Genomic DNA, 95,523 nt, shown 5'->3' with positions numbered 1-95,523 from the left:
TCGCCTTACTATTAAATGAGCTTGCGCCTGTCTCGTACCTTAACGCGTGAGCGCTAATTATATGTAAGTTAATGGACATTTTTTATAAAGACTTCAGGAGGGTGCTAGAAGTAACGATGCTAGGTTTTCGGAAATAGTTGATGACTAGTTTGGTTGTTGTGCGTGAAGGTTTGTTAATAGCGGGTGACAAGATGTGTTAAATAATTTTGGGGATAAGCCTAGATTTTATTCACAAAAAAAGCCCAGCTCGGAGCTGGGCTTTGTGTATAGCTATTTGTTTGACTACCTAGTGTTATCTGCTAATTCGCTGAGTAATGCTCTCTGAGCACTGCGATACTCGCCTTTTCTTGGCTTTGACAACTGATACGATCCATCACTTTGAAGAATCCAGCTTTGAGTATTATCTGTGAGATAATACTCAAGTTCTTTTTTCACTCGGCGTGTTTGTTTATAGTCCTGAAGAGGAAAGGCTACTTCAATACGGTTGTTTAAGTTTCTATCCATGCCATCAGCACTAGATAGATAAACCTGTGGATTACGGTTGTTGTAGAAATAATATACACGAGTGTGCTCTAGGAACCTTCCTATGATACTTCGCACTCGAATATTAGAGGATATCCCTTTGATGCCTGGACGTAGTGTACAGATGCCTCGAACAATTAGGTCGATTTTTACACCTGCTTGAGACGCCTTATACAGAGATTGAACAAGTCTCTGCTCAGTTAAAGAGTTCACCTTAATTATGATACGAGACGGATCGCCTTTCAGTGCGTTTTCGGCTTCTCTATTTATCATGTCAAGCAAACGGTCACGAAGTGTGAAAGGAGCATGTAGTAGTTTTTTCACTTTCAACTCTTTACTCATACCTGTGAGTTGCTGGAAGACGCGATGTACATCGTCCCCAATTTCTTTATCACAAGTCATAAAGCTATAGTCGGTGTAAAGACGAGCGTTACCTGCGTGGTAGTTACCAGTTCCCAGGTGAACATAGCGAGTCAGATCTGCACCTTCTCTACGGACGATCAGAATCATTTTCGCATGTGTTTTATGTCGAACAACGCCATAGACAACAATCGCGCCAGCGTCTTGTAAGCGGCTAGCTAAGGCTAAGTTTTCAGCTTCGTCGAAACGAGCACGTAATTCGATAACGACAGTGACTTCTTTGCCGTTTCGAGCTGCTTCAACTAATGCATTAGCAATTGGTGAACGCGAACCTGTTCTGTATAGAGTTTGGCGAATTGCTACAACGTTTGGATCTTTTGCTGCTTCGCTTAATAAATCGATAACAGGTGAGAAGCTCTCAAACGGATGCATTAATAGATAATCACGCTGGCGAATAGCCTCGAATAATCCGCCAGAGCTGGCTAGTTTTCTAGGCAAACCCGGTGAAAAAGGAGGGTACATCAGGTCTGGACGATCAACGAGTTCTAGTACTGCCATAAGACGGCTCAAGTTAACTGGGCCATCTATGCGATATAAATCTTGCTGTTCTAAATCAAATTGTTTAAGCAAAGAATCGACGATATGAAGAGGGCAGTTTTCGGCGATTTCTAATCGTACCGAGCTACCGTAATGTCGACTTTGTAATTCTGTGCGCAGCGCACCAGCCAAATCGACACCAATATCGTCGGAGTCTACTTCTAAATCAGCATTACGAGTCAGACGGAATTGAAAGCAACCTTTGACTGTCATGCCCGGGAATAACTGATCAGCATGGGCGTGAATGATGGAAGAAAGGAAAACTAGATTATCACCACCTTCACAAACGTCATCTGGTAGTTTAACCAAACGAGGAAGCGAGCTCGGCGCTGGAACAATGGCAAGTCCATTCTCACGACCAAAGGCATCGCGACCTTCCAATTCAACAACAAAGTTAAAGGTTTTGTTCGCTAGTCTTGGAAACGGGTGTGCTGGATCGAGCCCAATTGGGCTGATGATAGGCAGCACATTGTCACGAAAATAGCGTTTTACCCAAGCGGCTTGTTTCTCATTCCATACGGTACGACGAATAAACTTAACGTTTTCGTTCGCCAGTTTAGGCAAAATAATATCGTTGAGAATACGGTACTGACGACGTACTAGCTTGTGAGCTTGTTCGCTAATTAAGCCAAGTACTTTTTTCGGGTGCATGCCATCAGGACCATTTTTTTCACGGCTGTATTCTAATTGGCTTTTTAAACCCGCTACGCGGATTTCGAAAAATTCGTCCATGTTTGAGCTGAAGATACACAGAAACATCAGTCGGTTTAAGATTGGATGATTTTCATCCATGGCTTGTTCAAGAACACGTGCGTTAAATTGTAAGTGACTTAACTCGCGGTTGAAGTAGAGCTCTGGATCAGCCAGATCAATCTCTTCAGGTAGGCGTTCTTCAATTGCTACCTTATTAGGATCTTGTGGTTGTTCCGGAATTGGCTCTAGAACAAGCTCTGCATCCAACTCTAAGGGTGGACTAGGAATGGTTTCTTTTTTATCTATTTCGTTCACCGACTGCTCAGACATGCGCTTTAATTCTCTCTAAATACCGTTTTATTGTGTTGTTGGTATCATTGTTCCTTTGCCTACAGTATGTAGGCATATACTAACAAATTACACCAACGCAGCCTGCTGGTCACCGATTCTGTGTGTTTATTTGTACTAAAAGTCGTTAGCTTTTAGTTTTCAGCAGGCGTGCTACATCTTTTGCAAAGTAAGTCAGGATGCCATCTGCACCAGCGCGTTTAAATGCTAGGAGTGATTCCATCATTACCGTATCTTTATCTAGCCAACCATTTTGAAAAGCGGCCATGTGCATTGCGTACTCTCCGCTTACTTGATAAGCAAACGTCGGCACTTCAAGTTCTGTTTTCACTCGGCGTACGATGTCTAAATAAGGCATGCCAGGTTTTACCATGACCATATCAGCTCCTTCCTCTATATCTAGCATCACTTCGCGGATGGCTTCGTTAGAGTTAGCTGGGTCAATTTGGTACGTAAATTTATTGCCTTTACCAAGGTTGCCGCTTGAGCCGATCGCGTCACGGAATGGACCGTAATATGCCGAAGCGTATTTGGCTGCATATGCCATGATCAGTGTATTAATAAAACCTTCGGCTTCAAGTTCATCACGGATTTCACCAATGCGTCCGTCCATCATGTCAGATGGTGCAACGATGTCAGCACCTGCCTTAGCATGTGAAAGGGCTTGTTTTACCAGTGTATCGACGGTGATATCATTCAGCACATAGCCAGAGTCATCAATGATGCCATCTTGACCGTGAGTAGTGTAAGGATCTAGCGCGACATCTGTTAGCACACCAAGTTCTGGGAAAGCGTCTTTTAAGGCGCGAACAGCACGTTGTACTAAACCATTCGGATTGTAGGCTTCTTCGGCAAGCAAGGATTTTTTATCACTTTCAATAACAGGAAATAGCGCGATAGTAGGAATGCCCAAATCGACAAGCTCTTTGGCTTCTTCTAACAGTAAGTCGATAGAAAGGCGCTCAATGTTTGGCATGGAAAGAATGGCTTCGCGCACATTATTGCCTTCAATAATAAACATTGGGTAGATTAAATCGTCTGCAGTAAGGCGATGCTCGCGCATCAGGCGGCGAGAAAAATCATTTTTACGCATGCGGCGCATACGAGTGTATGGAAATGTCATCCAATATCTCTCCTTTTCGCTGTGTATGAATGTACTTTAGTATTGTTACAATATTAAGACAGTGCCAGATTAAAAGCTTTGTGTTAAGACAAAACTTTACGGATTTCTAGCACTTAGTCTTTGTTTATCCGTTCTTTTTGGGTTTAAGTTTAGATTAGTTGCGCTTCGGCTTCTTCAAGTTCCTCTTGTGATTCGAACCACGCTTCTTCACTTTCAGCTTGGGCTTTTTTCCATTTCGCCTCATCACTCAATAAACTTTGCAGTTTGTTTCTTTGATCGGCTTCGTAAAGGCTTGAGTCAGCCATTGCTTCGGCAATACGATCAAGATGTTCTTGTGCTGCTTGAACTGCCTTTTCATACTTCTCGATTTGTTTGCGCAGCGGACGTAATTTTTCGCGCATTTCAGCCGCTTTACGGCGTTCTTCCTTACGATCCACTTTATCGATTTTATCTCCAGCTAACTCGCCTTTTTCAAGTTGCGCGGCGCTGGCTTGTCTTGCTTGTAACCATGCATGATAAGCAGGTAAGTCGCCATCGAACGCTTGGATTTGATGGTCAGCAACAAGGTAAAATTCATCGACGGTACTGTTTAGCAAATGTCTATCGTGTGATACCAATAAAATGGAACCTGGGAATTCTTGCAAGGCTTCAGTTAATGCTTGGCGCATTTCGATGTCCAAATGGTTGGTTGGCTCATCGAGTACTAATAGGTTTGGTTTGGTCCAAGAAATTAATGACAAGGCCAAACGTGCTTTCTCTCCGCCTGAAAAGCCTTTTACCGCACGAAGTGCATCGTCACCAATAAAACCAAAACCACCTAGGTAACGACGAATATCACTCTCAAGCACTTTTGGGGTGAGTCGTTGAATATGCAGTAATGGCGAGGCTTCTAAGTCGAGAGCGCTTAGTTGATGCTGTGAGAAATAACCGATTTTTAGGTTTTCTCCCAAGATGCGATCACCAGCCAAAATGCTAATTTCGCCAACAATGGATTTGATTAGAGTCGATTTACCAGCACCATTAGGACCAAGTAAGCCAATGCGTTGTCCATCTCGAAGGGCAAAGTTTGTATTGCCAAGCTGAACGGTTTTTGTGCCTGATTCTGATGTATAACCCAAGTCTGCTTGAGATAAATTAATCAACAATTGTGAGGTTTTCTCGGCCACAGGGATTGTAAATTCAAATTGCGAATCAATATGTGCTGGGCCGATAATTTCCATTTTCTCGAGCATTTTTAAGCGGCTCTGAGCTTGCTTGGCTTTATCGGCTTTGTAACGAAAGCGATCCACATATTGTTGTAGGTGAGCACGTTTCTCTTGTTGTTTTTCGTAGTTGGCTTGTTGTTGCGCTAAGTGTTCAGCACGTTGGCGTTCATAATCCGAGTAGTTACCTTTATAAAGCACCAATTGCTTTTGATATAGGTGAACAATATGACTACAAATACCATCTAAGAAATCACGGTCATGGGAAATTAATAATAAGGTACCGGGGTATTGGCGTAGCCAGTTTTCCAGCCACATGACAGCATCCAAATCCAAGTGGTTGGTTGGTTCGTCGAGCAAGAGCACGTCGGAAGGGCACATCAAGGCTTTGGCAAGGTTAAGGCGAATTCGCCAGCCGCCAGAAAAGTCAGACACGGGCCTCTGCATGTCTGTCATTTTGAAGCCTAGCCCTTGCAGAAGTGTTTCGCCTCTTGATTGAGCTGTGTAGCCATGAGCATTTTCATATTCACCTAGCCAACTTGCATGAGCATGATCGTCGCCACTTGCTTGTGCTTTGGCAATATTGTTTTCTATGTCTCTGAGTCGATCATCGCCATCTAGACAGTAATCCAATGCACTGCGTTGTGTTTCTTCAACTTCCTGAGCCATAAAAGCAATACGGCGTTGTCCCGGCAGAATAACTTCACCAGTATCAGCATGCAGTTCGCCTTTGATCATGGCGAATAAAGAGGATTTGCCTGCGCCATTAGCACCAATCAGACCGACTTTTTGACCTTCAAAAATGGTGAGGTCGGCGTCTTCAAGTAGGAACTGAGTGCCACGCTGTAAACTAACTTCAGTAAATTGGATCATAAAAACTAGGAATCTCTTATCTCTATTAATGAGAAGTGATGTTGGTCGTTTCAATAGAAAGTACAATACGAAACATTTTAGAGTGCTGCTAGACTAAACGAAATAGCAAGCGTGCATATTCACAGTACATTTCCCAGTTAATCACGGTTTAAAGTAGATGATTGATCGTCTCAAGGGTAAAATGGTAGCAATATTTATTTGAACTTTTTTAGTTAGGCTTTTCGGCCTGAACAAGGTGTGCTTTGTGAACAATGTAACCATAAACGAAATCCAGCGTTTTTCCTTTGATAATAGTAATGTTCGTGGTGAACGCGTGTTACTGAATGACGCTTATCAAGAAATCATTAAGCGTAAGCAATATCCGCTAGCGTTAGAAAAACTTCTTGGTGAGTTTGTAGCTGCAATCGCGTTATTAAGAGACATTGTCAAAATAGATGGTGTGTTATCTATTCAAGCTAAGGGCTACGGCTTTTTGTCGACTTTGATGACTGAGTGTGACGAGCATCAAAATCTTCGTGGCATTGCTCAATGGGATGAAAGCCAAGAAGTGCCAGAGGTTATTTCTTTAAAAGATGTACTTGAAGGTGGTTATTTAGCGATTACTATCCAACCACGTAATGGCCAGCGTTACCAAGGCATTGTCGAGATCGTTGGTGACACCTTGGCTGAATGTCTTGAACAGTATTTCTCTCAGTCTGAGCAGTTGCCAAGCCGAGTGTGGTTGGCGGCTAATGGCGCACAATGTGGTGGTTTGTTCTTGCAGCGCTTGCCAGAAGAACAAGCGAAAGAAGGTGATGAGGATGCTTGGGAGCGTTTGACTCATCTTGCTTCTACGGTTAAAGAAGATGAATTGCTTGGACTTGAAACTGGTGAGTTGCTTCATCGCTTATACCACGAAGAAGAAGTTCGTCTTTATGATACTAAAGTGATGCAATTCGGTTGTTCATGTTCTCGTCAGCGTACTTTAGATGCTGTGATGTCACTAGGCTCTGAAGAAATACGTGAGCTTCTTATTGAGCAAGGTAGCGTAAAAGTAGACTGCCAATTCTGTGCAGAAAAATATGAATTTACCGAAGCCGATTTGGTTGATTTGCTTGGTGATCAAGCGAAAACTCACTAATTTAAAAGACTACAGACGCTAAAACGTGGCGTGATTGACAAGGTCGCGCCACGAAATAATACCAATGACATGATCTTCATCGTCTGTTACTGGTAAACAGGAAATATCTACGCGTTTTAGCCACGCCACAATTTCTTCTACTGGTGTTTCTGCTTTTACTGTAATGGGCTGGCGCGTCATCACTTGATGAGCAGCTCTATTTAAGGTGTCTAGATCCCTAGGTTGCTCTGAAGCACTGTCTATAAAAGGGCTGATTAGGCGCAACAAATCCCTGTCTGAAATAATACCAACCAGTTTACCCTTTTCCGTAACCGGAAGGTGATGAAAGCCATTCGTTTCCATAATTTGTCTGACATTGGGTAAGCGCTCATCCATGTCGACACAGATGACATTCTTTACCATGATATCTTGTGCTTTCATTGCCATACTCCCCAGTACCCTAAATTATAGAATTTAGTATATTTATACTGAACATTAATATTTAAATATAGTAGCCAAATCGAAGCATGTTTTTTCTTAATGTTGTTAACATCGCCTTTCTTGTCGCTAAAGTCAATAAAATGAGCGCTATCGTGAAAGTTGAAATGTGGATATATCTACATTCTTATACTAAGGTCTCAAGACATTATTTTTAAAATCCGTATAATTAACTCACACCTGCTCAGAATCCCTTATTAAGCTGATTTTCTATGGATTTTTGGCATACGAGCAAAGGCGTTCTGAGGAGAGGGTGGAGAAAGTAAAGCAGTGCATTCTGAAATATTACTGCTGGCCAAAAGCCTCTTTTTTACATCACTCTCAAATTCACAATTGGCTATGACACGGCGAAATCATATGACCTCAAATTCTGTAGACGTTTTACTAGTCGGGGGCGGTGCCATGAGCACCACCCTAGGAGTGTTACTAAAGCAATTAGACCCTAGCATGACCCTATTAATGGTTGAGCGTTTGGGTAGTATCGCAAAGGAAAGTACCGATGGCTGGAACAATGCTGGTACGGGCCATGCCGCATACTGCGAACTTAATTATACTTCTGAAAATGATGACGGCTCCGTTAATATTGATAAAGCAGTTAAAATTAACGCTGCCTTTGAAATTAGTCTCCAGTTCTGGTCTTACCTTGTGAAACAAGGATTGATGCCGGCGCCACAAGAGTTTATTCATCGAGTGCCACATCAAAGCTTTGTTTGGGGGCAGCGCAATGTTGACATGTTAAAAGCACGTCATGCAGCAATGAGTGCTCATCCAGCTTTCAAAGAAATGCAATTCACTGAAGATCGTGAAAAAATGAGAGAATGGATGCCTCTTGTTATGAACAACCGTAATGACAGCGAACCGCTTGCTGCAACACGTATCGAACATGGTGCCGATGTAAACTTTGGTGCTATCGCTCGTAATATGAGCAAACATCTAGAGACCTTGGATAACTTCGAGTTGAGTTTGAACAGTGAAGTGAAAGACTTAAATAAACGCTCTGACGGTCGTTGGGATGTTGAAATTGAGCAAAATGGTGCGCGTAAAACTATTGACGCTAAATTTGTTTTCCTAGGAGCTGGCGGTGGTGCTTTGCCTTTGTTGCAAAAAGCAGAAGTGCAGGAAGGTAAAGGTTTTGGTGGTTTCCCTGTCAGTGGTCAGTGGCTGGTGTGTGAAAAACCAGAATTGGTTGAACAGCATTTTGCCAAAGTCTATGGCGCCGCTCCTATTGGTGCGCCACCTATGTCTGTGCCGCATTTGGATACACGTATTATCGATGGCAAAAAAGCTATTTTGTTTGGTCCATTTGCTGGTTTTACGACAAAATTCCTGAAAACAGGTTCATTCTTCGATCTGCCGAAAAGTGTTCGTTTTGACAATATCAAGCCGATGCTAAGTGTTGGTAAGAATAATATGGATCTAACTCGCTACTTGATTAGTGAGGTAATGCAATCACATAAAGATCGCTGTAATTCATTGCGTCAGTTTTTTCCTGATGCGAAGGATGAAGATTGGGAGCTTGCGTACGCTGGGCAGCGTGTTCAGATCATCAAGAAAGACGAAAAGTTGGGCGGTAAGCTAGAGTTCGGAACCGAAGCGATTACCACCGAAGATGGCTCTCTTGCTGCTTTGTTGGGTGCTTCGCCAGGGGCTTCAACAACGGTAAATACTATGATTGGTATTCTAGAGCGCTGTTTTCATGAGCGTGTAGCATCGCCTGAATGGCAAGCGAAAATGAAAGAAATGGTGCCTTCTTACGGTGAATCACTGGTAGAAAATACCGAATTACTTCTTTCTATCCGAGCGAATACATTAGAGACTCTAAACTTAAAGCCTTAACGTAATTTACGTCGATAGGATAAGTTTTCAAAAGCTGGGAATCCCCAGCTTTTTTGTATATTACATTAATACCATCATCGTGAGATTGAATATGACAATAACCTTTGCTGAGCGCGCAGATCAGTTGTGTGACAGATTACGAGACCTGGAGCATCAAGCGGAAGAAGGTGATCAGCTGTTTTACTGTGCGTATCTTCTAGGGCTTTTGGGCTTACATAGCAGTACCGAAGGAGAAGGGCGAGATGAGTTCGATCATGCTTTCACTGGGATCTTGCAAGACACGTTGGAAGCTGAAGGCGTAACGGATGGCGATCAAGAAAGCATTAAATCATTGTGGGAAACGGTAAGAGCCACTGCGGCTTAGTTGTTGATATACCGTATGAATAATAAAAAGGGAGCACCAAATGACTTTGGCGCTCCCTTTTTCTATCCATTACTTGGTATTTTAATAAATAGTATTAGAGTACTGGTTTATCTGGGTGTGGCGCATAAGCAAAAACATCAGAAAAACAGTTTTCTTTGCTAAGACCTTTTAGCTCTAATTGGTCAAGTGTGCCATACACCATGCCAACTGAGCCGCTAATAAAAGCAACGCTTTGGCTTAGATCTGGATGATCTGCTAGCACTGCTTCATACAGCCAGCCGCTTCGACCGTGCCACTCATTGCCTTTCTCATTCACGATGACATCCAATGTAAAAGGCGTGTATTTGTGCGCTTCTTCTAACCACTCTTGAGCAAAGACATCTGCTGGAGTTCTTAGTCCCCAGTAGAATGACACATTGCCAGTAAAATTCTGTTCGACCAAATGGCTATACAGACTTTTTATCTGGGCAAAACCAGTGCCGCCAGCAATCAATAAGATGTTTTCTGGATTAGAGTCTAGAACACCATTAGCAATATGGCAGTCGCCACCCGGTGCTTTAATGGTAATGCTATCGTTAGATTTAATATGCTCAACAACTTTGTTTGCCAGAGACGCAGAATCTGAAACTAGAATATACAGCGTCAAAAATGGCAGTTCATGTGGTGCACTACCGATGGAATAAGGAACTTGTTCGCCAGTTGGTAATACCACTATTAGATATTGGCCAGCTTCAAACGTTAGATCATCCACCTTTAAAGTAATTTGATATACATTTGGGTTGATTGATTCAACTGCGTTTACCGTCGCGGTAATCTCTTTCATTTAAACTACTCCAATATAAGTCACGCTCACCTTAAAGTGGTGGCGGTGGAATTAGGTTGATCATTTAAGTAAAAAAAAACCACTTCAGGAAGTGGCTTTTTTACCGCAGACTTCTTGCTGCAGAAATATCTACTTATTTATTTTTGCCTTTCATTGACTCAAAGAACTCATCATTAGTTTGAGTTACTTTTAGGCGGTCAATCAAAAATTCTGTCGCTGCTACATCTTCCATTGGATTCAATAGTTTACGAAGAATCCACATGCGCTGTAATTCATCTTCAGATGTTAGTAAGTCTTCACGACGAGTACCTGAACGACGAATGTTAATTGCAGGGAAAGTACGTTTTTCAGCAATTTTACGGTCTAGGTGCAATTCGGAGTTACCTGTACCTTTGAATTCTTCAAAGATAACTTCATCCATTTTGGAGCCAGTATCAACAAGCGCCGTTGCGATAATGGTTAAGCTACCGCCTTCTTCGATGTTACGTGCGGCACCAAAGAAGCGTTTCGGACGTTCTAGTGCGTTTGCATCCACACCACCAGTCAATACTTTGCCTGATGAAGGGATAACAGTGTTGTAGGCACGTGCCAAACGTGTGATGGAGTCCAATAGGATAACTACGTCACGTTTATGTTCAACTAGGCGTTTTGCTTTTTCGAGTACCATTTCAGCCACTTGAACGTGGCGAGTTGGTGGCTCATCAAACGTAGAAGCAACCACTTCTCCGCGAACGGTACGAGACATTTCGGTTACTTCTTCAGGACGTTCGTCAATCAGCAACACGATTAAATGACATTCTGGGTTATTACGAGTAATTGCATTGGCGATGTTTTGTAACATAAAAGTTTTACCGGCTTTCGGCGGAGAAACAACCAATGCACGTTGACCTTTACCCATTGGGGCAACAAGGTCAATGATACGAGATGTCACGTCTTCAGTGGAGCCGTTACCTGCTTCCATCAATAGACGTTCATCAGGAAATAAAGGCGTTAAGTTTTCAAAAAGAATTTTGTTACGAACGCTTTCAGGCTTATCAAAGTTGATTTCACTGACTTTTAATAGTGCAAAATAACGTTCGCCATCTTTTGGTGGACGAATTTTTCCGGCAATAGTGTCGCCAGTCCGAAGATTAAAGCGTCTGATTTGGCTTGGTGATACATAAATGTCGTCCGGGCCTGCTAAGTATGAACAGTCAGGTGAACGAAGGAAGCCAAAGCCATCTTGAAGAATCTCTAAGATACCGTCGCCATAAATGTCTTCCCCACCTTTCGCATGACGCTTTAGGATTGAGAAAATAACATCTTGCTTGCGAGAACGAGCCATATTTTCTAGGCCCATTTCTGCTGCGATTTCTAAAAGTTCGTGTACTGATTTCTGTTTTAAGTCGGTAAGGTTCATAAACGGGTTTTGTATTAGCTCATTTGAGGAAAATTGACGGAATTAGAGTTAATCAATTAGTAACAATAATTTGTGTCTGGAAGTATTTTACAATGTATCAGCTACTCGGCACCAAAAACACAAAACAAGATGGTTAGATTTTTGTTCTGTTTTTCACTAGCCCGGATAGGGCAAAAGCCAATACAGCGCGAAACAATTTGATTGGGATCTAAACGTGATCTACTTACTGCTTTATCACTATCAAGACCATCCATACTATAGTTCGACTTAAAGGCGAGGTCTATAGTGAAATTCAGGAAAAAAACACTTTCTGGTAATTTTTTGATCAAACACAGGCTTTTGGGGGTATTCGCTAAGTGTTTTTTTAGAATTAAGTCATTATTAGGACTTGATTTTCGCTAAAAGACGCTAAAAATTATAAAAAATTCATCAAATACTCTGTTGTTTTTGGTGTTTTGTTGCCAATGACATCGACCAGTAACTGATATACTCTTGTCCTTATTAAGACTTCTGCAACATAAGGCTTTCTGAATGCAATCACTTTTTTTGCAACAATCTCATGACTTTCCATTTGAAAAAATTGCTGCCATTGACTTGGGGTCAAACAGCTTTCATATGGTTGTCGCCCAAGTTACTCATGGGCAGTTAAGAATCACTGGAGAATTTGGGGAAAAGGTTCAGTTGGCCGCAGGTTTGGTTAACGGTCACCTAGATGACGCCTCTCAACAAAGAGGGTTGGACTGCTTAGCGCAATTTGCACAAGTGATTGAAGACATGCCGCCTGGTTCTGTTCGTGTTGTCGGTACCAATGCTTTAAGGGTCGCCAAAAACCGCTATGACTTCATCGGTAAAGCGATGGATATTATGAGTCATCCTGTCGAAATCATTGCGGGTCGAGAAGAAGCGCGTTTGATTTACGTGGGTGTCTCTAGAACAATGGATCATGGTGATGCTAAAAGACTAGTTGTTGATATCGGTGGTGGTAGTACAGAGTTCATTATTGGTAAGCAGCTTGAGCCGATATTAACGGAAAGCCTTCATATGGGCTGTGTGAGTTTTAAACAACGTTTTTTTGATGATGGTGTGATTAATAAATCTAATTTTCAGAAAGCGGTTACGGCTGCACGTCTAGAACTACTTAGTATTCAAGATGATTATCTTGATGAAACATGGGATGTAGCGATTGGTTCATCAGGAACGATTAAAGCCGCTTTCAATATTGTTAAGGAAAACAATTGGAATAAGAAGGGCATTACTCTAAAAACACTGAAACAAATTCAAAAAGCATTGTTTGCCGCAGGGCATGCTGACAATATCGAGTTGCCAGGCCTTAAGCCTGAGCGGAAAAGTACCTTCGCAGCGGGGATTGCGATATTAACCGCTGTATTTGAGTGCTTTGATATTAAGCAAATGGATTTTTCTAATGGCGCATTAAGAGAAGGTGTGCTGTATGACATTATGGGTCGTTACGCTGAAACCGATATTCGTGAGCGTACCGTTAACTATATGTTGAACCAATATCACATCGATACAGAGCAAGCAAAACTCGTTACACACACTGCATTATCTGCTTTAGCTCAAGTTAAAGAAGATTGGAACTTAAACAGTATCTCTAGTGAAGATTTATTGCGTTGGGCAGGGCTTCTTCATGAAGTAGGCGCTGGTATTTCGCATAGTCGATATCATAAACACGGTGCTTATATTATCCGTGAATCGGATATGCCGGGATTCTCTCAACAAGAGCAGCAAGCGCTGGCTAACTTAATTCTTAGGCATCGCCGCAAGTTTACTCAATCTTTGGATTACCGTTTTACGAAAAGTGATCAACAAGACTTGGATCGTTTGTCTATTTTACTTCGATTGTCTATTTTGTTGCACCACGATAGGAAAGAAGGCGACATGCCTATTTTCACATTAAAAGCAGATAACAAAAGTCTTCATGCCGAGTTCTTACCTGAATGGTTAGACAGTAGGCCTCTCACCTTAGCCAATCTTCAGCGAGAAGCTGAGTCATTGATTTCTGATGGATATACTCTCACGTTTAGTTGAGTAAGATAAAAAAGTCGTTGCCTTGGTCTTAGGTTAGCTTATCTATTGATCTATAAAGGGCAGCGACTTCTTCTCTTTGAAGTCCTGTCACTCGTGATAAACGTCCAATACTGGACGAAATTTGCACGGACTCTTTACCTTCGTTGTCTTTGTCTTCCGATTTTGCAGGGGCTAGCTGATTTGCCAGTAGTTGTTTAGCACGATCAGATAATTGAACAGGATCTTGTTGTCGAGGTGAATTTTGGCGCACAGAGGCATCTGCCGAAGCTGTCATGCTAGGTAGATACAAAGGTTTGCTAGATACAGATGAAATCGACAAAACAGCCACCTGAGATAGTTGTTTGAGATACCCTATAGGGTAGTACAAAAAATGATCTATTTGTATGTTTTATGCTCTTATTGTCTCAAATTAAGTATGAATGCAAAAAATAGCTTTTTATCGAGCTAAATAGATTTGTTTATCTCCTTCAGGAAAATTTCAGAGTGGTCATTTTGCTATTTATTTTATGCACACATTCACCATATTAGTGTCATTGTTATGTAAGGATGATATTGTTTGCACAATGTCTCTCAGCAAGACAATTAATTAAATAGTGCATTTAACAGGTGAGCATTCTGCTTTATATCATGTCGTTTCATCGGTAACGTGAATGATTATCTGTTGTAGGTTATTTGCTTCAAAAAGGATGCCGCATGAGCCAAGAAAATCTCCCAATAGAACATCTTTATTTTACTGAGACAAATTTAGAGCAGATCTTAGAAAATCTAGATGTAGTTCGTAATCGAATCCATCCACAGGCGACAAATGAAGAAGGCATAAATGAACAGGTGTTTCCATCTGTTTGCCTAATTGGTTTGGGGCGTTGTGGTTCTAATATTGCATTGGATGTCGCATCACTAGTATACGATGCTAGAACAAGCTACATGCGGGAAGTAGAAAGCCAAGAAATATTAGATAGTGAGAGTGAATTCAGACCTATGCGCTGGATTCGCAAGCATTTGCCACTTGAAGATAAAGATGGCGTTAAGCCGGTATTTCTTATTGAGCCCATCGTTTTACTGGGTGATTTGGATAAAGATATTGAAGGAAGAATTCGTTTTTCTAATCAGGAAGGACGAACTAAATTTCTAGAAGAATACACCAAGTTGCAAATAATGGATTTGTCTGAAGTGCATGCTGGTGGCGCAGGTAATGCTCCGATTTTAGGACAATATCTTGCAAAAATTATCCTAAACAAAGATGCAACGACATTCCGTAATGAAAACTGGAAACAGATGCATTCTTATCTAGTTGATTCTTGTGGTATTAAAGCCAATCAATCGCGCCTTTATTTTTATATTTTTAGTGCTGGTGGTGGTACTGGTTCTGGTATGGCGTCTGAATTTGGTCTGGCGCAACAATTCTCTTACTTAAGTAAAACCTTTGATTATCGTTCCGATCAAAGCCAAATGGCGGATAAGCGTCATAGCTTTGTTTTTGAGCCCATTTTTACTTCTGGTATTTGTATTCTACCGAACATATCTGGGAAAAATGTTGAGATTTCTGAGGCATTGCATATTAACGCAGGCCGCTTGTTGACTAAATATATTTCTGAAGAGTGGAATTTCTCGTATAACGAAGAGCGTGAAGACGACGAAGTACCAGCGGATGTAATGGAGCGTATTCGTCCGTGGAACTCTATGATGCTGATATCCAACGATATTATGCGTTATGCGGAAGAGGAAAATGGCGGCGATTCTGATAATATCGATGTTAACACCATGGAGAAATACGCTAACCAGTATATTTCTCAGCAAATTTTTAACATCTTGACCGCTCAAGCAGTAACAACTGATTACGACGAAGACTACTTTCGCCGTGCAGGTATTGATATTGCAGAAACCATTCGTTTAGACGCTAACGATTTATTTATGAGTTTAGCGGGCCCAGTTGCTGTGGCTTACGCTGAAAGCGTGGTGAACGAAGGGACACGTCAGGATAGCGTTGATATTGATGACTTGTTCTGTCGCTCAATTGAGTTGCCGCACTTTAATAACGACACATCTGCGATTGAAGGTGTTAGTGTGTTGCCAGTTGAATCTGATCGATACCGAGAAGCGATTAAGAACTATCGCAAAAGTGGTTATGACGCGACGGCATTGAACCATCTACATTTCTTCAAGAACTGTTCGTCTATTGTTTCCATTATTTCTTTGCCAAGAGACTACAAACTGTCTTTCACCGCATTGAACCGCTTAAAAATGCATTTGAACCGCTTATGTCCAAATACAACATTAAAGCGTTACGCACTTGTTATTGGTGCATCAGCAAACTTATCATTAACGACGCTTATTGCCAAAAGTCCGTGTTTAAGTGATGACTTTTTGACGTTAATGGTCGCTTACATGAAGCGCTGTTTTGCTCGTGATGATTATCGATACACGGATGAAATAGACAAAGCGGTAATTAAAATGATTCAAGATGATGATTTTGATGACGCCTTGGTAGATAAGTTCTTTACGACCTATGAAAACCCAGCAAAAATTCTAGATACCAACTGGTATGCAATTAAGCCAATGTATGAGAAAAAGTACCGTGAGCTTATTGATAACAATCAGCGTTTCGTATCTATTAATGATATTCGCTTGGATATAAACAACGTTAAAAATGCGATCAAATATCTTCGTGAAATTTATCGTCATCGCATCAGTAAAACCAATGTTCTTACACTAAATGGTTAATTTCATTTAGTTAAACACCGAATGATGGTTGTTTGAAAAAGGCTACTCAATTACATTTGAGTAGCCTTTTTTATTGCTCTGTTTTTTTATAACTGGTTAATCTCAATAGTTGGCTTAACTATTGAATGACTAAGCTAGTGTTTCTATTGTTGTTGCTTGTCTTTACGTTTTTGTTCTTGTGCCCTTGTATGGTGTGCGTAATTCGCCCCACGTTATTTAGCATGAGCTTTTTTGGTGCGGTTTTAACTGTTTAGGATATATATGGCAGAATACTATTGGTTGTTGGTGGCCTCTGCGTTTGTATTTATGATGCAGGCTGGTTTTTTGTGTTTAGAAAGTGGCCGTATTCGTAGTAAAAACAGCATTAACGTCGCGGCGAAGAATATATCTGATTTTATAATATCGACGACATTATTTTGGTTGTTTGGCTTTGGCATCATGTTTGGTGACTCTGTGGCAGGGTTGTTTGGTGCGAGCGATTTCTTTTTTGATGATCGGCACACGCCTTGGGAAATAAGTTTTTTTCTTTTTCAAATGATGTTTTGTGGTACCGCAGCAACGTTAACGTCTGGAGCGGTTGCTGAGCGCATGACGTTCATTGGCTATCTGGCAATCACTGTTGTTCTAAGTGCATTCATTTATCCTATCGTTGGGCATTGGGCTTGGTCTGGTGTGTATCCTTCAGAAGGACCAGAAGGTTGGCTTGAGGCTCTTGGTTTTATTGATTTTGCGGGTTCAACCGTGGTGCACTCTGTTGGTGGCTGGGTAGCATTAGCCGCGATTATCATTATTGGACCTCGCCTTGGACGCTTTGAAGAGGGGATACGGTTACCACCTGGTAATAATCTCCCCTTGTCTGCTCTAGGAACGTTATTAATTTGGTTTGGTTGGATTGGTTTTAACGGCGGTAGCACATTAGCGCTAACCGATGCTGTGCCAATGATCATTCTAAATACCTTTATCTCTGCTGCTTGGGGGGCGCTAATCGCTGCTGGAATTAATTATTTCCGTGATGGCTATATTGAGGTGGGCTTTGTGCTGAATGGCACAATTGCTGGTTTGGTAGGCATTACTGCTTCTTGTCATGTAGTGTCACCTGGGGCATCCGTTATTATTGGAGCTGTTTCTGGCGTAGTTGTGTATTTCGGTAGTTTACTGATGGAGCGCTGGCGTTTAGATGATGCATTGGATGTTGTTCCAGCGCATTTATTTGCGGGCATATGGGGGACTTTGAGCGTCGCTTTGTTTGGACAAACAGATAAAATTGATAATGGTTTGGGGTTTTTAGGGCAGCTTGGGGTTCAAGCATTAGGTATTGTCGTTATTGGGCTCTATTGCTTTGTGGTGGGTTATACCTGCATGTGGCTACTGAATCGTTTTATGCCGCTTCGAGCGAGTAAAGAGCAAGAAGAGCAAGGTTTAAATGTAGCAGAGCATAGAGCGACAACAGAATTATTTGATTTGTTAACCTCCATGCAATACCAACAAAATAATGCTGATTTTTCAAAACCTGTTCCTGAGGAGCCTTTTACAGAAGTTGGGCAGATTGCTCGAAAATATAATCAAGTTATTGATCGAGTGAGTACTGAAATTGCGCAGCGAGATGACGCTTTGATGCGTTTTCAAGAGAGTGAAATGCGTAAGTCAGCGATATTGAATTCATCAATGGATTGTATTGTGACCATTAACCGCTTTGGTTCTGTAATGGAATTTAACCCTGCAGCAGAACGAACCTTTGGGTGTCTGAAAAAACAAGTTGAAGGTAAAAGCTTTATTGGTCTTTTTATTCGCGAAGAAGATAGAAAAAAGATTTTTGAAAGTTTGAACTCGGGTTTCTCGACATCAAATGGCTTGATATTGAATCGGCGTAATCCGTTTCGTTTACAGCGTAGCCCTAACAATGATTTTCCTGCTGAAATTGCGATTACTAAGGCCAATGCTGACTCTTCACAAGAAAGTGAATATACACTTCATATTAGAGATATGACACGTCATGTGAAGTTGCAGGAACGCTTGAAGTTTTTAGCGTATAGCGATCCATTGACCAGCTTGTACAATCGTACTTATCTAATGGACTCACTTGTTAGCGCTTTGCTTTTTGCAACCAAACAGAAGACGTCTGTCGGACTGTTATTTTTGGATTTAGATAACTTCAAAATTATTAACGATACGTTAGGCCACAAAGCTGGTGACGAGCTGCTGTGTGAAGTTGCAAGGCGTTTAATTGCAGTGTCTGATCAGTTTGATGTCATCGCCCGTTGGGGCGGCGACGAATTTGTCTTTATGATGACGAAAGATGTCAATGAAAGTCGTTTGGCTAAGCGAGCGCAACAAATTTTAGAGGCCATGCGAGCGCCAGTGAATTTAAACGAGCAATATTTCACTATACCAACGAGTATTGGTATTGCCTATACCGGCGAGCAAAGTTTGGATGCCGATAGGCTGATTCAACAAGCTGATATCGCAATGTATTGGGCTAAGGAAAAAGGCCGTGATAATGCGCAATTCTTTACACCTGAAATGTCCAATATTGTCACGAAAAAGTTTGGTTTTGAGAAAGAGATTAATGATGCACTTGCATCAGAACAGTTCTCTTTAGTTTTTCAACCAAAAGTCTTTATGGAAAAAGAAAATATCCTCGGCTTAGAGGCGCTGATCCGCTGGAATCATCCAACGAAAGGGCTTATTCCGCCCGCTGACTTTATTCCAATGGCGGAAGAGTCTAACTTAATCTCTAGAATTGATGAGTGGGTGATTGATCAAGCTTTATTACAGCAAAAAGCATGGCGTGATCAAGGTTTACGGATTGTTCCTATTGCTGTGAATCTTTCTGGACGGCATTTGGTATCGGACTCTCTGGTACCTTACATCTCGCAGAAACTAATTGCTTATGGTATTGACGGTTGCTTGCTAGAAATTGAAATTACAGAAGGGGTTTTGCTCCAAGATATTCAGCGTTGTATTGAGGTGATGGCAGAATTGAAAGAGTTAGATATTAGAATCTCAGTAGATGATTTTGGAACGGGTTATTCGTCGCTAAGCTATTTAAAACGGCTGCCATTGGATATCTTGAAAATTGATCAATCATTTGTTGAAGAATGCGATCGTCATATCGAAGACGCTAAAATCTGTGAAACCATTATTCACTTGGCGCGAAGTTTAGAACTGGTGATTGTTGCGGAGGGTGTAGAAACCGCTCCGCAAGCGGATATGTTGAAGTCGCTAGGTTGTGAGATATTTCAAGGCTACTACTTCCATAAACCCATGATAAGTGCTGATATTGCCAAGTTGCTTATTGCTGATCATGTGATTGGTTAGGTGTTTCTCTATTACGGATAGTTTCCATAAGCTCTTGGTTCTGTGTTTTTTCTAACGGCTTAGTGCGATAGTGCAGTGCCGTTTTTGCAATCATATTTGCCGCGACTGGTGCGGTAATCAACAGGAACAAAGTGATCAAAAACTCTTGAATGGAAAGGAATCCTTTCAAGTGGCTTTGAAAGATCATTGATGCAACTAAAACACCAGTAATTCCCAAAGTCGATGCCTTTGTTGGACTGTGAAGGCGCATGTAAATGTCAGGCAAACGAGCAAGACCATAAGAGCCGATCAATAGAAAAATGCCGCCAATAAGCAAAGACACGCAGATGATAATTTCGAGATAAAAAGGCATAACTGATCCTTATTCTATGATGTCGCCGCGAAGTAAGTATTTACATAGAGCCGCAGTACTGACAAATCCTAGCATGGCAATTAATAGTGCTGCTTCAAAATACAACGCGCTTTCTACATAAATGCCGTAGAGCAAAATAAGTGCAATGGCGTTTATGTACATTGTATCTAGTGCCAGAATTCGGTCTGATATGGTTGGGCCTTTTAGGAGACGCCATAAGTTCAAAATCAGCGCAATGCAAATACACACCGCCACTATGGTGATGGTTATCTTTAGCATCCAAATATCTCCTTGATTGGCTTCTCATAGCGTTGCTTAACCGATTTAATCAGTTCAGCTTCGTCATCTAAGTGAAGTGAATGGACATATAGCCAGGCTTTGTCTTTCGATACTTCTGCGCTCACGGTTCCCGGAGTAAGAGACACTGTGCTGGCTAAAATAGTGATACCTAAGTCTGAGTCGATATTGATCGGAATCGCGACGAAGCCCGGAGTTAACTTTTTGATCGGACCAATAATCAGCAGCGCCACTTCCACATTGGCGGTCAAAATATCTTTTAACACCATGAGTATGTATCGAATCGCCAGCCAAGGCTTAAGAATCTTAGGGTGTTCATCACGCATACTGTTTACTAGTAAGGGAATGGTGATCGCAAAGAAAACCGCCAACACCATATGTCCAGCACTAATAGAATTGTTCAATAACAGCCAAACCACAAACAATAGCAGGCTGTGAAATGGCATAGGGAATAACTTCATTGGGCTACTCCTGGTAATAACGCGTAAGCAGAAGCTTGGATATCGTGAAGATAACGCGCTGCTTGTTGAGTAAATTCACTGATATCGCCACCAAAAATAACCATAATCGGAGAGGCCAATAACAATAAGCCGATACCCATGATTTCCGTTGTTTTAGCGGGTTCTGCTTCTGCAGCCACGCTGCCATTGTGACGCCAGAAAAGCGTTGTGCCAGCTCGTGAGAAAGCAATTAAGGCCGCTAAACTGCCAATTAGAATCAAAGGCCAAACCCACATAGTTTGTGCAGAAGACTGTGTTGCTTGCAGTATCATGATTTTGCCAACAAACCCAGATAATGGTGGCATGCCGATTAATGCCAAAGCAGAAATTGCAAATCCAAAGCCTAGTAATCTAGGTTGAACAAAAGGACGTGAGCGAACGAAACGGTCTTCGGCTTTGCCTCGTTGGCGAGACATAACATCGGCGAGCAAAAATAATCCAGCTGATGCCAAAGTACTATGCACCATGTAATACAGAGCCGCAGAGGTTGCTGCTTCTGAATTGATTGCTGCACAAGCCAGTAAACTACCACTGGAGATAATGACTAAATTCGCGCTGAGTGTTTTGATTCCAGGACTTGCGAATACACCTATGGTACCAATGGTGATGGTTAACAAGGCCATTGGCCATAACCAAGGAGTAGCAATGTTGGCCAGTTCGCCAGCATCGTCGCCAAAAATAACAGTATAGACGCGGAAAATACTGTAAATCCCTACCTTGGTCATAATGGCAAATAACGCAGCGACTGGTGCACTAGCGCTGGCGTAGGTTTTCGGTAACCAAAAATGCATTGGCAGCATGGCGGCTTTTAAGCCGAATACGACTAATAATAACAGCGCACCGGTTTTTGCTAGTGTCGCCGTTTCACCTTGCAGTTGGCCAACTTTGATTGCCATGTCTGCCATATTTAGCGTGCCAAGCGTGCCATATAAAATACCAAGGCCGAACAAGAATAGGCTAGAACCAACAAGGTTAAGAATGACATAGTGCAAAGCAGCTTGGGTTTTCTGTTTGCCGCCAGCATGGATTAATAGCGCATAAGAAGCGATTAGTAAGACTTCGAAAAAGACGAATAAGTTAAATATATCGCCTGTTAAGAAAGCGCCGTTAATGCCCATAATTTGGAACATAAACAGTGGGTGGAAATACGCGCCACCTTTGTCTTGTCCTGCGACAGCATATAGCATCACACAGAAGGCTAAAAAAGCCGTTAATAATACAAGAAGGCTAGAAATCTTGTCCGCAACCAGCGCTATACCAAAAGGCGCTTGCCAGCCGCCTAACGCATAAAGCTGAACACCTTCGGTATTTATTTGATACAGCAAAGCGGCTGATGAAATCAGTAAAAACAAGGTGCCGACAATCGATGTGATACGTTGCGAATTGATATCACGAGATATTGGCGGCAACAACATGATGGCGCCAAATAGCAAAGGAATCAGAATCGGAAAAATGCTCAAGTGCTGCATTTATTGGCTCCCTCCTGATTTCTTCGAGGCGTCGCCCGGTTGCGCAGGCAAGGTGCCATCAACATGATCATTACCCAAATCAGCGCGAGCACGCATCGCTAAAATAACCGCAAAGGCTGTCATCGCAAAACCGATAACAATGGCGGTTAATACCAAAGCCTGAGGAAGCGGGTCGCTGTATTGCTCGGACTCACCCAGAACGGCTGCTGCATTAAGTTTGAGTCTGCCGCTGGCGAACAAGAACAAGTTCACAGCGTAAGACAGTAGAGTTAAGCCGATAACCACGGAAAAAGTGCGGCCTCGTAAGGCAAGAAAGATTCCGCAGGCTGTTAATAAGCCAACGCAAAATGCGTATAAACCTTCCATTAATCATGCTCCTTTTGAATAGGACGCTCACTGGTGGTCAATTGACCTAGATTGGCAAGAATCAACATAGTGGCGCCAACCACAGTAAGAAAAACACCAAGATCAAAAACCATGGCACTGGCCAATTCGAATTTGCCGATCACTGGTAAGTAGAAGTAATCAAACCAAGATGACAAGAAAGTATGACCAAAGACCCAACTACCCAAACCACTTAGAGTTGCGATACCAATGCCTGAACCAATCATGATTTGATAATCCAGCTTGAGACGAGTCTTAATCCAGTCAACACCGTGTGCCACATACTGTTGAATAATGGCAACCGATGTAATTAAGCCAGCTATAAAACCACCGCCAGGCATGTTGTGTCCGCGTAAGAAAATATACGCAGAAACTAACAGTGCTAATGGCAAAAGACTCTGGGAAATCACGGCCAAAAGAATAGGGTAGCGGTCTTCCGACCAAGCCAATCCGTTATCGTCGCTGGATGGCATATAAAGACGCATTTTAGCGATCAGCTTATAAATCCCTAATGCCGCAATACCTAACACGGTGATTTCACCTAGTGTATCGAAGCCACGGAAATCCACCAAAATCACGTTTACAATATTGGTTCCGCCGCCACCTGTTTTACTGTTCTCGGTAAAAAATGTCGAAATCGTATCGAGAGGGCGAGTCATCAAGGCATAAGAAATAGTACCAATAACTCCACCAATTAATGACGCGAGACTTAAGTCGCGAACCACTCGGCGAGGAGAAGATTCTTTCGGCGTATTTTGTGGCAAAAAGAACAGTGCCAAGATCAACAAGATAACCGTCACAACTTCAACCGAAAGCTGAGTAAGTGCCAAATCAGGTGCTGAAAACTGAGCGAATGCCAACGAAACAATCAAACCTACAACAGACAGGGTGAGCAAAGCGATAACCCGTCTTCTGTGCCATACCACGGTAGCCAAAGCGGAAACGCATAGCAGCACAGCGCAAGTGATAGACAATGCATCAAGAGGAATCTCAGGGCGTTGTCCCGCGGTTGTATTTAGCTTCATCAAGGTAGACGCCGTCATCACAATAGCGAAAGCCAAAACAAAGAAAGTATAGCGCTGCAGCGAGCCATTTTCCGTGAAGGCAATAATACGGCTGGCCTTGTTCGTCAGGTATTGGATAACCCCTTCAAACACCAACTTAGGGTCACTGGTTGGGAACTGTGCTTGAAACTTAAACATATGGTGGCGGTTATGGTACATGTACAAGCCACCTAGCAAAGCAATCACACTCATTAGTAATGGGAAATTGAAACCATGCCAAATTGCAAGGCTGTATGTTGGTGCTGGACCATTTAGTGTTGCTTCCGCCGCTGCAAATAATAGATCGCCCACGACTAAACTTGGAAAAATCCCAACAACTAGACAAAGCCCAACCAAAATTTCTACTGGTACACGCATGTAGCGCGGTGGCTCATGAGGTGTTTTAGGTAAGTTAATTGGCTCACCATTAAAAAACACATCGTGAATAAAGCGCATCGAATATGCAACAGCGAATACACCACCTAAGGTCGCCAGTACCGGAATAAACCAAGACAAGGATCCAAGTGATGCCTGATGCAATGTTTCAGTGAAGAACATCTCTTTCGACAAGAAACCATTCATCAATGGCACACCTGCCATAGAAGCCGACGCAACCATAGCCAAAGTCGCCGTGTAAGGCATGTATTTCCAGAGACCATTTAACTGACGCATATCGCGTGAGCCAGATTCATGATCAATAATCCCCGCTGCCATAAACAAGGAGGCTTTGAAAATAGCGTGGTTGATTATATGGAAGATAGCGGCCACAGCAGCAAGGTCTGTCCCCATGCCGAGCAACAAGGTAATCAAACCCAAATGACTGATGGTCGAGTTCGCCAACAGCCCTTTTAAATCATGCTGGAATATCGCGATGTAAGCACCCACAAGGAAGGTCGCTAAACCTGTCAGACTTACTATCATGAACCAAAGATCAGTATCCGCAAGCGCTGGGTAAAAACGCGCCATCAAAAAAATACCGGCTTTTACCATGGTTGCAGAATGTAGATAGGCACTCACTGGTGTTGGTGCTGCCATGGCATTAGGTAGCCAAAAATGGAATGGAAACTGAGCCGATTTTGTAAAAGCGCCAAGTAAAACCAAAACCACAATAATCGGGTAATTTGCACTGGCTTTGATCAATTCGCCACTGTCTAAAACATCTTGTAGGCTAAAACTACCAACCGTGTTACCTAGAATCAACAAACCGGCTAACAAGGCTAAACCGCCAGCGCCTGTGACGGTTAGCGCCATTCTTGCACCTTTTCTGGCTTCTGTTTTATGCCCCCAGAAGCTGATCAACAAAAAGGAGCTAATACTGGTTAATTCCCAGAAAAACCAGAGCTGAATCAAGTTATCAGATAGCACCACGCCAAGCATGGCAAACATGAATAGGATTAGGTATGAATAAAACTTACCAATGGAATCTTTCGCTGATAAATAATAGCGAGCATACAGAATAACAAGTAAACCAATACCCAGAATCAAAATAGAGAACAGCAACGCCAAACCATCTAAACGAAAGGCAAGTTCTAACCCAATAGCAGGAATCCACGGTAGTGCTGCTTGAAAGCGTTCACCTTGGAAAATATCGCCAGCATGTGTAAGGACTAAAAAGAGAGTTAAAGCAGGTAATGCGGCTGTCATAAACGCACAAGCGGTGCGACTAAAGCGAGCGGTAATAAGCGGGATTAACGTACCTAATAAAGGAAGAAAAGGTAGCCAGATAAGTGAACTCAAAGGCAAAACTCCTTTCTAGTGAGCGGTAATATAATATGAATGTGCTGTGCGAGCATGGTTGTTATCCTAACAATCGTTCTCTAAGTGTGGTTCTTCAACATTGTTTACTCTACAAACTGACAGAGTAGCTACCCTGTAAGCATAGCCTTTTATCAATCTAATCAATAGGCTAAAACTGTTTTTACAGCAAGAAATAGTATCGATTCGTTTTCATAAAGCCGAACAATAAGAACCCTTAACTTAAAAAAAGTTCCTTTAAAACAGGTTTTGTTGATTAAGTAAGTTTAGTCGACAGTTGCTTAGATTAACTGAAGGATAGAGAGCCCATTAATGAAAAATCACTTCTTCTGGGCTCTGTATGATAGGTTCAGACAGTATTATAGATGCTTTACTTCTTCCATTAGACCTTCTATATGTACGACGACCTGTAGGCTGGCAACTTCCATTTTATCTAGTTGAACTAGCATTTCTTTCGTATTTCCAGTTTGTGCTGCTTTTAGTGCTGCACGGCCTGATTCATGCACTGCTCTGTGTGGCGTTTCAATTGCTTTAAAGCTCGGTGACTGTTGGAAGTGTCGACTGCCGTAACCTTCGAAATACCATTTACCCAATCTGCATTCGGTATGCAGGTTGACCTCTTCATCGAATTTCTTTTTATCGATACGGTTATAAACGTCATTTTTCCAGACCGCATGATCTAATTTTACTGTATTTAAAAAAGAGTGTGTGGCAGCAATGCTAATCACTCCCTGCATGTGATTTGAACGTGAAATAACATCATCAACCACTTTATCAATCTGAACCGACGATGAAGAGATGTCCATTGCACTGATTTGGTTTTGGTTCACCATGTTCTTGATCTGTTCGGTTTGAACGATAACCTGTTTGACTAATGTTTCTACCTGCTCGCTTGCGCTATGCGTTTTTCCAGCCAAATTTCTAACTTCATCTGCAACTACAGCAAAGCCACGACCAGCAGATCCTGCTCTGGCGGCTTCGATAGCAGCATTGAGTGCTAATAAGTTGGTCTGAGCAGAAATCTCTTGGATACTTGAAACCAGCTGACTAATGCCATTGGCTGTTTTATCGAGTACGTTGGCCGCCCCCATGCTGTCGCTGGCTTGTTCATTGATTAGACTCGCGCGTTCGCTTAAGCGATTTAATGCGACTCTCGTTTCATCGAATACATTGTCTAATTCAGACAAGGCAACACGTTCTTCAATTAAATTCTGAGCGCTATCCGCCAATCCAAAGCGAATAGAATTAAGCATTTCTCCTCCGCGCAGCTGATAGCGAATTAACTCTACATTATCTCCTGAATGACTTTTAAATTGTTGCAACTCTGCTTTCACCGAGTCCAGCTCAGCTTTGAGCGTTTCTAAGCTTAGCTGGTGGGACGCTCGTTCTACTTCGAGTTGTTGTGTGAGAGTTTTCGTTTGTTGTTTTAATTCAGAATTGAAAAACATAAAAGAGGTCCGATCCAGACTTAGGTATAAAGCTATAAAGTTGAATCGACAGTGTATCGAATTAGTAATCTGTGATTAGTGAGAATTATCAATAAAAGGCTGGAAGTTTGTTGGAAAATTGTAACATTGCGTTATTTTATATGTGGTTAGATTCAAAAAAGTGTGCCACCTAGACCGATGAGGAGGCACACTTTTAGCTTAAACTAATGAATAGGATATTGTTACTGGAAGAAGCTCCAAACAATACTATGTTCAGAACCAAGGCTCCAAAGTAATACCACTGCTGCCAATAAAGCCTCCAATACTAAAACCCCAATACCAAGAGTGGTGCTGGAGAGAATAAAGCCTTGTTTATGACTAATGCCCAAGAAACTAGGAGTGCCTCGGTACAATAGATAACCTGTATACGCAACACCAGCAACACAAGCGAGTAGACATAACCAAATAATCGGATAAATGGCAAAAATACCGCTTAAAAACATGGGTGTAGCAATATAACCTGCAAAGACAATACACTCTTGACGAGGAGGGCGATTCGGGAAGTTTCGCGCCATCCAGTGAATTAGACTACCGACCATCGCCACAGCGACAAGAATTAGAGCGTAAAACAACACGCCTAAACCAAGGCCATCCATTAAAGACACCTTGATGGCTTCATCTCCTCCGAACGTCCAACCAAATTGCGTCGTGCCAATAAAAGTACTGACAACGGGAATAGCTGCCATCCAAAGAACATGATGTAAGTACAGATGACTTACCGACTCATGTTCCTTATTTATTTCGCGCCATTCCTTATCTGGATGATGAATAAGACCCCAAACATGATTGATCATGGATTCCCCCTTGTCTCACAGAGTGAGCATAATGGATTTGGAAAAAGTCCTGATACAGCCACGCCCAAACAAAAGTGGCTTGTAACAGTATAGATGGATACGTAGAAATAGACCGAAAAGATGATAACGTTTTTTTATAAGTACTCAGTTGCTCAGACTATTTAGGAGCAAGCAGAGTGAGTGAGAAGGCGTAGTGCAGTGAGATGATAGTTAAATAAAAAACCAACAAGTTAAATATGCTCTATCTATCTTGTTGGTTTTAAATGACTTCTATTGGCAGTTATAGTCTTGTTTCATCTCAACACTGTAAGGTTTGTCGACTGGATCATTAAAATTGGCTCTGGCGATGGTTTCTTTGGCTAAGAACTCAAACATTTTCCATTTTGAACAAGTAGGGTGAACCACAGTATTGCTAGAATCTAAAATTAACTTGTTTTTCTTATCCGTCAACTTGTACTGAAAGGTATAAACCTTCGTTGGTGTTTCTACCTTATCGTAACCGCTAACAATGGGCTCCATAAATTGACGATAACGCGTGACACAGGTACGAGCGTCTGTGCTTGGGTTTCTATGGCAAACGGTATAAGGAATATTTCGCTCGTTATTAAACACAGGAACCTTCTTCGTTTCTGTGGTTTCTTCAGACGTAAAGTTAACCGATAGGTGATAGTCAGGATTGTTTTGAGAATCCGAGACATTAGTAAAACCGCGCTCTTTCAATGCATTGATAATATCGGGGATGTATCGCTTATTCGTCAGATCATCGCCTTCTTTGCTTGGAACCACGGCAATCGTAGCGGATTTATCAATATCTACATTCGAGTCAACATTACTGACATTTTGTCCTGCCAACTTTACATTGGATGAACAGCCCGAGAGAAGAGCCGAAAACAGCACAAAAAAAATGAAAAGTCTCATAGTCGCGTTCTCCATTGCGTATCAAAAACAATTTTCCGACCAACATCAAAACACAGATAACACACAAAACCGAGATAAGCGTCGCACCTTCCACGTGTTTTTCAAAAACCTTACTCTAACGTAGCACTTAAATGATAGAGTTTAAGGAGGTTTGTAAGGCATATGACTTGCTAGACTTAATATTTAACATAGAGGTATAAATTTCAGGCAATAAAAAAACCACCCGAAGGTGGTTTTAAATTCGATGCTTCATACGTGCATCCAGTTCCTTTTAAAAAGTGCAAACCCTTCTAAAAACAACCGTTTAATTGGTGGAGGCGGGGGGGGTCGAACCCCCGTCCGTCAGTCCTCTGCCATCGGCTCTACATGCATAGTCACTTCTATTATTTGACCACGAACCGCCCGAAGGACAGGGTGTTAATGGCGAGCCTACTTAGTCTTAGAACCTTATCCCTAGGCGGGGCATCAGTTAGCATCTTGTAATTTATGATACTGCAGAATCTCTGGCTACAAGCAACCTGAGGGCAGCACACTAGCAGCGGTTTAGGCTGCTAAAGCGTAGTTTTCGTCGTTTGCGACTATAAAATTGATGCGGGGGATTAACGAGATCACGCATCACTCTCGACATGCACCTTTGGGTTTGTAACCGACGTCGAAACCATGTCGCCCCCAAAAAGTAACGTTAGTCTAGCGCAAACAATCTGCTTACGCTAGAGATAACGCTGAAATGCTTAATTCAACCTAATTTTGAATGGCGTCTATTAAGCATTGTGTTTCATTAGTCGTTCTTTGTCTCTTGACCAATCACGATCACGCTCGGTATCACGTTTATCGTGTTCTTTTTTGCCTGTTACCAAGGCGACTTCGCATTTGATTTTGTTGCCTTTCCAGTACAGCGCCATGGCCGCACAAGTTTTGCCTTTTTGCTCGGTGACTTGGATGATGCGCTCAAGCTCTTTGCGGTTTAAAAGCAATTTGCGTTGGCGCATCGGTTCACAAACGACATGCGTTGAGGCACTAAGCAGTGGCGTAATACGCGCACCGACGAGCCACGCTTCGTTTTGGTGGATGATGACGAATGCGTCTACTAATTGGGCTTTGCCTTCGCGCAGGCTTTTTACTTCCCAACCAGACAAAACCAAACCGGCTTCGAACTTCTGGTCGACAAAGTAGTCGTATTTTGCACGTTTGTTAAGCGCGATGGTGCCCGTGCTGGTGGATTTTTTCTTTACTTTACTCATAGTTACAAATTATACGGTCGATAGTGGCAAAAACCTATGCTTTTCTTGAGGTATGCGCCTGAATGTTGGAAAATTCGCACTTGTTAATTAATTTGTCAGGTTAGGTAGCGAGGATGTGTTGGCCACGTTTACGTTTTATTCCTATCCTTAAACACATCTTGTGTATTTAGAGCCTAAATTTATGCCGGAAAGTCGATGTTTACAAGGTATCTGGTCAAGTCCGTGGATATTTATTTTTGCGGCCAGTGGATCTGCAGTGGGATTAGGGAATATTTGGAAGTTTCCTTATGTGCTCGGGCAAAACGGTGGCGGTGCATTTTTGTTGGTGTATTGCTTCTGTTTGTTACTCGTTGGTTTGCCTGTGTTAATGGCAGAAGTTGCTTTGGGTCGTACGGTTCGTTCTAATCCAATTGATACAGTAAACGATTTAAGTGAGCGTCGTATTGTTCATCCAGCTTGGGTGTTTGTGCCTTGGTTGGCTGGTATAACAGGTTTTTTAATTCTGACTTTTTATAGTGTGATTGCGGGTTGGTCTCTTGCCTATTTAGATCGTGCAGTGTCTGGCGACTTTAAAGACATCACGCAAGTTGGCGCGGCCAGCATGTTTGATAATTTGTTAGCCACACCGACAGAAATGTTGTTATGGCATTCTGTATTTATGGGATTGGTGGTGTTAACCGTCGGACAGTCGGTGACGCGTGGTTTGTCTGCTGTAGTACGGATTTTGTTACCGGTTTTGGTAGTGACGTTACTGTTGTTAGCATTTTATTCCATGACTATTGGTAATATGAATGAAGCGCTGAACTTTATGTTTCGTTGGTCTTGGCAGGATATTACCTTTGAGGTTGTCTTATCTGCAGTTGGACTTGCTTTGTTCAGTTTGAGTGTCGGAATGGGTGCAATGTTTGCTTATGGCGCTTATATGAGTAAGCGTATGTCTATTGCCCGAGCTTGTAGCATAGTCGTCGGTGTGGATCTGCTAGTGGCTATTTTGGCAGGTTTGGTTATTTTTCCATTGGTGTTCTCGTTTAATATTGATGTCGAAGCTGGGCCAAGTTTGACCTTTGTGTCTTTGCCTATCATTTTTGGTAGTTTACCAGGCGGTCAGTTTTTTGCAGGAGTGTTCTTTTTATTACTTGTGGTTGCTGCTCTTACGTCAGCCATATCCATGTTAGAATTGTTCGTTGCTTGGCTGCATGAAAAATTTTATATCGCCCGCTTGAAAGCTGCGCTACTGATGGGGATTGCCGTTTGGTTTGTTGGTATTGCGGTACTGTTGTCTTTTAATCATTGGGACAGCAAAATTGTCTTTGGGCTAAATTTCTTTGAATTGTTGGATGAATTTACGTCTTTGATTCTTTTACCAGTGGGAGCTATTTTGTTGTCTGTTTTGGTGGCTTGGTTTATTCCACATTCTATGTTGCAAAATGAGATGATCACAAAACAAGCAAATCATTTTCAATGGTGGTATAAGACATTGAAATACATAAGTATTCCAGCAATGATTGTGATTACTCTTGCTGGCTGGATAGGAGTGTAGTTTGAGTCATATAGAACGCTTCGCACATGTTAATTACAGTTGCGAGCAAATGTTTGCCTTGGTAAACGACATCGATGGTTATCCTGAGTTTTTACCTGGGTGTTTGAGTTCTACATTAATTTCAAAAACGCCAACGGAAATCGTTGCGTCTTTGGATGTAGGTAAGGGACCAGTTAGGCAATCTTTTACCACGAGGAACTTTCTGGAAGATTTTAGTCGAATAGAGATGACCTTGGTAAAAGGGCCGTTTAAGAGTTTGCATGGCGTATGGACTTTCACGGAGTTGTCTCCGACGAGTTGTAAAATCATGCTGAGTATTGAGTTTGAATTAAGCGGTATGCTGAAATTTGCCTTTGGCGGCGTGTTTAGCCAAATTGCCAATACGATGGTGGATTCTTTTAGCAAGCGTGCAAAAGTGGTATACGGTGAATAGTATGAGAGTTGAAGTAGCTTATGCTTTGCCTGAGAAGCAAAAAATTATTGCTCTAGAGGTTGAAGATGGTTGTACCGTGCGTGATGCTGTGCGCCGTTCGAATATCCAAGTTTTCTTTCCTGATGTGGATGTGGAGACCGTAAAAGTGGGTATCTTCGGTAAAGCCGTGCGAAATGCAGAAGAGCAAGAGTTAAAAGAAGGCGAGCGAGTTGAGTTATATCGTGAGCTGAAGGTTGACCCAAAACAAGCTAGGGCCAACCGTGCAGCAAAAACAACTAAAGATTAGTTGTTTTTGATTTGTGTTAAAACGCCGTCGCTAAAAATTAGCACTAGGTCGTTTGCATCACTTTTCTTGGTGTCTGGTGTTGCGTATAGAACTGTATATAGGTAATGCCATTCGTCTGGCTTGAAAGTGTCTCTTAGCATGGGGTTACCCAGTAGATAAGTGACCTGAGATTCAGACATGCCAATTTGTAACTGTGATAGTTGTTCCTTCGTTACAAGGTTTCCTTGTGTTACTGGAACCTTGTAAGGTGGTGGAAATAAACTGCATGCGCTAAGTGAAAGTGCTGCGCATAATATTAAAACTGATTTTTTCATTTGTATTATCCTTACTCCGGTGTGCTAATGATAAAGTAATTATCAACAAGATCGAATAGAGAATGACTCATGACTAGCGAAAATCAAGAGCTAAAGAAAGCGGGACTCAAGGTAACTCTACCACGAGTGAAAATTTTACAAATTCTTGAAGGCGCGGGTGACCGCCATATGAGTGCTGATGATGTCTATCGCACTCTACTTGATCAAGGTGAAGATGTTGGTTTGGCGACAGTTTACCGTGTGCTAACTCAGTTTGAAACTGCGGGTTTGGTGCAGCGTCACCATTTCGAAGCAGGAACTGCTGTTTTTGAGCTGGCGAAGGGTGATCATCACGACCATATGATTTGTCTAGAAACGGGCAAAGTCATTGAATTCGTTGATCCAATTATTGAGAAACGTCAACGTGAAATCGCAGAAGAGCATGGCTTTGATATTGAAGACCACAGCTTGATTATTTACGTGCGTCCAAAGAAGAAATAAACGTTCGTTTACCTAAGGGTAATGCATGAGAAGGGCCTAAATGGCAGAGTTTAGGCCCTTTTTTGTTTTAGCTTCAATTTTATCTTAATGAAATGCTACTGCAGTTGAACATTGCCAAGCATTTCGCGAGCGTGAGCTAAGGTTTGTTCGGTAAGTTCTAATCCACCTAATAAACGTGCGATCTCTTGTGTGCGGTCTTGATCCTTGAGTAGCTCGACCTGAGAGGAAGTTGCTTCATCTTCAACCAGTTTACTGACACGTAGATGCTGATTGCCTTGCGCTGCCACTTGCGCCAAGTGAGTCACACAAAAGACTTGTCCGCGTTTGCCTACAGAGCGCAGCATGCGGCCAACGACTTCAGCAATACCACCGCTGATGCCCACATCTACTTCATCAAATACCAATGTTGGGATAATGGAGGTGTGTGCGGTAACCACTTGAATGCCCAAACTAATACGTGACAACTCACCACCTGAGGCAACTTTGCGTAATGGTTGAGCAGGTTGGCCTGGGTTGGATGCGATCATATATTCGATGTCTTCAAAACCATTTGCCGAGACTTGGTTTAGTGGTTGGCATTGAATAAAAAAACGCGCATATGGCATACCCAATCCATGTATTTGCTCTTCAACTTTTTGCGCTAGTTCGTCTTTTGCGATAATGCGTTTTTCGGTCAATGTGGTGGCAAGGGCAGTGAGCTTTTCGTAGGCTAGCTCTTCTTTTTCTTTTAATGACTCTAGGCTTTCTTCGCTGCCTTGTAAGCTATCCAGTTCTGCTTCCACACTTTCTCGTAAGGATAAAAGTCCTTCTGGTAAGGTTCTGTGTTTGCGAGCGGTATCGTAAATATCAGATAAGCGACGTTCTATATCGATAAGGCGTTCGGGGTTTTGCTCCAAAGTATCTTGGTAGTGATGCAAACTATCTGCCGCTTCTTGTGCCTGAATTAGGGCTACGTTCATCATTTCTAACGCATTTTCTAATTCTTTTGTGGCTGGACGAATTTGGCTGGCGCTATTAATTGCTTGATGCAACAAAGAGCAAATATTGCCCTCGTCGCTGTCTATCAAAATACCGCTGGCTTGATAGGCTTTAAATTGTGAATCGGCAATGTTCGACAAAAACGCTTGCTCGTTCTCTAATTCTTCGATTTCGCCTTCTTTTAGATCAAGCTGCTGCAGCTCTTGTGCTTGATAAGACAATAGTTGGATTTTGGCATCTTGTTCTGATGAGCGATTCTGCTGAGCAGACAATTCTTCTTTTAGTTGTCGCCATGTTGCGTATTGCTGACTGACTTTTTTACTTAGCTCAGTGAGTCGGCCATATTCATCAACTTGTTGTCTTTGGGCATTCTTTTTGAGTAATGACTGATGCTCGTGTTGGCCATGGATATCAACTAATTGGCTACCAACGTCCTTTAGATCGCTTAGCGTGCAAGGGCGACCATTTATGTAAGCCTTAGAACGACCTTCTTTGCTGATAACACGGCGTAATATACAATGTTGATCGTGTTCTAGATCTCTTTCTTCTAGCCATTTATGTACGTGTGGATAGTTTTGTATATCAAAGCTTGCGCTGATATCTGCTCTTTTTTGCCCATGTCTTACGACAGCAGCATCGGTACGATCACCTAAACAAAGTGACAAGGCATCCACCATGATGGATTTACCTGCCCCTGTTTCACCTGAAATCACGGTCATACCTTTCTTGAACTCCAATTCTAGGGATTCAACAATGGCGAAGTTGGAAATAGCGATGCTGGTCAGCATAGAGGGCTCCAAAGAGAGAATATATTTATATGGTTATTTATACAGTACTTGGTTGTTTTTTGACAAGTCTTGATCGCAAATTTAATTCCCATGAAATTAATACGGCTTTAGTGTTGAAAGGTTAAAAGCTGACCCCATATACCCTGCACATAGGAAGCATTGTTTCTGTTATTTGGAGTTGAAAATGAGTGAGCAGCAAAAAAATCCTAATCTAGACGCGGAGCATGATTTGAAAAGCGAAACGCAAAACGAAACAGTAGAAGAACTTTTAGAGCCTGAAGTAGAGACTTTAGAAGAAGTTACTGAAAATGATGAGCTTGCAAAAGCATTAGAAGAAGTCGCTCAGTATAAAGAAGCGGCACTTCGCGCTCATGCGGATGCACAAAACGTACGTCGTCGTGCAGAACAAGATGTCGAGAAAGCGCACAAGTTTGGTTTAGAAAAGTTTGCTAAATCGATTGTGAACGTGGCGGATAATCTAGAGCGTGCTTTAGCTTCTGCACCAGATACAGGTGAATCTGACCCTGTTCGTGAAGGTGTAGAGCTAACGTTAAAAGATTTGCTTGAGACTTTGGCTCGTTTTGAAGTGAAAGTGGTTGATCCACATGGTGAACCGTTCAACCCTGAGTTGCATCAAGCTATCACTATGGTGCCAAACCCTGAGTTAGAAGCGAACACCGTTATGGATGTAGTGCAGAAGGGTTACACGATTAATGGCCGCTTATTACGTCCTGCAATGGTAGTGGTTTCAAGCGCAGCCTAAAAAAATACTGTCATTTTTTTGACACTGGACGCTTGAAATACTTTTAAGCGTACCCAAATACAGAATTATCATCGTCATAAACGAATTTATTGGAGATACAAACCATGGGTAGAATCATTGGTATTGACTTAGGTACAACAAACTCTTGTGTTGCCGTCTTGGATGGCGAAAAGGCTCGCGTTATTGAAAACGCTGAAGGCGATCGCACCACACCTTCTATTGTTGCCTTCACCGAAGACGGCGAAGTCTTGGTAGGTCAATCTGCAAAACGTCAAGCGGTAACAAACCCAACAAATACTTTGTATGCGGTTAAGCGTTTGATCGGCCGCAAATTTAAAGATGACGTGGTTCAAAAAGACATCTCTATGGTGCCTTACAAAATTATTGCTGCAGATAACGGCGATGCGTGGGTAGAAGTAAAAGGCGATAAGAAAGCGCCACCACAAATCTCTGCTGAAGTTCTTAAGAAAATGAAGAAAACAGCAGAAGACTACCTAGGCGAGAAAGTAACAGAAGCGGTTATCACTGTTCCTGCTTACTTCAACGACTCTCAGCGTCAAGCAACAAAAGACGCTGGTAAAATCGCTGGTCTAGAAGTAAAACGTATTATTAACGAGCCAACAGCGGCTGCCTTGGCTTACGGCCTAGACAAGAGCTCTGGTGACTCTACTATCGCGGTTTATGACCTTGGTGGTGGTACATTCGATATCTCTATCATCGAAATCGCTGACGTAGATGGCGAGAAACAATTCGAAGTATTGTCTACAAATGGTGATACTTTCCTAGGTGGTGAAGATTTCGATATGCGTGTTATCGAATACTTGGCAGCTGAATTCAAAAAACAGTCTGGTATCGATCTACACAACGATCCATTAGCTCTACAACGTTTGAAAGAAGCGGGTGAGAAAGCGAAAGTTGAGTTGTCTTCTTCTTCTCAAACAGAAGTTAACTTGCCTTACATCACTGCAGATGCAACTGGCCCTAAACACTTGAACGTGAAATTGACTCGTTCTAAGTTGGAGTCTTTGGTTGAAGAGTTAGTATTGAAATCTCTTGAGCCTTGCCGTCAAGCATTGAAAGATGCTGATTTGACTGCTTCTGATATTGATGAAGTTATCTTGGTTGGTGGTCAGACTCGTATGCCACTAGTGCAAGCGAAAGTAACTGAGTTCTTCGGTAAAGAGCCACGTAAAGACGTGAACCCAGATGAAGCGGTTGCAATCGGTGCGTCTATCCAAGGTGCGGTACTTTCTGGTGATGTGAAAGACGTTCTTCTTCTAGACGTTACTCCACTGTCTCTAGGTATCGAGACAATGGGTGGTGTTATGACAGCATTGATCGAGAAAAACACGACGATTCCTACTAAGAAATCTCAGACTTTCTCTACAGCAGAAGACAATCAAAATGCGGTAACTATCCACGCATTGCAGGGTGAGCGTAAACAAGCGTCTCAGAACAAATCTCTAGGTCGTTTCGACTTGGCTGATATTCCACCTGCTCCACGTGGTGTGCCACAAATCGAAGTAAGCTTCGATATAGATGCCAACGGTATCTTGAGTGTTTCTGCGAAAGATAAAGCGACTGGTAAAGAGCAGTCTATCGTTATCAAATCTTCTTCTGGTTTGAGCGATGAAGAAGTTGAAAAAATGGTGCAAGACGCTGAAGCGAATGCTGAAGAAGACCGTAAGTTCGAAGAGCTTGTACAAGTTCGTAACACAGCTGATGGCATGATTCACGCAACTCGTAAAACTCTGGTTGATGCTGGCGATAAAGCAACGGCTGAAGAGAAAGAGGCGATTGAAACAGCGATCACGGAGCTTGAAGAAGCTCTAACATCTAACGACAAAGAGAAGATCGAAGAGAAAACTAATGCGTTGACTCAAGCATCTGGTACTTTGGCTCAGAAGATGTATGCAGAAGCTGAAGCTGGTGCACAACCAGCTGAAGGCGAGCAAGCTAAGTCTCAGGATGATGCTGTTGATGCAGAATTCGAGGAAGTGAAAGAAGATAAAAAATAAGCGCTAAGCACTTATTTGCCCATTAATAATGGGGTTGTTTATAGCGAGCACGGTTTTAGACCGTGCTTTGCTATTTGCAAAATATGAGATTGACGATTTTTAAAATTCAGTTTTTTTAGATTTAGACTTTTTAATTCAGACTTTTCAATTCAGGAATGCTTGCGATGAGCAAAAGAGACTATTACGACGTTCTTGGGGTGGCCAAAGACGCGGATAAGAAAGACATTAAAAAAGCTTATCGTTCTTTGGCGAATAAGTACCACCCAGATAAGAACCCAGACAACCCAGAAGCACTAGATAAGTTCAAAGAGCTGGCTGAAGCTTATGAAATACTGTCTTCTGATGACAAACGCGCAGCCTACGATCGATTTGGTCATGACGGCGTAAATGGTCAGGCTGGTGGCTATGGCGGCGGCGCTGGAGCGGGTGGTTTTAGTGATATTTTTGGTGATGTATTCGGTGATATTTTTGGCGGCGGTGGTGGCGGTCAAAGCCGAACTCGTCGCGGTTCCGATTTACGTTACACCTTAGAGCTTGATCTTGAACAAGCGGTTTGGGGATGTGAAGAAAAAATCCGCATACCAACTTTGGTGAACTGTAATACCTGTGATGGTTCTGGTGCTAAAAAAGGTTCAACGCCTAAGACATGTGGAACATGTGGTGGTGCAGGCCAAGTACGTATGTCACAAGGTTTCTTCTCTGTTCAACAGGCTTGTCCAGAATGTCATGGTGCTGGTCAAGTGATCAGTGATCCTTGTAGAGATTGTCATGGCCAAGGCCGTGTACAAGAATACAAAACTCTTAATGTAAAAATTCCTGCAGGCGTAGACACAGGCGATCGTATTCGTTTGTCTGGTGAAGGCGAAGCAGGAACTCATGGCGGTCCTGCAGGTGATTTGTTTGTTCAAGTCTCTGTTAAACCGCATAGCATTTTTGAGCGTGATGGTGCGAACCTATATTGCGAAGTGCCAATTAGCTTTACAACAGCGGCATTAGGTGGCGAAATTGATGTACCGACGCTAGATGGTCGTGTGCGTTTGAAAGTGACTGCTGAATGTCAGTCTGGCAAGTTGTTCCGCTTGCGTAATAAAGGCGTGAAACCTGTTCGTGGTGGTCCAGTTGGCGATTTGATTTGTAAGGTCGTTGTTGAGACGCCAGTAAATCTTACGTCCCGTCAAAAAGAGCTATTCACGGAATTGGCTGAAAGTATGGGTGAAGGAACAGATCATTCACCTAAGCAGAAAAGCTGGTTTGATGGTGTGAAGCGTTTCTTTGATGATATTAAGAAATAAAACTTTATTACCTCGGCAATATAAAAGAGAAGGGCGCCTATTTGGCGCCTTTCTCTTTTAGTAGGTAGTCAATATGGTTGCGTAATAAGCTTGCTGCATTGGTGAAGCTTTTATTATTTGGAATAATAAAGTCCGCTTTGTTGCGAATGTCGATGGTTTTAAGTGATGCTTGGCGTACATGGCGCATATAGCGGCTGGTAACCTCATTGACGTCGCGTCCACGTTCTGCAATGTCACGCTTTAAGCGTCGTACTACGGCGATATCCATATCTGTATCGACGTACAGAAGGTAATCAACAGCATCTCGTATCCCGGCGTCTTGGAACATCATATGACCTTCCACTAGAACAACATGTGTTGGATCTAGATTGCGATAACCTATACGTCTGTGTTGTGAGTGATCGTAAACCGGAATTTCATTTGGTTGCTGACGGTTCTTACAGTTATGAATAGCCAGAGTGAGGCTTTCAAGGTCTAACGAGCTTAGGTCGTCAAAGTTGTAAACGTCTGGATCAATACTGCCGCATCCATTGTAAAAACTGTCTTGGCATAGGGTTGTGATTTTGTCACCTTGGCCTTCCGCTAATAAAGAACAAAGTCGGCTTTTTCCGCTGCCGGATACGCCGGTGATGCCAATAACAAGAGCCATGTATTACCTCAGAAAATAAAGTTTTGGTACTCCTTGAGTTTAAGGAGTTTATAATGTTGTATTATATATCAGGTTTGATCATTTTTGCCTGTCAAACTGAAGCATGAAATCTCAAAGGAAGGATTAATGCGTACGAAAGTTGCTCCAATGTTTGCTTCGTTTATTTTTGCTCTTTCTATGGGGACTGCGACATTAGTTAAGGCGGAAGCAAGTGATGTTTCTCGATCATCTAATGTGGCAGAGTTGTTTGGTTTACCATTAAATGATCTGAGAGTATCTCAATTAGAAAATCAGCTTAATAGTATGGGATTGCATAGTTATCCGTCTTATAAAGATGGTGTTATAAGCTACAGCTTAGGGCCTGAAGGTATTTTAGGAGTCACAAACGCGACTATTTATTCCAATGGATCGGGTTATGTTCGTCAGGCGCTGTTATCCGGTGTTGTGGAAAGCAGTGAAAAACGTAAAGCGCTAGGTGAGTTGCTTGCACAAAAATACGGTAAACCTAGTGAAGGTTTTCTTAGTAATGGTATTGGGCGTTCGAAATGGCTGTTTAAAGATGGCACCATGATAGAATTTCATAACACGACTTATGACGTCTCTCTCATGTACGTTGATGAAAGTCCAAAGGTAGCAATTCGATCTGGGCAAATTGATGTTGAAGCCCTGTCTCGTAAAAAGCAATAATCTTATAGTTTGTTTATCGTGTAGTTAATTATCTATGTTTATTCTTGATCTCAATCTTCGTTTTGCCCATTTTCTTCAACCTTATCTTCAGGATATTTCTTTAGCTTTGGTAGCAACCTGTTTGGTGGTTTACGGGGATAAGGTGAATGGTTTTCTTAAAAGCTTGGTGTCTTCTTGGGTGTTTCTTGCTCGAGTGATGGCGTTTATTTTGATGTGTACTTTTGGTTATGGGCTTCTGACATTATGGAGTCAGCCATTAATATATTGGGGAATTACACGAGTTGATTTGGTGTATCGACCGGTCTTAATCCTATTTTGTTTTTGTCTTTTGGGTGTTTTGGCTGAAAGAAAGCGTCATTTGTAAAATAATTCATGAAATTTCCTGTCAGTTTTCGTTGCCAAATTACAACATAATCGCACCATTACTATGGATCAGCCATGTAATTGCGTGATTATGTAGTAAAGTTTCTAGACCTTCTTTGTTATTTCGTTATTTCTATAAAAAAACACGCTAAACACCCGATTTTAAAGGTTTTTTGTAGTCTTATTACAATTTGTTTTTGTCCTAATCTGCCGTTAGACTGCGCCCATATTGATATAACAGAGTCTTTTTTCGGGGGCAGAAAATGACAAGCACTTGGTTACAAGCACTTTCACAAGCAGAATCTATGATTCCTCTTTTAGGTAAACTTGGTCGCGAAAAAGCGGTAAAAGTTCAGTTGGCAGGAAACACCTTAATGGCGGATTCTGTGACTGGTCTGATGGCTGCGTTTGATCAGCATCCTGAATTAGACCTTGTCCAAGTTTATCAAGTGTTGGAGCAAGTGTTAGCAAGTAACACCGCTCATACCGTTGTAGAACTAGAATCTTTGATTGCGGAAGCGGATGTTGAGTCTGTACTAGCTGCTCAGCCAAACGATGGCACAGAAACTCCTGTTGTTTTATATGGATTCGGCCGTATCGGTCGTTTACTTGCACGTCGTATGTGTACGCTTGGCCATACAACTCCAGGCATGGCATTAGCTGCGATTGTTGTGCGTAAAGCATGTGATGATGATCTTTCTAAACGTGCTAGTTTGCTTAAATACGATTCTGTTCATGGTATATACGACGGTTTAGTAAAAGTTGATGAAGAGAATCAAACTCTGATCATCAATGGTTCGCCAGTAAAAGTTATTTATGCTTCTGATCCTGCTGAAGTTGATTACCAAGCCCATGGTATTAATAATGCTTTGCTTGTTGATAACACAGGTCGCTGGCGTGATCATGACGGTTTGAGTGTTCACTTAAATCGTCCAGGTATTGAGCGTGTTGTACTGACTGCACCTGGTAAGGAAATGAAAAACATCGTTTTCGGTGTAAACGATAGCGATGTAACAGACGCAGACCGTATTGTTTCTGCTGCATCTTGTACGACAAACGCGATTACGCCTATCTTGTCTGTACTAGAGGAAACATACGGCATCGAATCTGGTCACGTAGAAACGGTTCATGCTTATACTAATGACCAAAACCTAATCGATAATATCCATAAAGGTGATCGCCGTGGTCGTGCTGCAGGCATGAACATGGTGATGACTGAAACTGGTGCGGCTAAAGCGGTATCAAAAGCGATTCCTTCTCTAGAAGGTAAGTTGAGCGGTAGTGCGATCCGTGTTCCTGTTATCAACGTTTCGATTGCGGTATTAAGTTTGAACTTGAAGTCTGCGACGTCGGTTGAAGCGATTAATCAGTTGTTGAAAGCGGCATCAAATAGCGCTGAATTGACAGGTCAGATCGGCTACAGCGAAGGACGTGATGCGGTAAGCTCTGACTTTATCGGTTCTCAGCAAGCAGGTATTTTGGATTCTTTGTCGACGAAAGTTCGTGGCAATCAAGCAACTTTATATGTTTGGTACGATAACGAGTATGGCTACAGCTGTCAGGTTGTGCGTTTGATGGAGAAGCTTGCACAGGCAAATTTTACTAAGGCTGAATTGCTCGAAGACAAAGCAAAAGCAGCTTAAGATATGACCGGACACATTTAACGTGTGTTATTTAACGGCGGCCTTTGGGTCGCCGTTTTTTTTGCCTCAAATTTACAGACATAATTTCGAGGCAAAAAAAAGCCGGATAAAATCCGGCTTCAACAAAAGTAACTAGCAGTTGCGAATAACATCATCCTGTGGGGAATGGTGATATTCATCTAAAACATGACTGTGGGACAGGTTTTAGAAGTAATACAGTTAGGGCTGTATCAGTAAATATTAGGTCGCTGTTCAACCTAAGAGATTAACTAATTCTATCTTTTTGGATCGGTGTTACAAACGATATAAATTGATTTGTTGGATTAGCTGAATTAATGCAAAATATAGGATGCATTTTTAAATCAATGATTTTGATTTTTTATTAAGTGATATTTTTTTTGTTAAGTATTTGTTTATTAAAAAATTATTTCATATTTATGATGTGTTTTTTGCAGTTTTAGCTTTATTTTCATTGGTTTTTTAATTCAGTGTATGTCTAATTTTGCAGTAGCTGAGATCGTCTTATGGTGGTTTTTTTATGAAGTCTGTTCCTTTAGCTGGGCTGGGTACATTTGCTATCGCGGCTCGTCATTTGAGTTTCACTAAAGCCGCGCAAGAACTGCACCTTACACAGGGGGCCGTGAGCCAGCAAATTCGTCAGTTAGAAGAGCGTTTAAAACTTACTTTGTTTGTTCGTTATCATCGACGTCTAGAGCTGACCGTGGCCGGTGTGCGTTTGGCTGTGCAATTGAATCATAGCTTTACTGAAATTAATGATTTGGTTTTAGAGTTGCAGGAAGAAGAAACGTCTAATATTTTGACGGTTTCTGTTATGCCGTCCTTTGCAACTAAGTGGTTGATTCCTCGTCTGGGGAGTTTGCAAGAAGCCTATCCTGATTTACAGCTACGCATTCAGGCCAATGATAGAGAGGTGAATTTCCAGCGCGACAGAATTGATGTAGCGATAGTGCATAGCCATGTGCATAGCTCAAAAGGGCATATTGTTCCCTTAATGAAAGATAAGATTTTTCCCGTTTGCAGTCCTGCATTTGCAGAGCAGCGAGCTTTGACTGAAGCAAGCCAGTTAGCGCAAGTGCCTTTATTAAATGATGACTCTGAGTGGCGTTTTTCTAGTCCATATGCGGAGTGGGAGAAGTGGCTGTTATTGGCTAATGCAAAAGGCATTAAGCCTTCGCGCGGCATCAGTTTTAATCGTGGTGATCTTGCTGTGCAAGCAGCTGTTGCTGGACAAGGCGTTGCTTTAGGGAGAACGCCTTTGGTGATGGATGATATTCAGCAGGGAAGATTGATGATGCCGTTTTCAGAAACATTAGATGAAGGTCATGCCTATCTATTTGTTTGTCCCGAAATGCAGCGTCAGCGAGAGCCGGTTCAGCAGTTACTCAGTTGGTTAGTCGCGCAATGCTACGAATATTCACCAGAGGATGCTTTGACGACACCCGATGGTCTGATTTCGTTGTAATTAGTTATCTAATAGTAATTTAACTGAAATCGCCAAACACATAATAATCACCATTGGGCGAATAAGCTTCGCACCTTTGGTGATAACGAGGCGTGAGCCAATTTGCGCACCAAACCATTGTCCAATTCCCATTACGATACCCAATGCCCAAATAAGGTGACCGCTAAAGGCAAACATGGCCAAAGAGGCTAGGTTACTGGTCGCGTTGAGTACTTTTGTATGAGCCGTTGCTGAAACGACAGTGAGCCCCATCAAACATAAATAAGCAGTAGAAAAGAAAGCGCCGGTTCCTGGTCCAATCAATCCATCATAAAAACCAATGCTGGTGCCGATAATTATCGCAAACTGTATGTGAGTAAGGGAAAATTTACTGGCAATGTAAGGCTGAACCTTGGGTAAGAAGAAAAAGAAAATGGCTACCGCGATTAAGATAATTGGAACGGCTTTTAGCAGTAGGCTACTGTCTAAATAAGAGACTAATAGTGTGCCGCAGATAGCGCCGATGGCTGTCATCAAAATGGGGAGCCACATATCAGACAGCTTTACTTGTCCTTTTTTTATAAAGTGGTAAGACGCCGATACTGTCCCCGCGCAACCTTGTAACTTATTGGTTGCTAGCGCTTCGGCTGGTGACAGTCCTGCTGCTAATAGAACCGGCACAGTAATTAAGCCACCACCGCCTGCAATGGCATCAATGACGCCTGCAAAAAAAGCGGCAGCAAAGAGTGCAAGATAGATCCAAATAGAGATATCGAAAAAAACAAAGTCCATTGAGTGTTTATTCCTGTAGGGATAGATGTACGATGCTTTTTAGTAGAGCAAAAAAAGCCCACCTAGACAATCGTTTAGGCGGGCTAATGAGTAGTAATAGTAGAGTATTTTATCGAACTAAATTAAATTTTTGTTTGGATGTAGCTTTCGAGAGTGCTTTCTTGATTCGGAGTAAATTCAAGGCCAAGCTTAGTTCTACGCCATAGAATATCTTCTGCTGAATGCGCCCATTCATGCTTGATCAAATAATCCACTTCCACTTGATAAAGCTGATTGCCAAAGTGCTGGCCAAGGTCGCTTTCTGAATTCGCTTTATTTAGTAATGCATGAGTTAGTGTACCGTAGCTATTGGCGAATCGATGGGCAAGGTGTGCACCGATAAAAGGATAATCTTGTTGTAATTTCATCGCAAAACCATCAAGGGACATACCTAAGTCACCGCCAGGTAGTGGTTTGCTGTGAGTCCATTCGCTTCCAAGGTTATCAAAGTAGGGTGTAAGCTTTTTCATCGCAGATAAGGCTAGTTTGCGGTAGGTAGTGATTTTTCCGCCAAAAATACTTAGCAATGGTGCTTGATGATTTTTGTCGTCAAGGTGCAATGTGTAATCGCGAGTGACGGCCGAAGGATCAGACGACTCATCTTCCAATAGAGGTCTTACGCCTGAATAGCTCCAGACAACATCCGCTGGTGTGAGTGTTTTTTTGAAATGATCGTTCGCCACTTTCAATATGTATTGAGTTTCATTTTCTGAAATCGCTACATCGTTTGGATCGCCTTTGTACTCAACATCGGTTGTGCCTAACAGTGTGTAGTGTTCACGGTAAGGAATCGCGAAAACGATACGTTTGTCGGTATTTTGCATGATGAAAGCGTTTGAATGCTGATACAGCTTCGGTACAACAATATGGCTGCCTTTGATCATGCGAATGCCGTAAGGGGCTTTTTGTTCTAGTTTCGTTTCGATAAACGACGATACCCAAGGGCCTGCAGCGTTTACTAAGGCTTTGGCTGTTATCTCATGAGTTTCTTTGGTTATTTGATCCTCTAGGCTGATGTGCCATTGGTTGTCGATACGTTTAGCAGAAGTGCAACGAGTGCGAGCAAAAATAGACGCGCCATTTTGCTGAGCACTAAGCGCATTGGTTACCACTAAGCGAGCATCATCAACCCAGCAGTCTGAGTATTCGAAACCTTGCGTAATATCGTCTTTTAATGGGCTATCTGCACCGTACTTGACGCCTTTTGAGCCTAAAAGTGTCTCGCGCTTACCTAGGTTGTCATAAAGGAATAAGCCAATACGAATTAGCCAAGCTGGACGTAGGTGTGGTCTGTGAGGCATTTGAAAGCGCATCGGCGTCACAAGGTGAGGAGCGACTTTTAACAATACTTCACGTTCTGTTAGGGCTTCTTTTACAAGGCGGAATTCGTAATGCTCAAGATAGCGCAAACCGCCATGAATCAATTTACTACTCGACGATGACGTAGCATGAGCCAAATCTCCCATTTCGCAAAGACCCACATTTAGGCCTCGTCCTGCTGCATCAGCGGCTATTCCTGTGCCGTTAATGCCGCCGCCAACAACAAATAGGTCAAAATGGGAGTGATTCATACTAAGCCTCACGATCAAAAATGCGAATGTTTATGTTCGAAAGTGAACATTTGTGTTCGATATTAAACCTCTAAAGCGATTATGACAATAACGCTTTGTGAAGTTTTGGTGAAGATTTGATCTTTTTTAGGTTTGAAGAAGGGCGAAAATTGAAGTCAGCTGAGTGAATTACCCTGATGGTGCTGGGCCCAAGGGTTACTTGGGCGTGCAGATTTCCAATCGAACTTTGTGCTCTTTCATTAGTTTGATGATGGCCTTTGGTGGCTGCTCATCTGTAAAGAGTCGGTCTACTTGGGTGATGTTGCCTAAACGAACAACGGCATTGCGACCAAATTTAGCGCTGTCAGCAGCGAGAAAAACAGTACGTGAGTTATTGATGATACTTTGCGCTACTCGAACTTCTTGGTAGTCGTAATCCAATAGTGAGCCATCGTTAGGGTCAATACCACTAATACCTATGATGCCAAAGTCAACACGGAATTGATTGATGAAGTCGATAGTGGCTTCACCCATAACGCCGCCGTCCCGTGAGCGAACGGTACCGCCTGCAATAATCACTGTAAAGTCTTCTTTTCCGCTTAAAATCGCAGCAACGTTGAGATTGTTAGTAATAACTTGCAAACCTTGGTGATTCAATAGTTCACGTGCAACGGTTTCGGTTGTAGTGCCAATATTAATAAACAAAGAGGCATTATTTGGAATTTCGGCGGCGATTCGTTTGGCAATTTGCTCTTTCGCAGGTAGTTGCAAAATTTGTCGAGTCGCATAAGCCACGTTGGTAGTACTAGAATCGTAACTCGCACCACCATGATGTCTGCGTATTTGATCTGCCTTTGCCAACTCATTAATATCACGGCGAATGGTCTGCGGTGTGACAGCAAACTGGCTGGCCAATTCATCGATTGTCACATATCCCTTTTCTTTCACTATGGCGACAATATTGTCTTGGCGAGAGAGTTGGCCCATCTTGTTTTCTTCTCCTGATAAAAGACATTACTTGTTAAACGAAGCTTGCTAAACGAGTGCGCATTGGTTTTTAATAGGGAATATTCGTATTTGAATATTCATGTTCAAAAAACAAAACAACAATTGAGTCGCTTACTTTTTTGAGTGACTGTGATTTCAAAGAGAATTCACCATGACACATTATATTCTGGCTATTGATCAAGGCACCACCAGTTCTCGGGCTATTTTATTTGATGAAAAAGGCTCTCGTGTTGGCCAATCTCAGCAAGAATTCCCACAAATTTTCCCCGATGATGGTTGGGTTGAGCATGATCCCGAAGATATTTGGTCATCTACTTTAGCTGTGTGTCGTTCTGTTCTCAAGGATACAGGGATCGACGCACAAGCGATAGCAACTATAGGTATCACCAATCAGCGCGAAACCACCATTTTATGGGACATCGACACTGGAAAGCCTGTTTATAATGCAATTGTTTGGCAAGATCGACGTACCAGTGGATTTTGTCAGTCTTTGAGTGATCAAGGATTAGGTGAAAAAGTACAAGAAAAAACCGGGCTGTTAATCGATCCATATTTTTCTGCAACTAAGATTCGTTGGATCTTAGATAATGTTGATGGTGCACGCGAAAAAGCTCAGTCAGGTCGTTTGGCTTTTGGTACGGTTGACAGCTTTTTATTATGGCGACTGACAAATGGCAAGTCCCATAAAACCGATGCAACAAATGCCGCTCGTACTATGGCGTTTAACATACATACGCAGGAATGGGATGATGAACTGATCGAGCTATTAGGAATTGGTGATGTATTGTTTCCTGAAGTGATGGATTGTAGTGCTGATTTTGGTCTCATTGATGCTGCATGGTTAGGTGCTGAAATTCCAGTCAATGGTATCGCAGGTGATCAACAAGCCGCTTTAATTGGGCAAGCTTGCTTTACGCCCGGTATGGTGAAGAGTACTTACGGTACTGGTTGTTTCATGATTTTGAATACCGGTGATAAAGCGATTCGATCTGAACATAAGTTGCTCACTACCGTAGGTTATCGCCTAAATGGCAAAGTCACTTATGCATTAGAGGGTAGTATTTTTGTGGCTGGCGCCGCGATTCAATGGTTACGAGATGGCTTGAAGCTATTTGCTGATGCCAAAGAAACGCAAAGTTTGGCGAAGCAGGCTTTGAATGATGATTCGGTGTATCTCGTCCCCGCTTTTACAGGGCTAGGCGCTCCTTATTGGGATCCTGATGCCCGTGGTGCCATGATCGGGTTAACTCGAGATACGAGCGTTGCTGATATCGTTAGTGCTGGTTTGCGTTCTGTGTGTTACCAGACAAAAGACTTAGTTGGTGCCATGGCGCAAGATGGCGCAACATTCAGCTCTTTACGTGTCGATGGTGGAATGGTTATAAATGATGTGATGGTGCAGTTCTTAAGTGATTTGTTAGAAATCACGGTAGAGCGTCCTTGTGTGACTGAAACCACTGCATTGGGCGCTGCATTTTTAGCGGGTTTGCAGGTTGGCCTTTACCAGTCTTTGGATGAGATTGAAGTCTTGTGGAAAGCAGATAAATGTTTTGAGCCCACAATGGCAAAAGGCACAGGCGATAAATTGTATCAAGGTTGGCAAAAAGCAGTGGATCGTGTGCGTACACGAGACTAATTTTTACGATTTGATACATGCTTTGTCTTGTGTGATAAGGCAAATATGGCTAACTTTAACAATGGATGTTTATTCACAAAGGGTTTAGAGAATGTCGAAACAGTTTGCCGAAGTACAGCAAGATGATTTTATGAAGTTTGGTGGTGAGCGTCCAAGCTATTTAGAAATCGAAGATGCATTGATGTCGCTAGGCGGACATGGTGTTGGTGGTAATAACTTCAAGAATGAAATGGTGAAATTAGCAGGTTGGACTGGTGGCGCATTGACTACTTATGCTCAGCGTGCAGCTGTTGCTCAGGCCGCTTTTAATCGTATCCGTGAAGTTTTGCCAAAGGCAACTACCGCTGATGAATTGAGAGCCATTCTTAAAAGTTTGAAATAAGTAGTTATTTCAAACTCAAGGTTTAAAAAATAAAAAGGGGAATGGCATGATAGGTCTTTCCCCTTTTTTATATCTGTCTTTTGGCTGGTTTTATTCTGCGTCAGCGATGGCTTTCATGCCGTATTCTTCGTCTAGAATACGCCCGATAACATTGTTACCGGCAAGGTGATGTGCATATTGCATGTGTAAGCATCGTACTTGATCCCAATTCGCAATGCCGCCAATTCCAAGCTTATCAAACAAAGGCTTGAAGCCTTTTTTTTCAATAATGGCTTTGTGCTCAGCGCTCATTACTTCCCAACGCCTTGCGATGTAATCGCGGTGAGAAGCATGATGTGCTTCTCGCAATGTTTCGTCGTCTTTGATGCGCTGCTCAAGCTCTTTTACAACACCATGACTTTCTATTTTTGCCAAAGCTTTGTCGATGGCTTTGCTAGAAAGCCAATATAGAGTTGGGAATGGCTGCTCGAAAACCCAAGTCTCCATCTCTAATACTTGAGGTATGCCGCTAGGCGAATAATGAGCAATGGCACTAATGCCGCTTGGAGTGCGTCCGAGTTGTGCTGTGATGATATCAATATCACGCTGAGAAAGTGTTGTTGTCATAATGTCTTATTGAATAGTGTCTTCTAAAAGAGAAGAATTAAATTGTGAACGCAGGGAAACTGGCGGCGAATTTTTGTATCCATTCAGCGGCGGCTTCATTGTAGTTGAGTCGTCGGCCTTCGATTTTTGCTTGGCGTCGGTAATGTTCTATCTGAGAGAGCTGCTCGATCATGCGAACACAGTAACACTCTTCTTTGGTAGGGAACTCAATGGCGATGTGGTAGCCATCCGTTTCTTTAGTGCACCAAGCTATACGGCCAGACACGCAAAAGTTTGGGTCAATCTCTTCCAATGTAATTCTTACCGAGCGTCCATTGTCAAAAGGACGAAGGGTGACATATGTGATACCGACAAACCCAGCTCTATCTTCAGTAATTTGAGGAAAGGGCTGATCTTCTATTAGCGTAATGTCTAACGGAAGGTCTCTCGGATGTGCAACAAATTCCATCGCAACAAGCCAGCTACTATTTCAGATATTCATGTTATCGGCCAAGAAGGCAGAGTGTTTAAAAAAGAATGCGAATTGTACGCTTTTTGCCCTGTCTGTACAGACGAATTTTAGGATGTCTGAGGCTAAAATCATAACTTCTACTTATATGTGAAAATACTCAATGTGGTGCTTTGTATTTTGAACTGCTCAGATAGCTGTATTAGCCTAGCTTAGGGGATCTGAAGCTGGCAAAGCTTACCGAGTTCTTTTAGTGCAGCGTCGGTTTTATTATCCCAATTTAGTGCGTAGTTTAATCGAAAATGATGGTTGAATTGCGCTGTTAAACTGAATGCTAACCCTGGCAGCAAGCCAATGCCAATTTCTAAGGCTTGGGAATGAAGTGTCATTGCGTTTACCGTGTCTGGTAAAGTGACCCATAATAAAAAACCACCTTTTGGGGTAGAGGTTTGAGTACCTGCTGGAAAGTGATCCTGAATGAGCGCCTGACAGCGAGCTAAGTTGTCTTGATAAGATTGTCGGGTTTTTCGTAAATGACGATCATACGCGCCGTTTTCTAGAAAATTGGCGATAGCTGTTTGCGTTAATGTGGGAATCGCAAGGGATTGAACATAAGCGTAATGTTCAATCTGAGTTTGAAAAGGGCCGCCAACAATCCAACCAATGCGAAACCCTGGCGCGATACTTTTAGAAAAAGAGCTGCAGTAAATAACGGTATTTTGTTTGTCGTCAGCTTTTAAAGATCGCTCGCGTTTGTCTTTATAACTCAACTCTCCGTATACATCGTCTTCAATCAGAGTGAAGCCGTGTTGAACAGATTGATTGAGGATGCGTTGTCTTGCCAAGTGATTGAGCGTGGCGCCAATCGGATTTTGGTTGTTTGGTGTCACCACGCATGCCTTGATATCCCATTCTTTTGCCGCATTTTCCAGAATATCTAAGTCGATCCCTGTTTCCGCTGAACAAGGGATTTCAACCGCCTTTAGGTTCAACACTTCAATGATTTGTAATACTCCATGATAAGCCGGGCTTTCGATAGCAACGGTATCGCCCGCTTTTGCGACAGCTTGTAATGAGAGCATCAAGGCGTTTTGGCAGCCCAATGTAATAGTAATGTCATCGGGTTGCAGCTGGCATCCGCTGTCTAGCATGCGGATGGCTATCTGACGGCGTAAGCTGAGTGATCCTGGGGTGAATTCATAAGCTGCACATATTTCTGGTTCTAAGCGCATCAGGCGCCCTACAGAGCGCTGTAGCTGTCGTATCGGTAGGAACTGGCTTTTAGGAATAGCTGCACCAAATTGCATGATATTGCCGTCTTGAGAGGCATGAAGTAAGCGCCGTAGTAAAGCATGTATGGTGCCATCATTCTTAGTAGGTTCAATTTTTGCAGGTTCTGTTGGCTGGAGCTGAGTTTCTTGAACGAAATAGCCTTTTTGAGGGCGTGCTTTTATGACGCCTCTGTCTTCTAGCAAACTGTAGGCTTGCAGCACAGTCGCAACACTGACTTCCATTTGTTTGCTGGATTTACGAACCGATGGGATCTTTGCGCCTGGTAAGAAAATACCTTCATGAACTTGGTGTTCAATTTGGTTAGCAATTTTTTCGTATAAGGGGCAATCCATAAAGCGCAGGTCGAATTCAAAATGAGAGATGTTTAATCTACCAGATTGGTGGATTGAAAGAAATCTATGCCGATTTTACGGCGCAAAGGTCTGTGTGTTAAGTGGTATTTTTTGACGCTCTGGGATAGGCGCTCATTGTAAATAAAGTGTTATGGTGTTCTTGTATACTTGGTCAGGTTTATATCAGCTTAAATGTTTAGCTGCCGGGTAAGAAAACTAAAAATTTAGAGCAGATTTTAATTTAGAGGTCGATTATGTCGTTATCCGTTATTCAAAGGATTTTATTTGGCTTTAGTATTTTACTGCTACTTTTGCTGATGATTGCCGCATCTGGATTTGTAGGCATCAACAAAATAGAAGATAGATTAAACGTTGTTACAGGGAAAGTGGCCAATATCTCATCTACCAGTAATGCGCTAAAAGAAGATGTCAGCTTGGCTAATGCGGCTGTTTTACAATATTTACTTAGTAAAACTCCCGATTCATTGGAAGATTTATCCGCACGTTTTCTGAAATATAAACAGGAGTTTAGCGATGTTTCAGAACAATTGTCTGCTCAACTTCAAGGTTTGCCAGAGATGAGTCAGGCGCTTGAAAGCATTAACGCTGAAGTGGAGCGTTTTTATGGTTATACCGATGTCGCTTTTTCTAATCATAAGAGGATGTTAGGGCTTCAGGCTGTGGTGCCAGATGAAAAACTTGATCTTAAAGATGCAATTGCTTTTGCTACAGAAGATTTAGGTATGTTGGTAACAGATGGCGATACATCCGAAATCCAATTTGCGGCTTCTTACATGCATAGCCAAATAGAAAGTCTTCAAGTATCGGTTAATGATTACTTTGATGTGCGTAGTCTGGATAAAATGCAGGAATTACGTGATGCCATGGCATCTATTATTTCTAGCCTGAAAGACAAACAATCCTATTTGAACGATGACAACATCAATGGTCTGGTGAGCGAAATAGAAACCAGTGTGATGTCTGGCGATGGTGTTGTGGCGAAATTTTACGAGAATGCTCGTCTAGTGCAAGAGTCAGAAGTGCTGGCGAAACAGCTGTCAGACAGCATGGAAGTGGTTAATACGTCCGTGCAGCAGCTATTATCTAAGGCCGCTTCGATGGGGTTAAACGCTAAAACAGAAGCCACAGATGCTGCGAAATTATCAACGCTTATTATTGAGGTTGTATTGGTTGTTTCTATAGTAATTGCAGTGCTGGTGGCATTATGGGTAAGTCGAAGCATTCGCCTTCCGTTGAAAGAAGTGATGACTGTACTGGGCAAAATTTCGGATGGTGACTTCACTCAACGCAGTAAAGTAAAAACCAAGGACGAGTTTGGTGAGTTATCTGCTTGGGTAAATGGGCTGGTGGCGAAGTTACAGGAGGTCATGTCTGAGATTGATCAGGCGTCTAATGAAGTTGCTGAGTCGGCTGGCAGCAATGTTCGCTTAGCTGGTGATTCTAAACGCTTGATGAGCGCACAGAATGAAAGAACCTCTGAGGTTGCTTCGTCTATGTCGGAAATGGTGTCTACGGTCGATCAGGTGGCAAAAAGCTCAGAAGTTATTTTGCATCAGATCCAATCGGTTGATCAAAGAGCTCATCAAAATCGCGAACAAATGGATACCAATATTCATAAAATCGAACATCTTCTCGAGCAAATAGAAGAATCGACGACAGTTGTGAATGAACTTGATGAGCACTCGAAGAGCATAGATCGTATTTTAGAGGTGATTCAAAGTATTGCGGAGCAGACGAACTTATTGGCGTTAAACGCTGCGATTGAAGCAGCGCGTGCTGGTGAGCAAGGTCGAGGTTTTGCTGTAGTGGCAGATGAAGTTCGTATTTTAGCTACTCGAACTCATAGCTCCACTGAAGAGATTCAGCATGTTATCGCGCAATTACAGCAAGGTGTGACAAAAACCGTTGGCAGCATGGAAGAGAGCCGAAAAAGTGCTACTTCTAGTGTTGAGGAAGCGCGCACAGTTGGATTGTCACTAATTGAATTGCAAGGCAGTATGGCTGAAATTCGGGACTTAAGTATTCAAATTGCCACCGCCGCTGAAGAGCAATCTGCTGTAGCGCAAGAAATTAAGCAAAATGTATTAGAAATATCTGAGATGTCTGAACAGGCGGCATTGGGTTCAGATCAGAGTGAGAAAGACAGTGAAGGATTGTCTAAACTGGCGTCTCATCAGAAGTATCTACTTAGTCAATTTAAGATTGTTTGATGGTTTTTCTAAGATAGGTTGCGTTAATATTGGGGCAACTTAATTCTCTGGAGATAAAGTTCATGTCGATTCTTATGGGTGATATGTTGCCTCATGGTACGTTTCAGGTAATGGGAGAAGAAGGTCCTGAGACAGTAGATGTCACAGAATTCTTCTCAGGCAAAACTGTATTGATGTTTGCCGTACCGGGTGCTTTCACTCCAACCTGTAGTGCTAGTCACTTACCTGGTTTTGTAGTGCACTTTGATGCTTTAAAAGAAAAAGGAATAGACGACATAGTGTGTCTTTCTGTGAATGACGTTTTTGTTATGAATGCTTGGGGTAAAGCGAATAACGCTGAAAATCTGATAATGGCAGCAGATGGCTTGGCTGAGTTCACTTGCTCTATGGGATTAGAACTGGATATTTCAGCTGCTAAAATGGGCATTCGTAGCCGTCGATACGCCATGTTAGTGACCAACGGCATTGTTCAGCAGTTATGGTTGGATGAGCCAGGCGAATACAAAGTCAGTTCTGCGGAATATGTTTTGTCTCAGTTATAAGCTTTTTGTTTAGCTTTTTTAGTCAGGCAAAAAAACGACGCACATGGCGTCGTTTTTTATGTCTCATATTAATGCTTCGTTCATTACTGGCTAATAGCCAAATAAGGTTGGTAAGAAGGTTACTGTACTTGGCACAAAGGTAATCAAGATCAAGACGGCCAATTCTACTAAGAAAAGTGGCATGATTTGCCTAGATATAGCCGCAATACCTACGTTCGCAATCGAGTTAGAAACGAATAGACAAATCCCCATCGGTGGTGTGACAAGGCCGATCATCAGGTTGAAAATCACCACAATACCGAAGTGTACTGGATCGATACCAAGGCTCATCGCGATAGGATGCAGAATCGGTAGCAATATCAGCATCGCTGCGATCCCTTCTAGGAATAGACCAACAACCAGCAAAATCATGTTGACTAGGATTAGGAACATCCAAGGGCTAGATACTTGCTCTAGCACCATTTGGCTGACAGTTTGCGGCACTCTTGAGAAAGTTAGTAACCAGTTCGCAGCAGCAACGACGCCAATCACGATTAGGATTACAGATGAGTCGCGCATTGCTCGAATAAAGATGCGTGGCAAACTCGATATTTTCAAGCTTTTCAGAATGAATACACCTGCTAACAGAGCATAAGCGGCGGCAAAGGCAGCTGCTTCCGTTGGTGTAACAATACCAGTCAGGATTGAGCCCACAATGAATATCGGCATGAACAGCGGAATCCACGCATCAACAAAAGCCTTCCAACGCTCTTTCATGGACAGTTTCGCTTTTAACGGTGCGTAATGACCTGCAAAAAAGTAAACATAGATCGACAAGCCAATAGCTAGAAATAGTCCAGGTGTTACGCCCGCAAGGAATAGCGCTGGTACAGAAACACCGGTAGTAATCAACGCATAAATAATCACTGGAATACTTGGCGGAATCATCGGTCCGATAACAGACGATGCGGCGGTTAGTGCCGCAGCAAAAGCCCGTGGGTAACCTTCTTTTTCCATTGTCGGAATAAATACGCGTCCAAGTGCCGAGGTATCGGCAACAGCGGAACCTGACAGTCCGGCAAAAATAACCGACGCCCAGATGTTTACATGGGCAAGGCCAGCTTTCATATGACCAACTAACGCATTAGCAAAGTTGATAATTCTGCTTGTGATACCACTCTCATTCATCAGCTCACCAGCTAGAACAAAAAGCGGAATTGCCAAAATAGAGAATGAATCTAGGCCGCTAAAAATACGTTGAGCGACGAGACTTACATTGAAAGGTAATGTGTAAACATGACCAACTACGCCTAATAAAATGGCGAATGCAATAGGGCTGCCAATAACCAAAAGAACAATAAGAATCCCAAGACCTAGCATAATTACTGTCCTTTCTCTAACGTTGTAGATTGAAAATAGTCGATGAGTCGTATAAGTGCTGCGATCACAAGACACGCACCACCTATGACCATAGCCACTTGAAAATAATACATTTGAATGCCTGTGCCGGGGGCCTGTATTGCTCCTCGCTTCATCATGAAAATGTAACCGGAATAGGTCAGCACACAGCCGCTTACTAGCGCAATAACGTCAGATATAAAATGCAGAGCATGGCGAATCTTAGCGGAGACCATATCTTCTAAAAAAGTAAAACGAATATGAATGCCCTCTAAATAACACAATGCCATACCAAACATGGTGCCGTAGATCATGGCGTATTTTGCGACTTCCTCGCTCCATTGGATCGGTGAGTTAAATAAGTAACGGCTCAAGCTACTTACTAAAACAACGCCAAAGATAACGAATAGGGAGGTGCCGGTTAAAATCGAGAGAGTATTTTTATAGAGGCGCTTCATGTTGAGCTTTCCGGGTTGTGACAAAGGAAAAGCAACCGAAAGCCATTAAAGAAGGCTCTCGGTTGCCTGATTTCAAGTGCTGAGTTTATTTCGAGTTGCTAACGACTTTTACAGACATTTGAGCGCGTTCGATCCACTCTGGCTGTACTTCACCTTTTAACCAGTTGATAACAGCTGGTTGCGCGATATCACGGAACTTAGCCATTTGTGCTGGTGTTGGAGTGGTGATTTGCATGCCATTAGCTGCAAGAGATTTTAAGCCTTTTGCAGAGTTAAATTGCTGCACTGCACGACCTACAGTTCCTGCAACTTTTGCTGCACGGTCAATAATTGCGCGATCTTCATCGCTCAATGATTGATAAAGGTCTTCGTTGATTAGTAAGAAATCTGTGCCGTAAACATGGCCGTCTAGTGTTAGATATTTTTGGAACTCATAGAATTTGTTCGCTTCGATAACACTGACAGGGTTTTCTTGTCCATCAACAACACCAGTTGTTAATGCAGATGGTACTTCAGGCCACGCAATTGGCGTAGGCTCTGCGCCCATTGCTTTTACCATTTCAACATATAGTGGCAGGGTTTGAACGCGGATTTTTAAACCGTTTAAATCTTTTGGTTCTGCAACAGGGCGTTTTGAGTTAGTGAAGTTACGGAAGCCTGTTTCGCCATAGGCAAGAGTGCGTAGTCCGCTTTCTTTCAAGCAATGTTCAGACAGTGCTTTACCGAATTCGCCATCTAATACTTCCCAAGCAACAGGAGCTGATGGGAATAGGTAAGGAATTTCTAGAACCGATGCTTCTTTACAAACTTTAGCAAAGGCGCCAGACACCATCGTCATGCTCAGTGTGCCTTCTTGAGTAGACTGAACAAGGTCTGTTTCGCCGCCAAGCTGTCCAGAAGGGTAAACATTGACCTCAATACGACCGCCAGACTCAGCTTCCACTAAGTTTTTGAAAACTTCTGTCGCGGCACCTTTTTTAGAGGTTGTCCAATCTTGGGGATCTACGTGACCAATAGTAAGAGTGAGATCGGCTGCGCTAACGCTGCTTACAGCACCAGCAGCAATTAAGCCAAGTGTAATTTTTTTTGTTAGGTTCATTTTTACGTCTCCAAGCACGGGATCTTATGTGTCCCGGTTGTTTTATTTTTGTATTTTCTATCCTACTTTGCAGTAAGACAGGCTGTCCTGTATTCGAAACTAGCATTTTTGAGCCTCTAAATAATATAGGATCATTTTAAAAATACCCTATATTTTTTCTTAGAGGCTCACAATGACACGAATGTGAACGATTTCTACATCTGGTCTTTGTGTTCCACTCAATATCTATTTTTTGATCTGCTTTGCTAAGCAACACGACCAAAATGTCGTAAATTTTGTATTTTTAGAAATGAATTTTTAATGTCTCTTATATATCGAAAAAGGAATACAAAAACACCATCATGTTCGTTTTTTTTGAAAAAAACCATATATATCATAGTGATAGTGTTATTTTAAAGGAACCTTTAGTTGGTGTAAAAGTGAGATTTTTCAAAATAAATATCTAAAATGAGTAGATGTTCTCGTTGTACTAAAAAACAGCTATCTCAAAATGCAATACCCTTTCGGTCAAATTGAAATAGCCAAATAGCCTATACACAAGAATACTCTGAACAGATTGTGATTGAATGGCTGTGTAAATAAAGAAGGTAAGAGGCATAAAAATAGACGTCTAATCTTCTATTCCACAGCAATTGCCTTAAATAAAAACAGCGCCTTAAATAAGAATAGAGAGTAGTAACATGATTATAGATTGCCACGGACATTATACGACTACGCCAGCAGGCGTTGGTGAGTACCGCGATAAACAAAAAGCACAGGTCGCTAAAGACCCTGCTTTTGTTGGTGAAAAAGGTAAGGTTATTGTTTCGGATGATGAAATCCGTGACAGCATTATCAATAATCAGCTGCGTTTACAGCAAGAGCGTGGCACCGATTTAACCATCTTCTCTCCTCGTGCTAGCTGGATGGGACACCATATTGGTAATGAATACACCAGCCAATATTGGACAGAACATCAAAACGATTTGATTCGCCGTGTTTGTGATCTTTTCCCTGAAAACTTTGCTCCTGTAGCGCAGTTACCACAATCGCCAGGTGTTGATCCTGGCAAATCGGTTGCTGAGATCGTACGTACTGTTGAAGAAATGGGTTTCATCGGTATCAACTTGAACCCAGATCCAAGTGGCGGTTACTGGCAGGATAAGTCTTTGGCGGACCGTTCTTTCTATCCTATTTATGAAAAAATGTGCGAATACGACATTCCGGCGATGATCCATGTGAGCGCGGCATGTAACGATTGTTTCCACACGACTGGCTCACACTACCTAGGTGCGGATACGACGGGCTTTCAGCAATTGATGATGTCGGATGTGTTTAAAGATTTCCCTGAATTGAAAATTATCATTCCTCATGGCGGTGGCGCAGTACCTTATCACTGGGGACGTTTCCGCGGTATGGCATTAGATCAAGGTTTTGATCTTGCCGAGCGCGTTTTGAACAACATCTATTTCGATACTTGTGTTTACCATCAGCGTGGTATTGATCTTCTGTTAGACATTATTCCAACAAAGAACATCTTGTTTGCGTCTGAAATGATTGGTGCGGTACGTGGTGTTGATCCAGAAACAGGTCATTATTTTGACGATACGAAACGTTACATCGATAACAACACCGTGTTATCCGCTGAGCAGAAACAAGCTATCTTTGAAGGCAATGCTCGTCGTGTATTTAGTCGTTTGAAAGCGTAAGACTTTCGATTACAAGGGAAAAAAGAATCATGCGAAATAATGTAGTAGTACAAAATATTGAACGTGCTGACCAAGCTGTAATCGATGGTTTGGCAGAGTGCGGCGTAGCGACGATTCATGAGTCTCAAGGTCGTGTTGGTCTATTGGCTCATTACATGCGCCCAATTCAAATGGACAAGACCATTGCCGGATCCGCGATCACTATTTCAGGTGCCGCTGGCGATAACTGGATGATGCACGTGGCGATTGAGCAGTGCAAAGCGGGTGACGTGATGGTATTTGCTCCAACGTCTCCTTCGAATCACGGCTTTTTTGGTGATTTGTTAGCAACATCAGCGCAATCTCGTGGCGTAGTTGGTTTGATTATCGAAGGTGGTGTTCGTGATACTCGCGACCTTCGTCAAATGAACTTCCCTGTTTGGTCAAAAGCCGTGTTCGCTGAAGGTACGATTAAAGAAACCGTTGGTTCTGTTAACGTACCTATGGTTTGCGCTGATGCCTTGGTTAATCCTGGTGATGTGATTGTGGCTGACGATGACGGTGTGGTTGTAGTGCGTCGTGAGAATGCTGCTGAAGTATTGGAATTGTCTCGTAAGCGTATGGCGAATGAAGAATCAAAACGCGTACGTATGGCGAATGGCGAATTGGGCTTAGACATTTATGAAATGCGCCCACGTCTAAAAGAGAAAGGCTTAAAGTATGTCTAAACATTCAGGCGTTATAAAGAGTGCGCCTTGTATGTGGATGCGTGGCGGCACGTCAAAAGGTGCTTACTTCTTAGCCGCAGATTTACCGATTGATGTCGATGCTCGTGCGCAGTTTTTATTACGCGTGATGGGCTCGCCAGATGAACGTCAGATCGACGGCATCGGTGGTGCAGACCCATTAGCATCAAAAGTCGCCGTGGTGAAAAAGTCGGAACGTGACGATGCCGATGTAGACTATTTGTTCTTGCAGGTGTTTGTTGATCAAGCGATTGTTACCGATGCGCAAAACTGCGGCAACATTTTAGCCGGCATTGCACCGTTTGCGATTGAACGTGGCTTGGTTGAGGCCAAAGAAGGCGAAACCTCTGTACGTATTTTTATGGAGAATACCGGTCAAATCGCGGTGGCGCGTGTTGCTATAAAAGACGGCGAAGTGCAATACGAAGGCGACGCTCGTATTGATGGCGTGCCTGGTTTTTCGGCTGCAGTGCCGATCGTTTTCCAAGACACCGCTGGATCAAGCTGTGGTGCTTTGTTGCCAACGGGTAATGTAGTCGATGTGATTGATGGCATTGAAGTAACCTGCATCGATAATGGTATGCCTGTTGTTATCATGCGTGCTGTTGATATGGGTATTACGGGTACAGAATCTCGCGAAGAACTTGAGGCCAATGACGAACTGCGTGCGAAGCTAGAATCTATTCGCTTGCAAGTTGGCCCTATGATGAATTTGGGTGACGTGAAAGAAAAATCCGTTCCTAAAATGACCATGGTGAGTGCAGCGACGAACGGCGGTGCTATCTCCACACGTACTTTTATTCCCCATCGTTGTCATGCATCGATTGGCGTATTGGGTGCGGTGAGTGTGGCGACAGCTGCGGTGCTGAAAGGGTCGCCTGCTAATGAAGTAGCAAGTTATCAGTCAAGCGCTCGTATGACGTTGGATGTTGAGCATCCAATTGGCGCGATGACCGTGATTTTAGATCAACAAGAAAACGGCGACCTAGGTTCTGCGGCGATTTTACGTACCGCGAGAAAGTTATTTGATGGGCAGGTATTTGCTCATGGTAACGGTCTTTAATTCGCTGATTTTTAGCATAACGAATTTTTTAAAGGTATTTGAACATGATGGACAAAGATTATATTCCATTTCATCCTGCTCCAAGCAAACCCGCTTTTAAAGCACCAGCGGGTGCAGTTGATGCGCATTGTCACGTTTTTGGTCCAGCGGATAAATTCCCGTACCATCCAAAACGCAAATACACGCCTTGCGATGCGTCAAAAGAACAGTTGTTTGCCTTACGTGATCATCTAGGTTTTTCTCGTAATGTGATTGTTCAAGCATCTTGTCATAGTACCGACAACTCGGCTTTGATCGATGCGTTAGAAACTGCGGGGGATTTGGCTCGCGGTGTGGCATTTGTTGATGACTCTATCACTCACGAAGAAATTGAAAAAATGCATGCTGTGGGCATTCGTGGTGTGCGCTTTAACTTTGTGAAACGCCTTGTTGATAGCACGCCAAGAGAAGTGTTTTTCTCGATTGCTGACAAGATTCGTCCTTTCGGTTGGCACATTGTGGTGTACTTTGAAGCGGCAGATCTAGAAGACTTGATTCCTTTTTTGAAAGAATTGAATACCACGATTGTTGTTGATCATATGGGAACACCAAATGTTGCCAATGGCGTAGATCATCCAGACTTCCAACGTTTTGTTAACTTCATGGCGGATAATGACAACGTGTGGTGCAAGGTTAGCTGTCCAGAGCGTTTGACTCAACATGCGCCTGATTATTCAGATGTTTATCCTTTTGCCCGTACGTTAGTTGAGAAGTTCTCTGATCGTGTATTGTGGGGAACGGATTGGCCACATCCGAACATGAAAGTTGAAGCGCCAAATGACGGTCATCTTGTGGATGTGATTCCTCATATCGCCCCAACACCAGAGCTACAACAAGCTTTGTTGGTGGATAATCCTATGCGTCTTTACTGGAAATAATCCAAGCTTCGCAGCAAAGTAAATGAATAGAGGTTACCGAAATGGCTAGTAACTATACAGATCGACAACTCCAAGGCACGTACCTTTTTGATGGTCAAATGGCCAAAAAAGGCTATGGCTTAAATAAAATGTGTTACTCATTTAATGATCAAGTAGCGCGTGATGAATTTAATGCGGATCCAGAAGCGTACTGTGAAAAGTTCAAACTTACAGAAGCGCAAAAAGAAGCGATTCGTAATAGAGATGTAATCGGGCTTCTGCGTGAAGGCGGTAGTATCTATTATTTGGCAAAGTTTACCGGCTTACTAAAGCTAAACATGCAAGACATTGGTGGTCTGCAAACTGGCATGAGCACCGATGAATTTAAAGCAATGCTTGAGAAAAATGGGCGAGGAGAAGTCTAATGGCGAACATTATTGGTGCGATAACGACATCTCATATCCCAGCTATCGCTAATGCTATGGCAAACGGATTAGAGCAAACACCGTACTGGAAGCCTTTTTTTGATGCTTATCCACCTGTACGTGACTGGCTAAATGAGAAAAAACCAGACGTTATTATCCTTTTTTATAACGACCATGGTTTAGAATTTTTCATTGATAAAAAACCGACGTTCGCGATAGGTGTTGCTGATGAATATCATAACTCTGACGAAGGTTGGGGCATTCCGACCATTCCGCCAGTGACTGGTGAGTCAGAATTATCTTGGCATATTGCTAATAGTATTGTCGACGAAGGTTTTGACATGACTATCTGTCAAGAAATGCGCGTTGATCATGGCCTAACGGTTCCACTGAACCTTATGTGGCCTGGGCATCAATATGGTCATGTGAAAGTCATCCCAGTGTGTATTAACTGCGAACAATACCCAATGGCTCAGCCTTGGCGTACATTTGAATTGGGTAGAGCTATTGGCCGTGCTGTGGCGTCTTACGAAGAAGACATCAATGTTGTTGTGTTTGGTACAGGTGGTATGTCGCACCAGCTTGATGGTGAGCGTGCTGGCTTTATCAATCGTGCTTTTGATATCGACTGCTTAGACAAACTCGTCAGCGATCCTGAAGCGCTGACAAAATACACTAATCTTGATCTTGTTGAACAAGGTGGCGCTCAGGCTGTTGAGCTGAATATGCACATCGCCATGCGTGGTACCTTGTTAGGTAAAGTGACGGAATTACACCGTAACTACCATGCGCCGATTTCAAACACTGGCTCTGGGTTGATGTTGTTAGAACATGAGATGCCGAAATAACAAATCTTCTTTATTAGAGGGGCGTTGTTAAGATCAATAAATCCGCTATCTACAAAAATAGATAGCGGATTTTTTTATTTTTCGATATTCAAAAGGTTATTAACAGTATTAGAAACGTGTATCGCGCCTTTTAGAATCTCATCTATGATGCCAGAGGCTTCATCTATCAATTGTGCGTTCTCTTTAGAACGTTCGCTTACTTTGCTCATGCTGGTTTTGGCTTGGCGGGTTAGGTTGCTGTTCTGTGCCACCATATCTTCAATTTCAATAGTAGATTTACTGGTGCGAGAGGCTAGTGTTCTCACTTCATCCGCTACTACAGCAAAACCACGGCCATGTTCGCCTGCACGAGCGGCTTCAATGGCGGCGTTGAGTGCTAATAAGTTAGTTTGGTCAGCAATAGAGCCAATGGTTGTCACAATTTTCGCGATACTTTCAGACTGGTGATTAAGTTGTTCTATTAGGTCTGTAGATACTTCAACATCAGCAACAATTTTGTCTGAGGTTTCGACGGTACGACGTAAGATCTGTGCACCATTTTCTGACACTTGTGCGGTTTCTACCGAAGTTGAATGAGCCACTTCAGCAGCATGTTGAATAGCTAGTTGAGTATTAACTCTATCGGTAATATCAGAAGCGACTTTAAGTACTTTAACCACTTTACCAAATTGGTCGAAAATTGGATTATAACTGGCCTCTAACCATACAGTTTGGCCTTGTTTACCGACACGCTCAAATTGACCTGTTTTGAAGTCACCATTAGCCAGTTCTGTCCAAAATCTTGGGTTATCTTGATAAAATTTATCAGTGCAAAATTTATGGTGATTTTGGCCAACAATTTCTTTTTTTGATTTGTAGCCTAGTGCCATTAGGAAGTTGTCATTTGCGGTAATTACGGTGCCGTCTGGTGTAAACTCAATAGTGGCAGAGGAGCGGTCAATAGCATTGTAAACAGCTAGCTGACTGTCAGCCATAAGTTTAGCTTTGGTTACATCGGAAGCAATTTTTATTACTTTTACTACTATGCCATCTATTTCAACAGGGAAATAAGTGGCTTCAAGCCAAATATCCGAGCCGTCTTTGTGTTTACGCAAAAACGTACCTTCTTTGCTTTTTCCTGATGCTAGATCCGGCCAGAAACTTTTGTATTCAGGGCTAGAGGTTATTTGATTTGGACAAAACAACGCATGCTTTTGTCCCTGTACTTCTTTAAGAGAATAACCAATCGCATTAAGAAACAGTGAATTTGCTTCTAGAACAGTGCCATCGGGTGAGAAGCTAATTGTTGCGCAGAACTTGTTCATCGCTTCTATAGCAGCGTTATCTATAGATTGAGCTGGTTTTTTTTCAGTCTGCTTCTTATTGAAAAACATTTGCTTCTCCTCCCTAGCCTTGCGTACTTTTTAGTGTTTATTGCTGTGTTAGTAATCAGACTATAAATGGTGTTTATTTCTATAGCTGTAGTGAAAGTGTCCTAAAATGTAACGGTTAGTTATCTTTTTGATAAGAAAAGGCAGTTACTTTTCTGTATGCAGCAATTTGCTCACTGTGTTTGATACGTGTTTAGCACCTTTTTGAATTTCATCTATGATGCCTGATGCTTCATTAATCAGTTGCGCGTTCTCGCTTGAGCGTTCACTTACCTTGCTCATACTGTTTTTTGCTTGCAGGGTTAAATTGCTATTTTGTTTTACCATGTCTTCAATTTCGACCGTTGACTTGCTTGTTCTGGCGGCGAGCGTGCGAACTTCATCTGCGACAACGGCAAAGCCTCGGCCATTTTCTCCTGCACGAGCGGCTTCTATCGCTGCATTTAGTGCTAACAAGTTGGTTTGATCGGCAATTGATCCAATAGAGGTAACAATCTTAGCGATGTTTTGCGACTGATGATTTAACTGCTCAATAAGGTCTGTAGATACTTCAATATCTGCGACGATTTTGTCAGATGTCTCAACGGTGCGACGTAAGATATCTGCACCATTTTCTGAAACTTTAGCGGTTTCTACAGATGTTGAATGTGCCACTTCGGCCGCATTTTGAATGGCTAGCTGCGTATTGACTCGTTCGGTAATATCTGACGCGACCTTGAGTATCTTAATTACTTTGCCAAATTGATCAAAAATTGGGTTGTAGCTTGCTTCTAGCCAGATCGTTTTACCTTGTTTATTTATACGTCTGAACTGTCCAGTTTTGAAGTCACCATGGGCCAGCTCTGCCCAGAAATTAGGGTTTTCTTGGTAAAATTCTGGAGTGCAAAATTGACGATGATGTTGGCCTATGATGTCTTTTTGAGATCGATATCCCATAGTTGTAATGAAGTTATCATTAGCCGTGATAATGGTACCGTCAGGCATAAATTCTATGGTTGCTGAAGATCTGTCTATAGCGTTGTAGACTGCACTTTGACTGTCTGCCATTATTTTGTTTCGAGTGACATCGGAAGCAATTTTTATGACTTTGACGATTTTCCCATCTATCTCAACTGGAAAGTAAGTGGCTTCAAGCCAAATATCCGAGCCGTTTTTGTTTTTGCGTAAAAACGTACCTTGTTTGCTTTGTCCAGCCGCTAAATCCGACCAAAAATGTTTGTAATCGAGACTAGAGGTGACTTTAGTAGGGCAAAATAGGGCATGTTTTTGTCCTTGGATTTCTTCTAATGAGTAGCCCACTGTGTCGAGGAATAGTGCATTGGCATCTAATACTGTGCCATCTGGTAAAAAGCTAATGGATGCACAAAATTTCTTCATAGCCGTAATGAAAGCAGAGTCTTCGCTTTGAGGTAGAGTTTTTTCGATGGCTTTCTTTTGTTTGGTAAAAAACATGACAGTTCCTCGCTAGGGGTGATTTGTCAGTATGACAGTCGCATTCCCCATTGTTTTGTGTAGGTGTTTCCCTACAAAACTGGTCGAATTTTACACTGTAATGCTTGGATTTAATGTTTGTTAAGTGTCATATACGTGTGATGTTTGTTAATGGTTTACTTATTTTGAGTAACTCTTTGTGAGTGGTTGTTTGCTTTTTTGCAGGAAAAAATGATGGGGGGATTGAACTGGCTAAATAAGGCATTACTCTTGTCTAACGATAATAGTATCGAGTAGATTATTTTTCAGTCATTCGAGCGAACATGGTTTCAAACTGGCCAATGTTTTGTTGAATGTAGTCAATAAAGGAGCGCATAGTCGGAGTTGGATGACGACCTTGAGGGTGGATCAAACACCATGATCGGCGAAGGGGGAAATCTTTGATTGGAACTTCGATTAAGGTACCAAGAGTAAGCTCTGAGAGTATGCCTAGTTTGGGTAACACGGCTACACCTAGCCCTGCAATAACGGCATGTTTGATCGCGTCATTGGAGCCAATTTCCATCTCTGCGTGCAGACGAATACGTTGCTTTTGACAATGCAGTTCTAGTGCTAACCGACTGCCTGACCCTGCTTCTCGAAGCAGTAAGTTGTGTTCTAAAAAGGTGCTTAATGAGATGTCTTCTAGAGCGAGAAGAGGATGGTTTTGTGGTACAACAGCGATTAACTCATTGTTCAAAAAAGGTATGCTAAACATAGGTTTATCATTCTGCACCATGCCCATGATTGCTAATTCATCATGATTTTCGTTGAGTCGCTCAATGGCCGCTGCACGGTTCATGACTTTCACGTTTATCGTGACGTTTGGATGCAAGCTGGTATAAGCCCGAAGTAAGTAAGGCACCACATATTGCGCCGTACTCACAGCCACCAAAGTTAATTCACCAGATATTAGGCCAGTTTCCTCTGATAAGTCATCTTGAAAGCGTTGTATTTCATCAAACATAGCATGAATGCATTGAGCCAAACGCTTGGCCGTCGCTGTACTGTAAAGCTGACGACCGACGTATTCAAACAGCGGTTGTTCCAGTGCTTGTTCAAGTTGTCGTATTTGGTTGCTAACGGCAGGCTGACTTAACCCCAGCATATCGCCAGCTCGACTGTAGCTACTCAATTCATAAACGCTCTTAAACACTTGTAATTGTCTAAACGTGAGTCGGTTCACTAAACTTTGTACGCTTTGAGGCATTGTTTTTGTTTCCTCTTGGTTTATCCATCGGATCTTATCTATCAGCTTTTATCTATCAGCTCTTATCTATCACGAATAGCTTATACATAAATGTCGTAATATCAATTTTTACTTTGGTTGATCTTTGAGTAGGCTAAATGTTCAACAAGAAAGGAGTGACTCATGTTAAAAAAAGTGTTGATCGCTAACCGAGGTGAAATTGCGGTTCGTATCATTCGCGCTTGTTCAGAGGCTGGGATTCGCTCTGTTGCGATATTTACGGAACCTGATCGATATGCCTTGCATGTCAAACGTGCAGACGAGTCTTACTCGTTAGGCGATGATCCACTTGCCGGTTATTTAGACCCTTTGCGTCTAGTGAATTTAGCCATAGAAACGGGTTGTGATGCGATTCACCCCGGTTATGGTTTTTTGTCTGAAAATGCGCATTTTGCAGAACTGTGTGAGCAAAAAGGCGTTACCTTTATCGGGCCTCATTCTTCCGTCATTCATAAAATGGGTGATAAAACTCAAGCGCGCGACAGTATGCGTGCAGCAGGTATTCCAATCACACCTGGCTCAGAGGGGAATTTAGCCAACCTTGAAGAGGCGCTTACTCTAGCTGGGAAAGTTGGTTATCCGGTGATGATCAAGGCAACCTCTGGCGGTGGCGGTCGAGGTATTCGGCGTTGTGACACACCAGAAGAATTAACCTCCCAATATCCTCGTGTTATTTCGGAAGCGACCAAAGCTTTTGGTTCAGCTGAAGTGTTTTTAGAAAAATGCATCGTTGATCCTTGCCATATTGAAGTTCAAATATTGGCGGATTCCCAAGGCAATGCGATTCATTTGTATGAGCGTGATTGTTCGATTCAGCGCCGCAATCAAAAGTTGATCGAAATTGCGCCAAGCCCGCAACTTACCCCAGAGCAACGTCAGTATATTTGTGATCTCGCTGTACGTGCTGCTAAAGCGGTGGATTATGTTAACGCAGGTACGGTGGAGTTTTTGTTGTCTGGCAACGAAGTGTATTTCATGGAAATGAATACACGAGTACAGGTTGAGCACACGATTACCGAGCAAATCACGGGTGTCGATATTGTGCGTGAACAGCTTCGTATCGCGGCTGGTTCGCCGCTTAGCTTCCGCCAAGAAGACATTAGTTATCGTGGTTATGCGATGCAGTTCCGTATTAACGCGGAAGATCCAAAGAACGATTTCTTACCCAGCTTTGGGCGTATTACTCACTACTACGCGCCGGGTGGTCCTGGGGTTCGTGTTGATACGGCGATTTATACTGGTTACGAGATTCCGCCTTACTTTGATTCAATGTGTTTGAAGCTGGTGGTTTGGGCGTTGACTTGGGATGAGATGGTCGCGCGCGGTCGCCGTGCCATTGACGATATGCGTTTGCATGGTATCAAAACTACCGCCAATTATTATCAGCAAATTCTGAAACACCCAGATTTCATCAAAGGGAAATTCAATACTGGATTCGTTCCAGCGCACCCTGAATTATTAAATTATTCCGTTAGACGCCATCCAAGTGATATCGCTTTGGTGTTGGCAGCCGCTATTGCAGCGCATGTTGGTCGATAATCCGCAGGAGGAAGAAAATGAGTCAAGTTAAACAAAAAATAGAAGTGACAGATGTCACCTTGCGTGATGCTCACCAATCGCTGATTGCCACTCGTATGCGCACGGAAGACATGTTGCCGATCTGTGAAAAACTCGATCAAGTCGGTTTTTGGTCTTTAGAAGTGTGGGGCGGCGCGACCTTTGATGCTTGCGTACGTTTTTTGAAAGAAGACCCTTGGGAGCGATTGCGTCAGCTTCGTGCGGCTTTGCCAAATACCCGTTTGCAAATGTTGTTGCGTGGTCAAAACCTTTTGGGTTATCGCCATTATGCCGATGATGTTGTAGAAGCGTTTGTACAAAAAGCGGCTGACAATGGCATTGATGTGTTCCGAGTATTCGATGCTCTTAATGATCTTCGCAATATCGAAACTGCCATGAAAGCGGTGAAAAAAGCCGGTAAACATGCGCAAGGTACGATTTGTTATACGACCAGCCCAGTGCATACGCCAGCCTTGTTTGTCGAGCAAGCCAAAGCCATGCAAGCCATGGGTGCAGACTCTATTGCCATTAAAGACATGGCGGGTTTGTTAACGCCTTATGCGACTTATGATCTGGTGAAAGCCATCAAAGAAGCAGTCGATTTGCCTTTAGTAGTACACAGCCATTCAACCTCAGGTTTGGCGCCTTTGTGTCAGCTTAAAGCCATCGAAGCAGGTGCCGACCGTATTGATACCGCGATTTCATCCTTTGCCAGTGGCACTAGCCATCCAGCGACTGAGACTCAAGTGGCGGCTTTGAAAGATACCGATTACGACACGGGTTTAGATTTGGCCTTGTTGTCAGAAATTGCCGATTACTTCCGTGATGTTCGTAAAAAGTATCATCAATTTGAAAGCGAATTTACGCGCGAAGATGTGTCTGTACAGGTTAACCAAGTGCCGGGCGGTATGATGTCAAACTTGGCGAACCAGTTAAAAGAGCAAAATGCGTTAGACAAGATTCGTGAGGTGTTTGCCGAGATTCCTCGTGTTCGTGCTGACTTAGGCTATCCGCCTTTGGTTACGCCTACCTCGCAAATCGTTGGTACGCAGGCGGTTTATAACGTATTGGCAGGTCAGCGCTATAAAACTATCACCAATGAAGTGAAACGTTACTTATTGGGTGGATACGGCCAACCGCCAGCGGCAGTAAATCCAGACGTGCAGAAAAAAGCCGTAGGTAATGAATCAGTTAACGACGCTCGTCCTGCGGATTCTTTGTCACCAGAGCTTTATAAATTACGCAATGAAATTGGTGAATTAGCGAAATCAGAAGAAGATGTACTGACCTTTGCTATGTTCCCTGAACTAGGTCGTGAATTTTTACAGCAACGTGCTGACGGAACCTTGGTTCCAGAAGTCTTGTTACCGCTAGAACAAGCGGGTCAAGGTGCAGCCGCAGGTGGCTTGGCTACTGAGTTCAAGATTGATGTGCATGGTGAAGTCTACAATGTTGAAATCACTGGTGTAGGTGACTTTGGGGTTGGTAAACGCAAGTTGTACTTGTCTTTGGACGGTATGCCAGAAGAAGTGGTGTTTGAATCGCTGAATGAATATGTTGCTGACGGTGGTGCAGGGCGATCTCGCGCGACTGAACCTGGTCATGTTAGTGCGGCGATGCCGGGTAATATCATTGATGTCTTGGTTGAAGAAGGCGACACGGTTACCGCGGGTCAAGCTGTACTCGTCACGGAAGCCATGAAGATGGAAACCGAGGTACACGCCAACGTGGCGGGTACGGTAAAAGGCGTTTTCGTTAAAAAAGGCGACCGAGTCACACCGGGTGAAATGCTGATTGAAATCGTTTAGTCCATTATTGAGAAAGATGATTCCATTAGGAAGCTAATGAAATAGACTTTAAAAAGGTCGTTTTTCTTTATTAGAAAGACGGCCTTTTTCATATCAATTTTGTCATTACAGAAACGCTTGGCAAGCTTCTTGGAAGGAATTTATACGAGAGATAAGCTCATCAGTTTGTTGGGTCTTGTAGATGGCGTTATTGGCTAAAATAGAATAGTGACCACGATAACCTTGTTGATGCAGGTGTTCTATTAAGGTGACAATGCTACTTTCATAATAGCCATCTCCCGGAATCAAACGCTTGTGGTGATAGGTCTCGATTTGATCTTCAAGCGAATAGGTCATGCTGCTGTTGAAGTCCGAGCATTGTACTAAAAAAATATCTGACGTCGGAATTTCTTCAAGAACATCAATTGCTTCTGATTCACTCAGAAAATGAAACGTATCAATTACTAAGCCAAAATTTGGGCTGTTTACGTCTCGGCAAAGCGAGGCAGCGGCTTGATAACTGCCAATGTAAGGTGACCAAGGCAATGCTTTTAAAGCAATCTTAATGCGATAAGGAATGGCTAAATTAGCCAAAGCACGAAGATCGGCCAAAATTTGATTGGTGTCTATGTTCTTAGAGCGAATGGTTGGTGGCATAACAACCAGTAAGCGGCAATTCAGTTGCGCTAAGGTTTTTAAGTAATTGCGCGCCAAATCCATATCGTACTCATGGATATGATTTGTATTTCCACCAAACTCTCGCAAACTCGACGCACTGCTGATTTCAATGCCATTGCGTTTGGCGAGTTCGGCAATGTGTTCGATATCACGCTTATCAGCGCCAAAATCAGAGTGTGTTAGGTCAATGTTTAGAAAGCCTGCTTGGGCCAACGCGGCGAATTTATCTTCGAGCGTACTATGAAAAAGGTTTGCCGCAATAGACAGCATATTAGATTACCTCTATAGCAAAGGCGCGATCATTACCTGCGAAAATTTGATGACGAAGTGGACTGTTCTCATTCGCTTTGAAAGTGATTTTGCTAAAAAATTCAGTATTGTGTTGTTCGTCTGAAGCTTCGACAAAACGTAGGCTGATGGCGTGTTTTCCAGGGAGCTGTAAGCTGGCCTCTTCTTTGGCTTGAAAACCAAAAAGACGTTCAAAAAAGGTTAAGCAAGTCTGAGTACGGTCAGGATCTACTTGTATAGTAAATTCATGGAAGTGAGACAGTGAGCCATTTAATTTTTCAGCTACGCTGGGGATGGTTTTAAAATCAATCTCATATACGCTTAAATCGTCACGCACTTGATCAACTAAATAGATTAAGGTGCCGCCCATTCCCTCAATGCCTGGAATATTGACTTCCATCGGGCCTGAATGATTGGATGAATCCCAAGCCCCTCGTTTTATTAGCTCAGCATGAGCGATAGAAGCGTCGTCACATTTAAAGGCGATAGCAAAAAGAGCGATGCCCATTTCGCCAACATAAGCTTCCAATGTTGGATCTTGCGAACAATTGATAATTATTTTTAACTGATTTTGTTGAAATAAGAATACATTTTTACGTCGATGTTTTGCGTAAAGGCTAAAACCTAGCTCAGTCATTAGGGGAGTTACGCTTTCTAAAGAGGGCGCGACTATCTCGATAAACTCGATACCCAGTAAATTCGCAGTAGACAAAGGTGTGATGTCGTTTTGATCCATAATACGGTCCAAAGAGGTCAATACATTAGTAATGGTTAGGTCGTCTTATGGACAAGCTAACGTATAACCCTTTTAACATATAAGCAGGATCGCAGGTACGCAAACAAAAAGTGATATTTAGCTATGAAGAAATGATCCAACCGAATCTCAAAAATATTATAGATTCGATTGGATGATAGATAAGCTGTAGATGGTTATGCGAACTCTTCGGTGTCTATTTCAGCTTGTTGTGCGGCGGTATAGCGCGTGCCATGTACGTTATTTTGATTAATCATCTCGTCTAGCAGGCTGACTTGTTTGGCATCCAGCTTTAATTGCGCTGATTCAAAATTGTCTCTCATATGATTAACCGAGCGAGTGCCAGGAATAGGGACAATATTTTTATCTTTTGCGGTGAGCCAAGCCAAAGCTAGTTGCGATGGTGTGCAGCCGATGTCTTTCGCAAGGGCAAAGTAGTCGTTTAACAAGGCTAGATTGTTAGGATAATGCTCGGCGTTAAAGCGTGGCATGTTGTTACGAATGTCTTTGGCTTCTAGATCCGCAACGTCTTTTAATGTGCCCGTTAAGAATCCGCGTGCTAATGGACTGAAAGCAACAAAGGTAACGCCTAGTTTCCTGCAGGCTTCTAAAACGGCAATTTCTGGATTGCGTGTCCATAAAGAATATTCGGACTGAATCGCAGTAATTGGGAACTCGTTGTGAGCACGAGTTAGCGTTTCGGCAGACACTTCTGATAAACCCACCGCACCAATTTTGCCTTCTTTTACCAGATCGCCTAGAGCGCCTGCGCTTTCTTCGATTGGTACATTGAAGTCCAAGCGATGCAAATAATACAAATCGATATGGTCTGTTTGTAGGCGTTTTAGGCTGTCTTCGCACTGCTTGCGAATATTTTCAGGTCTGCCGTTAATCTCTTTTTTGCCATCAACCATGGCCATACCGCATTTGCTGGCAAGGAAAAATTCATCACGGCGATCTTTTAGTGCTTTACCGACTAAAAGCTCATTGTTACCACCGCCATATAAGGTCGCGGTATCAAAATGGCGATAACCCATTTCAAATGCTTGATGAAGCGCTTTGATGGCTTGCTCTTCTGCAACAGGTGAACCGTAAGCATGGGATAAATTCATGCAGCCGAGGCCGATGTTTGGATTGGCTAAATGTGGATGTTTTGACATAAAAAAGTCCTTGTTAGTTTGCTTTGCTATGTTTTACTGCACGACTACTATTGCAAAACAGTGTAACGAAAACAGGGAGCCTAGGCTCCCTGTTTGTGTCTTAATTTATTGAACTTTGCACTGTTCTTATGCTTCTAGGCATTCTTCTAAGCGATGTAGGGTTTCCATCGCTTCAATAGCTTGAGTCACACAAGAGTTTGGCGCACGACCTTCTTGGATGGCTGCAATGAACTCTCTGTCTTGTAGTTCGATACCGTTATTTGAAACCGCTACGCCAGATAGGTCAATCTTGTTTTCGCTGCCGTCAAATAGATCGTCGTAACGTGCGATATAAGTACCGTTGTCGCAAATATAACGGAAGAAGGTACCGAATGGACCGTCGTTATTGAATGACAAAGATAGCGTACATATTGCACCGTTAGGCACTTTCATACCAATGCTCATGTCCATGGCGATGCCAAGTTCAGGATGGATCGGACCTTGAAGTGCTTGAACCTTGCTTGCTGTTTCGCCAGTTTGGTACTGGAACAAATCCACAGTGTGGCAAGCATGGTGCCATAGTAGATGGTCAGTCCAAGAACGTGCTTGGCCAAGGGCGTTTTTGTTTGAACGGCGGAAAAAGTAGGTTTGCACGTCCATTTGTTGAACGTTTAATTCGCCAGCCATTATCTTGTTATGAATCCACTGGTGCGAAGGATTGAAACGACGAGTGTGTCCCGCCATGGCAACTAGGCCAGTTTTCTTTTGTACTTCAACCACTTTGCGAGCGTCTTCAATGTTGTCTGCCATTGGGATTTCAGACATAACATGTTTGCCAGCTTCAAGGCATTGGATAGTTTGCGCAGCGTGCATTTGAGTCGGGGTAGCTAGGATTACCGCATCAACGTCATCACGAGCTAGGCTTTCTGCTAGATCTGTTGTGTAGTGAGGAACACCGCGTTCTTCAGCGAATGCTTTAATCGCATCGATTTTTGTGCCAACCACAGAAACGACTTCTGCACCTTCGATCGCCGCGATGGCGTCCATGTGTTTCATGCCGAAAGCGCCAGATGCGCCAGCGATACAAATTCTCATTAGTCTACTCCTAAAAGTGCGAGTGTTTATTGTAAGGGCATAACATTGCCCGAGTCTTATATTGATAACAAATCTAGCATCCGACACCTAATGGGGATAATCCATAAACCGCATAAGCTATTCATTTTTTGCAATGAGGCTTTTGTAGTTTTCATCGAAAACGTTCTGAGATATCTCGTAATAAGCTAAGAAAGTGGGATTGAGTGACGGTTGGAAGCCAGCTTTTTCGCACACAAAGCCCAATTGGGCGGCGTGTATGGTCCAACGGAAAGTCTATAACATTGAGTAATTCAATATTAATTTCTCGCTCCACTTGGTGTGCCGAGATGAGTGTTAATCGATCGCTTTCGATTAATAGTTCACGAATAAGTATCTGTGAACTGGATTCAACCAATCGTGTTGGTAAGGCGATACCAGCGTCTTTGAAAATGTCTTCGAAAGCTTGTCGAGTCGGAGTGCCTTTGGCGGGAACGACCCAAGCAAACTCGGCGAGATCTTGTGCGCTGATGTTTTGTTTGCTCATTAATGGATGATCTTTACGAGCCACTACTGATAATGGCGGCGCCCATAATTCTTCCTGGACCACATCATCAGCCGGTGTTGGATGACGTAATGCACCTAAAATAATATCGATGTCACCTTGGCGTAGATGATGAAGTAAATCGGCATACGGGCCTTCGGTTACATTGATATTCACATCAGGATGGCGTTCGTTGAACTGCAAAATTGATTTTGGCAAAATGGTCATACGTGCCAAAGGCATGCTGCCTATGGTGATGGTACTGACATCTTTAAACTGTAAAGCGTTGATCTCGTATATGCCTTGGCGTAATTCACTGAAAGCTAGTTTGGTGGCTTTTGCCAAAGTTTGTGCTGCTTTGGTTGCGCTGGTTCCAAGGCTGTTTTTTTCGAATAATACAACGCCGAGCAGGCGTTCTAAATCTCGCGCGGCTCGGTGTACGGAAGACTGCGACACGGCCAAATTTCGGCTAGCAATGCTGAAGTTTTGCGCTTCGCTCACAGCGATTAAAGCTCTTAATTGAGTGGTGCTAATTAAGGCGATGAGATTTTTAGGAGTGCGTTCTTTTTGAGTCGTGTCTTTCACGATTTCTTGTGTGGCTGTTTGAATATGATCGATGGCGCGGCTGACGCGTTTTTGCCACACCTCACCTGATGGAGTGGGATACATACCATCTGAATGGCGCTCAAAAAGCGACGCGCCCAATAATCCTTCTAGCTTGGCGATCGCTTGGGTGATGGCTGGCTGAGATAAAAAGATATTTTCAGAAGCTCGGGTGATGCTTTTTAGCTCTGCGACCGCGAGAAATACGCGTAAATGCCGTAAGTTGGGAATTGCTATCTCCATAAGACCTCCTTATTTTTTATAAACTATATCAAAAATGAATATCAAAGAAATCAAATTGAAGGATTGATTACGTATTTTTTCCTATATATGGCCAAAATGGAACTCTCATTAAAAAAATCTAAAAATAATGCGTTCTATTTTTTAAATAGTAAAAAATAGATGTAGATCAAGGTTTGTACAGCTCGTTTGTTCTTATACTCGCTACTAATGGGTGTTTACGCCATTGAATAAAACAATCTTATAGCGAGGTAACAGAATGAGTCAGGTGAGTCATATTCCGGGCAATATTATGTTTGATGGGCCGATGGCAACGAAGGGCTACCCCTTAAATAAAATGTGTTATTCCTTTAATAACGCAAATGGGCGAAAAGTATTCCTAGCTAATGAAGACGATTATTGTGAAAAGTTTGGACTTTCTGTAGAGCAAAAACAGGCTGTAAAAAATCGTGATGTCATTGCCATGTTAGAAGCCGGTGGAAGTATTTATTATCTGGCAAAATTTGCTGGGATCTTGGGATTAAATGTACAAGATGTTGGTGGTTTACAGACGGGTATGACAACAGACGAATTTAAAGCATTTTTAGTACAGCAGGGAGATAAATAATGGCGAAAATACTTGGCGGTATCGCCACATCACATATTCCTGCCATTGGTGTAGCGATGGATAAAGGTCTTGAGCAAACACCTTATTGGAAAGATTTCTTTGATGCCTATCCACCTGTACGTGAATGGCTGTATGCGCAAGAACCTGACATCGCCGTCATTTTTTATAATGATCACGGATTAGAGTTTTTTCATGATCGCAAACCGACTTTTGCTATTGGCGCTGCAGCTCAGTATGAGAATGCCGACGAAGGTTGGGGGATTGCTGAAATTCCACCAGTAACTGGGGAAACTGAGTTGTCTTGGCATATCGTTAATCAATTGATAGAGGACGAGTTTGATATAACCGTTTGCCAAGAAATGAAAGTGGACCATGGACTGACAGTGCCTCTTACGCTCATGTGGCCAGGTCATAAATACGGTCATATTAAAGTGATTCCAATTGCGATCAACTGTGAACGTCATCCTATGCCGAAACCCAGTCGTTGTTTTGATTTTGGCAAGGCGATTGGTGACGCTATTCGTTCTTACTCTGGTAATCAGAAAGTTGTGATATTTGGAACCGGTGGTTTATCTCATCAGCTAGATGGACAGCGCGCGGGCTTCATTAATAAACCATTCGATTTATATTGCATGGATAAAATTGTGAATGAACCGGAAGCGCTTACCAAATTCACTAATTTTGACTTGGTAGAACAAGCAGGCTCTCAAGGTGTTGAGTTGAATATGTGGTTAGCGATGCGTGGCGCTTTGCAGGGAACGTTAACCGAGCTGCATCGTAGTTATCATTTGCCGATTTCCAATACGGGTGCTGGGTTGCAGTTATTGGCGACAAGCGACGCTGTCTAGGTCTAGCAATGCTGATATAATTTTTTCATTCAAAATACATGTCAAATTGTCATACAACAAAATGCGAGTTTTGGTATACGCTTCTTCTATCTTTGATAAAAGAAGCGTTTTTGTATCAGTGACCTTTGCTGCTGACGCAAGACTGAACAGGGGTATTCACTCAAGAAAGCCTTTTTAATAGAGTATTGACACTGTGTTAGCTGCAGCGCTTTTTATCTTCTAATTCTCAATTATTAACGTTATGACATTCTTTTTTGGAATACGTTGGAGGCAATTACAATGTTACATATAGGTCTAATTGGTCAGGCTATTGCCGCTTCTCGATCTCCTTCTTTACACATGATGTTGGGTGAACTAAAGCAATTGCCAGTGGATTATCAGTTGCAAGTGCCAGAAGATGATACGGCGGAATCCTTTAACACCAAGCTTGCTGAAATTCGTGCCTTAGGTTTTGTCGGCACTAATGTTACTTTTCCTTATAAACAAATCGCCATCGACAGCGCAGACGAAGTAAACGACGCGGTGAAGAAAGTCGGTGCGAGTAATACTTTGTTGCTAAAAGACGGCAAAGTGTGTGCTTTTAATACCGATTACACTGGTTTTATTCGCGGTTATAAAGGTCGAGTCGGGGATTTACCAGCAGGTAAAGTGCTGATGATAGGTGCTGGTGGTGTGGGTCGAGCAATTGGTTTTGCCTTGTTTGAAGTGGGGGCGACAGAAGTATTGGTCACCGATTTGAGCGAACGTAGCGCACAATCTTTGGTTGATGCTATTAATGAAGCTGGCTACAAGGCGCGTGTTGTTGCCAAAGAAGACATTGCAGAAGCAGCCGCAGAAGTAGATGGATTGGTAAACTGTACACCTGTTGGCCATTTGAAAAGTCCAGGTATGCCATTGGCGGCAGAACTGATTAAAGGACAGAAATGGGCATTTGATGCGGTTTATACCCCAATGGATACTGAATTCTTAGTGGAAGCTAATAAAAAAGGTCTGCAAATTGTGTCAGGCTTTGATTTGTTCTTTTATCAAGGCATCGATGCCTTCGAAATTTTCACGGGTCAGGAAATAACGGATGTGAAACCTGTTTGGGACCAGTTCCGTGAAAAATACAATGTCGTCAGTTCGTTGATCTAGAGATTGTTGGTAACTAAATAAATTCATAGGATAAATAATGGAAAGAAGACGCTAAATGGCGTCTTTTTGTCATTTATTCTATGGGGCTCAGCAACTAAGATATCTTTGCTCATGATATAGTGCATAGGTCTTACAAAAAAAATAAAAGGCCTTTAGAATTTTTATGATTAACTCCGATGACCGTAAATTGGTTGGGCAATCCGTCTATGAACAACTGCGTTCAGATATTGTGACAGGAAAGCTTTCACCCGGTGAAAAGCTTAAATTAAACGCTCTGCGAATCCGTTACAGTGCCAGTGTGAATACCTTGCGTGAAACCTTGATGCGCTTAGTATCAGACGGTTTTGTGATGTTTGTTGATCAAAAAGGCTTTTCGGTAAAACCTGTTTCTACCGCAGATTTGCGTGAATTATTAGAGCTTCGACAGATGTTAGAGTTGTCGGCCGTGCGTAAATCAATGGAAAATAAAGCGGGTCAAATGGAGTGGAAGTCAGCTTTGATAAGCGCGCATTTTCGCTTGAATTGTGTTGAAAAGCTGATGATGGAAGATGAAAGCAGTCATGTTCAGGCGTGGGAAAAAGCAGATCGAGATTTTCACGTTACCATGGTGTCTCATTGTGGTTCTCAGCAGCTTATTCGCTATCATGCTTCGGTGATTGAACTTTACATGCGTTATCAGGTATTGGCGTTGCACCGTCGGCCATTTCGCGGACAGGCCTCCGTAGAAGAGCACCAAAAATTGCTTAAACACCTTCTTGATGATGAAACCGAGTTTGTATTGGCCATTTTGGACTCGCATATTCAAAAAGGCTTGTTTTTACCGGACGCTGAGAAAATACCATTAAAAGTAAAATCTAAAGCCATCGCCTAATACTCATCCTTCGTAAGGATATTTTAACTAATGAAAAATACAGAGACTCAAAGTCAATCTAATGTATGTAACAACGAGGAAATGATGACATGGAAGCCGTAATTAGCATCATAGCCCCGATCTTTTTTCTGATCCTAATTGGCTTTCTCAGCATTCGATACTCTTTCCTTCCCCAAGCGGCGATACCTGGGTTAAGCCGTTTTGTTTTATACCTAGCTTTGCCAGCTTTGATTTTTATAAAGCTTTCCAGCATGGAGTTAAAAGAAGTCCTACATTTTGACTATCTTGCCGTGTACGCCGCGAGTGGTTTAGCCACCTTTTTTATTACTGTGTTACTTAGCTGGCGATTACTTAAAAGTGGTTTGGTAGATGCCGGCGTGAGAGGCGTTGGGGCGACCATGTCAAACAGCGCTTTTATTGGCTTTCCTGTCTTATTACAGTTTTTTGATTACCCTTTGACGCAGGCCTTTGTGATGTCATTGATGGTCGAAAATATCATTTTATTGCCAGTTTGCTTAATTTTTATCGAAACTGTGTTGGGTAAGAGCGAGAGTAACGGGAAAAGCCTATTTATGGTTGTTCTGAAGCGTATCTCAACGAATCCGTTATTAATTGCCTTGGTCGCAGGGCTAGTATTTTCTGTGTTTGAGTTGAGCTTGCCGAGCTTTATAGGCAAAGGCTTTAATTTACTGGCAGCAGCGGCCTCATCAGTGGCCTTGATTGTTATTGGCGGGTCTTTGGTGGGTGTGACGATTAAAGGTCAATGGGCTCCCATATTGCTGGTGGCGATTGGCAAACTGGTCTTATTTCCGGTGATTGTCACCTTGCTCTTGTTACTTACACCCACCATGCCAAACGAATTAAAAATTGCAGTGGTTATTTTTGCCTCGGTATCTATGTTCAGTTCTTATCCAATTGTATGTGGGGAATATGGATCGCGCAGTTTTTGTGCTAGTACTTTGCTAATTACTACCGTGTTGTCATTTTTTACCTTGAGCGTCTTACTCCGCTTTTTTGTATGAAAATATAGCAATGCGATTGATTGAATATTTACGCTGATTTATAGGAGAAATTATTATGTCTACCATCATGGTATTGAACGGCCCAAATTTAAATTTATTGGGTACTCGTGAGCCAGCAACTTATGGTTATGAGACTCTAGCAGATGTGGAAGTTATGTGCCGCGAAGCGGCATTGTCATTAGGCCATGAGGTGGAATGCCATCAATCTAACCATGAAGGTGTATTGATTGATCTAATTCATGAAGCAGGTCGCCGTATTAAAGCGGGCGAAGTATTGGGCGTAGTATTCAATCCAGGTGCTTATACTCACACATCTGTTGCTCTTCACGATGCAATAAAAGGCGCTGATGTACCGGTGATTGAAGTTCACATCTCTAACGTACACGCTCGTGAAGCTTTCCGTCATCATTCTTACATATCGCCTGCTGCAGCAGGAATTGTTGTTGGTATGGGCGTACAAGGGTATGTATTGGGCATTCAGGGCTTAGTGCATAAGCTCAAAGCTTAAGACTAAAAAAAATAGCGACGGCTAATATAAAAATACCGAATGATGCTTCTTATTTTGAAGAGATCATTCGGTATTTTTTTGAGCTTAATTATGACGTTAAACGCTTAGCTTTTGGACGATTTAGTTTTTCTCCAACGAGTCCATAAAGGGGTATGTGAGATAAAAATAAATACAATTGTTGCCAGTAGTACACAAGACAGTGGACTAGTGAAAGCTTCACCAAAAAAGCCTGCAATGCTGCCTTGTTCAGACAGAATGGCTCGTCGCCAGTTCTCGTCAATCAGTCGAGATAAAATCACCCCAAGAATAACTGGGCCAACCTGATAACCGTACTGTTTCATAAAGTAACCGATTACGCCGAACCCAAGCATCCACCAAACGTCCGTGATTGCATTGTTGATAGAGTAAGCGCCCACAATAGACAGCAAGAATATAATAGGGATTAAGACCCCTTTTGGACATTCAACTAGCTTAGCGAATAAGCGAATACCAGTTAAACCGAAAATCAATATGAAGATATTGGCGAGGGTTAAGTTACCCACAGTAAACCAAAAAATTTCGGGCTGTTCTATCATCAGCAATGGGCCAGGGTTTAAGCCGTGGATAAACAAAGCGCCAATGAATACCGCGGTTACAGCGTCCCCAGGAATACCTAAGGTCAGCATCGGAATATAAGCTCCACCTACAGCGGCATTATTTGCAGACTCCGGCGCAACTAATCCTTCTTTTGCTCCTTTGCCAAATTCAACTTCTGGGTTTTTAGTCGTACGTTTAGCATAGTCATAGGCCATTAATGCGGCAATATCGCCACCAGTACCTGGTAATGCCCCGACAATTACGCCAACCGAAGAGGATTGTAAGCTTAAAGGTAAGTAGCGTTTTACATCTTTCCATTTAGGGATGATGCGATTGATGACTTGTTTGACGCTGGCTTTATGCATGAAATGTAGCTGTGTTAAGGCTTCGGAAATACCAAAAAGTCCAATCATAACCGCAACTGGATTAATGCCATTCCAGAGTTCAACGACACCAAATGTAAAACGCTCTTCTGCTGTCAGGGGGTCAAGTCCTACCGTACCAATTAACACGCCAAACGATCCAGCTAACACACCTTTTGCAAGACTATTACCAGATAAAGAACCGACCAGCATGATGCCTAGAACACCTAGCAGCATATAATCTCTTGGCTGAAAGCTGATGGCAAAATCGCTAACAAATGGTGCTGCGACAGCTAATACGAAAATGCCAACGAAGCCTCCGATAACAGACATTACTGTTGATAAGCCAATGGCTTCACCCGCTAAGCCTTTTTGTGCGAGAGGATAACCATCAAGCGCCGTAGCAATGGCGGAAGGAGCCCCAGGAATATTTAGCAATATGGCGGTTCGAGAGCCACCATAAACGCCACCCATATATACCCCAACCATCAAACATAAAGCATTATTTACCTCCCACGAAAAGGTAAATGAGATGAGAATAGAGACTGCCATGGTGACTGATAAGCCTGGTATAGCACCTACATAAATCCCTAAAAATGTACCAAGCGCGGTAAGCGCAAGGAGTTGAGGGGAAATCCAAGAAATAGCAAAAAACGAAAGAGCTTCCATTGTATTATCCTAAAAATTTGCACTAAACCAATGAGATATGACCGCCATAATTTCGCGTTCAGGAATAATGCCTTCAGGCAAAATAACTTTAAAAATAAGTCGGAATACGCAATACACAAAGGCCAAAGAAACAAGGGTTAATCCAAGGCTGACTACCCATCCTTTACGATGTAAAAATGTCATCGCAATAAATAAGAAAATAGCGGCAGATAGAATGAAGCCAATCGGCTCTAACATAACTGCGAACATCAAAATTAACGCCATAACTACGCCGATAACCGGAGGGAATATATGCCGAATAAAACGTACGTGTGGTTCTAGTGGAAGGCGTATCGTTTTAATAAGCACCAAGCAGGCACTTATTACCATTATGCTCGTAGCGGCAAGAGGCAGTGCTCCTGATGAGCTTAATGAAGAAAACTGTGCAATGGCGTATGCCTGCCAAAACAGAAACAAACTGGCGATTAAAACGAGCAGATTGAACAGAAGTTCACCTGGTCGACGGCTAGTGGGGTGATTCATCACGACTCTCCGACAATGCTGAAAAAAAACGGCGGGGAAGAACGCTCCCCGCTAAGAGCGAAGCAATGGAAATTAGCTTCTTGGGTGATTCAAATTAATGTATCAAAATTCAGTAAATAGCCTTATTAAGGTTAAGGACGCGGAATATTGAACTCTTCTGGTGATCGCTTAGAAAAACCTGCTTCATGAACTAACCAAGAAGAAGTAGAGCGATAGCCACTTAAAAAGTAATTGGCTTCTTCTCCTGAAATATTCAGAATCGTAAAGCCACGTTTTTGCATTAAATCAATAAAATCGGGGTGAAAAGCAGCCTGTTGGAATGCGCCTTGAAGCTTCTTGACGACATCATCGGGAGTTCCTTGTTTTACAAATATTCCAAAGAATGGCCCCCAAGGTAGGTAGCTTTTTAAACCTGGGAAAGTGTCAGTGATAGGTGCTACACCTGGCAAAAGTTTATTGGCCTCTTTATCTACAAGGCCGATTACTTTCATACGACCAGCTTTAATCTGTTCAATAGTTGCGCCTAACACCGCTGGCATTACATCAATTGCGCCGCCTTGTAATGCGGTTAATGCTGGACCATCGCCATTGTAAGGGATGCTGGTGTAGTCCAATGAAATTTGTGATTGCAGCATTGCCATTATAATTGAGGTTAAACCACCATTACCCGTTGAACCAATTTTCAATTCACCGGGATGAGCTTTTACGAAATCAGTAAATTCTTGCATGTTGTTGTAAGGCGCATCATTTCTTGCAACAAAAACTGGCGTACCGCGAGCTAATATATTGATGGTGATCATGTCGTTATAATCCATGTCACCTAAGCCTAATACCTTATACATTTGTGGGTTTTCCGCTCCCATCAATAAGGTATAGCCATCATCATCTTTACTGTTGACGTATTTCATTGCGATGGCACCAACGCCACCTGTTTTATTGGTTAAGACAATGTCGACACCGAGAGCCTTTTCAGCATGAGGTGAGATGGAACGCATTACGGTATCAGTTGAGCCGCCAGCTCCCCATTGGATAATGCCTTGGATATCCTTTTCAGGAAAAGCAGCTAATGCTGTTGTGGATAATGTTAGTGCGGTTAATGCGCCAATTATTGTTTTTTTCATCATAACCTCCAGAGAATTATGCCCAGTTGGGCGTAATGCGCAAAAGGGAAAGCCTTTTGCGCTATTTGTGTGTTTTTAGTTATTGATTGGGTGATCTCGCAGCATGAAGTCCACTAAAATTTCAGCTTCCGCATTGAACATGCCTGCTCCAACCATCGTGTTACAGCCGAGGCTTCTTGCATGCTCGACCATAGGAGACACTTCTGGTTTGGTGATAGCGTCTGCAACAAATTGCTTGCTATTAAGTTTGCTAACATCTACAGGATATGGGTCGCCTGCGCGCATACCGACTGGTGTAACGTTGGCAATAAAATCAAAGCCTGTTGGATCTTGATCTCCCACTCCTGCACGGTTTGGAAAACGTTCATTTAAGCGTTTGATAAGTGAATTTAATCTATCTTGGTCGAGGTCATAAATGGCTAGGTATTCTGCCTCTCGTTGTAGAATCTCAAATGCTACCGCGGACCCAGCTCCTCCTGCGCCGATTAGTAGGGCTCGCTTACCTTTAACATCAAAACCTTCCTTTTTGACGCCATCTAAATAGCCAATACCATCAACATTGTCGCCATATAATTGGCCATTACTTTGTTTACGGATGATGTTGACAGAACCAACAAATTTGGCGCGTTCAGAGACTAGGTCACATGCGTCTAGGGCTGGGATTTTGTGTGGAATCGTAATAACAATGCCATGAACGTTTTGTGTTTTGCGTAAGGACTGCATAACGTCTATAAAGTGTTCCGGTGCTACATGCATAGGAGGAACTATGCCGTTCTCTTCTCGACGTTGCAGGATTTGCGTTAGAAATTGAGGTGAACGTACTTGGGCAATAGGGTCGCCTAGGATAGGGAAAATACGAGTTTCACCGGTAATAATAGTCATCGATCTACACTCCTGAATTAGTGTGTTTCACATGTCGCTTTTGTTTGCGACATCGTGTTTTTTTGATTGGTATTTAAAGGGTTAATCGCGTGCTGTATTGCTTTGTATGCAAACACAATAGCGGGTCCAATAGTGATGCCTGGACCTGGATAGGTTCCGCCCATAATCGAATGCAAGTCATTACCGCAGGCATAAAGTCCGTCAATCGGTTCGTTATTGATGGTTATTAATTGTGCGTGCTTATTACCGACTAAGCCTTGTGCGGCGCCGATGTCGGCAGGTTGAAGTTTCACCGCGTAGTAGGGCGGCTGATCAAGTGCGCCTATGGTTGGATTTGGCTTTTGGTTTGGATCACCATTGGCTTTTTGGTAAGCCGTACTGCCGCGTCCAAATAAGGTGTCTTCACCCGTCTTAGCTGCGCTATTAATACTGGCAATACTGCTTGATAGTAGGGTCTCATCAATTTGTAATTGCTGAGCCAGTTCGCTAATACTTTTGCCTGTTTTTAAGTAGCCATCTTGTAAATAAGGTGCTGGATTGTCGCCACCCAAGCGCACCATACCTAATCCATATTTAGCGAGCCCTTTTGCATCGGTGATGATCCACGCGTGTTTTGTATTTTTTCCGCCTTCTAGCATGGCTTTCCCAAATTCATGGTAAGAGACCGTTTCATTTACAAAGCGTTGGCCATTGCTATCGACACATAAAGTGCCTGGTTTTGAACGGTCGAAAACAAAATGTGGAAAGACGGCTTTCGTACCGTTTTTGCGTTGTCGGGTAGAAACGGGCGCCCAAAATGCTGCTTGGTCATGCCCTTGTCCATAATGAGCGCCTAATAATTCGACTTGGTGGTGTAAATTGCTGCTGTGTCCTTCAGCCGATGGGGAATCTGCTGGTAGTTGTTTTGGTAACAACTTAGCGCGTTTTTCAGGATTTCGAGCGAAACCGCCAGAAGCCAAAATAATGGCTTTGTTCGCAATCAAATGGCGAACTTCACCATTTTGGCTAAGCGTTAATCTACTTACTTTTCCTGCTGTGTTTCTATTAATAGCAAGGGTTTCAGTGTCTACGAGTAAGTCTATGTTGCGGTCGAGTAAGGATTGCAGCATTCGAGCTACTAAGGCATGCCCCATCACGCTACGACGAGTACGACCATACAAGGCCCTATCGATAGCATATTGGGTGACGATTCTAGCGGTATACAAAAATGACGTAGAAGATTTAAAGCGAGCTAATAAGTGTCCAATATCTTCACGATTTACCATCATGCCACCCAATACCGTAAATTCTGGAATGGGATGACGCAGCAAATTTAAGGCAGACCCTAAATGTTTGGCTACATAAGGGAGCGGTTCTAAAGCTCGCCCATTTAAAGAGGCATCTGGAAGATCGGCCAAATAGTCAGGATGATAAGCGCAAGCTCTAAATTTTACTTCTGTGTTATCAACTAAGGTGTGAATGGCTTCAGCCCCAGACTCTAAAAAAGCCTCTCGCAGCGAACGTTCACTTCGATCACCCACAGCATGATCAAGAAAGTTCATCACCTTCTCTTTGGTGTCATTCATTGGCGTGTCTTTGAGATATCGCGTCATTGGAACCCAAGTGGTACCACCAGATAATGCAGTAGTTCCTCCCACATAATGGGTATGCTCAATCAGTAACACTTTTTGACCTTCAATTGCGCCAAAGAGCGCTGCTGCCATGCCTCCCGCACCAGCACCTAATACGATGATGTCGTATTGAGTCTGGTCTAAGCATTGTTTTAAACCTTTGTATGGGTCTAGTTGGCTCATCACTTATTACCTGTTTATTTACTCTTAAAAAGAGTTTGTTTTTGTCTTTATGTTTTATACTATTTCATAATGTTGAAACTGTTTCAATAATTAAAATAGTTTCCATTGTGGTTTTTTTTTGCTAGTGTGAATAGAATCACTTCCAAGCAGTGTCTAAAAAGACACATAAACAAACTTGGGAGACAGTGATATGAGCAGTGCATTAGCAAAAGCGCTCTCTGTAATGGAGTTTTTGGCTTACCAACCTATCGGTAGTGCCGTGAGCGATATTGCCAAATCGTTAGATATGCCAATCAGTGGCGTGCATCGATTGCTAAAAGAATTAGAAGGTTTGGGTTATGTGCGGCAAGTCCGAGGCATGGGGGACTATGAGTTAACCATCAAGTTGGCTTCGCTTGGTTTAGCGTTTCTTGGGCAGACAGGCATTGGCAATATTAGCCAGCCTATTTTAGATGAACTAGCTCAGCAGACTCGTGAACTAGTGCGTTTGTCCCTAGCTGACAATGGTGATTTGGTTTGGGTTGGCGTATCGCAAGGTTCAACATCTGCATTGCGCTATCAGCCAGGGCAAGACCAAGGCAAGGTGGTTCATCTCGCTTCTTCGGCTGGTGGACAAGCTTGGTTAGCGGGCATGAGCGATGAAGAAGCTATCTCTTTGGTCATGCGCCAAGGCTTAGTCAAAGATAATGCGCCGGGTGTTTCCGCGCCAGTTACGGTGGCGGATCTATTGTCGGTATTAAAAACGGTACGTGAGCGCGGTTATGCCGTGAATCATGACAGCTATTTAGATGGCATGGCTGCTATTGCCATGGTGGTGCGTAATCCGGATAGCGGAGAACCCATCGGAGCAGTCAGTGTTGCCGGGCCATCGGTAAGAGTTACGCCTGAAGTAATGGAGACTTATGTAGAGCCATTGCAGCGGGCAGCAATAGCGCTAGGAGACGCGAGTAGAGCCTCGTTGTATTTCTCCAAGCGGGAGTAAATAACAACGATAGACAGGGCCCTAGAATGGCAAGAAAGTTCCCAATAACAACACCTCTTTCAAATCAATATGATGTCATTGTAGTTGGCTCTGGAGGCGGCGGGTTAAGTACCGCTGTACGTGCAGCTCACTTAGGGCTTTCGGTTTTATTATTAGAAAAAACTGATGCTCTGGGTGGAACAAGCGCTTGGTCTGGTGGCTGGTTGTGGATTCCACGTAATCCACTTGCCATAAGAGCAGGTATTCATGAAGACGCAGAAGAACCTCGACGTTATATTTGCAGTGAAATGCAAACCGATAGCCTCGATCCTCGTTTGGACGCATTTTTAGAAAGCGGACCAGAAATGGTCGATTTCTTTGAAACTCAAACAGCCCTTAATTTTGTTGATGGCAATGCTATCCCTGATTTCCATGAATTAGACGGTCATGCTCTTGGTGGTCGTTCTGTTGCCGCAGCACCTTTTGACGGTCGTCAGCTAGGTAAATGGAAACATCATGTTCGTCCACCTTTGTCGGTAATTTCACTCTGGGGAATGGGGATTGCTAGTGGTGCGGATATGCGCCACTTTTTTAACGCTACTCGCCGTTTATCTTCCATGATGTACGTTACCAAACGATTAACTCGCCACGCCTTGGACTTGGTGAGATTTGGTCGCAGCACCCAATTAGTAAATGGTAACGCTTTGGTAGGTGCATTATTGAAAAGTGCGTTGGATTTAAACGTTAGGGTGCAAACCAATGCGTCTGTTTCCACGCTTATTAAAGATGATCAAGGTCGTGTTACCGGTGTCGAAGTGATCATCAACGACCAGCTACACAGTATTTCTGCAAGCAAGGGTGTGGTGATGGCTACGGGTGGTTTCCCTCATGACACAAAACGCCAGGCTGAACAATTTAAAGGTAATACTGGGTTTGGTCACTATTCTGCCGCCCCTAAAAGCAATACAGGTGATGGGATTAATATGGCGGAGTCCATCGGCGCCAAAATATGTGATGATCTAGCAAACGCTGGCGCTTGGAGTCCTGTTTCTTTAGTGCCAAATGGCAAAGAGCAAATTCATTTTCCACATCTAATCGAGCGTGCCAAACCCGGCATTATTGCCGTGCTACCAAATGGAAAGCGTTTCACCAGTGAAGCGAATTCTTATCATGATTTTATGCGCGCTTTGTTTGATGCAAGTCCAGCAGATAGCCAGCCTTATTGCTGGTTGTTAGCAGATCATAAAGCTCAACGACGTTGGGGGCTGGGTTGGTCAAAACCTTTTCCATTTCCAACATCTTACTTTGAGCGTACAGGCTATCTAATAAAAGGGAAAAGTCTTGCCGATCTTGCTCTTAAATTAGGCGCTCCCGTAGATGCTTTGACCGAAACTGTAGCGCGTTTTAATTGCGACGCTAAGATCGGTTTTGACAGTGAATTTCAGCGTGGAGAATCGCCTTATAACCATATTCAAGGTGATCCAGAACAAACGCCTAATCCTTCTTTAGCAGCATTAGAGCAGGGGCCTTTTTATGCGGTGAAGATTGTACCGGGGAGTTTGGGCACATTCTCTGGTGTGAAGACTAATGAGCATGGGCAAGTGTTACGTCCCGATCAGTCTGTAATTTCAGGCTTATATGCTGTTGGTAATGATATGTCGAGCATCTTTGGTGGCCACTATCCAAGTGGCGGCATTACTTTAGGTCCAGCCATGACATTTGGTTATCGAGCCGCCAACCATTTAGCAGAGTGATGTCTCTGCACTTTTGAAAAATCTTTTAAAACAACTCTTAAAAAGGAAAAAAATCATGAAGTATTATGATATTGCGACACTGAAAACCGTTATTTTTGGTGCTGGTAAAGCTGCGGCAGGCATTCAGGCATTTTTGGAAGCGCCGGAAGCTAAGGGTAAATTATTAGGTGCTTGGTTTGCTGATGTTGGTCACTTAAATGAAGTTTATATTCTTCGTGGCTATGAAACCGAGCAAGATTTAATTGAAGAGCGTAAGCGTATTCGTCTTTCAAATGATCCGTTCAATTGCGGCGACTTATTGGTTGATTTACATATGGATAGCTATATTCCTTTGGACTTTATGCCTCCAGTTGAGCCAGGTGAGTTTGGTCCTGTTTATGAAATTCGCACCTATCATACTAAATTGAACGGCTTGGCTCCGACGATTGAAAAATGGCGTGAAGCTGTGCCACCTCGTACAGAGTATTCTGCGTTAACAATAGCTATGTATTCGCTAGATGGCGGTCCTCGCTTTACTCAAATTTGGCCTTATAAATCAGCTAACGAACGTGCTGAAATACGTGCAAAAACCGTTGCTGAAGGTGTTTGGCCGCCAAAAGGTGGCCCTGATTGGTTAACGCCAGACATGACATCAACTTTGGCAATGCCGATGGCATTCTCTCCTCTTAAATAAGGTACTTGCCATGGCTTATTCGTTTTCTCTTGCTTTCCTAACCTTGTTTGATGTTTCGCCAAGTGAAGCGGTCGAAATCGCTGCTAAAACGGGTTTTTCCCATGTCGGTTTCCGTCTTCTGCCCTCCGCATCGGAGGGGCTTTATCCTCTGATGATGGATGATAAAGTGTTTAAAGAAACGCGAGCAGCCATGCAAGACACAGGGATCAAATTAGCTGATATTGAAATTGTACGTCTTGGAGAGGCTTTTCGCGTGGAAGATACTTTTCGTTTCTTGGAGCGAGGGGCTGTTTTAGGGGCGAAAAATGTACTGGTAGCGGGCGATGATGCTGATGAGGCACGTTTGATTGAGAACTATGGTGAATTCTGTGAAGCTGCTCATCATTATGGTATGACGGCAGACTTGGAGTTTATGCCATGGACCAAAGTGCCTAATATTGCATCGGCATTACGGGTCGTTGACGGTGCGAATCAATCAAATGGTGGCGTACTCATTGATGCATTGCATTATCATCGAGCGGGCATGAAGCCGCAGGATGTAAAAACGATTGATCCTAAGTGGCTTCATTACGTTCAGTTTTGTGATGCGATGGCTGAGTTTGATCCAACTACAGAAGGTTTGATTCATATCGCTCGTCAAGCACGCCTAAACCCGGGTGAAGGTGAAATTGATTTGGTATCGCTTCTACAAGCAATACCAGACGAAATGGTGTTGAGTATCGAAGTGCCAAACTTCGATTACGCTAAAAAGCAATCACCTACCGAACGCGCAAGTCGAGCGTTGGATGGAATGAAAAGTATTATTGAAAAAGCACAATCATAATATTTTTTTATATGTAACAGCCCAAAAAAACGAACAGTCTCACTGTGAGTTTTTTGGGGCTCTGTTCAGTCTGAAGAAACGGGTAGCGCATGAGGGCCACTTTGTAAGGACTCAATTAAATACTCAACACATAACTTTAGTGTTGCTGAATAGGTGAGACGTGATGGTGTCACTGCCCAAATATCGGTTTGTTGAGTGTAATCCGGTAAGATGCGTACCAGTTTTCCTTTGGCTAATTTATCGTGAATATCCCAGTCAGATAGCATCGCAATGCCTAAACCTTGTTCAGCCCACTCGTGGATCACGTCAGCGTGGTTAGATCCCATACCGCCAGTAATACGAACGGCAGATTCCTCTTTATTGTTCTGCAAACGCCATACACCTAGCATTTGATCTCTTTGTCGGAATAATAAGCAATCGTGCAAAGCCAAGTCATCTAATGTCTTAGGTGTTCCTTTACGTTCTAAATAAGCTTTAGAAGCACAGAGTATTCGTTGGCTTTTTACTACTTTATGACTGATTAAGTGTGGTTCGGTTACATCTCCTGCACGAATGTCGATGTCATAGCCTTCATTGAGCATATCGACACGACGGTCGACCAACTCTAACCAAATATCGAGCTCTGGATATTCTTTCGCTAGCTTCGATAAGATTGGTGCAATGTAGTTTCTTCCTAAGCGTAAACTGGTGCTGATGCGAAGTTTTCCTGAAGGGCGAATGCGTGCGCTTGATACGTCTTGCTGTAGGCGAGTGGCGGCATCTAATACTTGTAATGCGCGCGTGTGTGCCAAGATACCTTCACTGGTGATTTGCACAGAACGAGTGGTGCGGCGAAACAGCAGCACGCCAAGTGACTTCTCTAGATCAGCGATGCGCTTACTAACAGAGGCTTGTGCCATGCCAAGCTCTTCCGACGCTCCAACAAAGCTACCAGTTTTTACGACCGCACAGAGGACATTTAGGTCTGTTAAGTTCCATTTATTATTCGTCATATCTTAATAGTGAATTAGTTTTTTGGTTAATTATTTGTGAAAATCGATTTATTACTATCATAGAAGGACAAATAGAAAAGGCAAGATTTCTACCCTGATTAATAATAAAGATAATAAGAGGATAAAAAATGGAGCAGTTAAATATTACTGTAGTTGGCGCTGGATTGATTGGTTTGTCACACCTAGAACGCATTTACCAACATCCAGAATGCCGAATCGGTGCCATTGTAGACCCTTCAGAGAATGCAAAGGCAATAGCAGAGCAATACAAGGTCCCTCTATTCACTACGTTAGCGCAACTATTTGAAAGTGCTCAGCCTGATGGCATTATTCTGGCGACGCCAAATCAATTACATGTTGAACAAGCTTTGGAATGTATTAAACATAACGTTTCAGTGTTGATTGAAAAGCCAGTTTCTCAATCTATTGAAGAAGGCAAAGTGCTATTAGATGAAGTAAATAAAACAGGTAATAAGGTACTAGTGGGTCATCATCGTGCATATAGTAGCATCATGGAAAAAGCCCGAAATTTAATTAAATCAGGCGTTATTGGCCGTCCTGTTGCCGTGATGGGCAGTGCGCTATTTTATAAACCAGATAGCTATTTTTTGGAGGGTATGTGGCGTACGCAAAAAGGCGGTGGGCCAATATTGCTAAATTTGATTCATGAAATTGGTAATTTACGCTACTTATTAGGTGAGGTTTACGCAGTCCAAGCTATGAGTTCGAACACAGTGCGTGGTCATGAAGTGGAAGACACAAGTGCCATTACTTTACAGTTTGAAAATGGGGTATTAGGGACCTTTTTACTGTCTGATACAGCGGCGAGTTCCAGAAGTTGGGAACAGACCTCACAAGAAAATAAAGCCTATTCCAGCTATGAGGATGAAGATTGTTATCATATTGCTGGAACGGAAGGTTCGCTGTCTATTCCTACTATGCGTATTAAACGCTACCTTAAAACTGAAGACAGATCTTGGTGGAAACCGTTTGATTGTTCCGTAGAAACTTCACAACGAGATGATCCATTAGTTGGGCAGATAGATCATTTTTGTCGAGTAATTCGTGGCGAAACTGAACCGCGCGTTAGTGTTCAAGATGGCTTACAGAATCTCATGGTGGTGGATTGTATTGTTAAAGCAGCTCAAACTGGGGCTAGGGTGCAGGTTGCTAAAATCGAATAAACTAAACGTCTAATAGACAGACAAGGCATTAACTCACTCCCATTAATGACAAAATAACAGCGAGTGTAACGAATGACACTAATGTGGTGACCAATAAAATACTTGCACAAAGAGAGCGGAAACCATATTGGCTACCAATAATTGGATAAATACTCATCATAGGAACTGCCGCAATCAAGATGCCGCCGAGCAAAAGGTTGCGGTCCATTTCCGGCATAAAGAGCGCCACGACAGCAATCATCAACGGATGTAGTACTAGTTTTCCTGTGGTGACAAAACAAATGTCTTTGGCATTGCCTGTTAGGCTGGTTCCGACTAATGAACCTCCAAGCACAATGAGTGCGAGAGTCGCGGATGCGCCGGATAACATGACTAATACTCGATCAATTACTGCAGGTAGTTCTAGGTGAAAAGTCGATGCTAATACCCCGCCAGTGACGGCTAGAATTAACGGATTTTTGATCAACCTTTTTACCACAGTATAGAACATGTAGGTGGGTTTAAGACCTTGGCCTCTGGATGAGCTGATTTCTAAAATCACAAAAGTGATGGGTAGAACCAAAATGTTCTCAATGATTAACGACATGGCAAACGCCGCCGTTGGGGGATTACTGAATGCCAGCAACATCACAGGATAGGCAAAGAACGCAGAGTTTGAATTTGCCATCCCCACGCCTTTTAATGTGCTCTCGATTAAAGAACGGTTCATTATTTTTAAGCTGATCAATACGCCGATTAGCATGGTTAATAAGGAGCCGATGGCGTAAGTGGCGAGATAGGTTGGAACAATGACCTCATCAAACTCCATTCTGGCCAAGGTACTAAAAATCAATGCAGGAAGCGTGAAATACATGACGATTTTTGCCATGCCCGCAATGGTGTCACCAGGAACCAATTTAACGCGAACTGCAAAGTACCCCAACATTATCATGATAAAAATCGGGGTTGTGATCGCAATAATGGTCAGCATCTATGGTTCCTGTATGGGCGGTTTAAATTGCGGGTTCATCTTTATGATGATGATCAATTGGTTTGTAATAGCTGTCTAAGGTTTGTGCAGTATCTCGAATCGCATTCATAAAGAGTTTAAGCGCCATAGAGGGAACCGAGTCCGCTCGTGTTGTTAAGCCAACTGCTCCTAGCGTTTCTTTTGTGTCGATAGGCAATTCATCCAGTTCACCATCAGAAATTTCGCGAGCTACTACACCACGCGAAATGATCCACACCGCATCGTTATTACGAATAAACTCCTTACCAAATGAGTCTGATACAGTATCGATTCTATCGGTCAGGGTACTAACGCCTTGGGACAATAAAAAACGGTCTACATAGGGCGCGGTAATAGAACCTTTTGGTGGATAAAGTACAGTGTAATTGGCAATATCACTGATCTGGAAGTTTTCTTTTGTCAGCAATGGGTGATTTGGGCGAACAGTAAAAGCCACTTGCTCTGAGTACAAATGTTGGAACGACAAGCCCGACATAGCTTCTGGAACGCCTAAGCGTCCAACGACTAAATCCAATTCCCCAACGCGTAACTGACTCATTAATAAGGCATTTTGGCCAGAGACTAAATGCAGGCGTACATCAATTCCGCCAGTACGAAAGCGCTTCACGGATTCTGGCAAAATACTGGTCGCAACAGTAGGCAATACACCAATACTAATACGGCTGATGCCTTTTTGTTGCGCTTGTGCAACACGTTCGGTGCCTTCTCGTAATGCCGCGACGCTGGTGCTGGCGTGTTCTAGAAACACATTGCCGAATGGAGTAAGTTCAACGCCTTTTTTACTACGCTCTAATAGTCTAACGCCCAGAATGTCTTCTAGTTCTTTGAGTTTTTTCGATACGGCGGGTTGGGTCAGAGCCAGTACATCAGCAGCGCGAACAACGCTGCCTTGGCGAGTGACTTCTAAAAAGCATTGAAGGTGGCGATATTTAATACGGTTTTCTAACATAAAAAGTCTCCCATCGTACTCGCATGGTTTCAGTCGCTGCTAATTGGCTATTAGGTAGTCAGCCACTAAGTAAGAAACACTAAGGAATCAGGCTCATTATAAGCGCTAATAAGGGAATGATTTTTCTATATTACACTCCTATATCACGTTTTTGGAAAGGAGCTATGTATTCCTTTTTCGATATATTTTTAGCGCTTTATTTCATTCTTAATATGACTCTCAATATAAAAATCTTGTGCTAGCATCAATATTAGTAAATATAGAAGCAAAAATCAGGTTTGTTTCTCATATATCGTTTTCGTTATGAAATGTAG

At 42.7% G+C, this 95,523-nt stretch carries 85 protein-coding genes and 1 other RNA gene; 40 read left to right on the top strand and 46 right to left on the bottom strand.

All coding sequences use genetic code 11. The features are described 5' to 3' along the window. Positions 1-282 precede the first annotated feature (282 nt). The 3 genes from ppk1 to TY87_RS06930 all read right to left on the bottom strand — a co-directional run bounded on the left by ppk1 (position 283) and on the right by TY87_RS06930 (position 5,718). On the bottom strand, positions 283-2,502 hold the full coding sequence (gene ppk1, locus TY87_RS06940; protein WP_100186513.1) for a polyphosphate kinase 1: 2,220 nt from the start codon (positions 2,500-2,502) through the stop codon (positions 283-285). Between the two features lie 145 nt (positions 2,503-2,647). Next, entirely contained in the window at positions 2,648-3,643 is a 996-nt protein-coding gene (hemB, locus tag TY87_RS06935) for a porphobilinogen synthase (RefSeq protein ID WP_100186512.1), read from the bottom strand. Positions 3,644-3,792: 149 nt separating this feature from the next. After that, positions 3,793-5,718: an ABC-F family ATP-binding cassette domain-containing protein gene (locus tag TY87_RS06930; protein WP_100186511.1), complete on the bottom strand. Its 1,926-nt coding sequence runs from the start codon at positions 5,716-5,718 to the stop codon at positions 3,793-3,795. A gap of 244 nt (positions 5,719-5,962) precedes the next feature. Between TY87_RS06930 and hslO the strand changes: the two genes are divergently transcribed. After that, positions 5,963-6,838 (top strand): Hsp33 family molecular chaperone HslO, encoded by an 876-nt coding sequence (gene hslO, locus TY87_RS06925; protein WP_100186510.1) that lies wholly within the window; start codon positions 5,963-5,965, stop codon positions 6,836-6,838. Between the two features lie 18 nt (positions 6,839-6,856). Here the strand turns inward: hslO and TY87_RS06920 are convergent, their stop codons facing one another. After that, complete coding sequence (locus TY87_RS06920) at positions 6,857-7,258, bottom strand: CBS domain-containing protein (protein WP_100186517.1); 402 nt, start codon at positions 7,256-7,258, stop codon at positions 6,857-6,859. A gap of 396 nt (positions 7,259-7,654) precedes the next feature. On the opposite strand from TY87_RS06920, the gene mqo reads away from it, so the two are divergent. Further along, the gene (gene mqo / locus TY87_RS06915; protein WP_100186516.1) at positions 7,655-9,151 is read left to right on the top strand and encodes a malate dehydrogenase (quinone); all 1,497 of its coding nucleotides are present in this window, start codon (positions 7,655-7,657) and stop codon (positions 9,149-9,151) included. Positions 9,152-9,242: 91 nt separating this feature from the next. Beyond that, on the top strand, positions 9,243-9,515 hold the full coding sequence (locus TY87_RS06910; RefSeq protein WP_100186509.1) for a hypothetical protein: 273 nt from the start codon (positions 9,243-9,245) through the stop codon (positions 9,513-9,515). Positions 9,516-9,609: 94 nt separating this feature from the next. On the opposite strand, the gene TY87_RS06905 is transcribed toward TY87_RS06910, so the two are convergent. Both TY87_RS06905 and rho read right to left on the bottom strand, forming a co-directional pair. Further along, positions 9,610-10,338 (bottom strand): NAD(P)H-flavin reductase, encoded by a 729-nt coding sequence (locus TY87_RS06905; protein WP_100186508.1) that lies wholly within the window; start codon positions 10,336-10,338, stop codon positions 9,610-9,612. 133 nt (positions 10,339-10,471) lie between these two features. Then, complete coding sequence (gene rho / locus TY87_RS06900; protein ID WP_072842412.1) at positions 10,472-11,737, bottom strand: transcription termination factor Rho; 1,266 nt, start codon at positions 11,735-11,737, stop codon at positions 10,472-10,474. 531 nt (positions 11,738-12,268) lie between these two features. Here rho and TY87_RS06895 point away from each other — a divergent pair. Continuing rightward, positions 12,269-13,786 (top strand): Ppx/GppA phosphatase family protein, encoded by a 1,518-nt coding sequence (locus tag TY87_RS06895; protein WP_100186507.1) that lies wholly within the window; start codon positions 12,269-12,271, stop codon positions 13,784-13,786. Between the two features lie 28 nt (positions 13,787-13,814). On the opposite strand, the gene TY87_RS06890 is transcribed toward TY87_RS06895, so the two are convergent. After that, a complete protein-coding gene (locus TY87_RS06890) occupies positions 13,815-14,105 on the bottom strand; it encodes a hypothetical protein (RefSeq protein ID WP_100186506.1) in 291 nt (96 codons plus the stop codon). A 374-nt stretch (positions 14,106-14,479) separates the two neighbouring features. On the opposite strand from TY87_RS06890, the gene TY87_RS06885 reads away from it, so the two are divergent. Then, on the top strand, positions 14,480-16,507 hold the full coding sequence (locus TY87_RS06885; RefSeq protein ID WP_100186505.1) for a hypothetical protein: 2,028 nt from the start codon (positions 14,480-14,482) through the stop codon (positions 16,505-16,507). 261 nt (positions 16,508-16,768) lie between these two features. Next, on the top strand, positions 16,769-19,825 hold the full coding sequence (amt, locus tag TY87_RS06880) for an ammonium transporter (protein WP_100186504.1): 3,057 nt from the start codon (positions 16,769-16,771) through the stop codon (positions 19,823-19,825). On the opposite strand, the gene TY87_RS06875 is transcribed toward amt, so the two are convergent. The 11 genes from TY87_RS06875 to smpB form a co-directional block, all read right to left on the bottom strand. Beyond that, entirely contained in the window at positions 19,800-20,177 is a 378-nt protein-coding gene (locus TY87_RS06875) for a Na+/H+ antiporter subunit G (protein WP_072842407.1), read from the bottom strand. The genes amt and TY87_RS06875 overlap by 26 nt on opposite strands. Positions 20,178-20,186: 9 nt before the next feature. Continuing rightward, positions 20,187-20,456 (bottom strand): K+/H+ antiporter subunit F, encoded by a 270-nt coding sequence (locus tag TY87_RS06870; RefSeq protein ID WP_012071647.1) that lies wholly within the window; start codon positions 20,454-20,456, stop codon positions 20,187-20,189. Then, positions 20,450-20,935, bottom strand: a complete 486-nt coding sequence (locus TY87_RS06865; RefSeq protein WP_072842406.1) for a Na+/H+ antiporter subunit E — start codon at positions 20,933-20,935, stop codon at positions 20,450-20,452. Before TY87_RS06865 ends, TY87_RS06870 begins: the two co-directional genes overlap by 7 nt. Beyond that, positions 20,932-22,443: a monovalent cation/H+ antiporter subunit D gene (locus TY87_RS06860; RefSeq protein WP_100186503.1), complete on the bottom strand. Its 1,512-nt coding sequence runs from the start codon at positions 22,441-22,443 to the stop codon at positions 20,932-20,934. The genes TY87_RS06865 and TY87_RS06860 overlap by 4 nt, the downstream gene beginning before the upstream one ends. After that, positions 22,444-22,809 (bottom strand): Na+/H+ antiporter subunit C, encoded by a 366-nt coding sequence (locus TY87_RS06855; protein WP_012071644.1) that lies wholly within the window; start codon positions 22,807-22,809, stop codon positions 22,444-22,446. Continuing rightward, complete coding sequence (locus tag TY87_RS06850; RefSeq protein WP_100186502.1) at positions 22,809-25,607, bottom strand: monovalent cation/H+ antiporter subunit A; 2,799 nt, start codon at positions 25,605-25,607, stop codon at positions 22,809-22,811. The genes TY87_RS06855 and TY87_RS06850 overlap by 1 nt, the downstream gene beginning before the upstream one ends. Before the next feature lie 377 nt (positions 25,608-25,984). Beyond that, positions 25,985-27,073 (bottom strand): methyl-accepting chemotaxis protein, encoded by a 1,089-nt coding sequence (locus TY87_RS06845; protein ID WP_100186501.1) that lies wholly within the window; start codon positions 27,071-27,073, stop codon positions 25,985-25,987. Between the two features lie 221 nt (positions 27,074-27,294). Continuing rightward, positions 27,295-27,906 carry a Yip1 family protein gene (locus tag TY87_RS06840; protein WP_100186500.1) on the bottom strand — a complete coding sequence of 204 codons (612 nt, stop codon included), beginning with the start codon at positions 27,904-27,906 and terminating at the stop codon, positions 27,295-27,297. Between the two features lie 270 nt (positions 27,907-28,176). Further along, positions 28,177-28,824 (bottom strand): hypothetical protein, encoded by a 648-nt coding sequence (locus TY87_RS06835; protein ID WP_100186499.1) that lies wholly within the window; start codon positions 28,822-28,824, stop codon positions 28,177-28,179. Positions 28,825-29,133: 309 nt separating this feature from the next. Continuing rightward, positions 29,134-29,495: a transfer-messenger RNA gene (gene ssrA, locus TY87_RS06830) on the bottom strand. A gap of 90 nt (positions 29,496-29,585) precedes the next feature. Beyond that, positions 29,586-30,065, bottom strand: a complete 480-nt coding sequence (gene smpB, locus TY87_RS06825) for an SsrA-binding protein SmpB (protein WP_012071634.1) — start codon at positions 30,063-30,065, stop codon at positions 29,586-29,588. A gap of 181 nt (positions 30,066-30,246) precedes the next feature. Between smpB and TY87_RS06820 the strand changes: the two genes are divergently transcribed. The 3 genes from TY87_RS06820 to TY87_RS06810 are packed head-to-tail and all read left to right on the top strand — an operon-like array spanning position 30,247 to position 32,324. Then, on the top strand, positions 30,247-31,605 hold the full coding sequence (locus tag TY87_RS06820; protein WP_100186498.1) for a sodium-dependent transporter: 1,359 nt from the start codon (positions 30,247-30,249) through the stop codon (positions 31,603-31,605). Position 31,606: 1 nt separating this feature from the next. Then, positions 31,607-32,038: a type II toxin-antitoxin system RatA family toxin gene (locus TY87_RS06815; RefSeq protein WP_012071632.1), complete on the top strand. Its 432-nt coding sequence runs from the start codon at positions 31,607-31,609 to the stop codon at positions 32,036-32,038. A 1-nt stretch (position 32,039) separates the two neighbouring features. Beyond that, positions 32,040-32,324: an RnfH family protein gene (locus tag TY87_RS06810; protein ID WP_072840199.1), complete on the top strand. Its 285-nt coding sequence runs from the start codon at positions 32,040-32,042 to the stop codon at positions 32,322-32,324. On the opposite strand, the gene TY87_RS06805 is transcribed toward TY87_RS06810, so the two are convergent. Continuing rightward, the gene (locus tag TY87_RS06805; RefSeq protein WP_072840198.1) at positions 32,321-32,638 is read right to left on the bottom strand and encodes an outer membrane protein assembly factor BamE; all 318 of its coding nucleotides are present in this window, start codon (positions 32,636-32,638) and stop codon (positions 32,321-32,323) included. The genes TY87_RS06810 and TY87_RS06805 overlap by 4 nt on opposite strands. 69 nt (positions 32,639-32,707) lie before the next feature. Here TY87_RS06805 and fur point away from each other — a divergent pair, with 69 nt between their 5' ends. After that, positions 32,708-33,118 (top strand): ferric iron uptake transcriptional regulator, encoded by a 411-nt coding sequence (gene fur, locus TY87_RS06800; protein WP_012071629.1) that lies wholly within the window; start codon positions 32,708-32,710, stop codon positions 33,116-33,118. 95 nt (positions 33,119-33,213) lie between these two features. On the opposite strand, the gene recN is transcribed toward fur, so the two are convergent. Continuing rightward, positions 33,214-34,884 carry a DNA repair protein RecN gene (gene recN / locus TY87_RS06795; RefSeq protein WP_100186497.1) on the bottom strand — a complete coding sequence of 557 codons (1,671 nt, stop codon included), beginning with the start codon at positions 34,882-34,884 and terminating at the stop codon, positions 33,214-33,216. Between the two features lie 184 nt (positions 34,885-35,068). On the opposite strand from recN, the gene grpE reads away from it, so the two are divergent. The 3 genes from grpE (at position 35,069) to dnaJ (ending at position 38,957) form a co-directional block, all read left to right on the top strand. After that, positions 35,069-35,647, top strand: a complete 579-nt coding sequence (gene grpE, locus TY87_RS06790; RefSeq protein ID WP_072840196.1) for a nucleotide exchange factor GrpE — start codon at positions 35,069-35,071, stop codon at positions 35,645-35,647. 104 nt (positions 35,648-35,751) lie between these two features. Then, complete coding sequence (gene dnaK / locus TY87_RS06785; protein ID WP_072840195.1) at positions 35,752-37,665, top strand: molecular chaperone DnaK; 1,914 nt, start codon at positions 35,752-35,754, stop codon at positions 37,663-37,665. 164 nt (positions 37,666-37,829) lie between these two features. Then, the gene (dnaJ, locus tag TY87_RS06780) at positions 37,830-38,957 is read left to right on the top strand and encodes a molecular chaperone DnaJ (RefSeq protein WP_072840194.1); all 1,128 of its coding nucleotides are present in this window, start codon (positions 37,830-37,832) and stop codon (positions 38,955-38,957) included. Positions 38,958-38,994: 37 nt separating this feature from the next. Here the strand turns inward: dnaJ and TY87_RS06775 are convergent, their stop codons facing one another. Beyond that, on the bottom strand, positions 38,995-39,606 hold the full coding sequence (locus TY87_RS06775; RefSeq protein WP_100186496.1) for a uridine kinase family protein: 612 nt from the start codon (positions 39,604-39,606) through the stop codon (positions 38,995-38,997). A 126-nt stretch (positions 39,607-39,732) separates the two neighbouring features. Here TY87_RS06775 and TY87_RS06770 point away from each other — a divergent pair, with 126 nt between their 5' ends. From TY87_RS06770 to gcvA, 4 genes are all read left to right on the top strand, one after another. Next, positions 39,733-40,293, top strand: coding sequence for a uridine kinase (locus tag TY87_RS06770; protein ID WP_100186495.1), 561 nt, complete (start codon positions 39,733-39,735; stop codon positions 40,291-40,293). A 34-nt stretch (positions 40,294-40,327) separates the two neighbouring features. Next, positions 40,328-40,657, top strand: coding sequence for a DUF3392 family protein (locus tag TY87_RS06765; protein WP_072840191.1), 330 nt, complete (start codon positions 40,328-40,330; stop codon positions 40,655-40,657). Positions 40,658-40,919: 262 nt separating this feature from the next. Next, a complete protein-coding gene (locus tag TY87_RS06760) occupies positions 40,920-42,299 on the top strand; it encodes a glyceraldehyde-3-phosphate dehydrogenase (protein WP_100186494.1) in 1,380 nt (459 codons plus the stop codon). A gap of 538 nt (positions 42,300-42,837) precedes the next feature. Continuing rightward, positions 42,838-43,782 carry a transcriptional regulator GcvA gene (gcvA, locus tag TY87_RS06755; RefSeq protein ID WP_100186493.1) on the top strand — a complete coding sequence of 315 codons (945 nt, stop codon included), beginning with the start codon at positions 42,838-42,840 and terminating at the stop codon, positions 43,780-43,782. Here the strand turns inward: gcvA and TY87_RS06750 are convergent, their stop codons facing one another. The 3 genes from TY87_RS06750 to TY87_RS06740 all read right to left on the bottom strand — a co-directional run bounded on the left by TY87_RS06750 (position 43,783) and on the right by TY87_RS06740 (position 47,129). Continuing rightward, positions 43,783-44,553 carry a TSUP family transporter gene (locus tag TY87_RS06750; RefSeq protein ID WP_100186492.1) on the bottom strand — a complete coding sequence of 257 codons (771 nt, stop codon included), beginning with the start codon at positions 44,551-44,553 and terminating at the stop codon, positions 43,783-43,785. Between the two features lie 122 nt (positions 44,554-44,675). Further along, on the bottom strand, positions 44,676-46,163 hold the full coding sequence (gene glpD / locus TY87_RS06745) for a glycerol-3-phosphate dehydrogenase (protein ID WP_100186491.1): 1,488 nt from the start codon (positions 46,161-46,163) through the stop codon (positions 44,676-44,678). A gap of 195 nt (positions 46,164-46,358) precedes the next feature. After that, complete coding sequence (locus TY87_RS06740; protein ID WP_012071616.1) at positions 46,359-47,129, bottom strand: DeoR/GlpR family transcriptional regulator; 771 nt, start codon at positions 47,127-47,129, stop codon at positions 46,359-46,361. Positions 47,130-47,301: 172 nt separating this feature from the next. On the opposite strand from TY87_RS06740, the gene glpK reads away from it, so the two are divergent. After that, entirely contained in the window at positions 47,302-48,786 is a 1,485-nt protein-coding gene (gene glpK, locus TY87_RS06735; protein WP_100186490.1) for a glycerol kinase GlpK, read from the top strand. Between the two features lie 91 nt (positions 48,787-48,877). After that, positions 48,878-49,168: a hypothetical protein gene (locus tag TY87_RS06730; protein WP_072840185.1), complete on the top strand. Its 291-nt coding sequence runs from the start codon at positions 48,878-48,880 to the stop codon at positions 49,166-49,168. Between the two features lie 90 nt (positions 49,169-49,258). Here the strand turns inward: TY87_RS06730 and TY87_RS06725 are convergent, their stop codons facing one another. From TY87_RS06725 to TY87_RS06715, 3 genes are all read right to left on the bottom strand, one after another. Further along, complete coding sequence (locus TY87_RS06725) at positions 49,259-49,774, bottom strand: DUF501 domain-containing protein (protein ID WP_100186489.1); 516 nt, start codon at positions 49,772-49,774, stop codon at positions 49,259-49,261. Between the two features lie 37 nt (positions 49,775-49,811). Then, the gene (locus TY87_RS06720) at positions 49,812-50,222 is read right to left on the bottom strand and encodes an energy transducer TonB (protein WP_072840183.1); all 411 of its coding nucleotides are present in this window, start codon (positions 50,220-50,222) and stop codon (positions 49,812-49,814) included. A 212-nt stretch (positions 50,223-50,434) separates the two neighbouring features. Further along, positions 50,435-51,847, bottom strand: a complete 1,413-nt coding sequence (locus tag TY87_RS06715; protein ID WP_100186488.1) for an aminotransferase-like domain-containing protein — start codon at positions 51,845-51,847, stop codon at positions 50,435-50,437. Positions 51,848-52,101: 254 nt separating this feature from the next. On the opposite strand from TY87_RS06715, the gene TY87_RS06710 reads away from it, so the two are divergent. Further along, a complete protein-coding gene (locus TY87_RS06710; RefSeq protein ID WP_100186487.1) occupies positions 52,102-54,078 on the top strand; it encodes a methyl-accepting chemotaxis protein in 1,977 nt (658 codons plus the stop codon). A gap of 62 nt (positions 54,079-54,140) precedes the next feature. Next, positions 54,141-54,620, top strand: a complete 480-nt coding sequence (locus TY87_RS06705; protein WP_072840180.1) for a peroxiredoxin — start codon at positions 54,141-54,143, stop codon at positions 54,618-54,620. 90 nt (positions 54,621-54,710) lie between these two features. On the opposite strand, the gene TY87_RS06700 is transcribed toward TY87_RS06705, so the two are convergent. The 3 genes from TY87_RS06700 to TY87_RS06690 all read right to left on the bottom strand — a co-directional run bounded on the left by TY87_RS06700 (position 54,711) and on the right by TY87_RS06690 (position 57,554). Then, positions 54,711-55,979, bottom strand: a complete 1,269-nt coding sequence (locus TY87_RS06700) for a TRAP transporter large permease (RefSeq protein WP_100186486.1) — start codon at positions 55,977-55,979, stop codon at positions 54,711-54,713. 2 nt (positions 55,980-55,981) lie between these two features. After that, a complete protein-coding gene (locus TY87_RS06695) occupies positions 55,982-56,455 on the bottom strand; it encodes a TRAP transporter small permease (protein ID WP_072840178.1) in 474 nt (157 codons plus the stop codon). An 85-nt stretch (positions 56,456-56,540) separates the two neighbouring features. Next, a complete protein-coding gene (locus TY87_RS06690; protein WP_072840177.1) occupies positions 56,541-57,554 on the bottom strand; it encodes a DctP family TRAP transporter solute-binding subunit in 1,014 nt (337 codons plus the stop codon). Positions 57,555-58,234: 680 nt separating this feature from the next. On the opposite strand from TY87_RS06690, the gene TY87_RS06685 reads away from it, so the two are divergent. From TY87_RS06685 to TY87_RS06660, 6 genes are read left to right on the top strand one after another with little or no spacing between them, the layout of a single operon-like run. After that, a complete protein-coding gene (locus tag TY87_RS06685; protein ID WP_072840176.1) occupies positions 58,235-59,242 on the top strand; it encodes an amidohydrolase family protein in 1,008 nt (335 codons plus the stop codon). Between the two features lie 29 nt (positions 59,243-59,271). After that, on the top strand, positions 59,272-59,949 hold the full coding sequence (locus tag TY87_RS06680) for a 4-carboxy-4-hydroxy-2-oxoadipate aldolase/oxaloacetate decarboxylase (RefSeq protein ID WP_072840175.1): 678 nt from the start codon (positions 59,272-59,274) through the stop codon (positions 59,947-59,949). Further along, positions 59,942-61,030, top strand: a complete 1,089-nt coding sequence (locus tag TY87_RS06675; RefSeq protein ID WP_100186485.1) for a 4-oxalomesaconate tautomerase — start codon at positions 59,942-59,944, stop codon at positions 61,028-61,030. Before TY87_RS06680 ends, TY87_RS06675 begins: the two co-directional genes overlap by 8 nt. 44 nt (positions 61,031-61,074) lie before the next feature. Then, a complete protein-coding gene (locus TY87_RS06670; RefSeq protein WP_084122436.1) occupies positions 61,075-61,947 on the top strand; it encodes an amidohydrolase family protein in 873 nt (290 codons plus the stop codon). A 41-nt stretch (positions 61,948-61,988) separates the two neighbouring features. Then, on the top strand, positions 61,989-62,351 hold the full coding sequence (locus TY87_RS06665) for a protocatechuate 4,5-dioxygenase subunit alpha (protein ID WP_072840173.1): 363 nt from the start codon (positions 61,989-61,991) through the stop codon (positions 62,349-62,351). After that, positions 62,351-63,199 carry a class III extradiol dioxygenase family protein gene (locus tag TY87_RS06660; protein WP_072840172.1) on the top strand — a complete coding sequence of 283 codons (849 nt, stop codon included), beginning with the start codon at positions 62,351-62,353 and terminating at the stop codon, positions 63,197-63,199. The genes TY87_RS06665 and TY87_RS06660 overlap by 1 nt, the downstream gene beginning before the upstream one ends. 74 nt (positions 63,200-63,273) lie before the next feature. Here TY87_RS06660 and TY87_RS06655 read toward each other — a convergent pair whose 3' ends face one another. The 3 genes from TY87_RS06655 to TY87_RS06645 form a co-directional block, all read right to left on the bottom strand. Then, complete coding sequence (locus TY87_RS06655) at positions 63,274-64,572, bottom strand: methyl-accepting chemotaxis protein (RefSeq protein ID WP_072840171.1); 1,299 nt, start codon at positions 64,570-64,572, stop codon at positions 63,274-63,276. A 144-nt stretch (positions 64,573-64,716) separates the two neighbouring features. Then, complete coding sequence (locus TY87_RS22900; RefSeq protein ID WP_100186484.1) at positions 64,717-66,021, bottom strand: methyl-accepting chemotaxis protein; 1,305 nt, start codon at positions 66,019-66,021, stop codon at positions 64,717-64,719. Positions 66,022-66,298: 277 nt separating this feature from the next. Then, the gene (locus TY87_RS06645) at positions 66,299-67,249 is read right to left on the bottom strand and encodes a LysR family transcriptional regulator (RefSeq protein ID WP_100186483.1); all 951 of its coding nucleotides are present in this window, start codon (positions 67,247-67,249) and stop codon (positions 66,299-66,301) included. Positions 67,250-67,411: 162 nt separating this feature from the next. On the opposite strand from TY87_RS06645, the gene TY87_RS06640 reads away from it, so the two are divergent. Both TY87_RS06640 and oadA read left to right on the top strand, forming a co-directional pair. Next, positions 67,412-68,827: an acetyl-CoA carboxylase biotin carboxylase subunit gene (locus tag TY87_RS06640; protein ID WP_100186482.1), complete on the top strand. Its 1,416-nt coding sequence runs from the start codon at positions 67,412-67,414 to the stop codon at positions 68,825-68,827. A gap of 17 nt (positions 68,828-68,844) precedes the next feature. After that, complete coding sequence (gene oadA, locus TY87_RS06635; RefSeq protein WP_100186481.1) at positions 68,845-70,653, top strand: sodium-extruding oxaloacetate decarboxylase subunit alpha; 1,809 nt, start codon at positions 68,845-68,847, stop codon at positions 70,651-70,653. A gap of 105 nt (positions 70,654-70,758) precedes the next feature. Here oadA and TY87_RS06630 read toward each other — a convergent pair whose 3' ends face one another. The 5 genes from TY87_RS06630 to TY87_RS06610 form a co-directional block, all read right to left on the bottom strand. Beyond that, positions 70,759-71,580, bottom strand: a complete 822-nt coding sequence (locus TY87_RS06630; RefSeq protein WP_072840166.1) for a sugar phosphate isomerase/epimerase family protein — start codon at positions 71,578-71,580, stop codon at positions 70,759-70,761. A gap of 1 nt (position 71,581) precedes the next feature. Further along, positions 71,582-72,334 carry a hypothetical protein gene (locus tag TY87_RS06625; protein WP_072840165.1) on the bottom strand — a complete coding sequence of 251 codons (753 nt, stop codon included), beginning with the start codon at positions 72,332-72,334 and terminating at the stop codon, positions 71,582-71,584. A gap of 194 nt (positions 72,335-72,528) precedes the next feature. Beyond that, positions 72,529-73,512 carry an aldo/keto reductase gene (locus tag TY87_RS06620; protein WP_072840164.1) on the bottom strand — a complete coding sequence of 328 codons (984 nt, stop codon included), beginning with the start codon at positions 73,510-73,512 and terminating at the stop codon, positions 72,529-72,531. A 126-nt stretch (positions 73,513-73,638) separates the two neighbouring features. Then, a complete protein-coding gene (locus tag TY87_RS06615; RefSeq protein ID WP_072840163.1) occupies positions 73,639-74,586 on the bottom strand; it encodes a Gfo/Idh/MocA family oxidoreductase in 948 nt (315 codons plus the stop codon). 151 nt (positions 74,587-74,737) lie between these two features. Continuing rightward, the gene (locus TY87_RS06610) at positions 74,738-75,952 is read right to left on the bottom strand and encodes a LysR family transcriptional regulator (RefSeq protein ID WP_100186480.1); all 1,215 of its coding nucleotides are present in this window, start codon (positions 75,950-75,952) and stop codon (positions 74,738-74,740) included. Between the two features lie 256 nt (positions 75,953-76,208). On the opposite strand from TY87_RS06610, the gene TY87_RS06605 reads away from it, so the two are divergent. From TY87_RS06605 to aroQ, 6 genes are all read left to right on the top strand, one after another. Continuing rightward, positions 76,209-76,556, top strand: a complete 348-nt coding sequence (locus TY87_RS06605; RefSeq protein ID WP_100186479.1) for a protocatechuate 4,5-dioxygenase subunit alpha — start codon at positions 76,209-76,211, stop codon at positions 76,554-76,556. Continuing rightward, entirely contained in the window at positions 76,556-77,404 is an 849-nt protein-coding gene (locus TY87_RS06600) for a class III extradiol dioxygenase family protein (RefSeq protein ID WP_100186478.1), read from the top strand. Before TY87_RS06605 ends, TY87_RS06600 begins: the two co-directional genes overlap by 1 nt. A 279-nt stretch (positions 77,405-77,683) precedes the next feature. Then, the gene (locus TY87_RS06595; RefSeq protein WP_100186477.1) at positions 77,684-78,538 is read left to right on the top strand and encodes a shikimate dehydrogenase family protein; all 855 of its coding nucleotides are present in this window, start codon (positions 77,684-77,686) and stop codon (positions 78,536-78,538) included. Between the two features lie 163 nt (positions 78,539-78,701). After that, positions 78,702-79,409: a GntR family transcriptional regulator gene (locus TY87_RS06590; protein ID WP_100186476.1), complete on the top strand. Its 708-nt coding sequence runs from the start codon at positions 78,702-78,704 to the stop codon at positions 79,407-79,409. A gap of 89 nt (positions 79,410-79,498) precedes the next feature. Next, the gene (locus tag TY87_RS06585) at positions 79,499-80,431 is read left to right on the top strand and encodes an AEC family transporter (protein ID WP_100186475.1); all 933 of its coding nucleotides are present in this window, start codon (positions 79,499-79,501) and stop codon (positions 80,429-80,431) included. A gap of 55 nt (positions 80,432-80,486) precedes the next feature. Next, positions 80,487-80,939: a type II 3-dehydroquinate dehydratase gene (gene aroQ / locus TY87_RS06580; protein ID WP_072840156.1), complete on the top strand. Its 453-nt coding sequence runs from the start codon at positions 80,487-80,489 to the stop codon at positions 80,937-80,939. A 104-nt stretch (positions 80,940-81,043) separates the two neighbouring features. On the opposite strand, the gene TY87_RS06575 is transcribed toward aroQ, so the two are convergent. From TY87_RS06575 to TY87_RS06555, 5 genes are all read right to left on the bottom strand, one after another. Next, a complete protein-coding gene (locus TY87_RS06575; protein ID WP_100186474.1) occupies positions 81,044-82,546 on the bottom strand; it encodes a tripartite tricarboxylate transporter permease in 1,503 nt (500 codons plus the stop codon). Positions 82,547-82,555: 9 nt separating this feature from the next. Further along, entirely contained in the window at positions 82,556-83,068 is a 513-nt protein-coding gene (locus TY87_RS06570; protein ID WP_100186473.1) for a tripartite tricarboxylate transporter TctB family protein, read from the bottom strand. Positions 83,069-83,199: 131 nt separating this feature from the next. Continuing rightward, positions 83,200-84,189: a Bug family tripartite tricarboxylate transporter substrate binding protein gene (locus TY87_RS06565; RefSeq protein WP_100186472.1), complete on the bottom strand. Its 990-nt coding sequence runs from the start codon at positions 84,187-84,189 to the stop codon at positions 83,200-83,202. A 75-nt stretch (positions 84,190-84,264) separates the two neighbouring features. Then, positions 84,265-85,071, bottom strand: a complete 807-nt coding sequence (locus TY87_RS06560; protein ID WP_100186471.1) for a shikimate dehydrogenase family protein — start codon at positions 85,069-85,071, stop codon at positions 84,265-84,267. Positions 85,072-85,088: 17 nt separating this feature from the next. Then, entirely contained in the window at positions 85,089-86,864 is a 1,776-nt protein-coding gene (locus TY87_RS06555) for an FAD-dependent oxidoreductase (RefSeq protein WP_100186470.1), read from the bottom strand. Between the two features lie 190 nt (positions 86,865-87,054). Between TY87_RS06555 and TY87_RS06550 the strand changes: the two genes are divergently transcribed. From TY87_RS06550 to TY87_RS06535, 4 genes are read left to right on the top strand one after another with little or no spacing between them, the layout of a single operon-like run. Continuing rightward, the gene (locus TY87_RS06550; RefSeq protein ID WP_100186469.1) at positions 87,055-87,846 is read left to right on the top strand and encodes an IclR family transcriptional regulator; all 792 of its coding nucleotides are present in this window, start codon (positions 87,055-87,057) and stop codon (positions 87,844-87,846) included. Between the two features lie 26 nt (positions 87,847-87,872). Further along, complete coding sequence (locus TY87_RS06545) at positions 87,873-89,579, top strand: FAD-dependent oxidoreductase (protein ID WP_100186468.1); 1,707 nt, start codon at positions 87,873-87,875, stop codon at positions 89,577-89,579. A 55-nt stretch (positions 89,580-89,634) separates the two neighbouring features. Then, a complete protein-coding gene (locus TY87_RS06540) occupies positions 89,635-90,252 on the top strand; it encodes an NIPSNAP family protein (RefSeq protein WP_072840148.1) in 618 nt (205 codons plus the stop codon). A 10-nt stretch (positions 90,253-90,262) separates the two neighbouring features. Further along, positions 90,263-91,075, top strand: coding sequence for a sugar phosphate isomerase/epimerase family protein (locus TY87_RS06535; RefSeq protein WP_100186467.1), 813 nt, complete (start codon positions 90,263-90,265; stop codon positions 91,073-91,075). Positions 91,076-91,140: 65 nt separating this feature from the next. Here the strand turns inward: TY87_RS06535 and TY87_RS06530 are convergent, their stop codons facing one another. Beyond that, positions 91,141-92,067 (bottom strand): LysR substrate-binding domain-containing protein, encoded by a 927-nt coding sequence (locus tag TY87_RS06530; RefSeq protein WP_100186466.1) that lies wholly within the window; start codon positions 92,065-92,067, stop codon positions 91,141-91,143. A gap of 128 nt (positions 92,068-92,195) precedes the next feature. Between TY87_RS06530 and TY87_RS06525 the strand changes: the two genes are divergently transcribed. Continuing rightward, positions 92,196-93,251: a Gfo/Idh/MocA family protein gene (locus TY87_RS06525; RefSeq protein WP_100186465.1), complete on the top strand. Its 1,056-nt coding sequence runs from the start codon at positions 92,196-92,198 to the stop codon at positions 93,249-93,251. Between the two features lie 28 nt (positions 93,252-93,279). Here TY87_RS06525 and TY87_RS06520 read toward each other — a convergent pair whose 3' ends face one another. Both TY87_RS06520 and pcaQ read right to left on the bottom strand, forming a co-directional pair. Beyond that, entirely contained in the window at positions 93,280-94,221 is a 942-nt protein-coding gene (locus tag TY87_RS06520) for an AEC family transporter (RefSeq protein ID WP_100186464.1), read from the bottom strand. 22 nt (positions 94,222-94,243) lie between these two features. Further along, on the bottom strand, positions 94,244-95,209 hold the full coding sequence (gene pcaQ / locus TY87_RS06515) for a pca operon transcription factor PcaQ (RefSeq protein ID WP_100186463.1): 966 nt from the start codon (positions 95,207-95,209) through the stop codon (positions 94,244-94,246). Positions 95,210-95,523 lie beyond the last annotated feature (314 nt).

This window comes from Marinomonas sp. BSi20584 (assembly GCF_002792415.1).
GTDB lineage: Bacteria > Pseudomonadota > Gammaproteobacteria > Pseudomonadales > Marinomonadaceae > Marinomonas > Marinomonas polaris.
Note: the sequence above shows the minus strand (reverse complement) of the source record. Positions and strands in the feature narration are given on the sequence as shown.

Bases quoted from the DNA above. Each gene is read 5' to 3' on its own strand.
- TY87_RS06705 (WP_072840180.1), top strand. From the start codon at position 54,141: ATGTCGATTCTTATGGGTGATATGTTGCCTCATGGTACGTTTCAGGTA.
- TY87_RS06660 (WP_072840172.1), top strand. From the start codon at position 62,351: ATGGCGAACATTATTGGTGCGATAACGACATCTCATATCCCAGCTATC.
- TY87_RS06930 (WP_100186511.1), bottom strand. From the start codon at position 5,718: ATGATCCAATTTACTGAAGTTAGTTTACAGCGTGGCACTCAGTTCCTA.
- TY87_RS06620 (WP_072840164.1), bottom strand. From the start codon at position 73,512: ATGTCAAAACATCCACATTTAGCCAATCCAAACATCGGCCTCGGCTGC.
- TY87_RS06730 (WP_072840185.1), top strand. From the start codon at position 48,878: ATGTCGAAACAGTTTGCCGAAGTACAGCAAGATGATTTTATGAAGTTT.
- TY87_RS06575 (WP_100186474.1), bottom strand. From the start codon at position 82,546: ATGGAAGCTCTTTCGTTTTTTGCTATTTCTTGGATTTCCCCTCAACTC.
- smpB (WP_012071634.1), bottom strand. From the start codon at position 30,065: ATGAGTAAAGTAAAGAAAAAATCCACCAGCACGGGCACCATCGCGCTT.
- TY87_RS06535 (WP_100186467.1), top strand. From the start codon at position 90,263: ATGGCTTATTCGTTTTCTCTTGCTTTCCTAACCTTGTTTGATGTTTCG.
- TY87_RS06775 (WP_100186496.1), bottom strand. From the start codon at position 39,606: ATGGCTCTTGTTATTGGCATCACCGGCGTATCCGGCAGCGGAAAAAGC.
- TY87_RS06590 (WP_100186476.1), top strand. From the start codon at position 78,702: ATGATTAACTCCGATGACCGTAAATTGGTTGGGCAATCCGTCTATGAA.
- TY87_RS06820 (WP_100186498.1), top strand. From the start codon at position 30,247: ATGCCGGAAAGTCGATGTTTACAAGGTATCTGGTCAAGTCCGTGGATA.
- TY87_RS06920 (WP_100186517.1), bottom strand. From the start codon at position 7,258: ATGAAAGCACAAGATATCATGGTAAAGAATGTCATCTGTGTCGACATG.
- TY87_RS06570 (WP_100186473.1), bottom strand. From the start codon at position 83,068: ATGAATCACCCCACTAGCCGTCGACCAGGTGAACTTCTGTTCAATCTG.
- TY87_RS06550 (WP_100186469.1), top strand. From the start codon at position 87,055: ATGAGCAGTGCATTAGCAAAAGCGCTCTCTGTAATGGAGTTTTTGGCT.
- mqo (WP_100186516.1), top strand. From the start codon at position 7,655: ATGACACGGCGAAATCATATGACCTCAAATTCTGTAGACGTTTTACTA.
- TY87_RS06655 (WP_072840171.1), bottom strand. From the start codon at position 64,572: ATGTTTTTCAATAAGAAGCAGACTGAAAAAAAACCAGCTCAATCTATA.
- TY87_RS06665 (WP_072840173.1), top strand. From the start codon at position 61,989: ATGGCTAGTAACTATACAGATCGACAACTCCAAGGCACGTACCTTTTT.
- recN (WP_100186497.1), bottom strand. From the start codon at position 34,884: ATGCTGACCAGCATCGCTATTTCCAACTTCGCCATTGTTGAATCCCTA.
- TY87_RS06760 (WP_100186494.1), top strand. From the start codon at position 40,920: ATGACAAGCACTTGGTTACAAGCACTTTCACAAGCAGAATCTATGATT.
- ppk1 (WP_100186513.1), bottom strand. From the start codon at position 2,502: ATGTCTGAGCAGTCGGTGAACGAAATAGATAAAAAAGAAACCATTCCT.
- gcvA (WP_100186493.1), top strand. From the start codon at position 42,838: ATGAAGTCTGTTCCTTTAGCTGGGCTGGGTACATTTGCTATCGCGGCT.
- oadA (WP_100186481.1), top strand. From the start codon at position 68,845: ATGAGTCAAGTTAAACAAAAAATAGAAGTGACAGATGTCACCTTGCGT.
- TY87_RS06885 (WP_100186505.1), top strand. From the start codon at position 14,480: ATGAGCCAAGAAAATCTCCCAATAGAACATCTTTATTTTACTGAGACA.
- hemB (WP_100186512.1), bottom strand. From the start codon at position 3,643: ATGACATTTCCATACACTCGTATGCGCCGCATGCGTAAAAATGATTTT.
- TY87_RS06555 (WP_100186470.1), bottom strand. From the start codon at position 86,864: ATGAGCCAACTAGACCCATACAAAGGTTTAAAACAATGCTTAGACCAG.
- TY87_RS06520 (WP_100186464.1), bottom strand. From the start codon at position 94,221: ATGCTGACCATTATTGCGATCACAACCCCGATTTTTATCATGATAATG.
- TY87_RS06805 (WP_072840198.1), bottom strand. From the start codon at position 32,638: ATGAAAAAATCAGTTTTAATATTATGCGCAGCACTTTCACTTAGCGCA.
- TY87_RS06905 (WP_100186508.1), bottom strand. From the start codon at position 10,338: ATGAAAGAGATTACCGCGACGGTAAACGCAGTTGAATCAATCAACCCA.
- TY87_RS06895 (WP_100186507.1), top strand. From the start codon at position 12,269: ATGCAATCACTTTTTTTGCAACAATCTCATGACTTTCCATTTGAAAAA.
- TY87_RS06610 (WP_100186480.1), bottom strand. From the start codon at position 75,952: ATGGAGATAGCAATTCCCAACTTACGGCATTTACGCGTATTTCTCGCG.
- TY87_RS06600 (WP_100186478.1), top strand. From the start codon at position 76,556: ATGGCGAAAATACTTGGCGGTATCGCCACATCACATATTCCTGCCATT.
- TY87_RS06855 (WP_012071644.1), bottom strand. From the start codon at position 22,809: ATGGAAGGTTTATACGCATTTTGCGTTGGCTTATTAACAGCCTGCGGA.
- TY87_RS06810 (WP_072840199.1), top strand. From the start codon at position 32,040: ATGAGAGTTGAAGTAGCTTATGCTTTGCCTGAGAAGCAAAAAATTATT.
- TY87_RS06700 (WP_100186486.1), bottom strand. From the start codon at position 55,979: ATGCTAGGTCTTGGGATTCTTATTGTTCTTTTGGTTATTGGCAGCCCT.
- dnaJ (WP_072840194.1), top strand. From the start codon at position 37,830: ATGAGCAAAAGAGACTATTACGACGTTCTTGGGGTGGCCAAAGACGCG.
- amt (WP_100186504.1), top strand. From the start codon at position 16,769: ATGGCAGAATACTATTGGTTGTTGGTGGCCTCTGCGTTTGTATTTATG.
- TY87_RS06595 (WP_100186477.1), top strand. From the start codon at position 77,684: ATGTTACATATAGGTCTAATTGGTCAGGCTATTGCCGCTTCTCGATCT.
- TY87_RS06870 (WP_012071647.1), bottom strand. From the start codon at position 20,456: ATGCTAAAGATAACCATCACCATAGTGGCGGTGTGTATTTGCATTGCG.
- TY87_RS06740 (WP_012071616.1), bottom strand. From the start codon at position 47,129: ATGGGCCAACTCTCTCGCCAAGACAATATTGTCGCCATAGTGAAAGAA.
- TY87_RS06845 (WP_100186501.1), bottom strand. From the start codon at position 27,073: ATGTTTTTCAATTCTGAATTAAAACAACAAACGAAAACTCTCACACAA.
- TY87_RS06645 (WP_100186483.1), bottom strand. From the start codon at position 67,249: ATGCCTCAAAGCGTACAAAGTTTAGTGAACCGACTCACGTTTAGACAA.
- TY87_RS06630 (WP_072840166.1), bottom strand. From the start codon at position 71,580: ATGCTGTCTATTGCGGCAAACCTTTTTCATAGTACGCTCGAAGATAAA.
- TY87_RS06710 (WP_100186487.1), top strand. From the start codon at position 52,102: ATGTCGTTATCCGTTATTCAAAGGATTTTATTTGGCTTTAGTATTTTA.
- TY87_RS06675 (WP_100186485.1), top strand. From the start codon at position 59,942: ATGTCTAAACATTCAGGCGTTATAAAGAGTGCGCCTTGTATGTGGATG.
- pcaQ (WP_100186463.1), bottom strand. From the start codon at position 95,209: ATGTTAGAAAACCGTATTAAATATCGCCACCTTCAATGCTTTTTAGAA.
- TY87_RS06765 (WP_072840191.1), top strand. From the start codon at position 40,328: ATGTTTATTCTTGATCTCAATCTTCGTTTTGCCCATTTTCTTCAACCT.
- TY87_RS06625 (WP_072840165.1), bottom strand. From the start codon at position 72,334: ATGGATCAAAACGACATCACACCTTTGTCTACTGCGAATTTACTGGGT.
- TY87_RS06525 (WP_100186465.1), top strand. From the start codon at position 92,196: ATGGAGCAGTTAAATATTACTGTAGTTGGCGCTGGATTGATTGGTTTG.
- TY87_RS06690 (WP_072840177.1), bottom strand. From the start codon at position 57,554: ATGAACCTAACAAAAAAAATTACACTTGGCTTAATTGCTGCTGGTGCT.
- aroQ (WP_072840156.1), top strand. From the start codon at position 80,487: ATGTCTACCATCATGGTATTGAACGGCCCAAATTTAAATTTATTGGGT.
- TY87_RS06750 (WP_100186492.1), bottom strand. From the start codon at position 44,553: ATGGACTTTGTTTTTTTCGATATCTCTATTTGGATCTATCTTGCACTC.
- dnaK (WP_072840195.1), top strand. From the start codon at position 35,752: ATGGGTAGAATCATTGGTATTGACTTAGGTACAACAAACTCTTGTGTT.
- fur (WP_012071629.1), top strand. From the start codon at position 32,708: ATGACTAGCGAAAATCAAGAGCTAAAGAAAGCGGGACTCAAGGTAACT.
- glpD (WP_100186491.1), bottom strand. From the start codon at position 46,163: ATGAATCACTCCCATTTTGACCTATTTGTTGTTGGCGGCGGCATTAAC.
- TY87_RS06585 (WP_100186475.1), top strand. From the start codon at position 79,499: ATGGAAGCCGTAATTAGCATCATAGCCCCGATCTTTTTTCTGATCCTA.
- TY87_RS06725 (WP_100186489.1), bottom strand. From the start codon at position 49,774: ATGACAACAACACTTTCTCAGCGTGATATTGATATCATCACAGCACAA.
- TY87_RS06910 (WP_100186509.1), top strand. From the start codon at position 9,243: ATGACAATAACCTTTGCTGAGCGCGCAGATCAGTTGTGTGACAGATTA.
- TY87_RS06540 (WP_072840148.1), top strand. From the start codon at position 89,635: ATGAAGTATTATGATATTGCGACACTGAAAACCGTTATTTTTGGTGCT.
- TY87_RS06865 (WP_072842406.1), bottom strand. From the start codon at position 20,935: ATGAAGTTATTCCCTATGCCATTTCACAGCCTGCTATTGTTTGTGGTT.
- TY87_RS06670 (WP_084122436.1), top strand. From the start codon at position 61,075: ATGATGGACAAAGATTATATTCCATTTCATCCTGCTCCAAGCAAACCC.
- TY87_RS06770 (WP_100186495.1), top strand. From the start codon at position 39,733: ATGCGTACGAAAGTTGCTCCAATGTTTGCTTCGTTTATTTTTGCTCTT.
- grpE (WP_072840196.1), top strand. From the start codon at position 35,069: ATGAGTGAGCAGCAAAAAAATCCTAATCTAGACGCGGAGCATGATTTG.
- TY87_RS06530 (WP_100186466.1), bottom strand. From the start codon at position 92,067: ATGACGAATAATAAATGGAACTTAACAGACCTAAATGTCCTCTGTGCG.
- TY87_RS06560 (WP_100186471.1), bottom strand. From the start codon at position 85,071: ATGACTATTATTACCGGTGAAACTCGTATTTTCCCTATCCTAGGCGAC.
- TY87_RS06875 (WP_072842407.1), bottom strand. From the start codon at position 20,177: ATGCCTTTTTATCTCGAAATTATCATCTGCGTGTCTTTGCTTATTGGC.
- TY87_RS06565 (WP_100186472.1), bottom strand. From the start codon at position 84,189: ATGAAAAAAACAATAATTGGCGCATTAACCGCACTAACATTATCCACA.
- glpK (WP_100186490.1), top strand. From the start codon at position 47,302: ATGACACATTATATTCTGGCTATTGATCAAGGCACCACCAGTTCTCGG.
- TY87_RS06545 (WP_100186468.1), top strand. From the start codon at position 87,873: ATGGCAAGAAAGTTCCCAATAACAACACCTCTTTCAAATCAATATGAT.
- TY87_RS06640 (WP_100186482.1), top strand. From the start codon at position 67,412: ATGTTAAAAAAAGTGTTGATCGCTAACCGAGGTGAAATTGCGGTTCGT.
- TY87_RS06615 (WP_072840163.1), bottom strand. From the start codon at position 74,586: ATGAGAATTTGTATCGCTGGCGCATCTGGCGCTTTCGGCATGAAACAC.
- TY87_RS06685 (WP_072840176.1), top strand. From the start codon at position 58,235: ATGATTATAGATTGCCACGGACATTATACGACTACGCCAGCAGGCGTT.
- TY87_RS06680 (WP_072840175.1), top strand. From the start codon at position 59,272: ATGCGAAATAATGTAGTAGTACAAAATATTGAACGTGCTGACCAAGCT.
- TY87_RS22900 (WP_100186484.1), bottom strand. From the start codon at position 66,021: ATGTTTTTTACCAAACAAAAGAAAGCCATCGAAAAAACTCTACCTCAA.
- TY87_RS06720 (WP_072840183.1), bottom strand. From the start codon at position 50,222: ATGGAATTTGTTGCACATCCGAGAGACCTTCCGTTAGACATTACGCTA.
- rho (WP_072842412.1), bottom strand. From the start codon at position 11,737: ATGAACCTTACCGACTTAAAACAGAAATCAGTACACGAACTTTTAGAA.
- TY87_RS06840 (WP_100186500.1), bottom strand. From the start codon at position 27,906: ATGATCAATCATGTTTGGGGTCTTATTCATCATCCAGATAAGGAATGG.
- TY87_RS06835 (WP_100186499.1), bottom strand. From the start codon at position 28,824: ATGAGACTTTTCATTTTTTTTGTGCTGTTTTCGGCTCTTCTCTCGGGC.
- TY87_RS06605 (WP_100186479.1), top strand. From the start codon at position 76,209: ATGAGTCAGGTGAGTCATATTCCGGGCAATATTATGTTTGATGGGCCG.
- TY87_RS06695 (WP_072840178.1), bottom strand. From the start codon at position 56,455: ATGAAGCGCCTCTATAAAAATACTCTCTCGATTTTAACCGGCACCTCC.
- TY87_RS06860 (WP_100186503.1), bottom strand. From the start codon at position 22,443: ATGCAGCACTTGAGCATTTTTCCGATTCTGATTCCTTTGCTATTTGGC.
- TY87_RS06715 (WP_100186488.1), bottom strand. From the start codon at position 51,847: ATGGATTGCCCCTTATACGAAAAAATTGCTAACCAAATTGAACACCAA.